The following is a 115,343-nucleotide window of genomic DNA, read 5'->3' as shown; positions in this document are numbered from 1 at the left end:
GCGCGGGAGTTTAGCAGTTCTGCAAACCCGGGTTGGGGGATTCCTGATCGTTCCCATGCTCTGCGTGGGAATGCAGCCATGGACGCTCTGCGTCCACTCAAGAGCCGAACGCTGAGCGTCCGTAGAGGCATTCCCACGCGGAGCGTGGGAGCGATCACTCGCGAGCAAGCTCGCTCCCACAGGAAGCATCAGCGATTCAGGCGCTTGTCGATCAGCCCCTCCACCACGCTCGGATCGGCCAGGGTCGAGGTGTCGCCCAGGCTGTCGAGCTCGTTGCAGGCGATCTTGCGCAGGATCCGCCGCATGATCTTGCCCGAACGGGTCTTGGGCAACGCCGGTGCCCACTGGATCAGTTCCGGCTTGGCGAAGCTGCCGATTTCCTTGCTGACGTGGGCCAGCAATTCTTTCTTCAACTCGTCGTTGGCCTCCACACCGTTCATGGGCGTGACAAAGGCATAGATGCCCTGGCCCTTGAGGTCGTGGGGGTAACCGACGACCGCTGCTTCGGCGATGTTGTCATGCAGGACCAGGGCACTTTCCACCTCGGCGGTACCGATACGGTGCCCGGAGACGTTGATCACATCGTCAATGCGCCCGGTGATCCAGTAGTCGCCATCTTCGTCGCGGCGAGCGCCGTCGCCGGTGAAGTAATAGCCGGGGTAGGGCTTGAAGTAGGTATCGATCATTCGCTGATGATCGCCGTAGACGCTGCGAATCTGCGCCGGCCAGCTGGATTTGATCGCCAGCACGCCGCTGCCGGCACCGTGGATTTCCTTGCCGACTTCATCCAGCAACACCGGTTGCACGCCGAACATCGGCCGGGTCGCGCAGCCGGGTTTGAGCCTCGGGGCACTCACCAGCGGGCTGAGCATGATGCCGCCGGTTTCGGTCTGCCACCAGGTATCGACAATCGGGCAGCGCTGTTCGCCCACCACGTTGAAATACCATTCCCACGCCTCCGGGTTGATCGGCTCACCGACACTGCCAAGCAATCGCAGGCTTTTGCGGGACGTTTCCTGCAGCGGTCCGGCGCCTTCGCGCATCAACGCGCGCAGGGCGGTGGGGGCGGTGTAGAAGATGTTGACCTGGTGCTTGTCGATCACTTGCCAGAAGCGCGAACTACTGGGGTGGCTCGGTACGCCTTCGAAGATCAGCGTGGTGGCGCCGTTGGCCAACGGGCCGTAGACGATGTAACTGTGGCCGGTGACCCAGCCAACGTCGGCCGTGCACCAGAACACTTCGTTGTCGCGGTAATCCAGTACGTACTTGAACGTCATCGCCGCTTGCAGCAGATAACCGCCCGTGGTGTGCAGCACGCCCTTGGGTTTGCCGGTGCTGCCGGAGGTGTAGAGGATGAACAGCGGGTCTTCGGCGTCCATCGGCTCAGGGGGGCAGTCGTTGCTCATGTCGTGCATGGCCTGGTGGTACCACAGGTCACGACCCTCGACCCAGTTCACTTCGCCCTGGGTACGCTCGACCACCAGCACGGTGCTGACGTTCGGGCAGCCTTCCAGCGCCTTGTCGACGTTGCGCTTGAGCGGTATGAAGCGCCCGCCACGCACGCCTTCGTCGGCCGTGATCACGGTGCGGCAATCGGCGTCGAGAATCCGGTCGCGCAGGGAGTCCGGTGAAAAACCGCCAAACACCACCGAATGCACCGCGCCAATACGGGTGCAGGCGAGCATGGCGTAGGCCGCTTCCGGAATCATCGGCATGTAGATACAGACCCGCTCGCCTTTCTTCACCCCACGGCTTTTCAGCACGTTGGCCAGGCGGCAGACATGATCGTGAAGTTTTTTGTAAGTGATTTCTGCCGATTCGGCGGGGTCATCGCCTTCCCAGATGATTGCCGTCTGGTCGCCACGTGTTTCCAGGTGCCGGTCGATGCAATTGGCGCTGACGTTCAGCTTGCCGCCCGCGAACCACTTGGCGTCGCCGGTCCTGAGGTCATAGCGCTGGACGGTTTGCCAGGGCGTCATCCAGTCGAGAAAGCGCGTGGCCTGCTCGCCCCAGAAGGCACTGGGGTGTTCGATGGATTCCTTGTAGAGCCGCTTGTACTCGTCCTGACTCAGTTGCGCCGCCCGGCGGACGGCATCGGCTTGGGGGTACTGGCTGATATCGAACATGACGGTTCCTTATTCTTGTTTTTGCGACAAGTCATAAAGATGCGCCGAGTAGCGGGAGGGTTCAAGTCATGCACAAACAACTGTGGGAGCGAGCTTGCTCGCGAGGGCGGTGTGTCAGTCAACATGAGTGTCAACTGATCCACCGCCCTCGCGAGCAAGCTCGCTCCCACAAAGGTCAGTACCTGAAGTGCGACCTGCGATCAGCCGCGATGACGCCCGCGGAAGTAGTTGATCAAACCCTGGGTCGAGGCATCTTCGGCCGGGCTTTCTTCGCTGCCCACCAGACGGTTGTAGACACCTTTGCCCAGCTCCTTGCCCAGCTCCACGCCCCATTGGTCGAAGGCGTTGATGCCCCAGACCACGCTTTGCACGAACACCTTGTGTTCATACAGCGCCACCAGTGCGCCAAGGCGACGCGGGCTGATGCGCTCGACCACCAGGGTGTTGCTCGGACGATTACCCGGGATCACCTTGTGAGACGCCAGTTTCTGCACCTCTTCTTCGCTCGCGCCCTTCTCCCGCAGCTCGGCTTCGGCTTCGACGCGGGTCTTGCCCAGCATCAGCGCCTGGCTCTGGGACAGGCAGTTGGCGTACAGCCACTGGTGGTGATCGGACACCGGGTTGAAGCTGACAATCGGCACGATGAAGTCGGCCGGGATCAACTGGGTGCCTTGGTGCAGCAACTGATGGTAAGCGTGCTGGCCGTTGCAACCGACGCCGCCCCAGATCACTGGACCCGTGTCGGTCGACACCGGGGTGCCGTCCTGGCGCACGCTCTTGCCATTGGATTCCATGTCCAGCTGCTGCAAATGCTTGGTGATGTTACGCAGGTAATGGTCGTACGGCAGGATCGCGTGGCTTTGCGCACCCCAGAAGTTGCCGTACCACACGCCCAGCAGCGCCAGCAGCACCGGCATGTTCTGTTCGAACGGTGCGCTCTGGAAGTGCTGGTCCATGGAATAGGCGCCGGAGAGCAATTCCTTGAAGTTCGACATGCCGATGGCCAGGGCAATCGGCAAGCCGATGGCCGACCACAGCGAGTAACGCCCGCCAACCCAGTCCCACATCGGGAAGATGTTTTCTTCGCGGATGCCGAAGGCCACGGCGGCGGCGTTGTTGCTCGATACCGCGATGAAATGGCGATACAGCTCTGCCTCGGAACCGCCCTGGGCCAGGTACCAAGCGCGAGCGGCCTGGGCGTTCTTCAGGGTTTCGAGGGTGTTGAAGGATTTCGACGAGACGATGAACAGCGTGGTCTCGGCGCGCAGCTTCATGGTCAGTTCGTGGAACTCACTGCCATCGATGTTCGCCAGGTAATGGCAGCGAACGCCTTTATGCGCGTAGGACAACAGCGCTTCGGACACCAGCTCCGGGCCGAGGAAGGAACCGCCGATGCCGATGTTCACCACGTCGGTGATCGGTTTCTCGGTGTAGCCGCGCCACAGGCCGTCATGAATGCGGCCCACCAGATCGGTGATCTGGTTCAGCACTTTGTGCACGTCCGGCATCACGTTGACGCCATTGACCTGCAGTTTATCGCCCACCGGTCGACGCAGGGCGGTGTGCAACGCTGGGCGGCCTTCGGAGGCGTTGACGATTTCGCCTTCGAACAGCGACTTGATGGCGCCCTTGAGGTCGACTTCATTGGCCAGGCTCACCAGCAGGTCGCGGGTCTGGGCGTTGATCAGGTTTTTTGAATAGTCGAGAAACAAGCCGCAGCTCGACAGGGTGAATTGGCTGAAACGCTGTGGATCGGCATTGAACGCTTCGCGCATGCTGAAATCCTGCATGGCTTTGCGGTGGTCATTCAGCGCTTGCCAGGCAGGCAGAGCGGTCACGTCATGAGGGGTTCGGTAATACGCCATCGCTGCGGGTTTCCTTTTTACTTGAACGACCTTTTGTACACTAAAAACTCCGGCCCGACCCACGGTGGGCGTCCGGACAACTGCGTCGACACGATCTTTGGGCGCAGGGCGACTACAGTAAACCTCGCGTTGCGATCTGTCTTGACTTTGTCAGACCGGTTCCCGGTACTTTTTTATACACACAGGCCGGGAATGGTCCGACAGACGGAAGAGTAAAGGCATCTTCCTTACACGAATTTACTCATTGTGGGAGCGAGCTTGCTCGCGATAGCGGTGTGTCCGTCGAAAACGCTATCAACTGACTTACCACCCTCGCGAGCAAGCTCGCTCCTACAATGGAAGTGTATCGATCAGGCAACCTGAACCGGGATGGCGTTGCTGGTGTGGCTCAGCTCGTTGCCCGGGGCCATGTACAGCATGCGGGGCTTGAAGTTGAGCAGTTCGGCTTCGCTGTAATGGGCGTAGGCGCAGATAATGACACGGTCACCGACCTTGGCCTTGTGCGCTGCGGCACCATTGACCGAGATCATCCGCGAACCTTCTTCGCCACGGATGGCATAGGTGGTGAAGCGCTCGCCGTTGTCGACGTTGTAGATCTGGATTTGTTCGTACTCACGGATCCCCGACAGGTCCAGCCATTCACCATCGATGGCGCAGGAACCTTCGTAATCGAGGACGGCGTGAGTGACTTCGGCGCGGTGCAGCTTGGCCTTGAGCATGATGGCGTGCATGGGGGGTTCCTTCAGCTTGATTGGCGACGTTCAGACGGGGGCGTCGAGGTCCAGGTGCAGGTTGTCGATCAACCGCGTGGTGCCCAGGAATGCTGCTATCAGAATCACCAGGTCGCGGTCCTCGCTCGACGCCGGGCGCAAGGTCTTGGCGTGACGGACTTCCAGGTAATCAGGACGCAGGCCGGCGGCCTCGAGTTGCTTGATCTGCTCGGCAACCAACGCGGGGAAATCCCGTTGCCCCTGGCGGATCGCCTCGGCAATCTGGCTCAGGCTGCGGTAGACCACGGGCGCGATAGCGCGTTGCTCTGGGCTGAGGAAGCCGTTGCGCGACGACAGCGCCAGGCCATCCTCGGCGCGCACGGTGGGTTCGCCGATGATCTGGATCGGCATGTTCAGGTCATGGACCAGCGCGCGAATCACCGCCAGTTGCTGGAAGTCTTTCTGGCCAAACACCGCCAAGTCGGGCTGGACCATGTTGAACAACTTGCTGACCACCGTTGCCACGCCCTCGAAATGCCCGGGGCGACTGGCGCCGCACAGGCCTTCGGACAACTGCGGGACGCTGACCCGCGTCTGCCCGGCCATGCCGTCGGGGTACATCTCTTCGACGCTGGGGGCGAACAGCAGGTGGCAGCCGGCCTGAAGCAGTTTCTCCTGGTCGGCCGCGAGGGTGCGAGGGTATTTGTCCAGGTCTTCGCCGGCGCCGAATTGCAGCGGATTGACGAAAATGCTGGTGACCACGAAGTCGGCCCGCTGCGCCGCCTTGGTCACCAGCGCCACATGACCGCTGTGCAGGTTGCCCATGGTCGGCACGAAGGCGATGCGTTTGCCTTCGCCGCGGGCACGGGCCACGGCGGCCCGCAGTTCACGTACGGTTTTGACGGTGTTCATGCCGAGAATCCGTGTTCAACGCCTGGGAAAGTTGCCGCCTTGACTTGCGCGACGTAGGCGCTCAGGGCCGCCTGGATGGAGGTTTGCCCAACCATGAAGTTTTTCACGAACTTGGGCACGCGACCGGTGATCGACAGTCCGAGCATGTCGTGCAGGACCAGCACCTGACCGTCGGTGGCGTGGCCGGCGCCGATCCCGATCACCGGGATCTTCACCGCCTGGGTGATTTCTTCCGCCAGCTCGCTGGGTACGCATTCGAGCAGCAACATCGCGGCGCCAGCCTGTTCCAAGGCAATGGCATCGGCGCGCATCTGCCGGGCCTGGTTCTCATTGCGGCCCTGAACCTTGTAGCCCCCGAGAATGTTCACCGCCTGGGGCGTAAGGCCCAGGTGCGCGCATACCGGGATACCGCGCTCGGCCAGCAGCCGAATCGAATCGGCCAGCCACAATGCGCCTTCGACCTTGACCATGTGGGCGCCGGCCTGCATCAGCATGGCGCTGTTGGTCATGGTTTGTTCGAGGGTGGCGTAGGCCATGAACGGCAGGTCGGCGAGGATCAGCGCATCGGTGTTTCCGCGTTTGACGGCGGCCACATGGTAGGCCATCTCGGCGGTGGTCACCGGCAGCGTGCTGTCGTGACCTTGCAGCACCATGCCGAGGGAATCGCCCACCAGCAGCACTTCGACACCGGCCTCGTTGCAGGCATGGGCGAAGGTTGCGTCATAGCAGGTCAGCATGGCGATTTTCTCACCTTTTTGCTTGAGACCTTGCAGCGTGGTCAGGGTAATAGCTGGCATGAAAAAGTCCTCATTAGGCGCTCTAGAGCTACTGCGAGTAACGCGCATGAATCGTCATCTATACAGGCGCACCCTCTATGCGTGGTGCTTGTAAGGCCTGGATTGCGCCCTTTAACGCCGCGTTGGCGGCTACGGGACGCCTATAGTCGTGAGGCGCTGCCGGGAAGTCAATTGGATGTGTTACCGGCGGGTGTTACCGCGGTTACTGATGCGTTTCAGCTTGGGGGCCGTTGCCTGGCGCTGAACCCTTGTGGGAGCGAGCTTGCTCGCGATAGCGGTTTATCAGTCAACATTTACATTGACTGATCCACCGCTATCGCGAGCAAGCTCGCTCCCACAGGGGATGGTTTTCGTCAGTGGGGAGGCAGGCGTTCCAGGCCGGCAAACGGGCACGCGGCAAGCAGGTCCTTGAGCAAGCGTCCGTCGGCCAGGCGCAGGTCGCTGGGTGCCAGTTCCGCCAGGGGATACAGCACGAAGGCCCGGGCCTGCATGTGGTAGTGGGGGACCTTGAGGCGGGGCTCGTCGATCAGGCGATCGCCGAACAGCAGGATGTCCAGGTCCAAGGTGCGCGGGCCCCAACGCTCCAGGCGTTCGCGACCTTGCCCGGTCTCGATGGCTTGCAGCGCATCGAGCAGGTCCAGCGGCGCCAGTCGGCTGTCCAATGCCGCGACCGCGTTGGTGTAGCGCGGCTGGCCGGGTAGCAGGGAATCGCTTTGATAGAACGCTGAAACGCCCGCCAGCTGGGTGTCGGGCAGTTGCGCCAGCGCCTGGACGGCACTGCGCAATTGTTCGGCGGGTTCGGCCAGGTTGCTGCCCAGGCCGATGTAGATGCGCTCCATCGATTACTCGCCCGAAGCGCTCGGTACACCCGCGCGTTTACGCTTGGCGCCGCTGCTACGGCGACGCTTGCGCGGGCCACTGGCGCCGTCGTCCTTGCCGCTGAGCTCACGAATCATGTCGCGGCGCTCGCTCTCGTTGGCGTCCTGATAATCAGTCCACCATTCACCCAGGCCATCGGTCTGCTCGCCAGCGCCTTCGCGCAACAGCAGGAAGTCGTAGCCGGCGCGAAAACGTGGGTTGTCCAGCAACAGGTCGGCCCGTTTGCCGCTGCGCCGTGGCAGGCGCTCCTGCATGTCCCAGATCTCGCGGATCGGCATCGTGAAGCGTTTTGGAATGGCGATGCGCTGGCACTGTTCGCTGATCAGCTCGTGGGCGGCTTCCTGCATCGCCGGGATCGGCGGCATGCCACGTTCTTGCAGACGCAGGACCCGGGCCGGCAGGGCAGGCCAGAGCAGGGCGGCGAACAGGAAGGCCGGGGTCACCGGCTTGTTCTGCTTGATGCGCAGGTCGGTGTTGATCAGCGCATCGCTGATCAGGGTGTGGGTGTAGGTCGGGTTGTGCTCCAGCGCCTCGGCGCTGGCCGGGAACAGCGGGTCGAACAGTTGCAGGTCCACCAGCATCTCGAAGGTGTCCGCCGCGTTGCCCGACAGGAACAGCTTGAGCACTTCTTCGAACAGGCGCGCCGAAGGAATTTCCCGCAGCATCGGCGCCAGTTCGCGAATCGGCGCGGCGCTGTGTTTTTCGATGCCGAAATCCAGCTTGGCCGCGAACCGTACGGCCCGCAGCATCCGCACCGGGTCTTCCTGATAGCGCTGCTTTGGATCGCCAATCAGGCGGATCAGGCGATTGCGGATGTCATGCACGCCGTTGGCGTAATCGAGGATGCGCTCGCTGACCGGATCGTAATACAGGGCGTTGATGGTGAAGTCGCGGCGTTGCGCGTCTTCTTCCAGCGTGCCGTAGACGTTATCGCGCAGGATGCGCCCGCTTTCGTTGCGAGAAGACTGGTTGCTGTCTTCTTCTTCATCGTTTTGCGGGTGGTTGGCGCGGAATGTCGCCACTTCGATGATTTCGCGACCGAAGTGGATGTGGACCAGCTTGAAGCGCCGACCAATGATCCGCGCATTGCGAAATTCGGCCCGTATCTGTTCCGGCGTGGCGCTGGTGGCGACGTCGAAATCCTTGGGCGTGATGTTGAGCAGCATGTCGCGCACGCAGCCACCGACCAGGTAAGCCTGGTAACCGGCGTTCTGCAGGCGTTCGACGATGTTCACCGCATAACGGCTGAACTGGGCCTTTTGCAGGGAATGCTGGCCGCTGTTGAGCACTTCAGGCGTGCTGCGAATGTGTTGCGTACGACGCAAGGGAGAACGGAATGACTGGAACAGCTTCTTCAGCATGGGATGCACTGTTTGAAGGAATATTCGGCCAAAAACGAAGAATGACCGCATGATGGGCGGGGATTCTAGCATTTAGTCGAGGGATGGTGTAGGACGCAGCACTTTTGAGCTGCAAGCCGCAAGCGACAAGCTTTGTAGGCTTCAAGGAAGGGAAACGACAGAAACCACAAGGGGAGCCGAAGCTCCCCCAGAATTAGTTACGTGCTCTATTTTTATTATTGGTTTCGGGCTTCTTGTTTTTGTTGAGTGCCCGCGCCACGAGGTTTTCCCTTCGTGACCCTCCCAATCGGGAGCCAAGAGCAAACGGATTGCTTTGGTCGCTGTGTTGCAGTGATCAATCGATCCAACCAGTTCAGGCACCTGTCTTGAGACAGTTTTTTATTGTTCTCGGCCTGGTTGTGGGGCAAGCCCCAAATACAACGCCTCTCCAAAAGAATCAGTTAGCTGCGCCTCTCGCCGTCTTGTTTTTATTGTGCGTGAGTCGATTCGTCTTATTTTTATTGTCTTGTGCATTGCTTGTTATTGTTCTTGTACCAAAGCTATAGCAGGGTGCGTGCCAACTTTTGCAAATCCCCGGAAAACCGGGGCTTCTAAGCTTATAGCGGTTTTTTCGGGGCGAAAAAAAGCCGGGGTTTCGTTACCGTAAACCCCGGCCTCTGTTACGTGAAAAAGCTGAGGTAACAGTTTTTTCACATTGGGCGGTGTTACCCGCGCACCTCTCAGCTTTCGCTGGCCACGCCGGTCTTGCGTCGCGGAATGCCCAGGCGCTGGCGGCGTTCCCACAGGCATTTGCGGCTCACACCCAGCTTGCGCGCCAGTTCGGTCTCGGTCATGTGGTCCTGGTGTTCGAGGACGAAATGCTGGAAGTAGTCTTCCAGTGACAGGTCTTCGGTGGGCTCGTGGCTGGTGTTGTTGGCCGCGCCCTGTTGCGGGGCCAGGCCGATGAATTCCTCATCGTCAAGCTCGCTGAGCTCGATGTCGATGCCCAGCAGGTCGGCGGAGATTTCCGGGCTCTCGCACAGGATCACCGCCCGCTCGACTGCGTTTTCCAGCTCGCGGACGTTCCCCGGCCAGGCGTAATGACGAATCGCCTGCTCGGCGTCCGGGGCGAATTTCAGGTCGGTGCGGTTGACCCGAGCGCTCTGGCGAGCGAGGAAGGCGTTGGCGATTTCGTTGACGTCCGCGCCACGTTCGCGCAGGGCCGGCAGCTTCAAGGCGATGACGTGCAGGCGGTAATACAAGTCTTCACGGAACTGGCCGATCTTCGCCAGGCTCTTGAGGTCACGGTGGGTGGCCGCGATCAGGCGTACGTCGACCTTCTGTGACTGCACCGAGCCGACGCGGCGGATTTCGCCTTCCTGAAGCACGCGCAGCAAGCGTGCCTGGGCTTCCAGCGGCAGTTCGCCGATTTCATCGAGGAACAGCGTGCCACCGTCCGCCGCTTCCACCAGCCCGGCGCGCCCGGCGCTGGCGCCAGTAAATGCGCCTTTCTCGTGGCCGAACAGCTCGGACTCGATCAGGCTTTCCGGGATTGCCGCACAGTTCACCGAGATCATCGGCGCCTTGGCCCGGCGAGAGAGGTTATGCAGCGCCCGGGCCACCAGTTCCTTACCGGTACCGGACTCGCCCTGGACCAGGACATTGGAGTCGGTTGGCGCCACTTTGCGGATCTTGCTGTACAGATCCTGCATGGGCGGGCAGGAGCCGATGATGCCGATTTCCCCGTTATGGTTGCTGGCGCCGGCTTTTGCCGCGGCCGAAGCCTTGCCGACGGGTTCCACGGCGTTGCCAGTCGCCGTCTGTCGGTCGCGCAGGATGCGGGCCACGGCCTGGAGCATCTCGTCGTGATCGAAGGGTTTGGCGATGTAGTCCACGGCGCCCATTTTCATGGAGTCGACCGCCGAACGCAGGCTGGCGTAACTGGTCATGATCAGCACCGGCGTGCCCTGGCCGAGCTTGATCAGCTCGGTGCCGGGGGCGCCGGGCAGACGCAGGTCGCTGACGATGAGGTCAAACGTGGGGATGCTGAAACGCTCTTGTGCTTCCTGCACTGAACCGGCTTCGCTGACCTGGTACTGGTTGCGTTCCAGCAGGCGGCGCAAGGCGGAGCGGATAATTGTTTCGTCTTCGACGATCAAAATGTGCGGCATTGATTCGATTCTCTCGACGGTCTCAGTTCACAGCGGACGTCGCTTCGACATGACGCGGCAAGGTGACCCGGATACGGGTGCCGCGTTGGCTTTGTACATCGGCCGGGCTGTCGATGGTGATTTGTCCATAATGCTCTTCAACGATGGAATAGACCAGTGCGAGGCCCAGACCGGTGCCTTCGCCAGGATCCTTGGTGGTGAAGAAGGGTTCGAACAATCGATCCATGATGTTCTGTGGGATACCGCTGCCTTCGTCTTCGACGATCAGGTCGATCGTGTGCTCGAAGGCTTCGCTCTTGACTCGCACCGCGCTGCCGGCCGGTGAGGCGTCACGCGCGTTGGACAACAAGTTGATCAACACCTGGGCGAGCCGCTGGGGATCGCCGTCGACCCAGTGATCCGGATCGCACAGGTTGAAAAATTGCACTTCGAAATTGCGCCGGTTGAGTGCCAGCAGACCAATGGCATCCTGGGCGACTTCGGCCAGACAGACGGGCTCATCGTTATGTTGATGACCGCCAGCATGGGCGAAGCTCATCAGCGACTGGACAATGCGCGACACGCGCTTGGTCTGTTCGAGGATCTGGCCGCTGATTTCGGTCAGCTCGCCGTCATCTTCGCGCTCTTCGCGCAGGTTCTGCGCCAGGCAGGCGATGCCGGTGATCGGGTTGCCGATTTCGTGGGCCACCCCGGCGGCCAGCCGGCCGATGCTCGCCAGGCGTTCGGAGTGGACCAGTTTGTCTTCGAGCATCTGGGTGTCGGTCAGGTCTTCCACCAATAACACCAGGCCACTGTTACCCGGCGCCAGTGGCTCGTCGATCGCCGCCTTGTGCAGGTTCAACCAGCGCGTCTGGCCGTCGAGGGCCAGGTGTTGCTTGTGCAAGTGCTCGTCCGGCAGGTCGATGAAGCCTTGCAGCAAGCCTTTCCACGGTTCGCCCAATGTGCTCAGGCGTGAGCCGACCACCCGTTGGGCGGCGATGCCGGTCAGCTCTTCCATGGCCTTGTTCCACATCAGGATTTCCTGATCCTTGGCCAGGGAACACACGCCCATCGGGAGTTCTTGCAGGGTCTGGCGGTGATAACGGCGCAGGGCGTCCAGTTCGGCGGCCAGGCCAGTGAGGCGCGAGTGGTAGTCCTCGAGGCGGCTTTCGATGAAGTGGATGTCTTCGGTGACATAGTTCTCGCCGCCGGCCTTGTAGGGCAGGAATGTCTCGACCATGTCCTGGGCCACGCTGGGGCCCATCAAGCCCGACAGGTTGGCTTCGATCCGGTCCCGCAGGCGGCGCAAGGCGTAGGGGCGGCGCTCATCGAAAGGTAGATAAAGGTCGCGCAGGGCCTGTTCGACTTCCTTTTGCGCGGCCTTGGCGCCCAGGGGCTTGGCCAGTTGCGTGGCGAACTCCTGGGGCGAGGCGGCGTGCAGCTCGCGGCGCTGCGGGCGGCGGACGTTGTCTACCGCACAGGCTTCGGCGGCGCTGACCTCCTCGCTGCTGGCGTTGGTGAAGAGCGAAATCAGGGTGAACATCAACACGTTCGCCGCCAGGGAGGCGATGGCTGCCATGTGCCAACTGGTGTCGTCGAGCACGTAAATCATGTTGAGCAGCGGAATGTAGAAGCCCTGCAAGTTGCCCACCAGCGGCAACAGCATGGCGACCAGCCACACCAGGATCCCTGCCAGCAGGCCAGCGATGAAACCGCGGCGGTTGGCGGTCGGCCAATACAGCACCGACAACACGCCGGGCAGGAACTGCAGGGTAGCGACGAAGGCGACGATGCCCAGGTTGGCCAGGTCCTGGCCCTCGCCCAGCATCAAGTAGAAGCCGTAGCCAGCCATGATGATGGCGACGATCAGCGCCCGCCGGGTCCATTTCAGCCAGCGATAGATATTGCCCTCGGCCGGCGGCTGGTAGAGCGGCAGCACCAAATGGTTGAGCGCCATGCCCGACAGCGCCAACGTGGTGACGATGATCAGCCCGCTGGCCGCCGACAGGCCACCGACATAAGCCAGCAACGCCAAGGCTTTGCTGTTGGCGGCGATGCCGATGCCCAGGGTGAAGTATTCCGGATTGGTGCTGGCCCCCAGTTTCAAACCCGCCCACAGGATCAGCGGCACCGCCAGGCTCATCAGCAACAGGAACAGCGGCAGGCCCCAGCTCGCGCTGACCAGCGAACGCGGGTTGAGGTTTTCGGTAAAGGTCATGTGGTACATGTGCGGCATCACGATCGCCGAGGCGAAGAACACCAGCAACAGTGTGCGCCACGGGCCTTCCTGCAAGGGCGTGTGCAGGGCGGCGAGGGCGGTCTGGTTCTGCAGCAACCACACTTCCAACTGTTGCGGACCATCGAACACCCCGTAAAGGGCATAGAGGCCGACTCCGCCGATGGCGATCAGCTTGATCACCGATTCGAAGGCGATGGCGAACACCAGGCCTTCGTGTTTTTCCCGCGTGGCGATGTGCCGGGAACCAAAAAAAATCGTGAAGAGGATGATCAGCACGCAGAAACTCAGCGCCACCCGGTGCTGCACGGGTTCTCGGGTCAGGATGCTGATGGAATCGGCCACGGCCTGGATTTGCAGGGCCAGCAACGGCAATACGCCGACCAGCATGAAGATGGTGGTCAGTGCGCCGGCCCAGGTGCTGCGGAAACGAAAGGCGAACAGGTCGGCCAGGGACGACAGTTGGTAGGTGCGGGTGATTTTCAGGATCGGGTAGAGCAATACCGGCGCCAGCAGGAACGCGCCCGAGACACCGAGGTAACTGGACAGGAAACCATAGCCGTACTGATAGGCCAGCCCGACCGTGCCATAGAACGCCCACGCGCTGGCATAGACGCCCAGCGAGAGGGTGTAGGTCAGCGGGTGGCGGATGATCGCCCGGGGGATCATGCCTCGTTCGCTGATCCAGGCCACGCCGAACAGCACCGCCAGGTAGGCGGCGCTGATCAGGATCATCTGGGTCAGGCTAAAGCTCATCGGCATCTTTTTGGCTCTGCAGGATGAAGGTCACGACGATCAGGATCAGCCAGAGCAGATACGGCCGATACCAGGCACCCGTGGCGTCGATCCACCAATCCATGATGGCCGGGGAGAACAGGTAAATCCCCACTACCAGGAGCAGGACCAAGCGATAGATGTACATCCCGGTCTCTCTTTAATTAAGCGCGTGCCCGAAAACGTGCGGCGATGGTAACGGATGGGCGCCAAGCTGCAAGGGCCGTCAACGTATTTGCGCTTCAGGCAGGGTCAGTGTGCGCGGGATCTTGGCCGCCTCCCAGTGGCGAATCCCCCAATCCAGCAATTCTCGCGGGCTGGCGTCGACCAACTCGAAGCCTGGTTGCTGGCCCAAGGCGCGCAGCGCCCGCAACAACAGCGGCGTGGCCTGCTCGGCCGCCAGCGGTGGCGAGCGATAGGATTTGCCCAGTTTGTGCCCGTCGGGCTGGGTGATCAACGGCACGTGCAGGTAACGCGGTTGTGGCAATCCGAGCAGCTCTTGCAGGTAGAGCTGGCGCGGCGTGGAGTCCAGCAGGTCGGCGCCGCGCACGATATCGGTGACCCCTTGCCAGGCGTCGTCCAGCACCACGGCCAGTTGATAAGCGTGGAGCCCGTCGCGACGGCGAATCACAAAGTCACCGACTTCACGGCCCAGGTGCTGGCGAAACTCGCCCTGGACCCGATCGGCAAAGTGGTACACCAGCTCAGGAACGCGCAGGCGAATGGCGGCGTTTTCAATGCCATGCCCGGCGTTGCGACACAATCCGGGGTAAATGCCCTGGTACGTCTCCAATTGTTTACGCGAGCAGGTGCACGCATAGGCCAGGCCCTGGCTGAGCAGCCGGTTGATGACCTGGTCGTAGGCCTCATGGCGCTCGCTCTGGCGGACCATTTCGCCGTCCCATTCAAACCCGTAGCTTTCCAGCGCCCGGAGGATCGCTGCTTGTGCGCCGGGTTCTTCCCGTGGCGGGTCGAGGTCTTCCATGCGCAGCAACCAGCGCCCGCCCACGGCCCGGGCATCCAGGTACGACGCCAGCGCGGCGACCAGCGAGCCGAAGTGCAGGTGGCCGCTGGGCGTGGGGGCGAAGCGGCCGATGTAGGGGGTGGTGGGCGTCATGGGAAGAATGTTACTGGGTCCGGTCTGGCGGGAACATATATGGGGCGATCACTATGCCCCTTGTGGGAGCGGGCTTGCTCACGAAAGCGGTGTGTCAGCTGAGATATAGGTTGAATGTTTCATCGCCTTCGCGAGCAAGCCCGCTCCCACAGGGTTTTGTCAGGCTTGGAGGAAGTTTCAGAAACAAAAAACGGAGCGTGTGAACGCTCCGTTTTTGTGACAGCCCAGGCCGTTACTTGCCGACCTGTTTTTCCTTGATTTCCGCCAGGGTCTTGCAGTCGACACACATATCGGCGGTTGGACGTGCTTCCAGTCGCTTGATGCCGATCTCGACGCCGCAGGACTCGCACCAACCGTATTCTTCGTCTTCGATCAGTTGCAAGGTCTTGTCGATTTTCTTGATGAGCTTGCGCTCACGGTCACGGGCGCGCAGTTCCAGGCTGAATTCTTCTTCCTGGCTGGCACGGTCGGCCGGGTCAGGGAAGTTGGCCGCGTCGTCTTTCATGTGATCCACGGTGCGGTCGACTTCCTGCATCAAGTCCTGTTTCCACTTATTCAGGATCTTGGTGAAGTGCGCGCGCATGGGGGCGCCCATGTACTCTTCGCCAGCTTTCGGGACGTAAGGCTCAAACCCGCTGAGCGTCTGATTTTGATTCTGCTTTGCTTGGGTGGGCATGAATGGACCGCCTCTACTCTTGTAATCCACTACGCAGGATTGCTCCATCACCGACACCTGCCGGCCCTGCGGCTGCAAGCGGGCGAACTTACCAGATCAAATCGGGCCGCGCTACTCCCGGTTGTCGAGCCTGCGGCGGCCGGGGCTTTGTAAAGCGTGGTCGGGTTCGGTTCGGTGCAGATGTAATCCTGCTCAATGCTTGATTCTAGTCAAGCCTGGGCCAATCGCTGGAGTCATTTCCAGTAATCCGAGGGCTCTGACCGCTTGAGGTTCGCGCTCGTTCCGCAGTTGTTTCTGACTTGGGCGCAGAGTTGGGTAGAATCGGTTCTTTTTCACCTGAAGGAAGGCCAATGGCTCAGCCCTACAGTGCGCGCAGCCGCGCCATCGAACCTTTCCATGTGATGGCGCTGCTGGCCCGTGCCAATGAATTGCAGGCCGCGGGGCATGACGTCATCCACCTGGAGATCGGCGAGCCGGACTTCACCACGGCCGAGCCGATCATCCAGGCCGGCCAGGCGGCGCTGGCGGCGGGCAAGACCCGCTACACCGCCGCCCGTGGCATTCCCGAATTGCGCGAAGCCATCGCCGGCTTTTATGCCCAGCGCTACGGGGTGGACCTCGATCCACGGCGTATCCTGGTCACCCCGGGTGGATCCGGCGCGTTGCTGCTGGCCAGCGCCTTGCTGGTGGACCCGGGCAAGCACTGGTTGTTGGCCGACCCTGGCTATCCGTGTAACCGTCACTTCCTGCGCTTGGTAGAGGGCGCGGCGCAATTGGTACCAGTGGGCCCTGACGTGCGCTATCAACTGACGCCGGACCTGGTGGACCGCCATTGGGACCAGGACAGCGTCGGCGCATTGGTGGCGTCGCCGGCCAACCCGACCGGGACAATCCTCACCCGGGACGAGTTGGCCGGATTGTCCAAGGCCATCAAGCGGCACAACGGCCATCTGGTGGTGGATGAGATCTACCACGGCTTGACCTACGGCACCGACGCCGCCAGCGTGCTGGAAGTCGACGACGATGCCTTTGTCCTTAACAGTTTTTCCAAGTATTTCGGCATGACCGGCTGGCGGCTTGGCTGGCTGGTGGCCCCTTCTGCGGCCGTGGGCGAGCTGGAAAAACTCGCGCAGAACCTCTACATCAGTGCGCCGAGCATGGCCCAGTACGCGGCCCTGGCCTGTTTCGAACCCGCCACCATCGAAATCTTCGAGCAACGTCGGGCCGAGTTCGCGCTGCGGCGCGACTTTCTGCTGCCTGCCCTGCGTGAGTTGGGCTTCGGTATCGCGGTAGAGCCGGAAGGGGCGTTTTACCTCTACGCCGATATCAGCGCCTTCGGCGGCGATGCCTTTGCGTTCTGCCAGCATTTCCTGGAAACCGAACACGTGGCTTTCACGCCGGGTTTGGATTTCGGGCGCTACCAGGCCGGCCACCATGTGCGGTTTGCCTATACCCAGAGCCTGCCGCGGCTTCAGCAAGCGGTGGAGCGAATCGAGCGCGGACTGCGGAGCTGGCAAGGCTGATGCTTTTCTCCCCTGCTTTGGAAGAAGGTCGGCTGATTCGACGCTACAAGCGTTTTCTCGCCGATATCGAAACCGTTCATGGCGAATTGCTGACTATTCACTGCCCGAACACCGGTTCGATGCTCAATTGCATGGCCGAAGGCGCACGCGTCTGGTTCAGTCGCTCCAGCGACCCCAAGCGCAAGCTACCCGGCACCTGGGAAATCGGCGAAACCCCGCAGGGACGGCTCGCCTGCATCAATACCGCGCGGGCCAATGCCCTGATCGAAGAGGCTCTGCGCGCCGGGGTCATCAGCGAATTGAACGGGTTTACCGGGCTCAAGCGTGAAGTGGCCTATGGTCAGGAAAACAGCCGTATCGATTTCAGGCTGGACTACGAAAACAGCTCGGCCTGGGTCGAAGTCAAAAGCGTCACGCTGGGTTTTGATGGCACGGATGTGGCGGCATTTCCCGATGCCGTGACCCTGCGCGGGGCCAAGCATCTGCGCGAACTCGCCTGCCTGGCCCGGGAAGGTGTGCGGGCGGTGCAGCTGTATTGCGTGAATCTGAGCGGCATCGAGGCGGTGCGCCCGGCGCAGGAAATCGACCCGTTGTACGCGGCGGCCTTGCGCGATGCGGTGGCGGCGGGGGTGGAGGTGCTGGCCTATGGCGTCACGCTGACGGCCGAGCAGATGTGGGTGGATCGTCCGTTGCCGGTGTTGCTCGAACCACTACAGCTGCACCCAGATCCCTTGTTCGTCCTCCCGGCTGTCTAACGCCGCCAGGAACTGACCGGCGCAGGGGCCGGCCACGCATTCGCCGCTTTCGATCAGAAACAGTGCGCCGTGGGTGGCGCACTGGATCAGGCTGGCGCTGGGGTCGAGAAATTGGTCGGGTTGCCATTCCAATGGCACGCCGCGGTGCGGGCAACGGTTGAGGTAGGCATAAACCTGGCCCGCGCGACGCACCGCCAGCACCTTGCGCCCATCGATGTCGAAACCGCGACTGCCGTTGTCGGGCAATTGGGCGGCGGTACAAAGGAACTTCATGTGTGTCTCGATATTGGTCGGAGTCAATCCACTGTGGGAGCGAGCTTGCTCGCGATGACGAGGGTACCTTCAACATCTCGGTGACTGACACGTCGCTATCGCGAGCAAGCTCGCTCCACAGGGTTTCGTGTGGCTGAAGGTTCATGCTTGACGGCTAAATGAAAACAATTATCAAATGGCGCCACCTTCGCAGGGGTTGAGGATACTTGGCCAGGCGGGTCCATGCTCGACCCTGTGGAAAACTTCTTCGAGGAAGCTGCCTGATGCGCCTGAATATCCGCGTTGTTGCGTTCTGTGTCGCACTGCTGACGAACCAAGGGGCCACTGCGGCCGATTTGCCACAACGCTGGGTCAGTGCCGGCGGCGCAATATCGGAATGGGTCAGCGCCTTGGGTGGCGAGTCGAAACTGGTGGGCGTGGACACCACCAGCCAGCATCCACAATCCTTGCGAGCCCTGCCCAGTATCGGTTATCAGCGACAGCTGTCGGCGGAGGGTGTGCTGAGCCTGCGCCCGCAGATCCTGGTGGGCACTGAAGAAATGGGGCCGCCGCCGGTGTTGTCGCAGATCCGCAGCGCCGGGGTGCAGGTTGAATTGTTCTCGGCCACACCGGATCTGCTGACCCTCCAGGGCAATTTACGGCACCTGGGGCAGTTGCTGGGAGCCGAGGCCGAGGCGGCGCAGTTGTTCGACCGCTATCAAAAACAGCTCGCCGAGCAAAATGCCCGGGTGACCGAGGCCCAGCGCAAACAAAAGGCGCCCGGCGTACTGCTGTTGGTGGGCAGCTCTGGCGGCAAGTCACTGGTCGCGGGCAAGGGCACTGCCGCCGACTGGCTGTTGCAGCAGGCCGGTGGTCACAACCTGGCGACCCACAGCGGTTACAAGCCGTTTTCAGTGGAGACCCTGGCGAGCCTGAATCCCGAAGTATTGGTCTTCGCCGACCGCGCCTTAAGCGGTGAGGAAGCGCGGGCGGCCTTGTTCAAGGAAAATCCGATCCTCTCATCGACCCGGGCCGCCACTGCTGGGCGTGTCATCGAACTCGACCCGACGCTGCTGGTAGGCGGCTTGGGCCCGCGGTTGCCGCAAAGCCTGGCGCAATTGACGGCCGGGTTCTATCCGACCCCGTCGGCCAAGGCACCATGACCCGGTTGGTCAAGCCGCGCAGCTTGTTCATCGGCCTGAGTGTGCTGTGTCTGCTGGCGATCTGGCTGTCCCTGGCCCTGGGGCCGGTGAGCTTGCCGTTGTTCGATACCCTGCGCGCCGCGTTGCGCCTGTTGGGCCTGCCGGTGGCCGCCGATGGCCTGGAGCAGGCCGAACTGATCCTTGGCCAGATTCGTCTGCCGCGCACCTTGCTGGGGCTGGCGGTGGGCGGGGTGTTGGCGTTGTCTGGCGTGGCGATGCAGGGGCTGTTCCGCAACCCCCTGGCCGATCCGGGCCTGGTGGGGGTTTCCGCTGGCGCGGCGTTGGGCGCGGCCTTCGCCATTGTGGGCGGTTCGGCGTTGGGTGGATTGCCCGAAGCCTTTGGTCCCTATGTGCTGTCGTTGTGTGCATTTCTCGGTGGGCTCGGGGTCGCGGCGCTGGTCTATCGCCTCGGTCGACGCAACGGCCAGACCCATGTCGCGACCATGCTCCTGGCCGGTATTGCCCTGACTGCGTTGTCCGGCTCGGCCGTCGGCCTGCTCACTTACCTGGCGGACGATGCAACCTTGCGCACCCTGACGTTCTGGAACCTGGGCAGTCTCAACGGCGCCAGCTATGCGCGGTTGTGGCCGCTGTTGCTGGTCAGCGCCGGGGTGGCGCTCTGGTTGCCACGACGAGGCCGGGCGCTCAATGCATTGTTGTTGGGAGAGTCCGAGGCGGCCCATCTGGGCATCGACGTCGAAGGCCTCAAGCGGGAGTTGGTGCTGTGCACGGCCTTGGGCGTTGGCGCGGCGGTGGCGGCAGCGGGCATGATTGGTTTTGTCGGGCTGGTGGTACCCCATCTGGTGCGGCTGGTGGCGGGCCCCGACCATCGTGTCCTGCTGCCAGCTTCAGTGCTGGCGGGGGCGAGCCTGCTGCTGTTCGCCGACCTGGTGGCACGCCTGGCAATGGCGCCGGCGGAGCTGCCGATCGGCATCATCACGGCCTTTATCGGGGCGCCGTTCTTTCTTTATCTGTTGCTGCGAGGGCGCGCCTGATGTTGCGAGCGCAGAACCTGCACATTCACCGTGGCCGCCAAACCGTGCTGGCGGATGTCGATCTGGTGCTCCAACCCGGCGAAGTGCTTGGGGTGCTTGGGCCCAATGGTGCCGGTAAAAGTACCTTGTTGGCGGGCCTGTGCGGCGAGTTGCGCCCGGCCCAGGGAGAGGTCTGGCTCGATGATCGGCCGCTGGCGCAATGGAATGGTGCCGAGCGCGCCCGTCGCCTGGCGGTGTTGCCGCAGTCTTCGACCCTGGATTTTGCCTTCCGTGTCGAGGAGGTGGTCGGCATGGGGCGCCTGCCTCATCAGAGCGGACGGGCGCGCGATGAACAAATCGTCGCGTCGGCGTTGCAAACCGCAGATGCGGCGCACCTGCACGGGCGCAGTTACCTGGCTTTATCGGGGGGCGAGCGTCAACGCGTGCATTTGGCGCGGGTACTCGCGCAGTTGTGGCCGGGCGAGGCCGGGCAAACCTTGTTACTGGACGAGCCGACCTCGATGCTCGATCCGCTGCATCAGCACACCATCCTGCAGGCGGTGCGTGAATTCGCTGATCGCGGCGCCGCGGTGCTGGTGATCCTGCATGACCTGAACCTGGCGGCGCGTTACTGTGACCGCCTGTTGCTGCTCGCGTCCGGTCGCCCGATGGCCCTGGACACGCCCCAACAAGTGCTGCGCCCGGAGCCGCTCAAAGCGGTGTTTGGCCTGGAGGTGCTGGTGCAACCCCATCCGGAGCGCGGCCATCCATTGATCATCGCCCGTTGAGGGTACCTTGAGGATGTAGATGTGCGCCTGATCCTGATGCTGGCATTGACTCTATTGACGGCGTGTCAGAGCCTCACGCCGCCCCCGGTCGACGGGCGGATCCGTGATTTACACACTGGCCAGGCCCTGACGTCCCAGGCGCTGGTCGAGCGCCTGGCGAAGGCACCCCGGGTGGTCGTGGGTGAGCAGCACGACAATCGAGATCACCACGCCTTGCAGCTATGGCTGCTCCAAGCCTTGGCCGGGCAGCGGGCCCAGGGCAGCCTGCTGCTGGAAATGCTCACGCCGTCCCAACAGCCACGGGTGGACGCGGTCCGCCGGCTACCCGCCTTGCCAAAGGATCTGCCTGGCGCACTGGATTGGTCGCCGGGCTGGGACTGGAACCTGTACGGGCCCGTCGTCGAGTTCGCCTTGGCACAACATTATCCTTTACTGGCGGCCAACCTGGACGCCGCCGAGATCCAACGCGCCTATCGCCAAGCGCCAGACTTGAGCGGCACTCGCGCCAATGCGGTTGCGGTAAAGAACGCGCTATTGGGCCAAATCCGCGAATCCCACTGCGGCCTGCTGCCTGAATCACAAATGCCGGCGATGCTGGCCGTCCAGCAACAGCGTGACCGGCGCATGGCGGAACGCCTATTGAGTGCACCGACACCCGCATTGCTATTCGCTGGCGCCTGGCATGGACGCAAGGATGTTGGCGTGCCGTTACATACCTTGGACCTCGGCGCCCGCGAAGCGCCAATCGTCCTGATGCTGGCCGAGGAGGGCAGCGAGGTGACATCGGCCTTGGCCGATTACGTCTGGTACACCCCCGCCACACCACCCCAGGATTACTGCGCGCAGATGCGTGAGAACCGAAGAACTGAATAGGCTTGCGCGGACCGGACACAGGGTTGACGGGTGTGCGGGGACATAGTGGACACTTTTCCGCGAGCCAATTCGCCGAAAGCCGCCGTTGCCGTTGCCGTTGCCGTTGCTTTTGCTTTTGCTGTGGACGTTGATCTCGGCGCCCCATTAACCACGCTGGCCGAACGCAGGCATTGCGCAGTGGGCAACCCGGCATGGATGCCGGGTTAGCCGCGCAGGACCATGGATGGTCCTTCGCGGCGGCCCACGGAGCAATGCCGGAGTGAGGGCATGCCGAGCCTAGGCGAGGCACCGAGTGGTGGGGCAAAAGCGCTTTGGTTACTTTCGCGCTTTTCGAAAGTGACCCGCCGTCAGGGCGGAACCATAAGCAGCCGTTACCGAAGAAATGGATATACACACAAACCCAAACCCAAACCCACCCCGAAAAAAAAAGTGGCTTTTGAGCAGACAAAAAAAAGACCCGGCAAGAGCCGGGTCAAATAACCGTGATTAGCCTGATGAGGAGATATCTGAGAGTCCGAACCAAGGGCTGTTCAAATATCGACCAGTCTCGCGACCGGATGTGCTAATCATAGCGATTCTCATTACCATGTCAAACATTGTTTTCCGAATCGCCAAAAAAACCTGATCAACGACCACGCCAATCACCCATACAAAAAGGAAATCAGGCCTTATGACGCGTCGAAAGAGCATCCAACTGCTGATTAAGGGCTTCCTTGCGCTCGGCAGGAATATCGTTCCAATGCACATCCATCAACGCGCCCTCGATGGCATACAGCAACACCTTGGAAGCCCGGAAGCCGCGAGTGCGCACGGCCCGATAGGCATCCACCGCGCCAAGCCGGCGTAGATCCGAGGCGCTATGAATGCCCACGGCATGCAGCCACTGGGCTGATGTCTTGCCCAGATTCTTCAGGTGTTGCAGTTCATCATTCATCGAGCCTCCTTGCGACGGCCGACTGGTGCATTGGGCAAGCTTCTGAGCAGTGTAGCGGTCAGTAGGAAAAGCGTGATTCTTTGGTGGGATTCAACGCAAAAGCTTCTAATGCATTACGCACGATGGAGGGGGAAGGCGCAGCAAGGTACATCGTCCAGCGCGAGCGGGGGCGCTGGAGCTCAGTCCGTTCTGTGGCAGGTCTGCCGCGTATCGGCCTACCCGGTTTCCACAGTGTCAGCGGGTGCGGTAACGCAGCCGGGTGCCGAAGTTCATCGACATCAGGATTTCATCGGCAGACAACTCAGGCGGGAAGTAGGCACCGGATATTTGCGCATGGGCCAGGCTCGCGCCTTCCAGTGACGACTTACGAAAATCGATGCCGCGCAAATCGGCGGAACGAAAGTAAGCGTCGCTGAAATCAATGTCGTCCGCGTTCAGTTCCCGCAGATCAAGGCCACGAAAATCGCCGCCACGCATGTCGATCGGACCTTGAGGGCGTTCACTGTTGAAACCTGCGATATCGTCTTTGCGCAGCAAGGCATAAAGCGGGGTATTGAGAAGCTTGGGTAGGCTCATTTCATATCACCTGTTGGTTTTATGACGCCAGTATAGTGCCACTATTTGACGGCCGTGAAGCCGGGTATCGCCTCACGACCGAAGAAATAGTGACTTACAGGCCTGGCAGGCGCTGACGGATCTGCGCGACTACAACATCGAGCGTGCCGCTTTCGTTGGTTTGGACCCGTTTGCTGCAGAGGATTTCCGCCGGGGTGAGGGCTTCACGGCTGGCTTGTTGTGCAGCGATGACGGCCAGGTTCGCGTCTGAAGGGTCTTTCTGGTCGGCTTGACGCTGCGCCAGCCGGCTTTCGATGACGGCTTGCGGCGCATTGCAATCAAGGATCAGGAATGGAGCACCCGTGGCTTCGGCGACTTTCGCTGCCGCGTCGCGCTGATCGCACTTGAGGTAAGTGGCATCGACCACCACCGGGAAACCGGCGCGCAGAATCACGTCGGCGATTTCATGCAGGCGGGCATAGGTGGCGCTGCTGGCATCGCTGCTATAGATGCCGGCTTGTGGATCGTTGGGGACTTGTTGCTCACCGAACAGGCGCTTGCGCTCCACGTCCGAACGCAAGCGAATCGCCCCCAGTGCTTCCACCAGGCGCATGGCGACGTGGCTTTTGCCAACGGCGGAAACGCCGTGGGTAATGGCGAGGAAACGTGACGGGATGGTGCTGTAGCTTTCGGCCAGGTTGGCATAGTTGCGGTATTGGCGAAGGGTGGTGGCGCGCTGCACCGGATCGGCTTCGGCGGGCATGCTGAACAGTGCGACCTTGGCGCGGACCAGGGCACGGTAGGCTTTATAGAAGTTCAGCAGTTCCAGGCCCCGGTAATCACCGGTCAACTCCAGATATTGGCTGACAAAGCGCCGTGCCAGGGACTTGAGGCCACGGTCTTCCAGGTCCATCGCCAGGAACGCCGTGTCGGCGTAGACGTCGGTGAAGCGGAACGGCTCGTTGAACTCGATGCAGTCGAAAATCACCACGTTGCCGTCGATCAATGTGATGTTGCCCAAGTGGATATCGCCATGGCATTCACGGATGAAACCGTCGGTCTTGCGCTCGGTGAGCAGCGGCTTGAGGCGTTCGAAGCTGCTTTCGGCCCAGGCTTGCAGCGCTTCGAGTTGTAGCAGGTCAGCCTTGTCGCTGAGGAACGGGCGAATCTGTTCGAAGTTCTGCCGCACGGGCGCCATCACGCTGTCCGGGGTGCCGGCAGCGTTTTCTGCGGGCACTTTGGGCGTGCTGAGGTGAAATTGAGCGATCTGCGCGGCCATCTCGTCGATGTGCGTGGTGGTCAGTTCGCCGTTGGCTTGCAAGGTGCTGAGCAGTTGGCTTTGCGGGAACTGACGCATCTTCAGGGCGTATTCGATGGCTGGACCGTCGCCGCCCAATTGCGGTGCTTCGGCGCTGCCGGTGATTGGCAGGACTTCCAGGTACAGGTCCTGGGTCAAGCGCTGGTTCAGGCGCAATTCTTCACCGCAGAAATGCTTGCGCGCTTGCAGGCTGGTGAAGTCGAGGAAGCCGAAATTGACCGGTTTTTTGAATTTGTAGGCGTAGGGCCCGGTGAGCAATACCCAGGAAATGTGGGTTTCGATGACCTGGAACGCTTCGACGGGATGTGGGTAGAGGGCCGGGTTTTGCAGGGCGGCGATCAGGGATTGGCTCACGGGCGATCCTTCAGAGTCTGGGAAAATTCAAGGCCGTCATTATGGCGGCAAGCCGCGCTAACGCAAACCTCGTCGGCCTCATGTTGAACCGCCGCAAAGTGCGTATAATCCGCCGCCATGACTCGTACCCGATCCCCCCGCACCCCCAAGAAACCACCCGCCAGCCGCCTGCGGCCCTGGCTGGGCTGGGCCCTTAAACTCAGCCTGGTTGGCCTCGTCGTGCTCGCCGGTTTTGCGGTCTACCTCGATGCCGTGGTCCAGGAGAAGTTCTCCGGCAAGCGCTGGACCATTCCGGCCAAGGTCTACGCCCGGCCGTTGGAGCTGTTCGTCGGACAAAAGCTGAGTAAGGAAGATTTCCTGACCGAACTCGATGCCTTGGGCTATCGCCGTGAAAGCGTGGCCAATGGCCCAGGCGCGGCCTCGGTCAATGGCAATACCGTCGACCTCAATACCCGCGGCTTCCAGTTCTATGAGGGCCTGGAGCAGGCGCAACCGGTGCGGGTGCGTTTCTCCGGCGACTACGTGGCGGCGCTGACCGGTGCCAACAATGCCAGCCTGTCGGTGGTGCGCCTGGAGCCGCTGCTGATTGGCGGGCTGTATCCCAAGAACCTCGAGGATCGGATCCTGATCAAGATCGATCAGGTACCGCCGTTCCTGCTCGATACGCTGATCGCCGTTGAAGACCGCGACTTCTATCATCACTTCGGTGTCTCGCCCAAGTCGATTGCCCGGGCCGTCTGGGTCAACACGTCCTCGGGCCATATGCGCCAGGGCGGCAGTACCCTGACCCAGCAGTTGGTCAAGAACTTCTACCTGACCAACGAGCGCAGCCTGACTCGCAAGCTCACCGAAGCCATGATGGCGCTGTTGCTGGAGCTGCACTACGACAAGCAGGAGATCCTGGAGGCGTACCTCAACGAGGTATTTGTCGGTCAGGACGGCCAGCGGGCGGTGCACGGTTTCGGCCTCGCCAGCCAGTTCTTCTTCAGCCAGCCGTTGTCCGAACTCAAGTTGCATCAGGTGGCGTTGCTGGTGGGCATGGTCAAGGGGCCGTCTTCCTACAACCCGCGGCGTAATCCGGAACGTGCCCTCGAGCGGCGCAACCTGGTGCTCGACCTGCTGCAACAACAAGGCGTGGCGACGGCCGAACAAGTCGAAGCGGCAAAGAAAATGCCACTGGGCGTGACCAAGCGCGGCAGCCTGGCGGACAGCTCGTTCCCCGGCTTCATGGACCTGGTCAAGCGCCAACTGCGTCAAGATTACCGTGACGAAGACTTGACCGAAGAAGGCCTGCGGATCTTCACCAGTTTCGACCCGATCCTGCAAATGAAGGCCGAAGCGTCGGTCGAGGACACCTTCAAGCGACTGGGCGGGCGCAAGGGCGCCGATGAGGTCGAAGCCGCCATGGTGGTGACCAACCCGGAAACCGGTGAAGTCCAGGCCATGATCGGCAGTCGCCAGGCCAGCTTCGCCGGCTTCAACCGGGCCCTGGACGCTGTGCGTCCGATCGGTTCCCTGATCAAGCCAGCGGTGTACCTCACCGCGTTGGAGAAACCGAGCCAGTACACGCTGACCAGTTGGCTGTCGGACGAGACGTTCTCGGTCAAGGGCGCGGACGGCCAAGTCTGGAAGCCACAGAACTATGATCGTCGCTCCCACGGCACGGTGTTCCTGTACCAGGGGCTGGCGCATTCCTACAACCTCTCGACGGCTCGCCTCGGCCTGGAAGTTGGTGTGCCGAACGTACTCAAGACTCTGGCGCGCCTCGGGGTAAGTCGCGAGTTCCCGGCATTCCCGTCGATGCTGCTGGGGGCCGGTGGCCTCACGCCAATCGAGGTGGCGGCCATGTACCAGACGCTGGCCAACGGTGGTTTCAATACGCCGATGCGTGGGATCCGCAGTGTGCTGACCGCCGATGGCGAACCGCTCAAGCGTTATCCGTTCCAGATCCAGCAGCGGTTTGATCCGGCTTCTATTTATCTGATCCAGAGCGCCATGCAGCGGGTCATGCGTGAAGGCACCGGCAGTTCGGTTTATAACGTGTTGCCTCGGACCCTGAACCTGGCGGGCAAGACCGGTACCAGTAATGACTCGCGCGACAGTTGGTTCGCCGGTTTCAGCCAGGATCTGCTGGCGGTGGTCTGGCTCGGACGGGATGACAACGGCAAGACCCCGTTCACCGGTGCCACCGGCGCGTTGCAGGTCTGGACCAGTTTCATGCGCAAGGCCGACCCGTTGCCCCTGGACATGCCGCAACCGGACAACATCGTTCAGGCCTGGGTCGATTCGCGCACCGGACAAGGTTCCGACGCCAATTGCCCGGGCGCCGTACAGATGCCGTATATTCGCGGCAGCGAGCCGCCACCCGGTGCTGCCTGTGGCGGCACGAATCCCGCCGAGTCGGTGATGGATTGGGTCAAGGACTGGATGAATTAAGCAAAGAGGGTTTCAAGTGAACAAGTGGTTGATTCCAGCGGTAACGGCCGTGGCTTTGCTCAGTGGTTGCTCTACCGTACAGCGCGGTTCGATTCCGGTGGTCGACTCCGGCACGGCGGTTTCCAACAGTGAGCGGGTCTCGGCCAACGGCGGTTTCCGGCAAACGACCGTGAAGCGGCCAGTGCAAGGCCAGCCCCAGGCGATCCCCCAGGGCGACACCGGTGTCGTGGTGATGGTGCCGGGTGGCGGTGCCGTGACCTCGGCGCCGATCAGCAGCACACCGATCACGCCGGGCCCCATCACGCCGGGCCCTATCGAGACCTCGCCGGTCGATCAGGGCAGCTACAGCATGCCTTCGACGCCGAGCAGCATTCCGTCCACCCGTTCGGGCGGTTTGTCCGCCGATGAACAATTGGACGGTCCGGTACTGGCCCTGCTCACCACTGCGCAACAGCAGCAGGCCGGGGGCGACCTCAACGGTGCGTCTTCCAGTCTGGAGCGTGCCCAGCGTGTAGCGCCGCGGGAACCGCAGGTGCTTTATCGCCTGGCCCAAGTGCGCATGGCCCAGGGTGATGCGCCGCAAGCTGAACAACTCGCCCGTCGTGGCCTGACCTTCAGCAGTGGTCGTCCGGCGCTTCAGGCCAGCCTGTGGGAATTGATTGCCCAGGCTCGTGAGAAACAGGGCGACTCGGCTGGTGCCGCGTTGGCCCGTCAGAAGGCCAAGGTATCGCTCTGATGGATGCACGTTTTCCCCAGATTGCCGATCAGTTGCTGCTGATCGAACGGGAGTTGCGGGTCCAGGGCTGGTGGAGCGACGTTTCGCCTTCGGCCGAGGCGTTGGCCAGTGTCGAACCGTTCGCGGTCGACACCCTGGACTTCGAGCAATGGCTGCAATGGATTTTCCTGCCGCGGATGAAAGCCATCCTGGAAAATGACCTGCCGCTGCCCAACGCCTCGGGCATCCTCGCCATGGCGGAAATGGTCTATGCCCAGCGCCCCGGGCAGGGCGTGGAGTTGCAGCGGCTGTTGGCGCAGTTCGATCAGATGATCAGCAACGTCGGCTGACCGACCTTACTGGCAATGCTCATCGATCTGCTTGCGGGTTTCCTCGATGCGCTGGCGCCGCTCTTCGTCAGTGAGGCGGCGCATTTCCCCTTCTACGTCTTCACGTACCCGCGGGTTGTTCTGTAACTGCGCCAGGTTGGTCCGGGCCTGTTCGCAGAAAGCCTTGAGTTGGGTCTGCTGCTCGGCAATCTGTTTCTTGACCTCTTTATCGATCGCCTTCTGGTCGCCAATGGCGCCGCCGGAAGGCGGTGCGGGCGGTTTGGCGACGGACGGCGAGGACTTGATCACGGTCGTGGCCTCCGCGTCTTGGGGCGGCTGGGATCCGAAGTGGGTGACCCCCTGGGCATCGACCCATTTGTAGACCTGACCGGCCATGCACATCGGGCTCAGGCCAACCAGCAGGCTGGCCGTCAAGAAGAACATTCGCATGCTGTTTCCTTGTCATGGGTTGCGCAATTGAAGCTAACACAGTTGCCGTTTAAAGGTTTTTTCTTGCGTTCTCATGTGCTTAGTTCGAATAAAGTACATTGACGACTTGACTTGCAGAAGGCGAAACAGAAGAATCCAAAGTCCGCTGTAGAGGGACTGCCAGAAGCAGACCCACTCGGCAGATCATGAGGCGCACATCCGCGCCGACCTGTTACACCCGCAACGCGTTACCTCGCGCTGGGTGGGAAAGGCCCGCAACACTTGGGACGATCCCAATACTTGCTCAGTCAGTGCTGACGTAGTCGGCGACCACCGTCGCTCATGCTCTGCCGAGAAGTAAACCTATTAAGACCCGTCCCCTTTTGAGGGTCGGTATTCTGGCGTTTTAGAGGTGAACAACGTGGAGCTTTTATCTGGCGGTGAGATGCTCGTCCGCTTTTTGCGTGACGAAGGCGTCAAGTATATCTACGGGTACCCTGGTGGTGCTCTTCTTCATGTCTATGATGCCCTGTTCAAAGAGCCGGAAGTGACCCACATCCTGGTTCGTCACGAGCAAGCGGCGACCCATATGGCTGACGGCTATGCCCGTGCCACCGGCAAGGCCGGCGTGGTACTGGTGACTTCCGGTCCAGGCGCCACGAACGCCATCACCGGGATCGCCACGGCGTACATGGACTCCATCCCGATGGTGATCATCTCCGGCCAGGTGCCCAGCACCCTGGTTGGCACCGATGCATTCCAGGAAACCGACATGATCGGTATCTCCCGGCCGATCGTGAAGCACAGCTTCATGATCAAGCACGCGTCGGAGATCCCGGAAGTCATGAAGAAGGCCTTCTACCTGGCCGAGTCCGGTCGTCCGGGCCCGGTCGTGGTCGATGTTCCGAAAGACATGACCAACCCGGCCGAGAAGTTCGAATACATCTTCCCGAAAAAAGCCAAGCTGCGTTCCTACAGCCCGGCCGTACGCGGGCACTCCGGGCAAATCCGCAAGGCCGCCGAAATGCTGCTGGCGGCCAAGCGCCCAGTGCTGTACTCGGGTGGTGGCGTGATCCTCGGTAATGGCTCCGCGCCGCTGACCGAGCTGGCGAAAATGCTCAACCTGCCTGTCACCAATACCTTGATGGGGCTGGGCGCCTACCCGGGCACCGACCGTCAGTTTATCGGTATGCTCGGCATGCACGGCAGCTACACCGCCAACCTGGCGATGCACCATGCCGATGTGATCCTGGCAGTCGGCGCGCGTTTCGACGACCGTGTCATCAACGGCCCGGCGAAGTTCTGCCCGAACGCCAAGATCATCCACATCGACATCGATCCGGCTTCCATCTCCAAGACCATCAAGGCAGACGTGCCAATTGTCGGTCCTGTAGAAAGCGTGCTGACCGAAATGGTCGCCATCCTCAAGGAAATTGGCGAGACACCGAACAAGGAGTCCGTGGCCAGTTGGTGGAAGCAAGTGGATGAATGGCGCGGCGACCGTGGCCTGTTCCCTTACGACAAGGGCGACGGCAGCGTGATTAAGCCGCAGACCGTGATCGAGACCCTGTGCGAAGTGACCAAGGGCGATGCCTTTGTGACCTCCGACGTGGGCCAGCACCAGATGTTCGCCGCGCAGTACTACAAGTTCAACAAGCCCAACCGCTGGATCAACTCCGGTGGCCTGGGCACCATGGGCTTCGGTTTCCCGGCGGCCATGGGTATCCAGTTGAGCTTTCCGGATGCCGACGTTGCCTGCGTCACGGGCGAGGGCAGCATCCAGATGAACATCCAGGAGCTGTCCACCTGTCTGCAATACGGTCTGCCGGTGAAGATCGTGATCCTGAACAACGGTGTGCTGGGTATGGTTCGCCAGTGGCAGGACATGAGCTACGGCAGTCGTCACTCGCACTCCTACATGGAATCGCTGCCTGATTTCGTCAAGCTCGCAGAGGCCTATGGTCACGTCGGCATGCGCATCACCGAATCGAAGGATTTGAAGTCGAAGATGGAGGAAGCGTTCGCCATGAAGGACCGTCTGGTGGTCATCGATATTTCGGTCGACACCAGTGAGCACGTCTACCCGATGCAGATCAAAGACGGCTCCATGCGCGATATGTGGCTGAGCAAGACGGAGCGTACCTAATCATGCGACATATTATTTCCCTGCTTCTGGAAAACGAACCGGGTGCGCTGTCTCGTGTTGTGGGCCTGTTCTCGCAGCGCAACTACAACATCGAAAGCCTGACCGTGGCGCCAACCGAAGACCCGACCCTGTCGCGTCTGACGCTGACCACTGTTGGCCACGATGAAGTCATCGAGCAGATCACCAAAAACCTGAACAAGCTGATCGAGGTGGTCAAGCTGGTGGACCTGTCGGAAAGCGCTCACATCGAGCGCGAGCTGATGCTGGTCAAGGTCAAGGCCACCGGCGCCCAGCGCGCCGAGATCAAACGCACTACCGATATTTATCGTGGACAGATCGTCGATGTCAGCGCCAGCGTCTATACCGTTCAGTTGACCGGTACCAGCGACAAGCTCGACAGCTTCATTCAATCGATCGGCACTGCCTCGATTCTGGAAACCGTACGCAGTGGCGTCACCGGGATTGCCCGTGGCGACAAAGTACTGAGCATCTAAACCAAATTAGCGAATGGCCTGAACGGCCGGGATATAGGGGAAATTCATGAAAGTTTTCTACGATAAAGACTGCGACCTGTCGATCATCCAGGGCAAGAAAGTCGCCATCATCGGCTACGGTTCCCAAGGTCACGCCCAGGCGTGCAACCTGAAAGACTCCGGCGTTGACGTGACCGTCGGCCTGCGTAAAGGCTCGGCCACCGTTGCCAAGGCCGAGGCCCATGGCCTGAAAGTCACCGACGTGGCTTCTGCCGTTGCCGCGGCTGACCTGGTCATGATCCTGACCCCGGACGAGTTCCAGTCTGCCCTGTACAAGAACGAAATCGAGCCGAACATCAAGAAAGGCGCCACCCTGGCCTTCTCCCACGGCTTCGCGATCCACTACAACCAGGTTGTGCCGCGCGCCGACCTCGACGTGATCATGATCGCGCCGAAGGCTCCGGGTCACACCGTACGTTCCGAATTCGTGAAGGGCGGCGGTATCCCTGACCTGATCGCGATCTACCAGGATGCGTCCGGCAATGCCAAGAACGTGGCTCTGTCCTACGCTGCCGGTGTGGGTGGCGGTCGTACCGGCATCATCGAAACCACCTTCAAGGACGAGACCGAAACCGACCTGTTCGGCGAACAAGCCGTTCTCTGCGGTGGTACCGTCGAGCTGGTGAAAGCCGGTTTCGAAACCCTGGTCGAAGCGGGCTACGCGCCAGAAATGGCTTACTTCGAGTGCTTGCACGAACTGAAGCTGATCGTTGACCTCATGTACGAAGGCGGTATCGCCAACATGAACTACTCGATCTCCAACAACGCTGAATACGGCGAGTACGTGACCGGTCCGGAAGTGATCAACGCCGAGTCTCGTCAGGCCATGCGCAACGCCCTGAAACGTATCCAGGACGGCGAATACGCCAAGATGTTCATCAGCGAGGGCGCCACCGGCTATCCTTCGATGACCGCCAAGCGTCGTAACAACGCCGCCCACGGTATCGAAATCATCGGTGAGCAACTGCGCTCGATGATGCCGTGGATCGGTGCCAACAAGATCGTCGACAAAGCCAAGAACTAAGTCGCGAGCTTGATCGGAAAACGCGGCCCTGGCCGCGTTTTTTCGTTTGGGCGGTGGCTTCTGGTATAAAGCTGCATCGTTTGCGGCCGAACCGTCGTCCCAGACACCTGTCGAATTTTTTCACACCGTTGCAAGGTACTGTCCATGAGTGAACGTCCCGACGAGCCAAATCAGGCTCCTGACGCCGAAAGCCTGCTACCCATCGATGAACACGTCGAGGAAGGCCATGACGCTGAAGGCCGTAAGGTCCGGCATCGTGGCATCTATCTGCTGCCGAACCTGTTCACCACCGCGAACCTGTTCGCCGGTTTCTATTCCATCATCAGTTCCATGAGCGCCCAGGCCGCGTTGAGCGCCGGTGATAGTGCGGGGGCGAGTCGTTACTTCGCCTTCGCCGCCATTGCGATCTTTGTCGCCATGGTGCTCGACGGCCTGGATGGGCGCGTGGCCCGCATGACCAATACCCAGAGCGCATTCGGCGCCGAATACGATTCGCTGTCCGACATGGTCGCCTTTGGCGTGGCCCCGGCCTTGCTGGCGTTCGGCTGGGCGCTGGGAGACATGGGCAAGGTCGGCTGGATGGTCGCCTTTATCTATGTGGCGGGTGCGGCGCTGCGCCTGGCGCGCTTCAACACGCAAGTCGGCAAGGCGGACAAGCGCTACTTCATCGGCCTGGCCAGTCCGGCTGCGGCAGGTGTGGTGGCGGGTGTTGTCTGGGCATTCAGCGACTATGGCATCCAGGGGTCGAAAATGTCGTTCCTGGTGGCGCTGTTGGTCGCGGCGGCCGGGATGTTGATGGTCAGCAACATCAAGTACAACAGCTTCAAGGAGCTGGATTTGAAGGGGCGCGTGCCGTTCGTTGCGATTCTGGCGGTGGTGCTGGTGTTCGCGGTGGTCTTCAGTGATCCGCCACGTATTCTGCTGTTGGTCTTCCTCGCCTATGCGGCTTCCGGACCGGTGCAATACTTATTGCGTCTTCGTCGACGCTAAACGTTGCCTTAATGTAATTTCCCCCATACTCCGCAGTCTATTGGTGCATCTGCCTCCAAATACTGCGGAGTTGTCATGCTGATCAAGATCCCCAAGGTGTCCGACTGCCGTGAATCGGACGTCACGCCTGAATCCCTTTATCTGTCCCGTCGCCAAATGCTGGGTGCAACCGTGGCAGGGCTTGCCATGTCTGGTTTGCCGGGTTGGGCCAGTGCCGCCGACGCTGCGCGTTATGCCGATGTCGAGCCTGGCAAGGCGCCGTCCTGGTTTGCCGAAAAGCTGCCGTCCACCCAATGGGGGGCGGTCACGGTCAAGGATGAGTCAATCACGCCATTCAAAGACGCCACCCATTACAACAATTTCTATGAGTTCGGGACCGACAAGGGCGATCCGGCGGCGAATGCCGGATCCTTGAAAACCGAGCCCTGGAGCGTGGTGGTGGACGGGGAGGTGGGCAAACCGGGCCGCTATGGCCTGGAAGACTTCATGAAGCCCTATCAGTTGGAAGAGCGCATCTATCGCCTGCGCTGTGTCGAAGCCTGGTCCATGGTCATCCCGTGGATTGGTTTTCCCATCTCGGCTTTGCTCAAGCAGGTCGAGCCGACTTCCAAGGCTAAGTACATTCGCTTCGAAACCCTGCAGGATCCCAAGGTCATGCCAGGACAGCGCTCCGGCTTCGCTTTGATCGACTGGCCTTACGTGGAAGGCTTGCGATTGGATGAGGCAATGAACCCGCTGGCAATCCTGGCGGTAGGGATGTACGGGCGAGAGCTGCCCAACCAGAACGGTGCACCGTTGCGGCTGGTGGTGCCGTGGAAGTACGGTTTCAAAAGTGTGAAGTCCATTGTGCGCATCAGCCTGGTGAGCGAGCAGCCGAAGACGACTTGGCAAAGCATCGCGTCTGATGAATACGGTTTTTATGCCAACGTTAATCCGACGGTCGATCACCCGCGCTGGACCCAGGCCCATGAGCGTCGTTTACCGAATGGGCTGTTCAGTCCCAACGTTCGCGATACGTTGATGTTCAACGGCTATCAGGATGAAGTCGCTTCTCTTTATGCAGGGATGGACTTGAGGAAGGACTACTGATGCGTTTCCCGATATGGCGGATTGGCGTCTTCATCGCGGCGGCGATCTGGCCGTTGTTCTGGCTGTACGAGGCCTTGATGAACTCACTGGGCCCTGACCCGGGTAAGGTGCTGGTGGATCGTCTCGGGTTGGGGACGCTGACCTTGCTGCTGATCACCTTGAGCATGACGCCGCTGCAGAAGCTGACGGGGTGGGCGGGGTGGATCGCGGTCAGGCGCCAATTGGGGTTGTGGTGCTTTGCTTATGTTGTGCTGCATTTGAGTGGGTATGCCGCGTTCATCCTGGGGTTCGATTGGTCGCAGATGGGCGTCGAGCTGAGCAAGCGGCCTTACATTATTGTCGGGGCGCTTGGGTTCCTCGGTTTGCTGGCGCTGGCGGTTACATCCAATCGCTACAGTCAGCGGAGACTGGGCGCGCGTTGGAAGAAGCTGCATCGCCTGGTTTATCTGATTCTGGGGCTTGGGCTATTGCACATGCTGTGGATCGTGCGGGCGGATCTGAAGGAATGGTCGATTTATGCCTTTATAGGTGGTGCGCTGTTGATGCTCAGGATTCCTCCAGTTGCGCGCCGGATCCCACGCTTGAGGGGCGGGAAAGCCCCTTCTGCAACAAAAGCGTGAATTAAGGGTTGACGGCAGATTCTGGACGTCTATAATTCGCCCCACTTCCGGCGCAGTCGAAACGGAAAACTCCTTGAATTCAATGAGTTATCCTTGTTTTGAGAGTGTCGGGCTTCAGTTCATCGAAGCCTGGGAAGCAGTTGATAAGGTGGTTTGTTTGGCCTTATTGACGATTCGATCTTCTCGGTCGAAAGCGGAGAAAAAGAGGTGTTGACAGCAGCGAGTAACGCTGTAGAATTCGCCTCCCGCTAACGAGAGATCGGAAGCGCAAGTGGTTGAAGTTGTTGAAAATAACCGCTTGACAGATACACCGGGCGCTGTAGAATGCGCGCCTCGGTTGAGACGAAAGGCTCAACCCACCGCTCTTTAACAACTGAATCAAGCAATTCGTGTGGGTGCTTGTGGAGTCAGACTGCTAGTCAACAGATTATCAGCATCACAAGTTACTCCGCGAGAAATCAAAGATGTAACCAACGATTGCTGAGCCAAGTTTAGGGTTTTCTCAAAACCCAAAGATGTTTGAACTGAAGAGTTTGATCATGGCTCAGATTGAACGCTGGCGGCAGGCCTAACACATGCAAGTCGAGCGGTAGAGAGAAGCTTGCTTCTCTTGAGAGCGGCGGACGGGTGAGTAATGCCTAGGAATCTGCCTGGTAGTGGGGGATAACGCTCGGAAACGGACGCTAATACCGCATACGTCCTACGGGAGAAAGCAGGGGACCTTCGGGCCTTGCGCTATCAGATGAGCCTAGGTCGGATTAGCTAGTTGGTGGGGTAATGGCTCACCAAGGCGACGATCCGTAACTGGTCTGAGAGGATGATCAGTCACACTGGAACTGAGACACGGTCCAGACTCCTACGGGAGGCAGCAGTGGGGAATATTGGACAATGGGCGAAAGCCTGATCCAGCCATGCCGCGTGTGTGAAGAAGGTCTTCGGATTGTAAAGCACTTTAAGTTGGGAGGAAGGGCAGTTGCTTAATACGTAACTGTCTTGACGTTACCGACAGAATAAGCACCGGCTAACTCTGTGCCAGCAGCCGCGGTAATACAGAGGGTGCAAGCGTTAATCGGAATTACTGGGCGTAAAGCGCGCGTAGGTGGTTTGTTAAGTTGGATGTGAAATCCCCGGGCTCAACCTGGGAACTGCATTCAAAACTGACAAGCTAGAGTATGGTAGAGGGTGGTGGAATTTCCTGTGTAGCGGTGAAATGCGTAGATATAGGAAGGAACACCAGTGGCGAAGGCGACCACCTGGACTGATACTGACACTGAGGTGCGAAAGCGTGGGGAGCAAACAGGATTAGATACCCTGGTAGTCCACGCCGTAAACGATGTCAACTAGCCGTTGGGAGCCTTGAGCTCTTAGTGGCGCAGCTAACGCATTAAGTTGACCGCCTGGGGAGTACGGCCGCAAGGTTAAAACTCAAATGAATTGACGGGGGCCCGCACAAGCGGTGGAGCATGTGGTTTAATTCGAAGCAACGCGAAGAACCTTACCAGGCCTTGACATCCAATGAACTTTCTAGAGATAGATTGGTGCCTTCGGGAACATTGAGACAGGTGCTGCATGGCTGTCGTCAGCTCGTGTCGTGAGATGTTGGGTTAAGTCCCGTAACGAGCGCAACCCTTGTCCTTAGTTACCAGCACGTTATGGTGGGCACTCTAAGGAGACTGCCGGTGACAAACCGGAGGAAGGTGGGGATGACGTCAAGTCATCATGGCCCTTACGGCCTGGGCTACACACGTGCTACAATGGTCGGTACAGAGGGTTGCCAAGCCGCGAGGTGGAGCTAATCCCACAAAACCGATCGTAGTCCGGATCGCAGTCTGCAACTCGACTGCGTGAAGTCGGAATCGCTAGTAATCGCGAATCAGAATGTCGCGGTGAATACGTTCCCGGGCCTTGTACACACCGCCCGTCACACCATGGGAGTGGGTTGCACCAGAAGTAGCTAGTCTAACCTTCGGGAGGACGGTTACCACGGTGTGATTCATGACTGGGGTGAAGTCGTAACAAGGTAGCCGTAGGGGAACCTGCGGCTGGATCACCTCCTTAATCGACGACCGCAGCTGCTCCATGAGCTCCCACACGAATTGCTTGATTCATTGAAGAAGACGATTGGGTCTGTAGCTCAGTTGGTTAGAGCGCACCCCTGATAAGGGTGAGGTCGGCAGTTCGAATCTGCCCAGACCCACCAATTTCATGGTGTCCCCTGTAGCGATACGGGGCCATAGCTCAGCTGGGAGAGCGCCTGCCTTGCACGCAGGAGGTCAGCGGTTCGATCCCGCTTGGCTCCACCATTACAGATTGGTACCAACGTTTAAAGCTTAGAAATGAGCATTCCACCGCACGGTGCCTGAATGTTGATTTCTAGTCTTTTGATTAGATCGTTCTTTAAAAATTTGGGTATGTGATAGAAAGATAGACTGGACGTTACTTTCACTGGTAACGGCTCAGGCTAAGGTAAAATTTGTGAGTTGCTCTTAAGTGAGCAAGCGTACGAATTTTCGGCGAATGTCGTCTTCACAGTATAACCAGATTGCTTGGGGTTATATGGTCAAGTGAAGAAGCGCATACGGTGGATGCCTTGGCAGTCAGAGGCGATGAAAGACGTGGTAGCCTGCGAAAAGCTTCGGGGAGTCGGCAAACAGACTTTGATCCGGAGATGTCTGAATGGGGGAACCCAGCCATCATAAGATGGTTATCTTGTACTGAATACATAGGTGCAAGAGGCGAACCAGGGGAACTGAAACATCTAAGTACCCTGAGGAAAAGAAATCAACCGAGATTCCCTTAGTAGTGGCGAGCGAACGGGGACTAGCCCTTAAGCTTCTTTGATTTTAGCGGAACGCTCTGGAAAGTGCGGCCATAGTGGGTGATAGCCCTGTACGCGAAAGGATCTTAGAAGTGAAATCGAGTAGGACGGAGCACGAGAAACTTTGTCTGAATATGGGGGGACCATCCTCCAAGGCTAAATACTACTGACTGACCGATAGTGAACTAGTACCGTGAGGGAAAGGCGAAAAGAACCCCGGAGAGGGGAGTGAAATAGATCCTGAAACCGTATGCGTACAAGCAGTGGGAGCCCACTTTGTTGGGTGACTGCGTACCTTTTGTATAATGGGTCAGCGACTTATTTTCAGTGGCGAGCTTAACCGAATAGGGGAGGCGTAGCGAAAGCGAGTCTTAATAGGGCGTCTAGTCGCTGGGAATAGACCCGAAACCGGGCGATCTATCCATGGGCAGGTTGAAGGTTGGGTAACACTAACTGGAGGACCGAACCGACTACCGTTGAAAAGTTAGCGGATGACCTGTGGATCGGAGTGAAAGGCTAATCAAGCTCGGAGATAGCTGGTTCTCCTCGAAAGCTATTTAGGTAGCGCCTCATGTATCACTGTAGGGGGTAGAGCACTGTTTCGGCTAGGGGGTCATCCCGACTTACCAAACCGATGCAAACTCCGAATACCTACAAGTGCCGAGCATGGGAGACACACGGCGGGTGCTAACGTCCGTCGTGAAAAGGGAAACAACCCAGACCGTCAGCTAAGGTCCCAAAGTTATGGTTAAGTGGGAAACGATGTGGGAAGGCTTAGACAGCTAGGAGGTTGGCTTAGAAGCAGCCACCCTTTAAAGAAAGCGTAATAGCTCACTAGTCGAGTCGGCCTGCGCGGAAGATGTAACGGGGCTCAAACCATACACCGAAGCTACGGGTATCACTTAGGTGATGCGGTAGAGGAGCGTTCTGTAAGCCTGTGAAGGTGAGTTGAGAAGCTTGCTGGAGGTATCAGAAGTGCGAATGCTGACATGAGTAACGACAATGGGTGTGAAAAACACCCACGCCGAAAGACCAAGGTTTCCTGCGCAACGTTAATCGACGCAGGGTTAGTCGGTCCCTAAGGCGAGGCTGAAAAGCGTAGTCGATGGAAAACAGGTTAATATTCCTGTACTTCTGGTTATTGCGATGGAGGGACGGAGAAGGCTAGGCCAGCTTGGCGTTGGTTGTCCAAGTTTAAGGTGGTAGGCTGGAATCTTAGGTAAATCCGGGATTCTAAGGCCGAGAGCTGATGACGAGTTACCCTCTGGGTGACGAAGTGGTTGATGCCATGCTTCCAAGAAAAGCTTCTAAGCTTCAGGTAACCAGGAACCGTACCCCAAACCGACACAGGTGGTTGGGTAGAGAATACCAAGGCGCTTGAGAGAACTCGGGTGAAGGAACTAGGCAAAATGGCACCGTAACTTCGGGAGAAGGTGCGCCGGTGAGGGTGAAGCATTTACTGCGTAAGCCCACGCCGGTCGAAGATACCAGGCCGCTGCGACTGTTTATTAAAAACACAGCACTCTGCAAACACGAAAGTGGACGTATAGGGTGTGACGCCTGCCCGGTGCCGGAAGGTTAATTGATGGGGTTAGCTAACGCGAAGCTCTTGATCGAAGCCCCGGTAAACGGCGGCCGTAACTATAACGGTCCTAAGGTAGCGAAATTCCTTGTCGGGTAAGTTCCGACCTGCACGAATGGCGTAACGATGGCGGCGCTGTCTCCACCCGAGACTCAGTGAAATTGAAATCGCTGTGAAGATGCAGTGTATCCGCGGCTAGACGGAAAGACCCCGTGAACCTTTACTATAGCTTTGCACTGGACTTTGAATTTGCTTGTGTAGGATAGGTGGGAGGCTTTGAAGCGTGGACGCCAGTTCGCGTGGAGCCAACCTTGAAATACCACCCTGGCAACTTTGAGGTTCTAACTCAGGTCCGTTATCCGGATCGAGGACAGTGTATGGTGGGTAGTTTGACTGGGGCGGTCTCCTCCTAAAGAGTAACGGAGGAGTACGAAGGTGCGCTCAGACCGGTCGGAAATCGGTCGTAGAGTATAAAGGCAAAAGCGCGCTTGACTGCGAGACAGACACGTCGAGCAGGTACGAAAGTAGGTCTTAGTGATCCGGTGGTTCTGTATGGAAGGGCCATCGCTCAACGGATAAAAGGTACTCCGGGGATAACAGGCTGATACCGCCCAAGAGTTCATATCGACGGCGGTGTTTGGCACCTCGATGTCGGCTCATCACATCCTGGGGCTGAAGCCGGTCCCAAGGGTATGGCTGTTCGCCATTTAAAGTGGTACGCGAGCTGGGTTTAGAACGTCGTGAGACAGTTCGGTCCCTATCTGCCGTGGACGTTTGAGATTTGAGAGGGGCTGCTCCTAGTACGAGAGGACCGGAGTGGACGAACCTCTGGTGTTCCGGTTGTCACGCCAGTGGCATTGCCGGGTAGCTATGTTCGGGAAAGATAACCGCTGAAAGCATCTAAGCGGGAAACTTGCCTCAAGATGAGATCTCACTGGGACCTTGAGTCCCCTGAAGGGCCGTCGAAGACTACGACGTTGATAGGCAGGGTGTGTAAGCGCTGTGAGGCGTTGAGCTAACCTGTACTAATTGCCCGTGAGGCTTGACCATATAACACCCAAGCAATTTGAGTCGAAAGGCCAGATCGCGGTGTGTGAAGACGAGATGAACCGAAAGTTCAACGCTGCTCACAAAACACCCACCTATCGCATACCCATTCGCTGGAACGTGACCGCAAGGCACGCACTGGCTACCGAATTTCTTGACGACCATAGAGCATTGGAACCACCTGATCCCATCCCGAACTCAGCAGTGAAACGATGCATCGCCGATGGTAGTGTGGGGTTTCCCCATGTGAGAGTAGGTCATCGTCAAGATTAAATTCCGAAACCCCTATCTGCTGACGCAGGTAGGGGTTTTGTTTTGCCCGCAATAAAAGCGTGTCGAAAGCCCGTGATAAATTTGCACAGTTATTTTCGAGCCGGAGCACTAGAATAGCCCCAACTTAGCTGAGCCAGAGCTCTTTATGCCTGATCCGTCAGACACTCATCGGTTGTCAGATCTACCCCTGAACGATCTGTTGGCATGCCATGAGTGCGACCTGTTGATGCGCAAGCCCCAACTTGCCCATGGTGAAAAAGCCGAATGCCCCCGTTGCGGCTATGAGCTCTATGCCCACCGGCATAACGTGGTCGAGCGCAGTCTTGCCTTGGTCATCGCCGCTCTGCTGTTATATGTGCCGGCAAACTTTTTACCCATCATGCAACTCAATCTGCTCGGACAGTCCTCCCAGGACACCGTCTGGAGTGGCGTGGTAGGGCTGTTCGACAGCGGCATGCAAGGCGTATCGGCAGTGGTGTTCCTATGCAGCATGGGCATTCCGCTGCTCAAGCTGCTTTGTCAGCTAGTGGTGTTGCTGACCATTCGCTGGAACATCGGCCGTAGTTACGGGTTATTGCTGTACCGCATTTATCACCATTTACGAGACTGGGGAATGCTCGAGGTCTACCTCATGGGTGTCCTGGTGGCCATCGTCAAGTTGGCAGACATGGCGGCCATCACCGTAGGCCTTGGCCTGGTGTGCTTCATCAGTTTGTTGCTGGTCCAAGTCTGGCTGGAGGTGGTCATGTCGCCGCACCAGATCTGGCAAGCGTTATCAGGAGAGGATGCCCATGCGGGCGATTGATGCAGGCATTCTGATCTGTACCGAATGCCATGAGTTGAATCGGCAGGACGCTGACGCCGATAAACAAACCTGTACCCGTTGCGGCGCGCTGATCCATCCCCGTCGCCCGAACAGCTTGATGCGGACCTGGGCGTTGTTGATCACTGCGGCGATTCTCTACATTCCGGCCAACACGTTGCCGATCATGACCGTCAGCTCGCTGGGCCAGGGCGCTCCGAGTACCATCATGTCCGGGGTTATCGAATTGGTACAACACGGCATGATCCCTATCGCCGCCGTGGTGTTCATCGCCAGTATTGTTGTGCCCACTTTCAAACTGGTGGGCATCGCCTTGTTACTGTTTTCCGTGCAGCGGCACCAGCCCATGTCTGCCCGGCAACGCATCCTCATGTACCGCTTCATTGAGTTCATCGGCCGCTGGTCGATGTTGGATATTTTCGTGATCGCCATTTTGGTGGCCGTGGTGAATTTCGGACGGCTGGCCAGTGTCGAAGCCGGTCTCGGCGCGATTGCATTTGCCAGCGTAGTGATTTTGACAATGATTGCCGCAGTAACCTTCGATCCCCGACTGATTTGGGATAACACGGAGTCGGATGACGACCATGACTGATTTGCCTACCGCTAAAACCCGACCGGCTTCGAACTGGTCAGCCATCTGGGTCCTGCCGCTGATTGCCTTGATCATCGGTGGTTGGCTCGGCTGGCGCGCTTATACCGCAACCGGAATCGAGATCACTGTGCGTTTTGAGAGCGGCGAAGGCATTCAGGTCAACAAGACCGAAGTCGTCTACAAAGGCATGCCGGTCGGCAAAGTGAAGACCCTCACGCTTGATGACGAAGGCAGCTCAAAAGGGGTGCTCGTAACCATCGAGATGAACAAGGAGGTCGAGCAGTACCTCAAGACCGGAACGCGCTTCTGGCTGGTCAAGCCGAGTGTGAGCCTGGCCGGGATTACTGGTCTGGAAACCCTGGTATCGGGCAACTATGTGGCGATCAACCCAGGTGAAGGGGAACCGACCCGTAAATTCAAAGCCCTGGCCGAAGAGCCGCCGCTGTCGGACGCCAAGCCGGGTTTGCACCTGACCCTAAAGGCCGACCGACTGGGCTCGCTCAACCGCGGTAGCCCGGTGTTCTATAAACAGATTCAGGTCGGCCAAGTGAAGAGTTACTTGCTGTCCGAAGACCAGAGCAAGGTCGAGGTCAAAGTCTTCATCGAGCCGACCTATGCCAGCCTGGTACGCAAGCACACGCGTTTCTGGAACGCCAGCGGCATCAGCATCGATGCCAACCTGTCGGGCGTCAAAGTGCGCAGCGAGTCCTTGTCCAGCATCGTGGCCGGTGGCATTGCGTTCGCCACGCCGGAGAGCCGCAAAGACAGTCCTCCAACGGATCCGAGCCTGCCGTTTCGTCTCTATGAAGACTTTGACGCGGCTGCCGCGGGTATCCGGGTGAAAGTCAAACTCAGTGACTTCGAAGGGTTACAGGCTGGTCGTACGCCGGTGATGTACAAAGGCATCCAGGTCGGCAGCCTGAAGAACCTCAAGGTCGACCCGGACCTGTCCAGTGCCACGGCTGAACTGACCCTGGATCCGTTGGCTGAAGATTACCTGGTGACCGGCACGCAGTTCTGGGTCGTCAAGCCGTCGATCTCCCTGGCGGGGATTACCGGCCTGGAAGCGCTGGTCAAGGGTAATTACATTGCCATACGTCCAGGCGATAAGGGCGGTGCGCCACAGCGGGAATTCGAAGCCAGGGCGAAGGCACCACCGCTGGACTTGCGTTCGCCGGGGCTTCACTTGGTCTTGCTGACCGAAAAACTCGGATCGCTGGAGGTCGGCAGTCCGATTCTCTACAAGCAGGTCAAGGTCGGCTCGGTGCAGAGCTATCAGTTCTCCCGCAAGAAAAAGCAGTTGATCATTGGTGTGCACATCGAGAAGGAATACGAAGGGTTGGTCAACGGCTCGACACGCTTCTGGAACGCCAGTGGGATTACCCTCACTGGCGGTTTGACAGGCGGGATCCAGGTCAAGAGTGAGTCGTTGCAAAGTCTTATGGCCGGAGGCATTTCCTTTGAGACACCGGAACCCAATGTGCCGTTGAAAAGGCGTGTCCCGCGGTTCCGTTTGTTTGAAGACCGCGAAGCCGCGCAACAGAAGGGCGCCGTGGTGACGATCAAAGTCGATCGCGCCGACGGTCTGCGCAGCGGTACGCCGATCCGCTTCAAAGGGCTGGATGTGGGCAAGATCGAGGATGTGGACCTCAGCGGCGATCTGCAATCGGTACTGCTCACGGCGCGGATCACCGAAGTGCCGGAGCGCATTGCCCGGGTCGGTTCACAGTTTTGGGTGGTCAAGCCCGAGCTGGGGTTGATCAAGACCTCCAACCTGGAGACGCTGGTGACCGGCCAATACATCGAAGTGCAACCTTCGGCGAAAAACCTCGGGCCGCAGAAAAGCTTCGTGGCCCTGGCCAATCCTCCGGAAAGCGCCGTGCCCGAAGCAGGTTTGAGCCTGGTGTTGAGTGCGGCGCGCCGTGGGTCGTTAAAGACTGGCGTGCCGGTGACCTACCGCGAGATCACCGTAGGCAAGGTCACCGGTTATGAGCTGGGCCAGACGGCGGACCGGGTGCTGATCCATATCTTGATCGAGCCTAAATACGCGCCATTGGTGCGCAGCGGCACGCGCTTTTGGAATACCAGCGGGTTTGGTCTGGACTTCGGTTTGTTCAAAGGAGCGACGGTGCGGACCGAGTCTTTGGAAACGCTGATCCAGGGGGGCATTGCTTTCGCGACGCCGGATGGGGAAAAAATGGGCAGCCCGGCGCGACCGGAGCAGACCTTCCCGCTGTTCGATAAATTCGAAGATGAATGGCTGACCTGGGCGCCGAAGATCAGTCTCGGCAAGTAACAACACCGGCGTTGTCTGTGCTGACGCCCATTGCGAGCAAGCTCGCTCCCACAGGGATGCAGGATCGTTCATCCAGAAGCATTCCAATGTGGGAGCGAGCTTGCTCGCGATGAGGGCTTCCGTCGCACTGAAGACTCAAAACTGGCGCAATAAAAAAGGCCGCGGTCCATTTGGATCGCGGCCTTTTTCATGCCCGGCTATTCACTTCACACCGGATCCAGCTCCGGCTCATCGGCTTGTACATTCACCGTGGCTTTCACCGCATCGTGACGACGGATGTATTTCCAGTCCGCTTCGTCGATGTAGATACCGTTCGGCCCGCTGCCGCCTTCCAGGTCGATGGCGACACTCGCGCAGACCTGCGGCTTCACACTGGCCAGGATCGGCACGAAGCCCAATTGCAGGCTGGTTTCCAGCAGCGCTGCCTGGTTTTTCTCGTCGATGTCGGCTGCTTCGTCCAGGTAGTAAGGCAGGCGCACGCGGCCGGCCTGTTCGCGGTCCATCAGGTGCAGCAACAAGTACATGTTGGTCAGCGCCTTGATGGTCATGGTGGTGCCGTTGGACGCCGCGCCGTCGATGTCGGTGTGGATCACTGGCTGGCCATTGACCTTGGTGATCTCGAACGCCAGTTCGAACAGGTCCTTGAGGCCGAGCTGGTTGTGGTTCGCCGCCACCAGCCGCGCCAGGTATTCCTTGGCTTCTTCGTTCTTGTTGTCCTGCTCGGCGCTCTGGCTGAGATCGAACACCGACAGCGTCTCGCCTTCTTCGTACTGCCCGGCGCTGTGGATGATCTGGTCGATGTGCTTGAGCGCTTCCTTGTTCGGCGCCAGGACGATGCGGAAGCTCTGCAGGTTGGACACCTGGCGCTTGTTGATCTCACGGTTGAACAGCGCCAGTTGATGCTCGAGGCTGTCATAGTCGCTGCGGATGTTGCGCAAGGTCCGGGCGATGTCGGTCACGGCTGCACGGCGCGCCTTGCCCAGGGTCAGGGCTTCGTCGGTGCGGTGGGCATAGGCGTTGATCAGCAGTTGCAGGCGGCGTTCCATGTCGTCTTCGCTGTCGAATTTGGCCACGCCCTTGAGGCGCACCTGGGCATACAGCGCTTCGATCTGGCCGTCGACCCGCAACAGGCCTTGCCAGCTGTCCTGATAGTCGTTGAGCAGTGGCAGCAGGTTGTCCATGGAATCGTCGACCGGATCCATGAACGGCGTGCCGAACGGCAGGTCCGCCGGCAGCAATTGGCGACGGCGCAAGGCATCGTCGAGGGTGCGTTGCTTGGCTTCCATGTCGGCGATCTGCCGGCCCACCAGTTGCAGCTTGGCGGACAACTGCTGGACGCGCTCGGTGAAGGCGTCGCTGGAGCGTTTGAGTTCGTCCTGGGCGGCTTCCATTTGCGCCAGCTGTTCGAGCTTCTCGCCTTCTTCGGCACTCAACGTCTGGGTACGACGGAAGTCTTCCAAGGCTTTTTGCGCATCCAGTACCTGCTGGTACAGCGCTTCAGTCTGGGTCTTGCTCGCCGCACGGTCGGCCGCCACGGCTTGCTGGGTCTTGAGCTGCTTGAGTTCTTTTTCCAGGCGCTCTTTCTGGTCCCGCAGCGCGGCTCGGTCGGCCAGGGCTTGCAGGGCTGGCGGCTCGATGTGGGACAGGTCGATGGACAGGCCCGGCACTTCGAAACGCTCACCCTTGAAGCCGTCGAGGATCAGCTCCATGGATTTGACCCACTCACCGTTCTCGTCCAGCGCGATGCCATGCTCGCCCAGCGGCAGGCTGAACAAGGCGCTGTTGAACAGGCGCATCAGGCGCTCGACGTCCTGCTGCGAGAATTCTTCGCGCAGGCGGGCGTAGCTGTTGTTGTCGGCGTGATCGAGTTGCTGCTTGACCGACTTCAGGCGTTTTTCCAGATCCCGCAGGCGCTCTTCCAGGTCTTCGGCGCTGAATTGCCGGGACTGGGCCAGGGCGCCGGCCAGTTCGTCGTGGGCGTCCTTGGCGGCGAGCAGTTGTTGCTCCAGGACCTTGACGTCATCCACCAGGGCGAAGCGGTTCTTGAGCACCGACAGTTCGCCGATCCAGCGCTGGATGCCGCTGATTTCCCGTTCCAGGCGCATCAGTTCCTGAGTGCCGCCGCGCTGGTCGTTCTGCAACGAATCCTGTTCGTTGCGGTAATGTTCGGCCTGGATGGTCAGCTCTTCCTTGCGCGCACTGGCGTAGTCCGACCAGGTGCCGAGCAACGAGTCGAGCAGTGGCGAGAGGCGATGCAGTTTGCCGCGCAGAATATCGCGCTGCTTCACGCCATTGGCCAAGGCTTCCACCAACGGGCCGGCCGCCACCAGGGCGTTGTAGTCCTGCTCCATGCGTCGTACGTCGCGGAAGGCTTCTTCGCACGCGGCGATGTAGTCCACGCTACCGGAGCGCAGGCTGTGTTCGAACGCGTCGAGGAACAGTTGCTTGAGCTTGGCCGCCGTGATTTCGCGCATATGCAGCAGGTTGATGAACAGCGCGCGGAAGGTCTTGAGGCTTTGCTCGCTGGTGGAGCGCAGCGGGATCAGCGTCAAGTCCAGCGGGATCGAGGTGTGCCCACCCACCAGCAGGCGCCGCAGTTCATCCGGTTTGAGCTCGTAGGCCTTGAGGCCTTCGCGTTCCAGGTTGGTGAACAGCTCTTTCTGACGTAGACAAGTGTCATTTTTCTGATAATGAGCCAAGTCCAGTTTGCCGGCGTAGGCAAAGAACTGGTGCCCAAAACCGCCGCCGGGGCCGCGACCGACCACGCCAATCACGTGCGGGCCGTGGGGCAGGGCGACTTCCACCAGGATGTAGCTGGTGTCCGAGGCAAAGTAGAAACGCCGGGATTGCTCCAGGCTGTACTTGCCGAAGCTCATGTCCGACATGCGCGCCAGGATCGGGAACTGCAAGGCGTTGATCGAGGCGGATTTACCGAGGTTGTTCGCGCCGTACACCGACAGCGGTTCTTCCAGCGGGAACAGGCCGAGGCTGTAGCCGGCGGTGTTCAAAAGGGCAAAGCGGCGGATGCCGTAGCGTTCCTTGCTCATGCGTCGGTCTCCTGTTCTTCGGCAATGGCGCGGGCCAGTGCGTCTTCTTCGCTTTCGCCTTCAAACTCGCTGAGGTCCAGCGGATCATCGGTCTGCAGCAGTTTCTCGTCGCTGTCGTCGTCGATCAGTACCGGCACCGGCAACGGCAGCACGCTGTGCAGGCTGGCGGCCAGGTCGCGGTCCTGCTGGACCGACAGGCAGACGTCGAGGAAGCGGTGCATCGGCGGCAGGAAGCGGTAGACGCCGTTTTCTTCGCCGGCAAAGCCCAATTGGGTCATGCGGCGCATGATTTTTTCTTCCAGCTCTTCCTGGGTCTGCACTTCGGCCTGGATGAACAGGTCGCGGTATTTTTCCAGCAACGAAGGCAATTCATCGCGGCCCAGGCTGCCACCGTCGAGCACGGCGATCGGATCGCGGCCCTGATCGGCCAAATGCTCGACGAGGATGAAGGTGAACAACGCCAGGCGCTGGGCGGTCTTGTTCACCGCAGCGGCGGCCAGGTCCGGCACGAAATAGTAGAAGCCACGGGTGTCGCAGACCAGTTCGAAGCCCAGGGCCTTGAACAGCGTGCGGTACTGGTCCTGGAAGTTCGACAGTTGCGCGTACAGCTCCGGGTCGCGGCGGCTGACGTGGTAACCCTTGAACAGCTCGCGAAAGATTGGCGCCAGCTGGGACAGTTCGGATAGATCAAGATGCATGGGGGATGCTCGCAGAATCCTCGGCGGCGGTGTCGCGGGCCGAGAGCAGGGCGAAGGAGCGCAGGCTGACCTGATGCTCGTGAGTGTGGTAATCGCGGCGTTCCAGACGCTCGCGCTTGAAGCGTTTTTCCCGCGACAGGCGCGAGAACCAGTACAGCAATTCGTCGGTGGCGCCGTCCGGCTCCTGCTCCAACAGCCAGGTCATCAGGTCCGGCATCGGCAGCGCGTCTTCGCAGCGCTCGACCATCTCGCGCACGGTGCGTGGAGCACGCGGTGCCTCGCCACCCTTGTGGGTCTTGTGGGACTTGGGGAAACGCGCCGGTTTCGGTTCGAAGCGAGCCAGGGCATAGACATAGGCTTCGACTTGGCTGGCACTGCCCAGGAAGGTGCTTTGCGGGCGGGTGAACAGCGGCATGGCAGCTTGCGGCACGGCATCGATGCCTTTGCGGCGAATGGCGGCCAGGGCCAGGGCGGCGCCACGGGTCACGGCGTTGTGGCGGCGAGCCTCCTCGCGCAGCGGCAGGAGCAGTTCCCGGGCGTGGCGCAGGGTCAACTGGGCGCTGGTCTGCATCTCAAGGATGCGCGCGTGGGTGCGCAGCAGCATGTCGTCGTCCACCAGGTGGCCGAGGCGCTGCTGTTCGGTGAGCATGCGCAACAGCACGTTCTCGACCTTGCGCACGCCTTGCTCGAAGGCGCCGTCGGCGTTCACCAGTTGGATCATCGGTTCGACGTATTCGTCCCAGGTCGCCAACACTTCGGCATAGCGCTGGCGCAGCGGGATCTGCCGATCGCTGGTCTTGGCCCGTTCGGCCACGGCCACCAGGGCCTGTTCGTCATTGGCGAGTTTCTTGAGGACGTCGCGCACACGCATGTCCAGCAGGCGCAGCTGGCGGGCCAGGTCGTTGCCGTCGCGAATGTCGAAGGCGTCCTGGATATAGCCGGCCAAACGCTCGAGGTGGCGCAGGTAGGCTTCGATCTCCAGGCACAGGCCCAGGCGGTGTTCGCGGCGCAGGTAGGCGAGGAAATCGTGGATCTGGGCGTTGAGCTCGAAGCGGTTCGGGCTTTTCGCCACCGGCACGAGAATGTCCAGGCGGATCCACACGTCCAGCAGGTGGGTGATGTCCTGGGGCGTGCTGTCCAGTTGTTGGGCGGCCAGCTGTGAACGCAATTCGTTGAGGCTCAGGGTGCCCTGGTCGAAGTGCTCGCACAAAGGTTCCAGCAATGCCCAGTGTTCAGCGAGGGCGCGCAAGACGCGCTTGGGTTCGATCATCGCAATGGCCGTCGGGTTGGCAATTAAAAGCGGCAATTGTACTGCATCGGGCCGGTTGCGATTCACCCCTTGGACGGACTGTCGCTTTGTATTGATCAACTATTGGTTCAACAGGGAAGCGATCCGCGCCGAAGGGCGGTAGAATCCCTCCCACTTTCAGTTATCCACAAGTGGCCGACCCTTGCTTATCGAGTCCCGTCGCCGCGCCTATCTGACCGCCATGCAGGTGGTCAGCTGGCTGCCGCGTACCGAATTGCCGTTCGCCGCCCCGTCGCGGCCCGAGCTGTTGGAGGCGCCCGAGCCCGAGTACATCGCGCCGGCCGTGACGGCGCCTGTGGCCAAGACAGTCGCCGAGCCGCCAGCGCCAGCCCCCGAGCGACCAAAAGTCGAAGTGCCGCGCCCGAGCCTGGCCTCGACCCGCACCAATGCCAAGCCGGTGGAAGAGGTGGTCGAAGCGCCGCCCAAGGCGCCCTACGTCGCCCCGCCGCGTTTCGCCCTGCAACTGCTGCGGGCCGGGCGTTGCCTGCTGTTGGTGGAGTTGCCCACGGGCGAGCCGTTCCAAAGCCGCGATCCGGCCTACTTGCTGCTCAAGGACATGCTGCGCGCCGCCGGTCTGCCGGACAGCCCGCAGATCATCGGCGAACCGGTGCGCTGGCCGCTGTTGTCGCGCGGGACCATGGACCAGGGGCCTGAAGCGGCACGGGATTTCGTCCAGGGTTTTGTTTCGGCGCGGCTCGAAGACGAACCCTGTGTGTGCCTGTGGCTGATCGGCCTGCCGGCGGTGAAGTTTGCTGGCGAGGCGGACGTTGATGCGTTCAATCGCGAACTGCAGGTCGAAGGCCTGGGCTCGGCCTGGGCGTTGCCCGGGCTGGAACTGTTAATGGAAACGCCACAGCACAAGGCTGATGCCTGGCAAGCCATGCGCCGGCTGATGGCGCGCTGGAAAGAATCGAATGAGTGACGCTGTATCGTTCCGCCCGATGACCGAGGCGGACCTCGACGCTGTGCTGAAAATCGAATACGCGGCCTACAGCCACCCCTGGACCCGAGGAATCTTTCTCGACGGCCTGGGCAAATACCAGATCTGGTTGATGTTCGAAGGCCAGCAGCAAGTGGGCCACGGCGTGGTGCAGATCATCCTGGACGAGGCGCACCTGCTCAACATCACGGTGAAGCCGGAAAACCAGGGCCGCGGCCTGGGCTTGCGCCTGCTGGAACACCTCATGTCCATCGCCTACAAGGCCGAAGCCCGGGAGTGCTTCCTGGAAGTGCGCGACAGCAACCGCACCGCGTTCCGGCTGTATGAGCGCTATGGCTTCAATGAAATTGGCCGGCGCCGGGACTACTACCCTGCGGTGGGTGGGCGTGAAGACGCGGTAGTCATGGCGTGTACCTTGGTGGATTGAACGGGACTACCGCTCTCGCGAGCAAGCTTGAGGCAAGCGCATAATCATGTGGGAGCGGGCTTGCTCGCGAAGGCGGCGGTACGTTCAACATTGATGCAAGCTGATCCACCGCTTTCGCGAGCAAGCCCGCTCCCACAGATGTATTCGACGGTTCTGGTCAAGGCTTTCCATCCAGCGGATCGATATCCGCCATTTCCGCCTCGTCCAACCCGTCGCCTCCGCCAATATCGTTTTCATCCACCACGCTCAGGTCCCAGTCCGCCCGCTCGTCGGCTCCGGCTTCGTGGGCGTCCCGGGCGCCATCTTCGCGAATGAGTGTTTCCGGGCTCATGTCGTCGTCGGTCGGTTGGTGATCGTCGGTCGAAGCCCCCGTCAGGCCGGCTTCACGAACGCGCTCACGGGGCATCAGTTGCTCGCGCTCATTGTCCGGCAGTTCATCGCCGATTTTCGCGCTGGGTTCTTCTTCGTCGAATTCCAGTTCATGCATCGAGCCCATACGGTCTTCGTTGTCGTCGATGGGTTCCGGTTGCACCGCATCGAAAGGACGTCGTGAATCATTCATGGCAATTCCTCATACTGTGGGCCTTACTGGGTGGACCCGCAGCCGTGCCGAGAATTCCAACGGCATCATGAAGTGACCTCGACGGGCGGTCGACTGTCAAAGTTGCGCACTATTCTCGAGGGCTAGACAGCATGAACGAATTACAAGATCTGATTGATAACAACGCGCGCTGGGCCGATGCGATCAAGCAGGAGGATCCTGACTTCTTCGCCAAGCTGGCTCGTCAGCAAACCCCGGAGTACCTGTGGATTGGCTGTTCCGATGCGCGAGTGCCGGCCAACGAGATCGTCGGCATGCTGCCGGGTGATCTGTTCGTACACCGCAACGTGGCCAACGTGGTGCTGCACACTGACCTCAACTGCCTGTCGGTGATCCAGTACGCCGTTGACGTGCTCAAAGTCAAACACATCCTGGTCACCGGCCACTACGGCTGTGGTGGCGTGCGTGCCTCGATGCAGGACCGGCAACTGGGCCTGATCGACGGCTGGCTGCGCTCGATTCGCGACCTGTACTACGAGCACCGCGAGGCGTTGGCCCAATTTCCGACCGAAGAAGAGCGCGTCGACCGCCTGTGCGAACTCAACGTGATCCAGCAGGTAGCCAACGTCGGCCATACCAGCATCGTGCAGAACGCCTGGCACCGTGGGCAGAAACTGTCGATTCATGGCTGCATCTACGGCATCAAGGACGGACGCTGGAAGAGCCTGGACACCACTATCAGCGGTTTTGAGCAATTGCCGCCGCAGTATCGGTTGCGTCCGGTCGACGCGCCCTGACGCTGGCTCGTCAGTCGCGGTGACACTGACGACGCCAGTGCCGTAGAAATGTCATTCCCTGCGCATTGGGCGGTTCGTCATAGCCGGTAATCCAGCCATGGCAGTTGTACGAACCGCACCGGCAGGCGAATTGTCGGTACAGTTTCTGTTCGGTACTGGCGTAGTCCATCGTCAGGCAGTCGCCTTCATCGATACGGGCCAGTGACCACAGCCACAGTTCGCTCATATCGAGGAACACATTCGGGTTGCAGGAGTGCAGCAGCAATCCGGCGAAGCGTGGGTCGTACATGTGCACGTCCGGCAGGATCTGCAACGTGTGCAGGCGCCGTCGGCTCACCAGCAATCCCGACACCCTGCACATCCTTGTCATGGGCGCGAAAGACTTGCGGGCGATGATGCCGTGGCCGCGCCCGTCGGTCGTCTGGTGCACTTCGAAATCGCGCACAGAGGGGTAGCCCAGGCGGGTGCTGAGTTGTTTTTCCGGGTAGATGCAGTCCCGGCGTTGGGAACAGGTGTCATCGCGGATGAACAGGCTCATGACAGTCCTTGTCGGTGATAGACACTCGACTTGCTGGCGCTGGCGATCCTGCCGGCGGTCGTTGAAAAGCTTTTGATAGCTTCACCCAAGTCGAGGGTCGTATCTACTGTCGAGTCTGACAGGAGCCAAAGGCGCTTTCCCGTGTCAGCACAAGCTTACGCGGGAAGACGCCTCAAGGTTTACACCGCCTCGGCAGGCAGCGGCATGGGCACTTTAAGTTGCGGAAGTTGCGACTTGATCGCCGGCGTTTCGCATTTTTTCGTTGCATCTGCCTCGCTCAGTTTGCGCACCGAGGTATAGAACAACTCGCAGGTCTTTTCCTTCTGCGTGACCTGCCAGGTCTGCGTGCACTGGTTCAACAGGGTGCTCGGGTTGGTGCCCGGCTTGCTGCCCATGCCGGCTTGCCAGCAGGCGGCGCTCAGGTCCTGGCCCATGACTTTCAAGCCGGCGGCATCCGCCTTGGCTTCGTCACCGTCGTAGTTTTCCTTGTCAGCGGCATACCAGATATAGCTCGGGTGGTTGGAGCCCAGGACTGGGACCTTGACCCCCGCGGTCGGCGTGATGGTCGCCAGGCCGAGCACGCCCACCGTCTGGCCGTACTGGGTCTTGATCCAGTTCCGAACGGGCGCTCCGAAGGCCACCATCGGCAATGCGGCGCCGCTGGCGGTTTGGGTGACCTGGGTGACCATGGTGGTCTGGTAATCGTTGAAGTAGCTGTAGAGCCCCTCCAATGTGCTGCCAGCATTGGACGGCGCGGCGATGGGCGCGATGTCGATGATGGTCTGGTAGGCCGGTGTCTGGTCAGCGGCAATGCCGTTGACGGTCAGCAGCGTGGCCCAGCGATCAGTGGTCGCCGACTCCAGGTAATCCTGGGCCTGGGTCAGGGAGTAGTCCGGCGGGAAGTGCAGCAACTCGACACTCTTGCGGTTTTCCAGGGCCATGCCCAGCGGCAGGAACAGGTACCAGTTGTAGGACCATTTCTTGTCGCTGTTGAGTTTCGAGGCTCCGTTGTACGCCAGGTCCCCGGCGTTGAGCAGTGCGGTCAGCGGTTGGCCATAGCTCTTTGGCACGCCGCTGATGTGGGCATAGACGATACCTTTGTTGTTTTTGACGCGGACCTTAGCCGCGCTGTAGCCGTCGCGCTGCACACTTTGGGTCAGGTAATGTTCGACGGTCTGTTCCAGGGTCCAGTCGCGAAAGCAAATGACGTTGCAGTTGTTGGGATAGGCGAAGAGACGGGTGACGCGTTCGGTGTTGCCCAGCTGTACGTCGATATCGGCGGCTTGGGCGGTGGCACTGAAGGCCAGGGCGGCTAGAGAAAGTACGGCAAGTTTGGACATGCTCAGATCCTTTTCAGCGTGTGGGCCCCTCGAAACAGGGTGTTGCCATACTGAAACAGTCCGAGCCGAAGAAGAAGTGGGCCGATGGAAATATCGGCCCTTTTTGTGGCTTTATGGCATCACTGGCGGCAAGTAACTCAATGTCGTTCCCAGCGCCCATAGCAACGCCAGCACCAGTGGTGTATGCACCAGCAACTGCACGAAGGAAAAACCGATCAAGTCCCTCGCCTTCAACCCCAACACCCCCAACAACGGCAGCATGTAGAACGGGTTGATGAGATTGGGCAGCGCTTCGGCGGCGTTGTAGATCTGCACGGCCCAGCCCAGGTGATAGTTCAGGTCATTGGCTACCTGCATGACGTAGGGCGCCTCGATGATCCACTTGCCGCCGCCGGAAGGAATGAAAAAGCCCAGCACCGCCGAATAGACACCCATCAGCAAGGCGTAGGTGTCATGGGAGGCGATCTGGACGAAAAAGGTCGAGATATGGTGGGCCAGGGTCTGGGCATCGCTGCCCTTGACCGTGGTCAACAGCGCGGCGATCGAGCCGTACAACGGAAACTGGATCAGCACCCCCGTGGTGGTCGGCACCGCGCGGGCCACGGCGTCGAGGAAGCTGCGCGGCCGCCAGTGCAGCAAGGCGCCCAGCATGATGAACAGGAAGTTGTAAGTGTTGAGGCCGGAAATGGCACTGATCGCAGGCTTGGTCGAAAACTCATGGAACAGCCAGCCGGCGGCCAGCAGTACCAGGGCAATGGTCAGCAGTGGACTGTGCTCCAGCCATTCTCCCGGCCGGGTACGGGGCTGCAACGCTGGCATGCTGAAACTCGGGTCGATCCCGCAAGCGGCGGCGTCACGGGCGCTGTTGGGGCCGGGAGCGGTGGCGTAGGCGACAATCAACGAGATCACGATCAACGCCAGCAGCATCACGCCCGACTGCCAGAGGAAAATCGTCTGGGTGAACGGAATGACGCCGGTAATCGACAGGATCGAAGGCGGCAGGCTGGCCGGATTGGCCTGCAGTTGCGCCGCCGACGAAGACAACCCCAGCGCCCACACCGCGCCCAGGCCCAAGTAGGCAGCGGCACCGGCGGCGCGGTAATCCATCTTCAGATCGGTGCGGCGGGCGAGGGCGCGCACCAGCAAGCCGCCAAACACCAACGACAGGCCCCAGTTGAGCAACGACGCGACCATGGAAATCAGTGCCACCCACGCCACCGCGGAGCGGCCGTTGGTCGGAAAACGCGCCAGGCGATCGATCAACTTGACGGCGGGCGGCGAGCTGGCGACCACGTAACCGCCAATCACCACGAAGGCCATTTGCATGGTGAACGGGATCAGGCTCCAGAAGCCATCGCCAAATGCCATGGCCGCCGCCGTGGGCGTGGCGCCGATGAATTGCGTTGCCAGCGCGACCACCAGCACGGCCAGCGCGGCAAAGACCCAGGAGTCGGGAAACCAGCGCTCGGCAAAACTGGAGCAGCGCAAGGCGAAGCGGGCGGAACGGCTGTCTTCGATGTCGGTGGTCACGGACAATTACCTCGTTTTTATGGTTATGGGTTATTGATGGCGGCAAGGCTTCAAAGGTCAGGGCAACAGTAGAACAATCCAGTGACCATGGGAGGTTTATCGGGTTCGAGGTCACCGGGGAATATTTTCAACGGGCTCGTGGCGCTCTTTAGAAAAAAAATGCCGGGCCGATGGCAAGGAAACAGCCTATTTATTCATCCGCTGTTCTTGGAGCTGCCCATGTTCTACAACCGCCTGAAGCAGGAGCTACTGGCTCTTCGCCAAGAACTGTCCAGCCTTGTGCAAGTCAAGGAAAGCCTGGACCGTGAAATGCTTGGTCTCACCCTGGATGCCGATGGACGGATTCAATCGGTCAATCAGAATTTTCTCGACGAGATGCGCTACAAGAGCCAGGACCTGATCGGCCGGCCTGTGGATGAGTTGGGTCCCGCGTATTTGAAATCCAATGAATTCCAGGTTCGCTTCAAGGCGGCGCTGACCCGCGGCGAACACTTCTCCGGTGCCGTGCGCCTGCTGCGGGGCAATGGCCAGGAAGCCTGGCTGCGTTCGATCCTTCAGCCTGTACGGAATGCCGACGGGCGAATCCGCTTTTTTTCGATGTATGCCAGTGACCTGACCCGCACCATCGAGGCTTCCCGTGAGCATGAAAACCTGATCGGTGCCTTGGTGCGTTCAACGGCGGTGATCGAGTTCGATCTGGGCGGTCACGTACTGACGGCCAACGATCGCTTCCTCGGTGCCATGGGCTATAACCTGGCGCAGATCAAGGGCAAGCATCACCGCATGTTTTGTGAACCCGAGGAGTACAACAGCGCGGAATACCAACAATTCTGGAAGCGGCTGAACAGTGGCGAGTTCGTGGCCGGGCGCTTCAAGCGCATCGACAGCAACGGCCGCGAGGTCTGGCTGGAGGCCTCCTACAATCCGGTGCTCGATGCCAACGAACGCCTGTACAAAGTCGTCAAGTTCGCCACCAACATCACGGACCAGGTCAACCAGGAAAAAGCCGTCGCCGAGGCGGCCAACATTGCCTACAGCACCTCGTTGCAGACCGACAACAGCGCCCAGCGCGGCACAACTGTGGTGACCCAGGCCGTGGACGTGATGCGCGACCTGGCCCGGCACATGCAAACCGCTGGCGAAGGCATCGAGGCGTTGAACGAGCAATCCCAAGTGATCGGTACCATCGTCAAGACCATCAGCGGCATCGCCGAACAGACCAACCTGCTGGCGCTCAACGCCGCCATCGAAGCGGCCCGGGCCGGCGAGCAAGGACGGGGTTTTGCGGTGGTGGCCGATGAGGTGCGCCAACTGGCATCGCGTACCAGCCAGGCGACCGAGGAAATCGTCGGCGTGGTCCGCCAGAACCAGGACATGGCCCGCAACGCCGTGGCGTTGATGACCGACGGCCAGCACCAGGCCGAACATGGCCTGGCCCTGGCCGCCGAGGCGGGGACGGTGATCGTCGAGATCCAGGACGGGGCGAAGAAGGTGGTCGATGCCGTGAGCCAGTTTGCCAATCAGTTGTCCACGTAGAGAAAGTATTATTGTTTTTTACATATTAATTATTGTTTTGCGATAATTTAATGGCTATGTTTTGGGCTCCCTTATTCTATTGGAGCCTCACATGCACTCGAATCGTCTTGCCCTGTACAGCCAGCGGATGGCCGCCGTCACCCTTGTTTTCATGGTCGCGATGATGGTCGTCAACGCCGTGGCCTGGCTGTATCCTGAAGCGGCCTCCCGATACGGCCTGGGGTTTGCCCTGACCGAGCGGCAGCTGTCGAGCTTGCCTGAAGAGGCGATGCACTTGACGGGGTGGCAGTGCCTGGGCGGGATACTGCTGACGAGCATTCCCTTGCTGGCCCTGGCGGTCGGGCTCACCAACTTGCGCAGGCTCTTCAAGCACTACGCCCAAGGGCAATACTTTTCCACTGCAGCAGCGGTTTACCTGGGAAATGCGGGGCGCGCGGTGGCGTTGTGGGTGCTGCTGGACTTCATCTGTGAGCCGTTTCTCAGCCTGCTGGTGACGATCAATGCGCCGGTCGGCCAGCGATTGCTGACCTTCAGTATTACCGCGCCGTCTTTCGTCGCTTTATTTCTTGCCGCCTGTATTGCGATCATTGCCCGGATATTGTCCCAGGCCAGTGAAATCGATTCAGAAAACAGAACATTCGTTTGAGATTCCCATGCCCATCGTTATTCAACTCGATGTGATGCTGGCCCTGCGCAAGGTCAAATCCAAGGACCTTGCTGCTGCAATCGGCATTACTGAAGCCAACCTTTCCTTGTTGAAACAAGGAAAGGTCAAGGGCATACGCCTGGCGACCCTTGAAGCCATCTGCAGCTATCTGCACTGTCAGCCCGCGGATTTGCTGGTCTATCAACCGCAGGGCGAGGGCGATCAGTCGCCCAGCGCTTGACCCTCGCGCCTTGGATCCGCACCGCCGGCCAACGAGGTTTTCCCTTGCGCGTCACGCACCCGGACAATCGCCTGGGTGCCGCTGGTCATATCGATCTCGCTCACCTCGTGGCCTTTGTCTTTCAGCGCCTGGATCAGCACCGGGCTGAACTGGCCGCGCTCCAGTTCGGTGGGGCCGTTGCGGCTGCCGAAGTTGGGAAGGTTGATGGCGGTTTGCGGGTCCAGATCCCAATCCAGCAGGCCAATCACTGACTTGGCGACGTATTCGATGATCTGAGAGCCGCCGGGGGAGCCAACAGCAGCCACCAGTTCACCCCGGCGATCGAAGATCAGCGTCGGTGCCATGGACGAGCGTGGGCGTTTGCCGGGTTCGACGCGGTTGGCGACTTTTTGCCCATTCTCTTCGGGGATGAACGAGAAGTCGGTCATCTGGTTGTTGAGCATGAAGCCCTGGACCATCAAGTGTGAGCCGAACGCCGACTCCACCGTCGTGGTCATGGACACGGCGCCCCCCTGATCGTCCACGGCCACCACTTGCGAGGTGGAAATACGCAGGGGTGAGCGGTCCGGGGCGTAGGCCACCTGGATGCCCGGTGGTGTGCCGGGCTTGGCGACGCCCATGCTACGAGGGCCAATCAGGCTGGCGCGGCTGGCCAGGTACCCGGCATCGACCAAACCTTTGAGCGGCACGGCGACAAAATTGGGGTCGGCAATGTATTGGGCGCGGTCAGCATAGGCCAGGCGCTCGGCTTCGGCGATCAGGTGCACCGCTTCGGGGGTGGGTTCAATGCCGGCGGGCTTGGCGGTCCTGACCGGTTTCAAAGGCGCGAGGGCCGCGTGGCTATCGCGCTGTTCCAGGGCCTGCAACGTCCCGAGGATCTGCGCCACGGCAACTCCACCCGAAGACGGTGGTGGCATGCCGCACACTTGCCAGCGCTTGTAGTCGGTGCACAACGCTGGTCGCTCTCGTGCGGTGTAGCCTTGGAGGTCATTGAGCGAAAGACTGCCGGGGTTGGCGTGGCTTTGCACCTTGGCGACGATCTCTTCGGCGATCGGGCCTTTGTACAGCGCATCGGGGCCTTCGTTGGCGATGCGCTTGAGCACACCGGCCAAGGCTGGATTCTTCAGCACCGTGCCAACTGCCTTGGGGCTGCCATCGGCATTGAGAAAGTAGGCCGCCATATCTGGCGAGCCCGGCAAGGACGGGTCGGTAGCGATCAACGTGTGCAGGCGGGGTGAAATCGCAAAGCCTTGTTCCGCCAGCGCGATGGCCGGCTCGAACAGCGTTGCCCATTTGAGACGGCCATGTTTGCGATGGGCCAGTTCCAGCCCGCGCAACACTCCCGGTGTCCCCACGGAGCGACCGCCGATCTGCGCCGCCGTAAAGGGCATGGGTTTGCCGTCAGCTTGCAGGAAAAGTCTTTCGGTGGCGCCAGCCGGTGCCGTTTCGCGTCCGTCATAGGTGCGCACAGCCTTGCCATCCCACAACACAATAAATGCACCGCCACCGATGCCGGAAGATTGCGGCTCCACCAGGGTCAGCACGGCCTGCATCGCAATGGCCGCGTCGATGGCCGAGCCTCCGCGCCGCAACATCTCCCGCCCGGCCTCGGCCGCCAAAGGATTGGCCGCAGCGGCCATGTGTTTGTCGGCGTAGCGGGTCTGCAGATCGGTACGGAAGCCGGAGACGACCTCCGGTGGGGCGGGCAATGCCGGTGTAGCTGTAGAGGAGGGTGGTGCCTTACAGGCAGCGAGCGTTAGGGCGACAGCCAGTAGCGAAACGGCTGACAGGCGATGAAGATTCGGTTTCAGATCTGCAAGCATGGGTCGCTCCATCCGTGGGTCTGGGCTGTAGAGACCGACTGTAGCGATGCGAGACGCCTGGCGCAAATCAACACGAGGCTTAGCAAAACCCGGCGGGCAGGCTGGTCGGCTGCCAAAGGGCGGAGTCCTTTCCTCGAGGCATAAAAAAACGGCTTATCTTTCGATAAGCCGTTTTTAGTACTTGGTACACAGTCATTTGAACTGGGTCTGTATAGTGCTGTTATATATAGGTTTTTCTGGTGTGTTGTGAGTTAGGCATACATGTGGGCATACATGCCCCTCCTTGCTACCTCTCAACCATGCCCTCAGCACTGGTAGCGATCACGAATGTACCGGTTGTAGTAAGAGCCCTTTGAGCTAGCTGACATCAACCCTTGGTGGATCGTCGGGGGGACGTTACAGAAGTCGTAGGAGTGCCCTTGCTGAAAGCGGATTCTCATTCTCTTGGTGGCAGCATCGTAGCCAACAGAGGTCATTGCATCAGATCGAACAGCAACCATATCCATATCACTTTCCCTAGCAGCGACGAGCTCCAGGTTGGTAGCTCGATCACTCGATACTAAGCCAATCCGCCGGGTGTTTGCTTCAGAGGTCTAAAACCCGCTGGGAGACCGTGCTTTCGCTAACCTCAGTAATTGGGTGAAGCGGTAAATCGCGACGTGTATCTCATCTAGCGTATCCCCGTCCCACTCCTCAACCGTCTCTAACTCAGCTCGTAAACTGACGATACGCTGTTCGATTTCTTCGACTTCAGCGGCACCGCATTGCCTAGCGATCGCCTGCCAATCGTCATCAGAGATTTTTTCGTGGAGAGCTAAGCCGGCTCGGGCATTTACGATCAGCTTCTGAAGGCTACTCATCTGAGATCTCGGGTGGGCGGCAGAAAAAGGTGCTGGGGACCCTGTCGATATCCTGAGTATACGGGGCATGAAACCCGCGGGATCTTGGTAGCGACAGAGATTGCAGCTTACTGAAATTTCAACGTCGAAATTGAAAGGATCCTGACGAAAAAAGGGGATCGTTACCGCAACGGTAAAGGTGAGCCATTGTGTTGTTGATAGCGAACGGTTGAACCCGGTCAACCTTGGGGATGGTGTCAACCACGTCAACCTGTCAACCGACGTAGAAAACTCAGTCGCTAACAAGATGCTGCGGGTTCTTTGCCCCTTACCCATTCGAAATGCCCAGGGTCCCCGGCAAGCTACCAAGCGATAGGGCAAATGCAGAGGTGAACCACCAGTTCACCAGGTTCACCTGTTCACTAAGCTGTGCACTTTTTCGCTAACACGATCACGCGGGTTTCCGACCCCTTGTCTCCTCGGCATTGTCAGGGGCCCTATTAGTATCTGCCTTCTTCCGTTGCGAGGATCAATCACCTAACCCAAGAGCCACAAAGATGTTTGCTCGCTGGCGGCATTCCCCTGTCTGGGGTGCAGGGGAGACCAATAAAGGAGTGTTACAGAGGTTGCAGGTGTAACGAGTGTATCTAACCATTTGGTTTTAAAGGGGATATTGTTTGTTACATCACGCTGGCAGCGAAGCTTTGTCGAGTGTTACGCAAACGTTATGTGTTACACCTGATGAATATTTTCCGCTTGGTAACTGTGGGCCAGAAGCGAACCCTTCGAGAACGCCTGCTTTCGGTAAGCCACTGCGTCATCCCAGGCTAGTACTACTGGATGTATAGTGGCTGCGAAGCTGAATTTGACGAGAAATTTTTATAATTGTGGTGAATCATGCTATAGAGCCATCACCCACTCAATTTCAACCCAAATATTCATACCTGACTTATGACAGACAAATCGGCTCAACCAATTCCAGAAATACTCGTTGTGCAGCGAGTATGCTCGTTAACACTGACAATCATTGATACGTCCTTATCGGATACCGGAGCTTTCTGTGAACGAGTACGATTTTTCAAGGCTAAACGATAAGGAATTTGAAGTATTCTGCACCGATCTGCTGAGTGCGCGGGAAGGCGTGCGTTTTGAACGGTTTAAATCGGGGAGAGATGGTGGGGTTGATGGTCGCTATTTTAAACCTAATGGCAATGAGTGGATACTCCAGTGTAAACATTGGGTATCAACACCCTTAGAGAGGCTAGTGAAATACGTCGGAGAAAGCGAGAGTCCAAAAGTCCGCAAACTTGCTCCAGAGCGTTATTTTCTCGCGGTTTCACATTCGCTGTCGCGAAATGACAAGAAGAATCTTATGGAGGTTCTTGCCCCATTTGTGCTGAGTTCAAACGACATTCTAGGTCGTGAGGACTTGAACGATCTTCTCGCTCAGCATCCAGAAGTTGAGGGAAGACATTATAAGCTTTGGCTAGCCAGTGCGAATATCCTACGCTATCTTTTTGATAAGCCGATTATGGATAGGAGCGATTTTGCATTTGAAGAAATATTAGAAAATTCCAAAATATATGTCCCTACGGTCAATCATGGAGCCGCTATAGCAAAACTTGAAGCAATGGGTGTTGTAATCATTACTGGTCCAGCTGGTATCGGAAAGACCACGCTGGCTGAGCAATTAATTTTGCACTACGTCTGTGACGGTTTTTCTCTAGCGTGTATTTCTAACGATATAAGAGAGGCAGAAAATATACTTACACTTGAGACGAAGCAGATTTTTTACTTTGATGATTTTCTCGGTCGGAATTACTTGGAGGCGCTTTCCGGTCATGAAGGCGCTCAGATAGTTCAGTTCATGAAACGCATCGTTAAGGATAAAACAAAGCGTTTTATTTTGACGTCTAGGACTACTATTTTGAATCAAGGAAAAATTCTTAATGATGTTTTTGAAAACTCTAATATAGATCGCACGGAGTTCGAAATTACACTCCAGTCGTTGACGGGTATAGATAAGGCTCGCATCCTTTATAATCATATATGGCACTCAAGTTTGGATCAGGAGCTTATAGAACAGCTCTATGAGCATAAGCGTTATCGAAAGATAATAGATCACGCCAATTTCAATCCGCGTTTGATTCGCTTCATTACCGACGAGCAGCGCTTAGATGGTGTAACTGCCGAGAAATATTGGGGTTATATCCAAGGCCTTTTAAATAATCCAACTAAGGTGTGGGAGAATCCGTTTGAGGCGCAATTAGATGATTGTGGCCGTGCACTTGTGTTTTTGGTAGCGCTCAACGGACGCTTTATCTCTCAAGAGGACCTTGCTGAGGCATTCGCGAGATATATATGTGCCCCAGGGATCGGCAGCCTGACGGGGAAGAAGGATTTTTTGCTGAATATACGTCATCTTGCGGGTTCGATGCTCACGAGATTTTTGATAGGTGGCACTGAACCCTATCTTCGCTTATTCAATCCCTCGTTAGGTGATTTTGTACTTCACCGTTACTCAGGGAATGTCCCAGCTTTGCGTGCGTGCTTTGATAGCCTTTTGACTATATCTTCCCTAAGCACTATAAAAAATATGACCGACAATAAATTTATTACTCTGGAGGTCGCCGCCGAGATAGCAGGATATATTTTCGAGAGAATACGTGGGATGAGGTTCGTCGGCGTTCAAGCGGAGTACGTGGCTCGATTGTGTACTGCGCGGGTTGATTTTGGGTTGCCTTTTAGCGTCGCAGATCCTGGACTGTTAGATGCTATAGAATTTGTTTCCAGTTCCGAATGTAATTCTTCATTTTTAGCCTCTGCAACGTTAATTTTATGGGCGATAGAGAACAATGTTTCTAATCTTGAGCAGGTTGAGAGTTTTGTTGAGGAGGCTTGTGCGTCTAATCCTTCGAACGATGAGCTAATTCAGCTAGGGCAGATCGTGGAATGCTTAAGGCGCTCCGGAAATAACGCACTAACCGAGAGCTATGATGAGGTTGTGTCAGAGTATTTGATTTCTGAAATTAATGACGAGTTTCCTGACGAGCAGGTCTTTCATGAGTGCTCAAGTACAGGCCAAGCTCATGCTAACTTTAAAGATTTTATTAATGAGCGTGCTAATGAATTGGGTGTAAGTGATGTTTCTGGATTGGTGGAGTCTATTGTTGGGTCATTTAATATTGATCGAAAGGTAGATGATTTTTTCTATGGGGGAGACCATGATCATGAGTATGAGAATTACTCTCGTAATGAGCGGACCGCCGTTTGGCCAGATCGATCAGTCGATGAAATTGACGATTTGTTTTCACGCAACTGATTCAAGTAACGTCTGTCCAATAATTAATTATTGTTCGCCGTCTATAGTTTCTGATTTGTGCGGCAAGTACCTTTGGTCGGGCTTCCGCCTGTCTCAAGAATTATCTACGATATGAGCAGCGATGGATGTGCTCTTATGAAGACGGATCTTAGCAAGATTTCAATCTCAAACGCGTACTTTTTTCACTGCGGAATCATGGCCGACTGTTTACAACAGAATCGCTCGAAAGCAGCCGATCAAATCAAGTCTGCTTTGGCTATAAACAAAAGGAGCGCTCCAGCATGTTGCTTGAACAGAAGAACGCCACTAAGTCTCTAAGAAACGTTTGAGCAGAATCAGGCTTACCAGTATCAGTACTAGCCAGCATATGCGGGTTAGCGTGTTAAGTTTGGACTCGGCGGTCTTAGATGAGCTTAAGAGTTTTTTTCGGGAGTCTTCTATTTTTTCTTGAATTTCTTCTACACCTACGACAATGTCGTCGTATTTTTTTGTAGAGCGCTCGAATTCGTTGGCAAGTAGTTTTATGTGAGTAGATACGTTGTTATTTAAGGAAATTATCATCCAGGTAGAAATGGTTAGCCCCACGAGTATTACGAGGAGATCCCATGCGGTGGTAGCAGGTTTCAAGACTGCGCCCGCCGCCACGATACCACCTGGAACAGCAAACGCTTTTGTCTGCTGGGCCATAATTGCGTCTTGGACCTTTCCCAGAAAACTAACGCAGTCACTTTCGATTTCAGTGAGGATCTTGTTCACCGAAAATTTGCTTACATAAACTTTATAGCGCTCATTGTACTTTTTGTAGAGGTTCGAAATAGATGCCATTATTAATCGGATGCTATCGTCGTTTTTGTCCTTAAAAAAATCTGTCAGCGCTTCTCGCATAACGTGACGCCGTTCTTCGCAATGAACGTCCTCATCTGCCATCACTGCTGCATGCATTGCTTGAGCGTGCTTAATCCCTTTTGCATCTACATCGATGGTCAGTAGTTCCTCATACGTTATTAGGTACGAGATTTCTATTTTTGTAAGAAACGATTCTTTCGAGCTGTAGAACACATATTTGAGAGTTTGGCTTTCGTCCCCGTTGTTATGACAGAGCGTTTGGAGCATTTCTCTAAGCAAAAAATACAGATCAGTTAGCCGGGAAATTGAAACATGCTGAACCTCCTCCATGCCGATGATGTGCATGTGTTCGGGCTTTTTGCTGCGAGTCCGTACTGTATGCCACATTGCCTCCGCATTGGCGAAGAAGGGTACATAGCCTCCGTCCCACGCGGAGGGCTCTAACAGGAAAAGATCATTTCCAATCAGATCCAGATTTTCGGGACTATGGCAGCCATAGGTTTTGAGGAACTCATAGACATCTGTCATTTCCAGCGATTGCGTATCAAATATGAGCTGGTTATCATCCAGCGAGATTCGATCAAGCATCTTGGGATCCTGACGATGGATTGTCAGCGTTTATCCCCTTCAGCCTGTTTGATACGTCGCTTGGCAGTTTCACCTTCAGGTACACGAAATTCTTATCGACGCTAAGATCAGCATTGCTGTCGCCAACGGCAACGGCGTCTAGTTTCAAACGTCCCGCGAATTCTCCGGAGGGAAGCTTAAGATCTATGTATCCCATGTTTTTAGCAGTGGCACCCGAAGGCTGAAACTCTTCACTTACTTTAAAGCGCTCTGAATTTTCTGAGATAAATTTTATTAGGCCGCCGAGATGGGGTGAATCTTCTTTCAGACATTTGTTAATTACGTGTTGAATTTCTGAAAGATGCACCCGCTCGCCTGCTTTGTTTTCAATATAGCTAACAACCCGCGTGTGAATTGTTCGCCGCTCTGACAAGGAAAGGGTAGTTGCCTCTTCTATAAAGTACGCGCTCAGCGCGTTTTTCAAGTTTTCGACACAGACCTTTCCCGGTATTGAATCGGAGCAGCCTAATGCGACATTAAAAAATTCGCTTTTAGAGTTCCCTTTAATAAAGTAAAGATAGGAGTCTCCTGTGTTATGCGGAAATCCTTTTTTGAACTCGGTCAAGTCCATACAGGCTGCCTGACGAAAATCTTGAAGGTTTAGGCTTTCCGTTCCTTTTGGGTTAAGGTTGTTATCATCGTCAAAATCATATCCACCTCTTTTGCCAAGCATAACAATCAAGAGATGGTCTATCTGCCGGTAATCTTGGTAGTGTGAAAATACAACATAGCCCTCATTGAGAGAGCGGCGGGCCGGGTCGTTTGCCTCATGGCATAACCTCTCCATAACTCCGATGACAAACGCATTAAAATCGAGATTGCTAGAGTACTTGGAAAAATTATCAGCAGCGGCAAGCATGTTAGGGTCTACATATCCATAGACTCTCCCACTCTTGGAGAATTTTTTGCCAATGAGATTTACAAAGTCAACGCATACCGGCGACTTGAGATTCCAGTCGTTGCCTTTATTGCTATCGTAGAATGTCAGGCCACCAAGCGTTTTTTTGAAAAACTTCGCGGCACAGGCATTCAATACAATGAGTGTCTTTACCTCGGATTTTTTTATCTCGGGGTCATTATCTTGATGAAGTGTAGTTTGAGTTTGATCATCCATGCCATGTTCGTCCGTAGTGACTATGAATGCCGAACGTTGTTGACGTCAGCTGCCAGTCAAGGATGGTAGCACAGTGATGGTGCGCAGCTCCGCATCACCGATATCTAGTTGGATTTTGCTGGTTGAGTCGCCCTGACTCGACAGACACCATGGAGCGGCAGCTATGACGGGAATCGCTTTCTCTGATCAGTGTTAGGGTGGTGCTGCAGAACGGCTAGCCCGTGCCGACTCAGTCAACTTTATAAGGTTGGAAATGGAAGCCGAATAGGCTTCCACTGCATCTTAGCTTCGGCGTTTCAAATGCTGATCGATGAGGCTCAGCTCTGCTTTGATCGCGTTGGCGGTCAGATTTTGTATTGCTGTGTTTTTCCCCCAGCGAGAGCCCATGAGCTTAAGCAGGGCGCTCAGATGGGTTTTTCTTGCCTTCAGCGTTTCGGTACGACTGGGGCTGTTCTGCATGACAGTGTGCATAGTGCTAATCCTTGGGCATCGTTTAAACAGCCCACACACGTGGGCTGTTTCAGGTGGGCAGGTCGTTACATGGCCAGCACGTCTTGCACGCTGTACTGCCCCGCGCGCTCCGAAAGGTCATGCGAGGTCCAACTGCCAAAGTTCTCGCCTTGCTCTGGAACGTCCAGCTTTCTCAGGACGACAGGATCTCGGTTAATCATGCGGTGGGCCGCCCAAAGCTTTCCGCCGATATCAAGCAACGCTTGAGCTGCCTCATTCCATCTCTCCTCGAGAACCAAGGTCGCGAGGTACAGCGAGTCATTCTGAATTTTTGTGTGCTCTTGTTGGGCTTCTGAGATGTGTTGGTCGACTGTGGTCAACTCTTGTTCCAGAGCCGCGATAATCAGCTGCTGACGACGGTTTTGCTCGGCTACAGTCGTAAGGTTTTTCGCGGCCTTTTGGGCGTCGACATTGGCTGTCTTCTCACCTTCGGCGTCGCCCCAAGCTACGGCTTGGGCATAGGCCGTCGCCGCTTCTGTCTCAGCTTGGCGAGCCTTTGCCATTTCATCTGTCGCTTGCTGGCGAATCTGGTTCAGCCGGGTGCTAAGGCTCTGGCGTTTTTCGTTGAGTTCCTGCTCGTCGGCTTTCCAAGTCGCCATTGCATCAACGTAGCCCGCCATCAGGGTTTCGTGATTCGCGAGCTTTTCACGACGATTGATTTTTTGATTCAACCTATAGATCTCAAAGTCCAGAGAATCAAACTTCCTTTTTCGCTCTTCATACTGATGCTGTACTTCTTGTTTCCTGCGCTGGTCAACGACCTCGGCACTTTCCATCGCAGTCTTGAGCGGAAGCATTTCGGTTTTGACATTTTCCATTTCGAGGATTAATTGTTCGCGGCGATCTGTCAGTTCTTTGAGTTGATTCATTGTCTTGTCTCTGTGCAATTCGATTGGGTTGAGCGGCTGGCGAGGCCGGGAATCAGCCGGCGCTACCTCGATCAGCAGGGATGCCGTCAGGCAGCCCGAGCCTCGCTCTCATCCGTTCCCGGAATCGTCTTCACGATGTAGCAGCGTTGCGGGCCGAGGCCGGGCAACCGGACCAAACTCGATGCCTTGCCATCGCTACCAGGTTCCAGCACACCCCGGTGCAGCAGTTCCTTGTTCACGGCATTAATGTTCATGCCCCGAAATATCTCGGATCGCCATGCCTCGGGCAGCACGTAGTAGGTGTGGGTGGTGTGCATGGTGTCGCCCATGCCGTGCTCCAGCGTTTTGCGAAAGCCCAGGCGGTCGATGGTGCGTGGCCCGTGCTCATCGATCTTCGCGGCGGCGGTTTCCCAGCGGATGAAGCGGCTTTCCCCAAAGCGCTCGATGATCTGGCGTAGGCGGGCCAAGATCGCATCACCTTCAAGGTTTCCAGCGCCGCCACGCTCATTCAGCCACGCGCTCAGGCACATACGTGCCGCCGTGGTTGCGGTGCCGTCAGGCCAGCCAGTGATACCGAGCGCGGTGGCCAGCTCTCCGGCTGCTGCGGCCAGCCCAAAGTGTGCAGCGGCTCGGTGTGCTTGCCCACTGGCCGATGCGGGGAGGGCTTTGGCGACGAAGCCTTCCAGAGTCCGGCGGAGGATGGTTGACCATCCGTGCATCTTGCCGGGCTCGCAGAGTGCCGCCAGGAACGCGGTGAGTGGCGTGCCGTAGTATTTGGCAACCCGAGCCTTGAGCGCGTCAGAGAGGGCCGCTGCGTCATCGAAGCCGCTCAATACATCAAACATGCCAAGGCCTTTACTGGCGTCCGCTGGCACGGCGAGCATGCGCACTTCCATGCCGGCTTTCAGTTCCTTGTTGGCTTCGGCCATGTGCTGCGCCAACGTCTTCTCGCCCGTCGAGAGAAACAGCAAGCGCCATTCCTGTACCTGCCGGCCCGCTTGTCCTCGATCATTGGCGCGAGCCTTACCGGTGCCATTGCCAAGCATGTACACCGTTTCGCCGATGATGCGCGGGTCGCACATGCCGATTTCATCCAGCACCAGGAGCCCGTCCGAATGCGCGGCGGCGATGGATTCCAGGGCGTTGTCTGTCGAGCGTCAGGAACGCACTACACGTGGCCCGCCATAGATCGAGGCGGCCACTTGCAGGTGGGTGGTCTTGCCACCGGAGCTGTCGCCGTAGAGGTGAAATCCTCCCGACTCGTGACCGAGCATGTTCAGCATTGGTCCAGCAAAAGCCACGCTGACGACGAACGTCAAACGATGGTTGCCGACGCACAGTGCGCTGGGCATACGGCGGGGAAGGATAGGGGGAGAGAGGTGGACAGCCAGAAACAAGAAAGCCCGCACTAGGCGGGCTTCTTGAGGTGATTCATAGACTGCTGTAGACATCTATGGATCGGTACTTGGTGGCTACACAGGGACTTGAACCCCGGACCCCAGCATTATGAATGCTATGCTCTAACCAACTGAGCTATGTAGCCAAGTGGCGCGCATTATTCGCCGGTAGCGAAGATGTGTCAAGCGTAAATCTGAAATATTTCTCTGCGCTTTCAACCGCTTATCCATCCTCGCTGCAAATGCCCTTCAACCGAGTTGAAATCTCCCGGTATTGGCACTCAAGGCCTCGCTGCCCTTGCTCAGGGTATCGGCCGCTAGGTTCACGGCCCGTGCGCCATCGAGCAAGCGCATGGCCGCTTGATCGACCTGCTGGATATTGCCGCTGACCTCATCGGCTGTACTGGCTTGTTCATCCACGGCAGTGGCGATTTGCGCCAGGGTGTCGGTGACGCTTTGCACGGCGCTGGCAATTTCTCCCAGCCGTTCGCCCAGACCGGTGACGGCTTGGGCGTCGGTCTGGGCCTGGCCGCAGGCGGCTTCCATCAGGCTGACCGCTTCATTGACCGTGGCGCGCAGGCTGTCGACGGTGCCGGCAATCTGTTGGGTGGAGGACTGGGTGCGTTGCGACAGGCTGCGTACTTCATCGGCCACTACCGCGAAACCACGCCCCTGCTCCCCGGCGCGAGCGGCTTCGATGGCGGCGTTGAGGGCCAGCAGGTTGGTCTGTTCGGCCACGCCACGGATGGTGTCGACCACCAGTTGGATCTGTTGCCCCTGTTCGCTGACCCGGCCCAACGCGGCGGCGGTCTCGTTGAGCCGCTGGTTGAGTTGCTGGATGCTCGCCGTGGTGCGCTGGCTATCGCGGCTGCTGTCGGCGGCGATGCGCCGGGTTTGCTGGGCGCTGTCGGATGCCTGCTCACAGCTTCTCGCGACGCCTTGGGACGTGGCCGCCAGTTGCGTCGCGGCGGCCGCGATCTGGCTGATCTGAATCTGCTGGGCTTCGACTTCGCCCAGGGCGCCGTTGGAATGCGTATTGAGGGTGCGCACGGCATTGCTCAGTTGCAGTGTTTCGTGGTCCACCCCCAGCAGGCTGTTGCGCAGCTGCACCACGGCGACGTTGAGGGCGGTACTGATGGCCGCCAGCTCGTCGCGCCCATGAACCGGCACTTGCAAGCTCAGGTTCCCGTCACGCAAGGCCTCGGCCAGCAGGGTGATACCGCTGGCGCTGCGGCGGATGGACGCTTGCAGGCAGATGAAGAGGTACAGCGCGGCCAATACCAGGCAGCCGAGCACCGTCGCCACCAGCGTGAACTGGCGGATCGCCGAACCATGGTAGTGGTCCAGTCGCGTATCCAAGGCCACCAGGGATTGTTGGCGCAGCGTGGCCAGGTTGCTCAGGAGGGCATCGAGGTGGGTTTCGAAATCTTGCGGCTTGAGATTGATGGAGCCGCCGAACACGCCGTCATCCAGCACTTTAAGGCCGGCATCCAGATGATCGAGGCTGCCTTGGAATTGCCCGGCCCAGGTTTGCAGTTCATTGGGCAGGCGCGTTTTCAGCAGCGCACCGGTCTTGACCAGTTGATCCCGGGCATCACCAATACGGCTGCGCAGGTCCCGCAATTGCAGGCGGCTCTGCAGGGTGAACTGGCCCGATACCACGGAGGCCTGGCCGACACTGGCCAGGCGACCGACCCGTTCGATCAGGTCCGGTGTCTGCTGGGTGGATATCTGGGTCAGCAGGTAGGTTTCCAGCCAGGAAGCGAGGGTCAGGCGATTGTCCATGACGATCTGTTCGCGCAAGGCTTGCAGCGCGCTCAGGGCGGCGGTGAAACGGTCGTAACCGTCTGGCCACCAGCCCACGGCGCCCAGGCTTTTTGAGTCCAGGCCATTGAGGCTGGTCTGCAGGGTTTGATAGCGGGCGAGGGTAGCGGCTTCGGCACCTTCGGTTTGCAAGGTCGTGCCCAGGTCATTGGCGGCCTGGTTGAGGGCTGGTTGCACGGCATCGAAAGCGGCCATCGCCGCCAGCGTCGCGGGGGTTGGCTGGCGATTGGTTTCCGTGGCGCGCCAACGGGCCGCACGGTTGCGTTGGGCGGTGAGCAGATTGTCCAGGTTATCCAGGGCCAGCAACTGGCGCACGCCGGCGCGTTCCCCGGAAATCAGGCTGAGTTTGTCGCGATAGTCCTGGCCAATGAGCCATAGGCTGCCCATGAGCGGCAGGATGAAAAGCAGGAATAACAGCTGGAATTTACGGGCGAAGCCGAAACGTCCCAGCAAGCCGATTCCCGGTGATAGAAAAGCCTGCATGCCCATACTCCCCTGAACACCCGCGCACTATTATTGTGCGTTTCGACACAGTGCCGAAACGGGTGCCCTTTTAAAAGGCCTCGAAAGTTTGTCCAAATCGGCTTGGTAGGCCAGCTCTGTAGCGAAACTTCCCATTCTCGGTCTCCTTTGTAAGGAGCCGCGTTGTAGCTCATTAACAAGGCAAGATTCAGACCATGGCGTTGAGCTATCACCTTGGAATTCGACAATTTTTCCAAGGTCGATAGCAAGCTAAGGGGATAGCCTTGTTGCACCGAAAAATGGCACTTTGACGCACCTGCCCATGTGCACCCTCTGTCGTATGGAAACTCCCATGGCTATCAGCAATACCCAAGCCGCCACCCCATCCGTTGCCGCCCCGGCGCAAAGCAGCCCGTTGGTCATGCGCATCATCGGCGCCGTGGCACTGGCGCACCTGATCAACGATTTGATCCAGGCAGTGCTGCCCTCGATCTACCCGATGCTCAAGGACAGCTATGGCCTGACCTTCACCCAGGTTGGCCTGATCACGCTGACGTTCCAGTTGACCGCATCTTTGTTGCAGCCCTGGGTCGGCTATCACACGGATCGATATCCCAAGCCCTGGTTGCTGCCGGCCGGGACGGTGTGCACGCTGATCGGCATTGTGATGATGTCCATGGTCGGCAGTTTTGCCTTGATTCTATTGGCGGCGGCATTGATCGGTATCGGTTCGTCGACCTTCCACCCGGAAGCATCGCGGGTGGCACGACTGGCTTCGGGTGGGCGTTATGGGTTGGCGCAATCGACGTTCCAGGTCGGCGGTAATGCCGGTTCGGCCTTCGGCCCGTTGCTGGCGGCGGCGATCATCATTCCCTACGGGCAGGGCAATGTGGCTTGGTTCGGGTTGTTCGCCCTGTTTGCGTTGTTCGTGCTGTACCGCATCAGCCGCTGGTACGCCAATCACCTGAACCTGTTCAAGCTCAAGCAAGGCCAGGCGGCCACCCACGGTCTATCCAAGGGCCGGGTCTTGAGCGCGCTGGTGGTACTGGGGCTGCTGGTGTTCTCCAAGTATTTCTACATGGCCAGTTTCACCAGTTACTTCACCTTCTACCTGATCGAAAAGTTCGACCTGACGGTGGCCTCCTCGCAGTTGCACCTGTTCCTGTTCCTCGGCGCGGTGGCGGCGGGGACGTTCTTTGGCGGTCCGATCGGCGACCGGATCGGCCGCAAGGCGGTGATCTGGTTCTCGATCCTCGGCGTGGCGCCGTTCACCCTGATCCTGCCTCACGTCGACCTGCTGTGGACCAGCATCCTCAGCGTGGTGATCGGCTTCATCCTCGCTTCGGCGTTCTCGGCCATCGTGGTGTACGCCCAGGAACTGGTGCCGGGCAATGTCGGGATGATCGCCGGGGTGTTCTTTGGTCTGATGTTCGGTTTCGGCGGGATTGGTGCCGCGCTGCTGGGGCATCTGGCGGACATCCGTGGCATCGAGTACGTGTATTGGTTGTGCTCGTTCCTGCCGCTGTTTGGGGTGTTGGCGATTTTCCTGCCAAGGACTAAAAAAGTCTGATTCGAATCCAAATGGCCGTTACCCATGAAATATAGGATTTATGATGAAACCCTTTTTGATCAGGATGGTGAACGCCGCCATGGGTAAGCGTAAACGCAAGACGCTGCCGAAGGATTTCGGCCAGTTGCTGGACCAGGCCTCGTTTGCCGAACTGGTCGCCGTGTTCGATGCGTGCGAGCTTGAAGCCACCGGCGGTTACAGCAAGAGCACGGCGCTGGGCTTCTACAACTGTCCCGATGAACTGGTGCGCTGGCTGGTGGAGCAGGGCGCTGACATTAATGCCCGTGACACTTACCAACGAACGCCACTGCACCATCGTAGTTCGAGTTGGATCGGGGGTATCGATCTGCTGCTGGATTTGGGCGCCGATATCGAGGCGCAGGACTACCAGGGCTACACGCCCTTGCATGCCGCGGCCAACAGCCACAAAGCCGAGGCCATCGCGGCCCTGATCCGCCGTGGCGCCAATGTCGATGCCAAGAGCCGGCAGGGGCATGGCGTGCTGCATATTGCCCTGGCCACCACCCGCAATGCCGATATCGAGGCCACCGCGAACATCGCCCAGACCCTGTTGGCAGCAGGGCTGCAACGCGATGAGGGCATGCTCGCTGAAGTGCAGCGCATCGGCCGTGAGTTCGAGTTTCACCGGGCCGCCTTCAACCCGGACTACCTCGAGGCAACGGACGCTGCCCTGACCCGTCTTTATCGCCTTTTCGATGTCGCGCCCGTTGCCTCTCGCAAGGTTCACGACGGACAGGCTGCCATCGTCGTGACGGCCAGTGGCTGGCCAGACCAGCATCAGCAATTGTGGGAGCTGCTGGTGCCTTCCTCTGGCGCCGCCGCGACGGCGCAGGGTGAGGTGATCCGCATCAGTGGCCGCATCTCCCGAGAGATTCACCACAACGGATCGGCCAACTGGGACGCCGATTTCAAAGCGATGTTGGTGGCTCTGGTTGACCATCTGGGCAGCGCCGTGCCCTTGCCTGCGGCCGACCTCGCTGAAGCCCGGGCATTGGCTGCCGTTCTGCGGGGTGGCAACGATAACGCCGAGCAGACCGATCGTCTCTGTGAGTTGGCTGTGCGTTGGGTCATCGCCAACCCGCAACCATTGCCATTAACGACGCCTTCCTACAGCCGGTAACGCGACGGTGCTGCTCACCGGCATGTCGCGCTTCTGGTGAATTACGACCAAAGTACTGTTTTGTATAACGCCTAAGTTCGATGTTGCATAAAAAACGATCGTGTTAATTTGCGGTTGTGGTTATTGGTCTGAATGGATTCTGCGAGATCGTTCAAGAGTGACCCTAGGGTTACTGGAAAAGCAGGGATCGCGCATTCTTTCCACCTATCGCTTTTATTGCCCTGGCACTAAGGCCCTCGGTTCTTGACTTGAATACCTCTCCTGCTTTTCAGGCGGATAGAGGTAGGTTTACGCCCCCACCTGCCACGTTTCAAATACTTATAAAGCGTTGTATCGCCGTGCCTTCCAAGGCGATTGTCTTGTGGCCGGCGTAAACAGCCGTGATTGATTGTTATTCGCCGCGTCGTGCAAAAGTTAGAGGCCGTCGTCTTTAACGTTGGCAATAAATAGAATCAGGCAGGGGATGATATGAAGTTCAAGTCATTGCAGGCACGCATTTGTGTCACGGCAGGCATTTGCCTGTTTGTTTCATCCATCAGCCTGGTTGTCTACGGGCTCTTTACCGCTCGGACCAACGAGCAATACGTCGCTTCCGAAGTCTCGGCGCTGGTTGAAAAATCAACGATCCGGGAAATCCAGAACCTGGCCGAGTCCCGTGCCAACGTCATCCAGGCCAAGTTGCAGAATGCGCTGGACGCCGCTCGCACCATGGCCAATGCCTTTGCCGCCAGCAAGGTTGCGCAAAGCCCTCTGGCATTGGGGCGTGAACAGATCAACACCGTGTTGCTCAGCGTCCTCAAGGACAACCCCGACTTCAACGGCACCTATTCCTGCTGGGAACCGGATGCGCTGGACGGACAGGATCTCGCGTTCCGTAATGCTCAAGATGGCAATAATCCGCTGACAGGGCGTTTCACGCCTTACTGGACGCGCAGCGCCGGTGGCCATGTCGCGGTGCAGCCGTTGGTCGAGTACGACTCTCCAGACCGGCATCCTAATGGTGTGCCCAAGGGTGGCTGGTACAGTGGTCCGCGCGACACCCTGAAGGAAAGCGTGCTGGACCCTATTCCTTATGTGGTCCAGGGTAAAAACGTCTGGCTGACCACCTTGTCGGTGCCAATCGTGGCCAACGGCAAGTTCTACGGTGTGGTCGGGGCTGACTTCGATATCGCCTTTATCCAGAAACTCAGCGAACAGATGTCTGCCGAGCTCTACGGCGGCAAAGGCACGGTTTCGATCTTGAGTAACCAGGGCTTGGTGGTCGCGGACAGCCAGCGGACCGACCTGATCGGCCAGCCGATCAAGGCCTTGCTGCCTGACGCCTGGGAAAAAGTGCTCAGCGATATCCAAGGTGGTCGTGGTAACGGCTTGCTCAATCCGCAAACTCAGAACATCGAAGTGCTGATGCCCATTGCGCTCGGTCGCACAGGCAAGCCCTGGGCGGTGCTGATTCGCTTGCCCAAGGCCGTGGTCATGGCCCAGGCCATTGCCCTGGAGCAGGAGTTGCAAGCGCGCAGTATCAACAACAGCATCTGGCAAGTGTCGGTAGGGCTGGGCATTTCCCTGTTGGCGTTGGTCGCCCTCTGGTTCGCCACGGCGAAAATCGTCGGGCCGATTCGCGAGGCCGCGGCGTTGGCCGCCAACATCAGCCTGGGCGATTTCTCGCGCCGCCTGGTGCAGCAATCCGAGGATGAAGTCGGGCAACTGTCTGCCGCACTCAATGACATGTCCGAAAGCCTGCAACGGCAGGTCAGGGTGGCCGAGCGTATTTCCGAAGGGGATCTGGACCTGGAGGTCCGCTTGTCGTCGCCCCACGATACCCTCGGCAAGTCATTGGAGAAGATGGTCAGTAACCTGAACCAGCTGATTTCCGAGGTCCAGACCAGTGCCACCCAGATCACCGGCAGCTCGGCGCAGGTCACCGATCTGAGCCAGTCATTGTCCGATGGCGCGTCCAACTCGGCGTCGTCCATCACCGAGATCAGCGCGGTGATGACACAGATGGCCGCGCAGACCCGGGACAACGCCGCCAACGCCAAGAAAGCCGATGAGCAGTCCCAGGCCTCGCGTGCCGATGCGGGAGAAAGCGACAAACTGATGAGTGAGCTGATTGCCGCCATGGCCGAAATCGACAATTCGGGCAAGGACATCACCGCGATCATCACCACCATCGACAACATTGCCGCACAAACCAATCTGCTGGCCTTGAACGCGGCTATCGAAGCGGCCCGGGCTGGTGAGCTTGGGCGCGGTTTTGCCGTGGTCGCCGATGAAGTGCGTAGCCTGGCCGCCCGCAGCGCCGAAGCCGCCCAGCAGACAGCCGCGTTGATCGCCGACTCCTCGAGCAAGACCCAGCGCGGCATGATTATCGCGGGGCGGACCGCCGAATCGCTGAAAAACATCGTTCATGGAACCAGCGCGGTTTCCAACCTGGTTTCGCTGATCTACCAGGCCTCCAGCGAGCAGGCTTCCGGTTTGCAGCAGGCCAGCATCGGCTTGGAACAGATCGATGAAGTGACGCAGAAAAACCAGTCCAACTCACAAGAATGTGCGGTAGCCGCCAAGGACCTTTCGGAGCGGGCCTCACTGATGCAGCGTGTGCTGGGTCGCTTCAAAGTCAAAAGGGGTTAGTGGATTTTCCTGCCGGCTCCAAGGGAATCTGTAATGTAATGACACAAAATCCCCGCATCAGCCAATGTTGACGGGGATTTTCTGTTTCTGCGCTTGGCCGGGGCGGTTTGACTGACTGACCGTAACTGATCGCAATTGCAATGCTTTGTCCCATAGGGCCTCGATAACGCTCCTGAGGGTGTACTATCCATACCTGCCCATCGGATATCAGTTAGCCATGTCCACGCTAAGCGAAGAGAGCCGTCAGATCGTAGCTTCTCTGACGCACCGCGTTGGCCCCAACGCTGACATTGCAAAGACCGCCCACGCGATCATTTCAATTCTGCAGGATATAGAGGCGGCCCTCACGCCCGTCATTGGTCAACAAGGAGTTGCCGCGCTCTATCGCCGCAGCTTGCATCTGTGTGGGTCCACTCATCCGCGTCTGACCGGCCCCTGCGACAGGGTGCAGGCCGGCCAGGTCCTGACGGCCCTTAAATCCGTACTCGTCGAGCAAAGTGAAGCCGATGCGCTGTTTTTCGGTGAAATGCTGCTGACCATCTTCTACGAGTTGCTGACCACGTTGATCGGGCCTTCGCTCACCGCACGTTTGCTTCGTGGCGTGTGGGAACCTTCCTTGAGCGACACCCCTTCGCAGGAAAATTCGCCATGAGCACCAAAGTGACTATCAACCGCTTGGCCACCGGCGTGCCAGGACTGGACGAGGTCTTGGGCGGAGGGTTGCCAGAGTTTTCGTTCAACCTGATCGCCGGTCCGCCCGGTTGTGGCAAGACCACCCTCGCGCACCAGATGATGTTTGCCCTGGCCACCCCTGAGCGTCCCGCGCTATTTTTTACTGTACTGGGCGAGCCGCCGCTGAAGATGCTGCGCTACCAGCAGCAGTTCGATTTCTTCGACAGCGAGGCGATCAATCAGTCGATCCGCTACGTCAACCTGGCTGACGACACCCTGGCCGGGGACCTGGACGAAGTGCTGCGACGCATTGTCAGCGAGGTGGAGGCTCACTCCCCGGCGCTGGTGTTCGTTGATTCGTTCCGTTCGGTGGTGCTGGCCAGCCAGACCCAGGACAACCCGAATAACAACCTGCCGCAGTTCGTCCAGCAACTGGGCATGCTGATGACCACCTGGCAGGCCACGACGTTCCTGATCGGCGAATATTTCACCGAAACCGATACCAACCCGATTTTCACCGTGGCCGATGGGCTGATCTGGCTGCGCCAGAGCGTTCAGCGCAATTCCATGGTGCGCAAGATGGAAATCATGAAGATGCGCGGCCAGCCGACGTTGCCAGGTCTGCACACTTTCCGTATCGCCTCGTCGGGGATCAAGGTCTTTGCCCCCGCGCCCTTCAATCCGGTCGAAGCCCCGCTGGAATTCCCCATCAAGCGCCTGGCCATGGGCGTGCCGCAGCTCGATGAGATGCTCGGCGGTGGGTTGCCGTGCGGTTATTCCTTGTTAGTGGCGGGCCCGTCCGGTTCGGGCAAGAGCATCCTGGCGGCGTCCTTCCTCGCCGAAGGCGCGCGAAACGGCGAAACCGGCGTGATCGCGGTGTTTGAACAACGTCCTAATCACTCCCAGAACGCCACCCTGGCCAACTTGATTCAATGTGGAAAAGTCGGGCTGGTGGATAGCCGGGCACCGGACCTGTCCATCGACGAAATCGTGCACCTGCTGCTGGGCGAAATCGCCCGCCTGAAAGCGACTCGGGTAGTCATTGATTCGCTGTCGGGCTTCGAACTGGCGCTGGCGCCGACCTTTCGCGAGGACTTCCGCGAGTCGCTGTCGCGCATGGTCACCGCGTTGACCAGCGCTGGCGTCAGTGTCTTGCTGACCTCGGAGCTGGAAGACCGCTACACTGACCTGCGCTTCAGTCCTTACGGCACGGCTTTTCTCACCGACGCCATCATCGTTCAGCGCTACATTGAAGTGCAGAGTCGTCTATTGCGCATCATGGCCGTGGTCAAGGTACGGGCCAGCGCCCATTCCGATGAGCTACGCCTGTATCGTATCGACGATGACGGCTTACAGATCGGTGAAATGTTGCCCGATCAAGAAGGATTGCTCGGCGGCCGGCCAACCCGGCAGCTTGCTGTCAAAGGCAGTGGATGAGTCAAAATCATGGATGAGGCCAATGACAAGAACGAGCAAGCGATGGCCACGGTCGCTCGCGAACTGTTCCTGCTTGGCCAGAAAACCGTCGAGGCGCGGGCGGTGCTGGCGGCGTTGCACAAGGAACTGAGCGATGCCAACACCCAAATCGCCGATAAGCGACAGATCGAGCAATTGATCGAGGCCAACCAACAGTTGGTCCTGGCGATTCTGTCGGCCCAGTCCGAGGCGGAAAAGCCAAAAAACACGCCGGTAGAACAACAGCTGTACCTGGATATGCGCGAAGCCAATGAGCTCTTGGTCATCGCCGCCCTCAGTGCGCAACACCTGAGAACCTCGGCCGAACGCGCGTTGGAGCGCCAGCGGAACGTCCTTGCCTTGGTGGCCCATGAGCTGCGCAACCCGCTGAACCCCATCAGGATGATTGCCGGTCGACTGGTGCGGGTGCCCAGTGAGGAGCTACCCCGCATGCAGAAGTTAATTGAAGGCCAAGTGCGGCACATGTCCCGATTAATCGAAGACTTGCTTGACGTCTCTCGCGTCAAGACCGGCAAGCTTCGCCTCGATTGTCACAGGGTCGATATGCTTCAGGTCATTCATGAGGCCATGGAGATTTTTGGGCCGGTCATGATCTCTGGGGATTTGCACTTCAGCGCCAAACTGCCGGAGTGCGTCTTGTCGATGAACGGCGATCCGGTACGGCTCGCGCAGGTTCTCGGCAATCTGTTGGGCAACGCGGCCAAGTACACCCCCGCAGGCGGGACCGTCACACTTTCGGTCACCGTCGAAGTCGACGCAGTGGAAATAAGCATCCGCGATACCGGCATAGGCATCTCGGCCAAGGCGCTGCCGTTCATCTTCGAGCCGTTTGTGCAGGACGTTCACGCCATCGGTTTCAACGGTGCGGGCCTGGGCATTGGCCTGACGGTGGTGCGCGAATTGGTCGAAAGCCACGGTGGCACGGTGATTGGCAAGAGCGCGGGCGATGGTCAGGGGAGCGAGTTCGTGGTGAGGTTGCCGTTGGTGAGTCAAACCACCTGAGCCCATAGCGGCTAAACGAGTTTTCATGTGGCGAGTATCGACTTTATGATCATGAAGGAAACTTGTGATCATCAGGATTAAATTGAGTTTGTCTCACTAGGTGGTAACTGTCGACAATGGCGCCAATCAAGCACATTGGAGATATTTGTCATGGCATTGGCCCATTCCCTTGGATTTCCGCGCATTGGCCGCGACCGCGAACTGAAGAAAGCACAAGAGGCTTTCTGGAAGGGCGAGCTAAACGAAGAGGGTTTGCGTGCCGTTGGTCGTGAGCTGCGCAAAACCCACTGGGACTTGCAGAAGAACGCTGGCATTGAGCTGTTGCCGGTCGGCGACTTTGCCTGGTATGACCAGGTCCTCACCCATTCCCTGATGTTCGGTGTGATCCCTGAGCGCTTCCGTCCAGCGGATGGCCAGGCTTCGTTGCACACCCTGTTCGGCATGGCGCGCGGCGTCAGCGACAGCTGCTGTGGCGGTGCGCATGCCCAGGAAATGACCAAGTGGTTCGACACGAACTACCATTACCTCGTCCCTGAATTCAGCGCGGACCAGCAGTTCCAGCTCGGCTGGGATCAACTGTTCGAAGAAGTCGAAGAAGCCCTGGCACTGGGTCACACCGTCAAGCCAGTGATCATTGGTCCGCTGACTTACCTGTGGCTGGGCAAGGCCAAGGGGGCCGACTTCGACAAGCTTGAACTGCTGGATCGTCTGCTACCGCTGTACGGCCAGATCTTCCAGCGCCTGGCCGCACAGGGCGTCGAGTGGGTGCAAATCGACGAGCCGATCCTGGTCCTCGATCTGCCGCAAGAATGGAAAAACGCTTTTGAGCGTGCCTACAACTTGATTCAGCGTGATCCGTTGAAAAAGCTGGTCGCCACCTACTTCGGTGGTCTGGAGGAGAACCTGGGCCTGGCCGCCAACCTGCCGGTCGATGGTTTGCACATCGACCTGGTGCGTGCCCCGGAACAGTACCCGACGATTCTGGATCGCCTGCCCGCCTACAAAGTGCTGTCGCTGGGCTTGGTCAACGGCCGTAACGTATGGCGTTGCGACCTGGAAGCCGCATTGGCCACGCTGCAACATGCCAATGAGCGTCTGGGTGATCGCTTGTGGGTCGCACCGTCCTGCTCGTTGTTGCACAGCCCGGTCGACCTGGACCGTGAAGATAAGCTCGATACCGAACTGAAAAGCTGGCTGGCCTTTGCCGTGCAGAAGTGCGAAGAAGTCGCGGTGCTGGCCCAGGCCGTGAATGAGCCGGAAGCTGCGAAGGTGCTTCAGGCACTGGCACAAAGTCGCGCCGTCCAGGCTGACCGTGCGGCCTCGCCACGTATTCATAAGCCGGCTGTGCAGGCGCGTGTTGCCGCGATCACCGCCAGGGACAGCCAGCGCCATTCCCTGTTTGCCCAACGAATCGAGAAGCAACGCGCGGGTTTGAACCTGCCGTTATTCCCGACCACCACCATCGGATCGTTCCCGCAAACCGCCTCTATTCGCCTCGCTCGCCAGTCGTTTAAACAAGGCAAGTTGAGCGAAGCGCAATACACCGACGCGATGCACAGTGAGATCCGTCACGCGGTCCTGGTCCAGGAACGCTTGGGGCTGGATGTGCTGGTACACGGCGAAGCCGAGCGTAACGACATGGTCGAATACTTCGCCGAGCAACTGGACGGCTATGCGTTCACCCGTTTCGGTTGGGTGCAAAGCTACGGTTCGCGTTGTGTCAAGCCCGCGGTGATTGTCGGTGACCTGAGTCGTCCGAAAGCCATGACGGTGGAGTGGATTCGCTATGCGCAAGGCCTGACTGACAAGGTCATGAAAGGCATGCTGACCGGGCCGGTGACCATGCTGATGTGGTCGTTCCCGCGCGAAGATGTATCGCGCAAAGTCCAGGCCCGACAACTGGCCTTGGCCCTGCGAGATGAAGTGCTCGACCTGGAAACGGCCGGCATCAAGATCGTGCAGATCGACGAAGCAGCGTTCCGCGAAGGTCTGCCTCTGCGCCGGGCGCAATGGCAGGCTTACCTGGACTGGGCAGTGGAGGCGTTCCGCCTGAGCGCATCTGGCGTGCGTGACGAAACGCAGATCCATACACACATGTGCTACAGCGAGTTCAACGACGTCATCAAGTCCATCGCGGACATGGATGCCGACGTCATCACCATCGAGACTTCGCGTTCGGACATGGAATTGCTGGATGCGTTCGAGGCCTTCGACTACCCGAATGACATAGGCCCCGGAGTCTACGACATCCATTCGCCACGGGTTCCGGATGCCTCGGAAATGGCCAACTTGTTGCGTAAAGCCGCCAAGCGTATTCCCGCCGAGCGTCTATGGGTCAATCCCGACTGCGGCCTGAAAACCCGTGGCTGGCAGGAAACCGAAGCGGCGCTGGTGCACATGGTCAGCGCGGCACGGCGTCTGCGTAAAGAATTGGCTTGATGCTTTAGCGGCATGACACCCAACCGAAGCCCTTCACTGTGCTTCGGTTTTTTTTCATTGAGCACCAGGCATGGCGCGTGAGGGCAACCCGCTTGGCGATGGCGGGCTAAAGCACAAGACTTCCGATTGAAAAGGCGGATAATGGCCGCCTATTTTTTGCTCGCTATTCTGGTAATCCCGTATGGAAATCAAGGTCAACTTTCTCGACAACCTTCGACTTGAAGCCAAGTTTGATGACTTTACGGTGGTGGCCGATCAACCTATCCGCTACAAAGGCGATGGCTCGGCCCCCGGGCCGTTCGATTACTTTTTGGCTTCATCGGCGTTGTGCGCGGCTTACTTTGTGAAGTTGTATTGCCAGACGCGCAATATTCCCACCGATAACATTCGCCTGTCGCAGAACAATATTGTCGATCCGGAAAATCGCTACAACCAGATCTTCAAGATCCAGGTCGAGCTCCCGGCAGATATCAGCGACAAAGACCGCCAAGGCATTTTGCGTTCCATCGACCGTTGCACGGTGAAGAAGGTCGTGCAAGCCGGGCCTGAGTTTGTCATTGAAGAGGTGGAAAACCTCGACGCCGATGCCCAGGCATTGCTGATGCCCAATTCGGTTTCCCAAACCGGCACCTATATCGCCGGCAAGGACCTGCCGCTGGAGCAAACCATCGCCAATATGTCGGGCATTCTGGCGGACCTGGGCATGAAGATCGAGATCGCTTCGTGGCGCAATATCGTGCCCAATGTGTGGTCTCTGCATATTCGCGACGCCCACTCGCCGATGTGTTTTACCAATGGCAAGGGTGCGACCAAAGAGAGCGCACTGGCGTCGGCGTTGGGCGAGTTTATCGAGCGGCTCAACTGCAACTTTTTCTACAACGATCAGTTCTGGGGCGAAGACATCGCCAATGCGGCGTTTGTGCATTACCCGGACGAACGCTGGTTCAAGCCTGGCCGTAAAGATGCGCTGCCGGCGGAAATCCTCGACGAGTACTGCCTGAAAATCTACAACCGCGACGGCGAACTGCGCGGCTCCCACCTGATCGACACCAATTCGGGTAATGAAGAGCGCGGCATCTGCTCGCTGCCGTACGTGCGCCAGTCGGACGGCGAGGTGGTGTATTTTCCGTCCAACCTGATTGAAAACCTGTTCCTGAGCAATGGCATGAGTGCGGGTAACACCCTGGCCGAAGCTCAGGTGCAGTGTCTGTCGGAGATTTTCGAGCGTGCGGTCAAACGCGAGATCATCGAAGGTGAATTTGCACTGCCCGATGTACCGGCCAACGTGCTGGCGAAGTACCCGGGGATAATGGCCGGTATTCAGGCGCTGGAAGAGCAGGGGTTCCCCGTCCTGGTGAAGGATGCCTCCCTGGGGGGCGAATTCCCGGTGATGTGCGTCACGTTGATGAACCCGCGGACCGGCGGTGTGTTTGCCTCGTTCGGCGCACACCCGAGCCTGGAAGTGGCGCTGGAACGCAGCCTGACCGAATTGTTGCAGGGCCGCAGTTTCGAAGGCCTCAACGACTTGCCCCAGCCGACGTTCGAAGGTCATGCGGTGACCGAGCCGAATAACTTCGTCGAGCACTTCATCGACTCCAGCGGCGTGGTGTCGTGGCGTTTTTTCAGCGCCAAGTCAGATTACGAGTTCGTGGAGTGGGACTTCTCCGGCCAGGGTGAAAACTCGAATGCCGAGGAAGCCGCGACCTTGTTCGGCATTCTCGAAGGCATGGGCAAGCAAGTGTACATGGCGGTCTACGAGCACATCGGCGCGAAAGCGTGCCGTATCCTGGTGCCGGGCTATTCGGAAATCTATCCCGTGGACGATCTGGTCTGGGATAACACCAACAAAGCGCTGTTTTTCCGCGCCGACATCCTGAATCTGCATCGCCTGGACGAAGACGAACTGCAAGCGCTGGTCGAGCGTCTGGTGGAAAGCGAGCTGGACGACTACACCGACATCACCACCTTGATCGGCATCGAGTTCGATGACAACACGGCTTGGGGCCAGCTAACGATCCTGGAGTTGAAGCTGCTGATCTATCTGGCCTTGCAGCAGTTCGAAGAGGCGAAGGAAGCGGTGGAAACCTTCTTGCAGTACAACGACAACACGGTGGAGCGCGGGTTGTTCTACCAGGCCGTGAATGTGGTGCTGGAGATGAAGCTGGACGAAGACCTGGAACTGGAAGACTACGAGGCCAATTTCCGCCGGATGTTTGGCAACGAACGGATGGATGCCGCGATCGGCTCGGTGGACGGCAGCGTACGCTTCCATGGCTTGACGCCGACCAGCATGAAACTGGAGGGCCTCGATAGACACCTGCGCCTGATCGACAGCTACAAAAAACTGCACGCGGCGCGGGCCAATGTGTCGGCTTTATCTTCCGGGCTCGCCCCGTCGCTTGGCTGAATCCCTGCACTTGCCTGGGGTTCGGTTTTTTCCGAACCCTGAGATTCACTCAAACGGAACGAAATCGCAGGATCTGCGCACCGTCGAAAGGGTCGATCAGGTAATGGGCGTGCACGCCGAACGTATCCTGCAAGCGTTGCGGGGTCAGTACCTCGAGAGGTTTGCCGAGGGCCACCAGCCGACCCCGTTCCAGTACCGCCAGGCGGTCACAGGTCAACGCCTGGTTCAGGTCATGCAGGGCGATGACCGTCGTGACAGGTAGCGCTTGCACCACTTTTAGAATGGCGAGCTGATGCTGGATATCCAAGTGATTGGTCGGTTCGTCCAGCAATAGAATCTGCGGACGTTGGGCCAGGGCCCGAGCGATGTGAACACGTTGGCGTTCACCGCCGGACAGACTGTGCCAGGTGCGGTTTTTCAAGTGCGCCGCATCGACGTCCCACAGCGCCTGCTGGACGATGGCCGCGTCTTCGTGTGACCACGGACTCAAGGCCGATAACCATGGCGTTCGGCCCAACGCAACGGCGTCGAACACGCTGATCGCATCCAGTGTGTCGGCCTGTTGCTCAACCACGGCCAGGGTCTGCGCGACGGTTCGCCGTGCCAGCGTCTTGAGGGGCTGGTTGTTGAGCTGAATGTCGCCCCGGCTGGGCGTACGCACGCCCGCCAGCAGTTTGAGCAGTGTGGATTTTCCCGAACCGTTGGGCCCGACGAGGCCCAGGGTTTCGCCCCGACGGATGTCCAGGTGGATATCGTGCAACAGCTCGGCGTCGCGCACATGGAACCCGAGGCCGGAACAACTCAGCACGGATTCGCCAATGACAGAGGTGACGGCATTCATCGGGCATTTCTCCGACCGATCAGGATCAACGCGAACACTGGAGCGCCCACCAATGCCGTGATGACGCCGACCGGGATCACTTGGCCTTTGATCAGCGTTCGCGAGAAGACGTCGGCGGCGATCAGAAACACCGCGCCACCCAGCGCACTCGCCGGCAACAAGCGCGCATGCCGGGTACCCAGCAACAAACGCACGGCATGGGGAATGACCAACCCGACGAAACCGATGGAGCCAACGATCGATACCATCACCGCTGTCACCAGTGCCGCGCAACTGATCAGCAGAAATTGCACCCGGCGTACCGGAATGCCAAGGGAGGCGGCCGAGTCGGCGCCAAAGGTAAAGGCGTCCAGCGCCCGCCGATGCCACAGGCACACCGCAAGACCGATCAATGCCACGGGCACCGACAGCCACACCGACGGCCAACGGACCCCACTGAGATTTCCCAGCAACCAGAACATGATGCCGCGAGCTTGTTCGGAGCTGGCGGACTTGGTAATCAGAAACGCGGTGAGCGCATTGAACAACTGCGAGCCGGCAATCCCGGCCAGGATGATCTGCCCGGTGCCAGCGGGTGAGCGGCTGGCACGGGCCAGCAAAACGACCAAGGCGAACGCGGCAACGGCCCCGATAAAGGCCCCGACCGACAACGAAATCAGCCCCGCGCCAATGCCCAGCAGCGCCACCAGTACCGCGCCTGTCGAGGCGCCGGCGGAGATGCCGAGCAGGTAAGGATCGGCCAACGGGTTACGCAATAGCGATTGCAAGATCACCCCGCAGGTCGCCAGGCCCGCACCGCAAGCCGCCGCTACCAGCGCACGGGTCAGGCGGTAGTTCCAGACGATGCCTTCATCTATCGGGTCGAGGGCATAACCGGCGGCCCACAGTTTATTGGCCAACACCTGGAACACCACACTAGGCTCAATGCTCGTTTCACCGATGGTCACACCGGCAATCACCGCCAGGAGCAGCGTGACCAATGCCAGCAACGTTCGAATCAGCGTCGAAGTCATTTCGGCAGGTCGTAGCCGCTGATGGCCGTTGCGAGGGTTTCCAGGCCGTCGAACATCGTGATGCTGGCTTGCATGGCCATCGCATCGAGAATGATGATGCGGTTGTTTTTCACCGCGTCCATATTGCGGGTCACCGGGTCACTGCGCAGGAATTGCAGCTTCTTTTCATGGTCGTCAGCCGGAAAGCGTCGGCGGTCCATGCGGGCAATGACCAGGAAGGTCGGGTTGGCCTTGGCGATGGTTTCCCAGCCGACAGTCGGCCATTCCTCGTCGGACTCGATCACGTTGCGCACGCCCAGGGTACTGAGCATGAAGTCAGGAACGCCCTTGTGCCCAGCCACATAGGGATCGATATCCAGACTGGCGCTGGAGAACCAGAACAGCGCGCTCGTCTGCTTCAGATCCTTGGCCTGCACCGTAGCGATAGACTTCGCCAGGCTGTCCTTGAGTTGAGCGTTCAACTGCTGGCCGCGCTCTTGTACGTCGAAGATTTCAGCCAGCTGGCTGATGCTCTTGTAGATGCTGTCGATGCGAAACGCCTCCAGCCGCGTGCCATCCGCACCGACCAGATTATCCTTGGCCTCGCAATCGGAGGGCATCAAGTAGGTCGGGATCTTCAGTTCGTGAAACTGCTGGCGGGTACCGACCACGCCTTGCGGTCCGACCGTCCATTCCAGTTCCGCCACCACCAGCTGCGGACGTTTGCCGATCACCCCCTCGAAGCTCGGCTCGTTATCGGCCAGGCGTTCGATCTTGTCGTTCTGCGCCTGGTATTTCATCTGCACATCGTTGAACCAGAGCGAAGTGCCGACCACCTTGTCGCTCAACCCCATGGCATAGAGCATTTCAGTGCCGGCCTGGCCGATGGTCACGGCACGGCTGGGTGATTGCTCAAAGGTCAGCGTGCTGCCGCAATTCTCGAGGGTCAGGGGATAGTGAGTCGGGGCCGCATGGGCGAGGCTCGGCACACCCAGGGCAATGACGAGGGGAGCAAGGCGGGGCAGCAGCATGATGCAATCTCCAGTTGACCGTACACGGGGCAGGGGACGGACTGGAAACACATCGTTGAACGCTGCCGCTAAAGCACTGAAGTGCCGATCGGCCCAGTGACGAGCAGCGCAAGGATGTCCTTCCCGGACACCCCGCCGGTTAGTGATAGACTTGGCCGGCAGGTCTCCTGACTGATGCGTCAGCGCCTGGCTCCAGCCTTCCCGGGGTGATCCCAGTGGCCATTGAGGAGCAGGCTCAGCACCTACAGTTGCGGGGGCAGTTCCGTTTGATGCCGTGCGAGGCATCTCGGATTCCCTATTAGTCCCGTGGGGGAACCGACGGTCGGCATGGTAGTCGATCAGGGTGTTTATCACCACTCACCGCTAAGAGGCCTTCTCCTGGCGTCGTACGATTGCGGGAATGATTTTCTGAAGATGCGGCATCGTGCCGCTTCTTGCTATCCTGACGGCCCTCTTCACGGACGAACACTGAGACAAGCCATGGCCAACGACACCCCATCACACATCGGGAAGATATTGCTGGGCCTGCTGTTCGCCCTGATTGGTATCGGCTTGTTGAGCATTGCCATCAATCTCACGCTTGAGCGACGCGAGTTTCTCGACAGCGCACAGACCGCCGATGGCATCGTCAGCCACTTGAATGCCGGCGGTTCGCATCCTGAAATCGCCTTCACCACGAGCAGTGGTGAAAAAATCTCCTACCCCCAGGGCGGCTTCATCTTCGGCTATCAGCAGGGTCAGCCGGTGCGGGTGCATTACCTGCCCGAGCAGCCGGCCAACAGCGCCATCGTCGATGACTCGGCCGCGCTGTGGGGCACTTCCGGAGTCCTGGGGCTTATCGGTCTGGTGTTCACGCTTGTCGGTCTGGCAAAGGCTATCCGGCAGCGCGGTCGCGGTGCGGTTCATTCACATAAAGGACTTTAAGGTATGAGCAACAACATCCCGATCCCGGTCAACGAAAGTCGCTGGCAGTATCAGACCGCCAGCGGCGGTGGCCTGACTGTGGTCATGGTGGCGGGCAGTGGCGGTTCGATCATCCTGCGTTCGCCCGAGGGCGAGGACATCAGCTACCGCTACGGCGGCGTCGGGGTGGGTGTCGGATTTGGCGCGCGGCTGCCGCGTTTCGGCAAGATCAATATCCAGATCAAGGGGAAGAGCGTCGGTGGAGCGGGGGCCGCGGAGGCTTTTCCCAGCACCGGCAAGGTGTTTGTCAGCGATGCGTTGGTCAGTCGCGACCTGACCAGTGATGACATCACCGGGCCTTGCATGTACACCGAAGTAGGGGTGGGCCTGGGAATCGGTGGTTCGGCCACGGCGCTGTTGTTCGGGCTTGATCCCAAGTTGCTGGCGTTGTCGATGGCACTGAGTGCCAACCCGGCGACCTCGCTCATCGCTTCTACCTTGGTCAACCAGCGGTTGGCGAAGTCGGCCAAGGGGGCGGTGGTCATGGCCGGGATGAACGCTGGCTTGCAGGCCGGTGGTGGCGCTGCGATTTACATAGGCTATCTGTTCTAGTCGGATTGTCGGGCGAGGCCATGGTGCCGATTAGAAAAAACTGTGCTTCTTCCTGAGGGGAAGCGCTGTTTTTTTGGGGCTTGTTTTGGATTTTTTGGTTTGTGTGTATATCCGTTTCTGCGGTAACGGCTACTTATGGTTCCGCCCTTACGGCGGCTCACTTTTGAGAAGCGCAAAAGTAAGCAAAACGCTTTAGCCCCACCACTCGGTGCCTCGCCTAGGCTCGGCATGCCCTCTCTCCGGCATTGCTCCGTGGGCCCGCCGCGAAGGGCCATCCATGGCCCAGCGCGGCTATCCCGGCATCCATGCCGGGATGCCCACTCCACAATGCCTGCGTTCGGCCAGCGTGGTTAACGGGGCGCCGAGATCAACGTCCACCGCGAGGCGGCCTTATAGCCGACCTGGTTCTTGATGGGGACCGCGCTTCTCCTGTGGGAGCGGGCTTGCTCGCGAAGGCGATGTCACTGTCGATGAAGATGTTGAACGGGCTGGCCTCATCGCGAGCAAGCTCGCTCCCACAGGTTTTTTGTGTTGTGTGCAGATGCTGTGAACACCTGCGAATCCATGTGGGAGCGAGCTTGCTCGCGATAGCGGTAGTTCAGTTACAAAGATGCCGGATGTGCCCCCGTTCTTGCTTTGCTTTGCTTTGCTTTGGATCTTGATCTCGATCTCGGCGCCCCATTAACCACGCTGGCCGAACGTAGGTATTGCGCAGTGGGCACCTCGGCATGGATGCCGAGGTAGCCGCGCTGGGCCATGGATGGCCCTTCGCGGCGGCCCACGGAGCAATGCCTACGTTCGGGCATGCCGAGCCTAGGCGAGGCACCGAGTGGTGGGGCTGTACGGAACAACCACATGGGTTACAAAAAAGTGCATTCACATAGGTGACACTTTGATTGAAACGTAGCCGTTCTTGGCATTTCTCGCATTAACATGACCCAGGATCACCGGCCCGAAGATCACATTCCATATCCCATCACCAATCATCTCCATGCCGATGGTCTGATAACAGAGCAAATTACCTACATAAACCCTCATACCGCCTCGATTGATGATCCCATTACTATCGGCCAGGTAACTTTCGATATGGCTCGCATAAGTCATTTCAGGCAGCGTTTCGGGATACATTCGAGTTGAAGGCGTATAACAGGCAGCAGGCGTTTTCTGTCCCAGCGACTCGTGCCCACGCTCGTAATTGTAGTGCTGTCTGAAACGATCAAAATGACGTTGCTGGGCCTCCCAAGCAATAGCCGCAGGTTGAGGCAACGTACTTTTCAGCGTCCGATGCATGCGCTCGTGACGCCCATTTTGATCCGGGCGGCCCGGCTCGATCCGCTCAGGGATGATCCCGAGTCTCATCCACCAGATCGACAGCTGTGACAGCCCCGCACGACTCGTACTGGCAAACGGTACGCCATTGTCGGTACGAATCCGTTCCGGCAGCCCATACCCACGAAAAACCCGCTCGAAGGTTTCCTGGGTTTCCTTGAAGTTGGTGCTGCCCATGCTCTGGCAAGCCAGTAGAAAGCGACTGGCATGATCCATGATTGTCAGTGGATAGCACCAAACACCTGCCCCGGTCAGATACTGACCTTTGTAATCAGCGCTGAAGAGCTGGTTGGGATTCTCTGCCTTGTGCAAAGGCTTGGGATAAACAGCCACACGCCTGCGCAAAGGCCGAGGCGTGATCAAATCAGCTGCCTTGAGTACATTATAAATGGTCGTTTTCGACGGCGGATCCTGATCAGGAAAACGCTGCACGAGGCAGTTTTGAATTTTCTTCGGGCCGGGAATCGTCTCGCCAATGGAGCGAAGCTCAATGATCGCCTGTTTCACGACCAGGGGCACAACATAGGTTTGGTTGTGCCGGCGGCGGCTACGCTCATCAAGCCCACCGGGGCCCTCTGTTTCGTATCGTTTAACCCATTTGTACGCAGTCTTTCGGCTGATCTCATAGTCCCGGCACAGCTGACTTAAGCTGTGCTCTTTGGACAGATAATCCGCGATGAACATCACTTTCAGGTCCATAGGTTTCAGCTCTCTCCAGGGCATGGTCAGATCCTCGCGAAATCGACCCTGCCAGTTAAAAACTGTTACCTATGTGCGTGAACTGATTTGTAACCCATGTGGGTGAGTCATACCGGCTAAAGCGCTTTGGTTACTTTCGCGCTTTTCGAAAGTGACCCGCCGTCAGGGCGGAACCCTAAGTCGCCGTTACCAAAAAAACGGATATACACATAAACCTAAACCCCTGACAAACCACCGGTCGGACTCTGCTCGTGCCAACGATGGGGCGGCGTGCGAATCCTTATCGCTCTACTAGAGTGACGGATCCAGCACCCGTTAAAGGACTAACCCATGGCAACCACCGACAGCACGATGGCAAATACCCATACCGTGAGAACCGGCCCAGGCACTGTCCAGGTCGACCTCACCGGCCAGTTCGATGATAACCAGAGCATCGTTATCCAGCCCGACGGCAAGATACTGGTCGGCGGCTATACCGAGTACCTGGCATGGGGATACCCCGGGGCACCGGGCGAGGAAAGCTATGGCTACGAACAGAACCATTCCGTTATCCGCCTGAACGCGGACGGTAGCCTGGACACCAGCTTCCATGAGGGTGGCGTGGACAGCATACCTGCCGCCATAGCCCCGGCGTCGCGCTACGAGCTGACGGCGGTGCAGCCCGATGGCAAGGTGCTTATCGCCATAGCGCTGGAAACCGGCCTACAGGTGGAGCGCTTCAACAGCGACGGGACACGCGATGCCACCTTCGGCCAAAACGGCGCTATCTCGGTCGACATCAACCATGCCTTCAAGGACATCGACCTGACGGCCAATACCGATGGCACGTTCCAGGTCAGTGCCCGCGGGTTTGACCAGGCCACAGTGACCAGGATCGGCAATGACGGCACGTACGTCGATGGCTTTGGCAACCATGGCGTGCTGACCGTCAACATTCCCGAAGACGCCTACTACAACGGCGGGATTTCCACTGCGGTGCAGGCAGATGGAGGTGTTGTGATCGGGGCTGCTTACAATGCCGCTGGTGTGGGCGATCCAACGTACGCCCTGCAGCGCTTCAACCCCGACGGCCAGCCAGATACCCATTTCGGTGATGACGGTGTCCTCTACTTGAGCAGCGCCATGGGGTTTGGCGAGGATTCAGTGGTCACCGTGCAGGCGGATGGCAAGATCATCGTGATGGGGCATGGCCAAGGCAGCACCTTGGCGACTCTAGCGCGGCTTAACGCTGACGGCTCCTTTGATACCGGCTTTGGCTCCAATGGTACGGTGACCTTCGAGGCCGATACGCCTGTGGCTCTGACGGTACAGGGCGATGGCAAGATCCTGGCTGCCGGCACGAGCAATGGGGACTTCAGCGTCATCCGCTTGAACGCGGATGGCAGTATGGATACCCGTTTCGGCAGCCAGGACGGCAAGCTCCATGTGGACGGGTATGCGGGTGAAGAAATCTTGCAGGGGACCGATGCCGCCGAAATCATCCACGGCTTGGCGGGTGATGATGTGCTTCAAGGCAACGGCGGACGCGACTTTTTGCAAGGTGGCGCTGGTGCTGACATCTTCCGTTTTTCCGAATTGAACGACAGTTTCCGCACTGCCACGCAAAACAACAGCGACCGGGTCCAGGACTTCGACGCCTCTGAGGACCGCATCGACCTGATTGCCCTGGGCTTCACCGGCATTGGCAACGGCCATGACGGCACCTTGGCCATCACGGCCAGCGCAGACGGCACCCGCACCTACCTCAAGAGCTACGACGCGGATGCCTCCGGGCAACGGTTCGAACTGGCCTTGGACGGCAACCTGGTGGGGCAACTGGACAGCACCAACCTGGTGTTCACCGCGCCCACGGTTGAAGGTACGTCGGCCAACGATACGATTACCGGTTCCGCCTTGTCGGAAATCATCTATGGCCTGGGCGGCAATGACCGTATCAACGGTGGTGCTGGAGCTGATGTCATCATTGGCGGGGCGGGCGCCGACCGCCTCAACGGCGGGGATAGGAGCGACATCTCGTTGTGGACAGATAACCACCAAAACGACGACGTGTTCCGCTATACCTCTACCGAGGACAGCTATCGCACTGGCAGCCAGAGCTTTGCCGACCTTATCGAAGGCTTCACGGTCGACGACAAGATCGATGTATCGACCCTGGGCTATACCGCCTTCGGAGATGGAACGGGCACTACCCTGGAGATGGTTTACAACAAGGAGCTGGACCGCACTTATCTGAAGGATGCGGAAGCGGACGCACAAGGCCACTGGTTCCAGATCGCGCTTGTCGGGGACTGGCGGGAAAGCCTTGACGAAGATGACATGATCTTTGCGCCCGACGCGGAGGTAGGACTGATTGGGGTAGCCCCGCAGATCGATCCAGGGCATCTATTGACTTGATTGGCCACCTGAGAAGTCGCGTGGCAGTGATTGCTGCCACGCCCCGCCAGCTGGCGCCTCCACGCTGAATGGATTCTGGAAATCGAGGCAGGCATCAAGTCCAGTCATGCACATCACTGGAGGGTGATTTCGTGACCAGTTGCAGACGAAGTGCGCAGTGTACGCAGCCCTAGAAGCACTATCAGCACCATGGCCAGGCCCGCGACAATCGCGACGCCGAACCCTGCCTGCGCGCCGCAGACGTCGATGACCAAGCCCGCCAATACGCCGCCGAGCGCTACGCCGATGCTGACGCCGGTCGACATCCACGTAAACCCTTCGGTGATCCTGGAAGGCGGAACAATCATCGTACCGAGATTCATGATGATGACCATCGTTGGCGCAAAGGAGATGCCTGCCAAAAATAGCATTCCGGAAAGGACATAGACGTTCGGTGAAAGAATGGGCAACACGGCAGTGACTGCCGTTATCAGCGACCCGATAAAAAACTGCTGATCAATCGGCATGGAAATCCTTAAGGCGCCGAACGTCAGGCCTGCGATCAATGAGCCGAGGGCATAGGTTGCCAGGATGAAGCTGGCAGACGCCGGCCAGCCCTGTGCGTTGGCGAAGGCGACAACCGCCACGTCAACGGAACCTCCAATTACGCCCATCGCCAACAGTGCGAGCACGATGGTAGGAACGCCGGGGATAAGCAAGGTCGACCCTGTGCTCCTTGCCGTGCCCACGACCACCTTCGGTTCCGTCTGCCGCTGCATAAGAAACGCCGTCACGCCGACCACCAACAACAAGACCGCAGCAAGGGGCCCGGCTTGGGCGAAAAAGCTGATGCTCAAACCAATGGCAAGTGGTGGGCCGATGACAAAGGCTAGTTCAGTGATAACTGTATCCAGGGAAAAGGCTGTGTGTAGCTGTGGCTTGCCACGGAAAAGCTGTATCCAGCGTGCCCTGATCATGGCGGGCATGCTTGGCATCGTGCCCGCCAACGCCGCGAGAATAAACAGTAGTGTGACCGGAGCGCTCATATACACGGCAATGATCAGCGCCAGCAGCATACTGGTGCTGAAGGCCGCCAAAGGGGGCAGAACCCGGCGTTGCCCCCGCCGGTCGACAAGTTTCGATACTTGCGGACCGATAAGCGCAGTCGCCAGGGTATAAGTACCGGCGACCGCGCCTGCCAGCCAATAAAGTCGTGTCTGCTGCACCAACATGGTGATGATGCCAATGCCGATCATTGCCTGTGGCAGACGGGCAATGGCGCTCGTAATCACTAGCCCGATGGCGCCCGGGGCGGAGAAAAGTTCGCGGTAGGGGTTGGCCATGATGCTTCCTTTATCATGTGACACTGATGAATAACCCGCTGCCTGTGACACAAACTGATGGGACGGCAAACCGGCGGCTGGTCATTTGAGCACGCCTCGAATGGGCTGTTACAGGTTATTTGGGCAGGACAACACGGTACACGTCGCTGATTTCCAGCAAACGACGGCTAGGGGGATCGGGCGACGGATTGATATCGGACGATTCTGAATTGCAATGAGGTGCCGCAACGCGAAAGCCCCGCATCGCGGGGCGATAACGGGGCTTTTTGATGCTACGTGGAAGCGGCGTGGCGGGTTAGACGTTAAAGCGGAAGTGCATCACGTCGCCATCCTTGACGATGTATTCCTTGCCTTCCAGACGCCATTTACCCGCTTCCTTGGCGCCGGCTTCGCCCTTGTACTGGATGAAGTCGTCGTAGGCGATGACTTCGGCGCGAATGAAGCCTTTTTCGAAGTCGGTGTGGATCACGGCCGCCGCTTGTGGCGCGGTGGCGCCGACGCGTACGGTCCAGGCGCGCACTTCTTTTACGCCGGCGGTGAAGTAGGTCTGCAGGTTGAGCATTTCATAGCCGGCGCGGATCACGCGGTTCAGACCAGGTTCTTCCAGGCCCAGGGCCTCCAGGAACATGTCCTTTTCTTCGCCGTCTTCAAGCTCGGCGATTTCCGCTTCGATCTTGTTGCAGACCGGTACGACCATCGCGCCTTCTTCTTCGGCGATGGCTTTCACCACGTCCAGCAGCGGGTTGTTCTCAAAACCATCTTCGGCAACGTTGGCGATGTACATGACCGGTTTGGTCGTCAGCAGGTGGAAGCCTCGAATGATCTGTTTCTCATCGGCGCCCATGTTCTTGATCAGGCTGCGTGCCGGTTTGCCCAGGGTGAAGTGGGCGATCAGTTGCTCGAGCAAGGCTTTCTGGGCGACGGCGTCTTTGTCGCCGCCCTTGGCGTTGCGAGCGACTTTTTGCAGTTGCTTCTCGCAGCTGTCGAGGTCGGCGAAGATCAGTTCCAGGTCGATGATCTCGATATCGCGTTTCGGGTCGACGCTGTTGGAAACGTGAATCACGTTCTCGTCTTCGAAGCAGCGGACCACGTGGGCGATGGCATCGGTTTCGCGGATGTTGGCCAGGAACTTGTTGCCCAGGCCTTCACCTTTCGAGGCGCCGGCCACCAGGCCGGCGATGTCGACGAACTCCATGGTGGTCGGCAGTACGCGCTCCGGGATCACGATGGCCGCCAGGGCGTCCAGGCGCGGATCGGGCATCGGCACGATGCCGGTGTTCGGCTCGATGGTGCAGAAGGGGAAGTTCTCGGCCGCGATACCGGATTTGGTCAGGGCGTTGAACAGGGTGGACTTGCCGACGTTAGGCAGGCCGACGATGCCGCAATTGAATCCCATGGTGTTTCCCCTCGGATAAGTGTCAGGCCTTCTGGCTGTGCAGGTTTTTCATCGCGCGGTTCCATTCACCGGCGAGGATATCCGGCAGCACGCCGAGGGCAAAGTCGATGCTGGCATCGAGTTTTTCCTGTTCGGCGCGAGGCGCACGACCCAGGACAAAGTTTGAAACCATACTGGCAACGCCCGGGTGGCCGATGCCAAGCCGCAAGCGGTGAAAGGTATTCTGATTACCCAGTTGCGCAATGATGTCGCGCAATCCGTTGTGACCGCCATGGCCGCCGCCTTGCTTGAGCTTGGCAACACCCGGAGGCAGGTCGAGTTCGTCGTGGGCCACCAGGATTTCTTCAGGCTTGATACGGAAGAAACCGGCCAATGCCGCCACGGCCTGGCCGCTGCGGTTCATGTAGGTGGTGGGAATCAATAGGCGAACATCCTGACCCTGATGCGAAAAACGCCCGGTCAGGCCGAAATATTTGCGATCGACCGCCAGGCTGACGCCTTGTGCGTGCGCGATGCGCTCAACAAAAAGGGCCCCTGCGTTATGCCGGGTCTGTTCGTATTCGGCACCTGGATTTCCCAGGCCAACGATCAGTTTAATGGCAGTCACGATAGGGGCCCTTCCTGGAGTGTGGATAACAACGTCGCGCTCAAACGGTGTGGCGACAATGGACGAAAAGTGCGGATCTACCGTTAAGTAAACTTCGCGTTCTCGCCCGTTGTCTCGCTACGTTCCAGTCCGCGATGTTTCCGGTCACTCCGGCGACAGAGTGAAATTACTCTGCAGCGCCTTCTTCAGTTGCTTCCGGAGCAACACGTGGAGCGTGGACGTTGGCAACAGCCTTGTCATCGCCGTGTGCCAGGGCAACAAACTCAACGCCCTTAGGAGCCTTGAGGTCGGACAGGTGAATGATCGTGCCGACTTCGGCGTCAGCCAGGTCGACTTCGATGAATTCAGGCAGGTCTTTCGGCAGGCAGGTCACTTCGATTTCCGAAACAACGTGGGAAATTTCGCCGCCTTTCTTGATCGGTGCAGCTTCGCCAACGAAGTGTACAGGCACGATAGCGGTCAGTTTCTGGCCAGCGACTACGCGTACGAAGTCAGCGTGCATCACGTGGCCTTTGGCCGGGTGACGCTGCAGGGCTTTGATCACGACGTTCTGCTTGGTACCGCCAACGTTCAGCTCGATGATGTGGCTGTAGGCCGCTTCGTTTTCGAGCAGTTTGGCAACTTCTTTGGCCAGCATGCTGATGGACTCAGGGGCTTTCTCGCCACCGTAGACTACAGCTGGAACCAGGCTTGCGAGACGACGCAGGCGGCGGCTCGCACCTTTCCCCAGGTCGGAACGCAGTTCAGCATTCAGGGTAAATTCGTTCATGTTGTATCTCCAAAGTAACCACATTCACCCCAGCGCTTGCGACCAGCGCTAAAGGCGATATGGGCAAAAAAGCCCCGCCCCGACAGTGAATGCCGGGGCGGGGCGCTTTTCGTCAACGAGATGTTACGACAAGGGCAGAGCCCTTAGCGGAACATCGCGCTGATCGATTCTTCATTGCTGATGCGGCGAACCGCTTCGGCAACCACCGGTGCGATATCCAGTTGACGGATACGCGCACAGGCCTGTGCAGCAGCGGACAACGGGATGGTGTTGGTCACCACCAGTTCGTCCAGCACGGAATTTTCAATGTTTTCGATCGCTCGACCCGACAGCACAGGGTGTGTGCAGTAGGCAAAGACCTTGGCAGCGCCATGCTCTTTCAAGGCCTTGGCCGCGTGGCACAGGGTGCCGGCGGTATCGACCATGTCATCGACCAGAATACAGGTACGCCCTTCGACATCGCCGATGATGTGCATCACTTCAGAGTGATTGGCCTTCTCACGACGTTTGTCGATGATACCCAGATCCACGCCCAGGGATTTGGCAACGGCCCGTGCACGCACGACACCACCAATGTCCGGGGACACGATCATCAGGTTTTCGAAGCGCTGATCTTCAATGTCATCCACCAGAACGGGGGAGCCGTAGATGTTATCCACGGGAATATCGAAGAAGCCCTGGATCTGGTCAGCATGCAGATCAACCGTGAGGACACGGTCGATACCGACTACGGTGAGCATATCAGCCACGACTTTCGCGCTGATCGCCACACGTGCGGAACGCGGACGGCGATCCTGACGGGCATAACCAAAGTAAGGAATAACAGCAGTGATACGAGTAGCCGAGGAACGGCGGAAGGCATCAGCCATCACGACGAGTTCCATCAGGTTATCGTTGGTCGGAGCGCAAGTCGGCTGAATAATGAAGACGTCTTTACCGCGAACGTTTTCATTGATCTCGGCAGTGATTTCGCCGTCGGAAAACTTACCGACAGAAATGTCACCGAGAGGGATATGCAGCTGACGTACGACACGCCGAGCCAGATCGGGGTTGGCGTTCCCCGTAAAGACCATCATCTTGGACACGCGCAGTACCTGAAGGCTGAGGGTATACCTGGATGAGTATAGGAAAATGGCAGGGGCGGCTGGATTCGAACCAACGCATGGCAGGATCAAAACCTGCTGCCTTACCGCTTGGCGACGCCCCTGTATCTGTTGCTGCGAGTGCCCAGCACTCGATTCCTTTTAGAGCAGGTCTTGCAGCTTGCGATGCAACATCGAAACGTTGCTTCCTTTTGCTACAAACCCCGTAAGGGTCTCTGTCAGAAGGGCCGAGACTTTATCAGCTTCAGCTTTGCTTGGGAAGCCCCCAAACACACAACTTCCAGTTCCGGTGAGTTTTGCTTCGGTAAATTTACCTAACAAATTCAAAGCGTTACGAACATCTGGATAACGCCTTGCTACCACCGGTAAGCAGTCATTTCGACTGTTTCCCTTGGGAACGGGGCGCACTTTAATGGGAGGAGAGTTACGTGTCAACAGCGGATCTGAAAAAATTTCTGCTGTACTTACAGATACTTGCGGCACCAGTACCAAGTACCAGGGTTCCTCAGGCTCAACCGGCGTGAGTTTTTCCCCGACGCCCTCGGCAAAAGCAGCGTGGCCACGCACGAAAACCGGCACGTCGGCGCCCAGCGTCAGGCCCAGTGCGGCCAGTCGATCCAGGTCCCAGCCCAGCTGCCACAAGTGGTTGAGGCCGAGCAAGGTCGTTGCCGCATTCGAGCTGCCGCCACCGATGCCGCCGCCCATGGGCAGGATTTTGTCGATCCAGATATCGATGCCCAGCGTACAACCGGATTGCGCCTGGAGTTGTTTCGCGGCCTTGACGATCAGGTTGCTGTCGTGGGGCACGCCTTCGAATTCGGTGTGCAGGCGTATCACGCCATCGTCGCGCACGGCAAAGGTGATTTCATCGCCGTAGTCCAGGAACTGAAAAATCGTCTGCAACTCGTGATAGCCGTCCGGTCGACGACCCAGGATGTGCAACATCAGGTTGAGCTTGGCCGGGGAGGGCAGGGTCAGGCGTGCAGCGGTCATGTCATTGCCCCAGCTTGCGCGGCTGCCATTGCTTGATCACCAGCGTGACATCGAGGTTGCTGCCGTGCAGTTTGATGCGTTCGGGCAGCCAGTAGCCGTTCTGCTGGGCATAGCTGAGGTATTCGATCTGCCAGTCATCCTGTTCCAGGTTGGACAGGCGGCTGTCGGCATCGAGGGTCAGGCGGCTTTTGCTGTCCGGTGCCGGCAGCCCGCGGACCCACCAGGTCAGGTGGGAGACCGGCAGTTTCCAGCCCAGCTGTTCTTCCAGCAGCGCTTCGGGGGTCGGGGCCTCGTAGCGTCCCTGATTGGCGACTTCCAGGGAAACCTGGCCCGGCCGGCCAGTCAGGCGGGCCGCGCCGCGACCCAGTGGGCCCGACAGGCGAATGTCGTAGTAGTCCTGGCGTTGCAGCCAGAACAGCGTGCCGCTGCCCGAGTCTTTCGGGGCGCGGATGCCGATCTTGCCGTCGATCTGCCAGCCGTCGAGGCTACTCAGTTGTTGCTTGTGCTCGCGCCACTGGGCCTGGTTGCCCTGGCCCTGGACGGATTCACGGGCGCCGAAGCCCGCGCAACCGGCGAGCAAGGCAATGAAGCTGAACACGATGAAATGGCGCAAAAACATAATCTTAAAGGGTCTCTGATCCGGTCAGGCGTTTGATGGTGCTGCGCAAAATGGGGCTGTCGGGCTGGTCCTTGAGGAACCGGCTCCAGATCTGCCGGGCTTCGCGCTGTTTGCCGTTGGCCCACAGGACTTCGCCCAGGTGAGCGGCGACTTCCTGGTCGGGAAAGCGCTCCAGGGCCTGACGCAGCAAGCGCTCGGCTTCATCGAGGTTGCCCAGGCGGAAATTCACCCAGCCGAGGCTGTCGAGTACCGCCGGGTCTTCGGGATTGATCTGATGGGCCTGTTCGATCAGCACCTTGGCCTCGTCGTAGCGGGTGGTGCGATCCGACAAGGTGTAGCCGAGGGCATTGAGAGCCATGGCATTGTCCGGATCACGCTGGATGATCAGGCGCAGGTCTTTCTCCATCTGGGCCAGGTCATTGCGTTTTTCCGCCAGCATGGCGCGGGTGTACAGCAGGTTCAGATCGTCCGGGTACTGCTTCAACGCTTTTTGCAGCACATTCCAGGCTTTGTCGCCCTGATTGTTGGCCGACAGGGTTTCGGCTTCGATCAGGTACAGCTGGATGCCGTAGTCCGGTTGGGAGTCGCGCTGGACGGCGAGGCGGCTCTGGGCCTCGGCCGTCTTGCCGTTGCCCATCAGGATGTCGGCCTGGCGCAACTGTGCTGGCAGATAATCGTTGCCCGGGCCGACCTGGGCGTATTCGATCAGTGCGCTTTCCGGGTCGTTGCGTTCTTCGGCGATGCGTCCCAGGTTCAGGTGGGCCGAATCGACATGGCTCTCCCGTGCGATCAGGTCCTCCAGATAACCCTTGGCCTCATCCCAGGCCTTGGCTTCCAGGCAAACCAGCGCCAGGGAGTAACGCAGCTCGTCGTCTTCCGGGTATTGCTGGACCAGGCTGGAGAACTCCACCTTGGCCTCGTCCATGCGGTTGTTTTCCACCAGCATGCGGGCATAGGTGAGGCGCAGGCGTTTGTCGTCCGGATACTTCTTGATGCTTTTTTCCAGCAGCGGCAGCGCTTCGTCACCACGGTCCAAGCCTTGCAGCAGGCGTGCGCGCAGCAGGATCGGCGCCACTTCGCCGGCTTCGGGCGGGTTGTCTTCCAGCAGGGTGAGGGCGCCCTGGGTGTCGCCGTCCTGTTGCAGCAGCAGGGCTTTGCCGAAAATCAGCTGGCCGTTGTTCGGATGACGCTGCAATAGGCGATCGAAGCTTTTCATCAGGCCGTTGCGGGTTTCCTGGTCGGTATCGGCTGCCGACAGCGCCAGAAAATCGAAGTGGGTGTCGCCCTTGCCCTGCAGGACTTTCTCCATATAGACCATGGAGTCGTCGTAGCGCCCGGCCCGGGCCAGTTGCACGGCGGCGGCGCGCTGCGCTTCCAGGTCATCGGGGGCATTCCTGGCCCAGATCAGCGCGGTATCCAGCGCGGCCTGGTCGGCCCCCAGGTACTCGGCGATGCGAAACGCACGCTCGGAGATGCCTGGGTCCTGAGTGTTGATGGCCTGGGTCACGTAGTTGTCCAGCGCAATGTCGAAACGATTGCGCTGGCCTGCCAGTTCGGCGCTCAACAGGCTGAAGATGGTTTCTTCGCTGAACGAGCCGTAGACCTTGGGTTTTTCAGGCGCCGGAGTGCTGTCTTCGACCGGCGGCGTACCGTCCGTCGAAACGGGGGCCATGGACTGGCAGCCGCTGAGCAAGGCAAGAGCGAGGAGCAACGCGGAAGATCTATTCATATAGGAAGAGGACGACTAACCTGCGGTCGGATCATCATGACACAAGCCTTGGGTCAAACATAACCGCCCCGTCGATTTACGGCGCGGCTCGGGGCGATAGAGATCGAGTGGTTGTTCTGAATCTGGCGAAGTAGGACAATTGCCGGCTTCACGTCACCATCAGCGACCTTGAATGGCCTTCCTTGCACTTGGTATTAACCACAAGACTGCTTCAGTAGACGTTCGCGAGCGCGTGGCCTTTACGCCTGAGCAGCTGGTTGAGGCCCTGCAGCAGCTCTGCCGACTGACCGACAGTCGCGAAGCTGCGATCCTCTCCACCTGCAATCGCAGCGAGCTTTATATAGAGCAGGATCACGTTTCGCCGGATTCGGTGCTGCGCTGGCTGGCCGAATATCACGATCTGAGCCTTGAAGAGCTGCGTGCCAGTGCTTATGTGCACGAGGATGATGCGGCCGTTCGTCACATGATGCGCGTCGCTTCGGGCCTCGATTCGCTGGTGTTGGGTGAGCCGCAGATCCTCGGCCAGATGAAGTCGGCCTACGCCGTGGCGCGGGAGGCCGGCACCGTCGGTCCGCTGCTGGGTCGTCTGTTCCAGGCCACCTTCAACGCCGCCAAGCAGGTGCGTACCGACACCGCCATCGGCGAGAACCCGGTGTCCGTGGCGTTTGCCGCCGTCAGCCTGGCGAAACAGATTTTCAGTGATTTGCAACGCAGCCAGGCGCTGTTGATCGGCGCCGGCGAGACCATCACCCTGGTCGCTCGCCATCTCCACGACCTGGGTGTGAAGCGCATTGTCGTCGCCAACCGGACCCTGGAGCGGGCCAGCACCCTGGCCGAACAGTTCGGTGCCCATGCGGTGCTGCTGTCGGACATTCCTGCCGAACTGGTGCACAGCGATATCGTCATCAGTTCCACCGCCAGCCAGTTGCCGATCCTGGGCAAGGGTGCGGTGGAAAGTGCCCTGAAGCTGCGCAAGCACAAGCCGATTTTCATGGTGGACATTGCCGTCCCCCGGGACATCGAGCCGGAAGTCGGCGAACTGGACGACGTTTACCTCTATAGCGTCGACGACCTGCACGAGGTGGTGGCCGAGAACCTCAAGAGCCGGCAGGGCGCAGCCCAGGCGGCGGAAGAGATGATCAGCGTCGGTGCCGAGGACTTCATGGTGCGCCTGCGCGAGCTGGCGGCGGTGGATGTGCTCAAGGCCTATCGTCAACAGAGCGAACGCCTGCGCGACGAGGAGCTGCAAAAGGCCCAGCGCCTGCTGGCCAACGGCGGCAGTGCCGAAGAGGTGCTGGTGCAGCTGGCCCGCGGCCTGACCAACAAATTGCTCCACGCTCCCAGTGTCCAGCTCAAGAAGCTGACCGCCGAAGGCCGCCTTGATGCGCTGGCCATGGCCCAGGAGCTCTTTGCCCTCGGTGAGGGTTCACCGGATAGCTTTTCGGATAAAAAACCGCAATGAAAGCGTCACTGCTTAATAAGCTGGACATCCTCCAGGACCGTTTCGAAGAACTGACCGCCTTGCTGGGCGACGGCGAAGTCATTTCCGACCAGAACAAATTCCGCACTTACTCCAAGGAATACGCGGAAGTCGAGCCGATTGTCGCCACATATAAACAGCTGCTCAAAGTGCAGGGCGACCTCGAAGGCGCCCAGGCGCTGCTCAAGGACAGCGACCCGGACATGCGCGAAATGGCGGTGGAGGAAGTCCGCGAAGCCAAGGAGCGGTTGCTCGAACTGGAAGACAATCTGCAACGAATGCTGCTGCCCAAGGACCCGAACGACGGGCGTAACGTGTTTCTTGAGATCCGGGCCGGCACCGGTGGCGATGAGGCGGCGATTTTTTCCGGCGACCTGTTTCGCATGTATTCGCGCTACGCCGAACGTCGTGGTTGGCGCGTGGAGATCCTGTCGGAGAACGAAGGCGAACACGGTGGCTATAAAGAAGTCATCGCCCGCGTCGAGGGTGACAACGTCTATGGCAAGCTGAAATTCGAATCCGGCGCCCACCGTGTGCAGCGTGTACCGGCCACCGAATCCCAGGGGCGCATCCACACCTCGGCCTGCACCGTGGCGGTATTGCCCGAGCCGGACGAACAGGAAGCCATCGAGATCAACCCGGCGGACCTGCGGGTTGACACCTACCGCTCCTCCGGCGCGGGCGGCCAGCACGTCAACAAGACCGACTCGGCGATTCGCATCACTCACTTGCCCTCGGGCATTGTGGTCGAGTGCCAGGAAGAACGCTCCCAGCACAAGAACCGCGCGCGAGCCATGGCCTGGTTGTCGGCCAAGCTCAACGACCAGCAGACCAGTGCTGCGGCCAACGCTATCGCCAGTGAGCGCAAACTGCTGGTGGGTTCGGGCGATCGTTCCGAGCGGATCCGTACCTACAACTTCGCCCAAGGCCGGGTCACCGACCATCGCGTCAACCTGACCCTTTATTCCCTCGACGAAATTCTTGCCGGTGGTGTCGACGCGGTCATCGAGCCGTTGCTGGCCGAATACCAGGCTGACCAATTGGCTGCGATTGGCGAGTAAGCACAGGTGAATCAATGACCATCATCGCCAGTCTGTTACGTGCCGCCGAGCTGCCGGATTCGCCCTCGCCCCGGCTGGATGCCGAGTTGTTGCTGGCCGCTGCGCTGGGCAAGTCCCGCAGCTTCCTGCACACCTGGCCCGAGCGGATCGTACCGAGCGAGGCGGCGTTGCTGTTTTCCGAGTACCTGCGGCGCCGTCGTTCCGGCGAGCCGGTGGCCTACATCCTCGGGCAGCAAGGTTTCTGGAAACTCGACCTGGAAGTCGCGCCCCATACGCTGATCCCGCGTCCTGACACCGAGCTGCTGGTGGAAACCGCGCTGGCCTTGTTGCCGGCCACGCCGGCCCGGGTCCTGGACCTGGGCACGGGCAGTGGCGCGATTGCCCTGGCATTGGCCAGCGAGCGCCCAGCCTGGAAGGTCACTGCGGTCGACCGTGTGCTGGAAGCCGTGGCCCTGGCCGAGCGCAATCGTCAACGCCTGGACCTGCGCAACGTCACGGTGTTGAGCAGTCACTGGTTCAGCGCTCTGGACGGCGAGCGTTTTGAGTTGATCATCAGCAACCCGCCTTATATCGCCGCCGCCGATCCGCATCTGGCCGAGGGCGACGTGCGTTTCGAGCCGGCCAGTGCGCTGGTTGCGGGACAAGATGGGCTCGATGACCTGCGCCAGATCATTGAGCAGGCACCCGGTCACCTTGAACCGGGCGGCTGGCTGATGCTCGAACACGGTTACGACCAGGCCGGGGCGGTGCGTGATTTGCTGGGCTGCCAAGGCTTCGCGCAGGTCCACAGCCGCAAGGACCTGGGCGGTCACGAGCGTATCAGCCTGGGGTGCCTGCCGTGCTGAACGATCAGGAGTTGTTGCGCTACAGTCGGCAGATTCTGTTGCAGCACGTCGACATCGACGGCCAATTGCGCCTCAAGCAAAGCCGCGTGTTGATCGTCGGTCTCGGTGGTCTCGGCGCTCCGGTGGCGTTGTACCTGGCTGCCGCTGGCGTCGGCGAGTTGCACCTGGCGGATTTCGACACTGTCGATCTGACCAACCTGCAACGCCAGATCATTCACGACACCGACAGCGTCGGCCTGAGCAAGGTCGATTCGGCGATGCGTCGCCTGGCGGCGATCAATCCCGGGATTCGCCTGGTGCCTCATCCGAAGGCCATGGACGAAGACAGCCTGGCCGCCGTGGTTGCGACGGTGGATGTGGTGCTGGACTGCTCCGACAATTTCTCGACCCGCGAAGCGGTGAATGCGGCGTGTGTCATTGGGGGTAAACCGCTGGTCAGCGGTGCGGCGATTCGCCTGGAAGGGCAGCTATCGGTGTTCGATCCGCGCCGCCCCGAAAGCCCTTGCTACCACTGCCTCTACGGCCATGGCAGCGAAGCCGAGTTGACCTGCAGCGAAGCCGGTGTGCTTGGGCCGCTGGTGGGATTGGTCGGTAGCCTGCAAGCCCTTGAAGCCTTGAAGTTGTTGGCCGGTTTCGGTGAGCCGCTGGTGGGGCGCCTGCTGTTGATCGATGCCTTGGGCACACGTTTTCGCGAATTGCGAGTCAAGCGCGACCCGGGTTGCAGCGTCTGCGGTGGCCAGCATGAGTGAAGCGCCGATCGGTGTGCTTGACTCGGGTGTCGGCGGGCTGTCGGTGCTGGAAGAGATCCGTCAGTTGCTGCCCAATGAGTCGCTGCTGTACGTGGCTGACTGTGGGCATATTCCCTACGGTGAGAAAACCCCGGAATACATCCGACAGCGCAGCGCGATCATCGCCGACTTTCTCATGGGGCAGGGCGCCAAGGCGCTGGTGGTGGCCTGCAATACCGCAACGGTCGCCGCAGTGGCCGATCTGCGGCGCGACTTCCCCCACTGGCCCATTGTCGGCATGGAGCCGGCGGTCAAGCCAGCGGCCGCCGCGACCCGCAGTGGTATCGTCGGTGTACTGGCGACCACCGGCACCTTGCAAAGCGCCAAGTTCGCCGCCTTGCTCGACCGTTTCGCCACCGATGTGCGGGTTATCACTCAACCGTGTCCGGGGCTGGTGGAGCTGATTGAGGCGGGTGACTTGCACAGCCCGGCCTTGCATCAATTGCTGCAGCATTACGTCGACCCGTTGCTCGCCGCCGGCTGCGACACGTTGATCCTCGGCTGCACGCACTATCCGTTCCTCAAGCCATTGCTCAAGCAAATGATTCCGGCCGACATCAGCCTGATCGACACGGGGGCCGCCGTGGCACGCCAACTTCAACGGCTATTGGCCGAGCGAGCCCTATTGGCCAAAGGGCCGGCCCGCGAGACCGAGTTCTGGACAAGTGCAGATCCGATGCATTTAAGAAAAATCCTACCGTTGCTATGGCATTCGTCTGGCGTTGTGCGAAGCTTCGATCTGTAAGAAAAACGTGAAAATTATGTGAAACGGGCTGAACTTCTGTTTTACCGCGGATTTCTATAGCTTTGTCTGTTTGTAACTAAACTAACTAAGTCTGTTCGCAAAGGATGTTTTTAATGAAGCGCTTATTCTGCTTTGCCGCGTTTGCGGCTGCATTGCTGGGGCACACTTACACCGCTCAGGCGGCAGGTGTGGAGTTTGGGGTTGGCCAGACTAGCGATTCGACCATGACCTATCGCCTAGGCATGCAGTTCGACTGGGACAAGAGTTGGTGGCAGAGCGATGTCGGTCGCCTGACCGGCTACTGGAGCGGTGCCTATACCTACTGGGAAGGGGATGAGACCTCCAGCAACCACAGCCTGTCGTTCTCGCCGGTCTTTGTGTATGAGTTTTCCGGCCAGAACGTGAAGCCTTACATCGAGGCGGGTGTAGGTGTTGCGCTGTTTGCCAATACCGAAGTGGAAAGCAACAAGTTGGGTACGGCGTTCCAGTTCGAAGATCGCATCGGTTTCGGCCTGCGCTTCAACGGCGGACATGAAGTGGGCATTCGCGCCACTCACTATTCCAATGCCGGCATCAAGTCGACCAACGACGGTGTAGAAAGCTACGCGCTGCATTACACGATGCCGCTGTAACGTTCAGACACTGTGGGAGCGAGCTTGCTCGCGATAGCGGTGGGTCAGACAACTTCATGTTGAAAGGTCTATCGCTATCGCGAGCAAGCTCGCTCCCACAGAAATTCAGATTCCCCATCGAATCCATGCCTACCGATACGCCGTCGCAATCCCCAGGCGTTCTTCAATGCATTCCGGCGCGCCCATTTCGAATTCGCGGCAGATCAGCGGGCGTTTCTCGTAGATCGTGCACATCATGCTGTCGCGATCCAGGGCCGCGCACCAGCCGTCGTCGAGCCGCAGCATCACTTCCCCACCCCAATCATCTGTGTCGATAAAACGTTCCGGGACGCCAGTGTCGGTGATCAGCATCACTTCCAACTGGCAGCAGCATGCCGCGCACGTCGAGCAAGTGACGGCCGGTGCAGCGATTTCATGGAGGGGGATGATTTTCATGGCGCGCAGTGTAAGGCAACCGGGCCGCTCAGGGTCGACCCTTGATCGGTGACCAGACACTCGCCTGACAGGGGGGCACGTCTGTTTGCTCTGTCTCGGCCGATGACGGCAATGGCCAGAGCACCGTCATGGATGCGGCAGGGAGAGCCATTTCCTGGGGGCGCTCGATCAATTGCGACAATATGTGATTCGCCGCCGTTTCAGCCGACCACTGGACCGGGTTTGGAAAACAGTCGTCGTGGCTCAGCGACGGGCTGTCGAAGCCAGGGTGGACCAGTGTCACGTCGATGTTGTCGCAGGCGGAGTCAAGCCGGGCCGACTCAAACAGATAACGCATCCCTCTGCCACCGTCTTTCGTTTGCGAGGGCGGCAGGTAAGTCGCCGGGCTGGCGATACCCACCAGATGAGGCTCGGTCCCCGCGCGTAATAGCGGCAAGGCTGTTTCGATGCAGAGACTGGCGGCCAGTAGATTGCTGCGTACGATGTGTTCGATGATCGTGTGGTCGTCGGGCTGGCCGCTGGTGTATTCAGCGGTTCCGGCATTGAGAATCACAGTATCCAGGTAGCCCCACTGTTGGGCGATCTGCTCGCCGATCTCACGCACGCTCTGGCTGTCAGTCAAATCGCCGGGCAGCGTCAGTACTTGTCCTGGATAACGTGCCGAAAGGGCCTCACAGGATTGAGCCGAGCGTGAACTCACGGCCAGGTGCGCACCGGTGTTAAGTATCGCTTGGGCCAACGCCGCACCAACGCCGTGACCCGCACCGGTCAGCCAATATCGCCGTGGAGGCTTTAGACCCATTCCATACTCCTTTCGATGCAGTGTTTGGTCAGTGGCTTTGAGGAAGACCCTTTGATTAGTAAGACTATATGCCAGGGAAGGGGTAATGCATCCCCTGGGTTAACAATTTCATGTTCGCTCACCGCCCATCTTTTCAACGGCAACGTCCTGTCGCGCTGGCAGGTTTCGGAATGCCTCCAACGCACGTACCCGGGATTCGCTCAAATTGACGATTGCAGGCGGGTAATCCACTGCGTCAAACAATCCGCCCTGGGTATTTGGGTTATGGACCTGTTGTTTGTCGAGATCGTTCAGCTCGGGTAACCAGCGTTTGATGAACAAACCCTCGCGATCAAATTTCTCCGACTGGCTCAACGGGTTGAATATCCGGAACCAGGGCGCCGCGTCCGTGCCGGTGGAGGCACTCCACTGCCAACCGCCGTTGTTGGCGGCCAGATCGCCGTCGATCAGGTGCCGCATGAAAAAACGCTCGCCCTCGCGCCAGTCGATCAGCAGGTTCTTGGTGAGAAACATCGCCACCACCATCCGCAAACGGTTGTGCATCCAGCCGGTCTCCAGCAATTGACGCATGGCCGCATCGATAATAGGCAGGCCAGTGCGGGCTTGCTTCCAGGCCTCCAGTTCTTCTGGGGCCTGGCGCCAGGCCAATGCCTCGGTTTCCGGGCGGAACGCGCGATGGCGCGACACGCGTGGATAGCCCACCAGAATATGTTTATAAAACTCACGCCATAGCAATTCATTGATCCAGGTCACGGTACCGACACTTCCGCTTTCGAATTCACCCTGGTTGGCGTGCAGCGCAGCGTGCAGGCACTGGCGCGGCGAGACCACGCCGGCCACCAGATAAGCCGAAAGCTGGCTGGTGCCCGGTTTGGCCGGAAAATCCCGTTCGCTCTGGTAATCGCCGAGGTGTTGATCGACAAAGGTGTCCAGGCGCCGTCGGGCTTCGTTTTCACCGGCAGGCCAGAGCGCCCTTAACGCTTCGCCGGGAAGCGCGAACCCTTCGACTTGCGTCGGTAGCGGATCACTGACGATCCCCGTGGGCGCTTGGCGGATGGGTGTGGCGACCAGGCTTGGCAGCGAGACATGCAGGCGGTTGTAGCAAACCTTGCGGAACTGGCTGAACACCTGGAAGTAGGTGCCGGTCTTGGTCAGCACGCTGCCGGGCTTGAACAGCAACTGGTCGAGGTGACTGTGAAACTCGATGCCCTGGCCTCCCAAGACCTGGGCGACTTCGGCGTCGCGGCGGGTTTCGTTCAGGCCGTATTCTTCGTTGACGTGAACGGCGCTGATCTTCAGTTCGTGGCACACCGTGAGGAGTACCTGTGGGGCCTGATCCCAGCGCGACGCATGGCGGATCAGCAGCGGGATGTTCAGTTCGTCCAGGGCTGCGCCCAGGGATGCGAGGTTGCGCAGCCAGAAATCGATCTTGCACGGCGCATCGTCATGGGCACGCCATTGCTCCGGGCTGGGCAGGTACACCGCCACACATGGCCCCCGGGCTGCGGCGGCCGCGAGGGCGGTGTTGTCGTGCAGGCGCAAGTCGCTGCGCAGCCAGATCAGTTGCATGGTGTTTTCCATTTAAAGGAGTTTTCTGCGACTCAGTTCGCGGTGAGCCGATAACGGATCTTCAGCCCAGGTGAGGTTCTTCATCGAGACACTTGTGGATAACTTGGCCTGATGAATGGACGCGGCCGGGCCGGCAATGATGATCGGGCAATCGATTCCACCCAGCAGTTTGGGCAGTTGGGACAGGTTCAGGGCGTTGCTGGAATACAGCAGCACGCCGCGCGCCTTGAGGCGCTCGACCGCCAGGGCCAGTTCACCCGCGGGTAGGGGGGCGTCGAACACTTCGACCGGGCAATCGGCGCTGCTGCTCAGCCAGGCGGTGAGCCACAGGTGCGGTTCCATGGGAAGGTCCGAATGGTTGACCAATAGCAACGGTGCGCCGCGCAGCTGACGGTTATTGTGGTAGATCCGGCTACCGAATTTGCTGCGCAGCCAGGAGTACAGGAACACCCGTTCCAACTGCGCACCGAACTGGCCCTGCCAACGCAATTGCAGCTCGGCCAGTAACGGCAGCAGCAATTGCTCGCACACGGTCCGGGGCGGGTACAGCGCTATCGCCTGGTTGATCCGCTCATCGACCTGGCGCTCGGCCAGTTCCCTCACTGCCAGCACAAGGGCGTGACGCTGACGCTGCCAGTCGTCTTCCAGCGGTTCGGCCAATGGCTGTGGGGTGTCGAGCAAGGGCTTGATCTTGCTCACCGCCATTCCGCGATTGATCCAGGTGAGGATGCTCTGGATTCGTTGCACATGCTCGGCATTGAACAGCCGGTGGCCCTTGGGCGTGCGGTGCGGCACGATCAATCCGTAACGGCGCTCCCAGGCCCGCAGGGTGACGGCGTTGACGCCGGTTTGCCGGGCGACTTCGCGTATGGGGAGCCAGCCCTCTGCCACGGCTTTGGCGAAGTCGGCCCCCAGGTCTTCGCTGGCACTGGAATCGGGATCGCGGTTCATCAGATGGCGTTGCGCAAGCTGAGGTTTTCCGGGTGCGGTTGCAGGTAGACCTGCTGCGTCAGATAAGGATCGGGGTGCTGGCGCAAGTGATGCTTGAGCAAGGTCAGCGGCACCACCAATGGCACGATGCCGAGGCGGTATTGCCCGATGAGGTGCTGCACTTCCATTTTGTCTTCAGCGTTGATGGCGCGCTTGAGGTAACCGCTCAGGTGCTGCAGCACGTTGGTGTGCGTGCGGCGGGTGGCGCATTTTTTCAGGGCCGCCATCAGCGCGCTGAAATAACGCGAGCCCAGTTCACCGGCATCGACCTTGCCCATGCTGCCCAGCAAGTGTCCCAGTGTCTTGTATTGCACCGGGTTATGGGCCATCAGCAGATATTTGTAGCGCGAGTGGAATTCGATCAGGCCGCGTCGGGTCAGGCCCTGGCGGCGCAAAGACTGCCAGGCGGCATAGGCGAACACCCGGGTCAGGAAGTTCTCCCGCAACACCGGATCATTGAGGCGGCCATCTTCCTCCACCGGCAGATCGGGATGGCGCTCGCAAAACGCCTGGGCATAAATGCCGCGTCCACCGCCGTCCTGGGGCATGCCGTTGTGGTCGTAGACTTTCACCCGCTCCAATCCGCAGGATGGCGATTTTTGCATGAAGATGTAGCCGCAGAGGTCATCCAGTTCCTGCGCCATCTGCTGCCCGTAATCGGTCAGTGGCCGGGTCACGTCGAGGTCACGGTCCACCGTGCCGAGCGCCTGGGGATGTGCGGGGTCGCCCACCAGCCGGATCGGCTCCCGAGGGATGCCCAGTCCAATCGCGACTTCAGGGCACACCGGCACAAAATCGAAATAATCGATCAGGGTACGGCTGCACAGCTGCGATTGCTTGTGCCCGCCGTTAAAGCGAACTTCAGCCCCCATCAGGCAGGCGCTGATGGCGATTTTCGGTTTGGTGGCGGTTTCGCTGGGCATGGGGACCTCTGATTGTTCAATATTGTACATAAAACTATTCTTGTACAATATTTTCATCATAGATCCGAACCTGCCTAAGTCAATCGGTTTTGTGCAGGGAAAGCGCTATGAGTCTTTTCGCAGATGGGCTGCTGTCTCTTTCGACAGCAGCGGATGGCGCAGGGTGATGCGATTTACTGCAGGCTGGCGTGCAAACGACGCGCGGCCTCCTGGCCGCTGAGCCATGCCCCTTCGACCCGTCCGGACAGGCACCAGTCGCCGCAGACATACAGACCCAGGTCGGCATCGGCCAGGGCACCCCATTCATGGCTGCCGGCAGGGCGGGCGTAGAGCCAGCGATGGGCCACGCTGAAGCTCGGGGCGGGCATCGCGCTATGCAGCAGTTCGGCAAAGGCGCCGTGAAGTTGTTCGATCACCGCTTCCTTGGACAGGTCGATGTGTTGCCGACTCCATTCGCTCGTGGCGTGCAGCACCCAGGTGTCGAGCTGACTGTCGCGCCCCGGTTTGCTGCGGTTGCGGGCCAGCCAGTCGAGCGGGCTGTCCTGGACGAAGCAGCCTTCCATGGGCGTATCCAGCGCTGTTTCGAAGGCCAGCGCCACCGCCCAGGTCGGGTCCATTTTCACCCCGGCTGCCACGCCGGCCAGCTTCGGTACGGCGGCCAGCAAGGCGGTGGCCTGGGGTGCGGGCGTGGCGATCACCACCTGGCCAAAGGGGCCATGGGTGAAACCTTCTGCGTCTTGCAGATGCCAGTGTTCCTGGCCACGGTACACCTCGGTGATCCGGCAAGAGAACTGCACCTGCAACTTGCCGAGCAGGGCGCGAGTGATGGCGCTCATGCGCGGAGTACCGACCCAGCGGGTCTGCTCATCCGGTGAAGGGCTCAGTTGCCCACCCTGGAAATTATAAAGTTGTGGGTTCCATTCCGCCGCCCAGCCGTTGGCTTGCCAACGCTGGACCTCCATGACAAAACGACGATCCCGGGCGGTGAAGTATTGCGCGCCCATGTCCAGCGCGCCGGCATCGCTGCGTTTGCTTGACATGCGTCCGCCGCTGCCATGGCTTTTATCGAAGAGTTGAACGACATGCCCGGCCTCCGTCAGGGCCTGGGCGGCTGAGAGTCCGGCGATGCCGGTGCCGATGATTGCGATAGGTACAGTCATGAGGGCCTCGTTTACCTTTCTGTACAGGCTACGCCGTCGTTTAAACCTGTACAATTCTGGTTTTTGGTATAAGTTTTACCGTTCGCGTTTGGACAGGTTGTCCTATTGTTAAACACAGACCCTGTCCGATACGAAAAATCCCTGCTTATAAAAATAGACTAGTGGGCCGATTAAAACGCGATGCGAGGAACATCTCATGCACATATTGCTGACCGGCGGTACTGGTTTGATCGGACGTCAGCTTTGCCGCCTCTGGTTGGAGCAGGGGCATCGCTTGACGGTATGGAGTCGTCGGCCTGAAGAGGTGATGAGAATCTGCGGCGCGCAGGTACGCGGCGTTGCCAAGCTCGACGAGATTAGCGAGCCGGTGGACGCGGTGGTCAACCTCGCTGGCGCGCCGATTGGCGACCGGCCCTGGACCCACAAGCGCAAATTGTTGCTGTGGAGCAGCCGCATCACCCTGACTGAGGTCTTGCTGGCGTGGATGGAGCGTTGTGAGCCGAAACCGCAGGTGCTGATTTCAGGTTCCGCAGTGGGTTGGTACGGCGATGGTGGCGAGCGTGAGTTGACTGAGGAGTCGGGGCCGGTCAGTGAGGATTTCGCCAGCCAGTTGTGCATTGCCTGGGAAGAAACCGCGCAACGGGCCGAGGCCATGGGCATCCGCGTGGTGTTGGTGCGCACCGGCCTGGTCCTGTCCGCCGAGGGCGGCTTTTTGTCGCGCCTGTTGCTGCCGTTCAAACTGGCGCTGGGCGGGCGTATCGGCAATGGTCGGCAATGGATGCCGTGGATTCACATTGACGATCAAATCGCCTTGATTGATTTTCTTCTGCACCGCTTTGATGCCAGCGGTCCTTATAATGCCTGCGCGCCGAACCCTGTGCGTAACCGCGATTTTGCCAAGGCGCTGGGGAGCGTTTTGCATCGGCCGGCGGTGGTGCCGATGCCGGAGCTGGCGCTGAAGGTTGCCCTGGGGGAGCTGTCATTACTGTTGCTGGGCGGCCAGCGGGCTACGCCAGCCCGATTGCAGGCCGCGGGTTTTACTTTCCGCTTCACTGAATTGCCCGCGGCCCTGGACGACTTGTCGGGCCGCCTTTGAAATAGGATGTTGCATGACCGATCACGCGTTGCTTCTGGTGAATCTGGGTTCGCCTGCTTCCACCT

The 115,343-nt window shown here is 59.1% G+C and carries 93 protein-coding genes, 4 tRNA genes, 3 rRNA genes, 4 pseudogenes and 1 riboswitch (1 of these 105 running past the window's edge); of the genes and pseudogenes, 51 read left to right on the top strand and 53 right to left on the bottom strand.

Features of this window, described 5'->3' with window-relative positions; all coding sequences use genetic code 11:
* Positions 1–188: 188 nt before the first annotated feature.
* From acs to dksA, 12 genes are all read right to left on the bottom strand, one after another.
* Entirely contained in the window at positions 189–2,126 is a 1,938-nt protein-coding gene (acs, locus tag LOY70_RS25280) for an acetate--CoA ligase (protein WP_265030331.1), read from the bottom strand.
* 200 nt (positions 2,127–2,326) lie between these two features.
* Positions 2,327–3,991, bottom strand: coding sequence for a glucose-6-phosphate isomerase (pgi, locus tag LOY70_RS25275; protein WP_265030330.1), 1,665 nt, complete (start codon positions 3,989–3,991; stop codon positions 2,327–2,329).
* Between the two features lie 350 nt (positions 3,992–4,341).
* A complete protein-coding gene (panD, locus tag LOY70_RS25270) occupies positions 4,342–4,722 on the bottom strand; it encodes an aspartate 1-decarboxylase (protein WP_003228271.1) in 381 nt (126 codons plus the stop codon).
* 30 nt (positions 4,723–4,752) lie between these two features.
* Positions 4,753–5,613 (bottom strand): pantoate--beta-alanine ligase, encoded by an 861-nt coding sequence (panC, locus tag LOY70_RS25265; protein ID WP_265030329.1) that lies wholly within the window; start codon positions 5,611–5,613, stop codon positions 4,753–4,755.
* Entirely contained in the window at positions 5,610–6,410 is an 801-nt protein-coding gene (panB, locus tag LOY70_RS25260; RefSeq protein WP_025215515.1) for a 3-methyl-2-oxobutanoate hydroxymethyltransferase, read from the bottom strand. Before panB ends, panC begins: the two co-directional genes overlap by 4 nt.
* 353 nt (positions 6,411–6,763) lie before the next feature.
* Complete coding sequence (gene folK / locus LOY70_RS25255; RefSeq protein ID WP_265030328.1) at positions 6,764–7,249, bottom strand: 2-amino-4-hydroxy-6-hydroxymethyldihydropteridine diphosphokinase; 486 nt, start codon at positions 7,247–7,249, stop codon at positions 6,764–6,766.
* Between the two features lie 3 nt (positions 7,250–7,252).
* Positions 7,253–8,650, bottom strand: a complete 1,398-nt coding sequence (locus tag LOY70_RS25250; protein ID WP_185045976.1) for a polynucleotide adenylyltransferase PcnB — start codon at positions 8,648–8,650, stop codon at positions 7,253–7,255.
* 719 nt (positions 8,651–9,369) lie between these two features.
* Positions 9,370–10,800, bottom strand: a complete 1,431-nt coding sequence (locus tag LOY70_RS25245; RefSeq protein WP_265030327.1) for a sigma-54-dependent transcriptional regulator — start codon at positions 10,798–10,800, stop codon at positions 9,370–9,372.
* 22 nt (positions 10,801–10,822) lie between these two features.
* Complete coding sequence (locus tag LOY70_RS25240; protein WP_265030326.1) at positions 10,823–13,777, bottom strand: sensor histidine kinase; 2,955 nt, start codon at positions 13,775–13,777, stop codon at positions 10,823–10,825.
* Positions 13,761–13,937: a hypothetical protein gene (locus LOY70_RS25235; protein WP_003176118.1), complete on the bottom strand. Its 177-nt coding sequence runs from the start codon at positions 13,935–13,937 to the stop codon at positions 13,761–13,763. Before LOY70_RS25235 ends, LOY70_RS25240 begins: the two co-directional genes overlap by 17 nt.
* Positions 13,938–14,015: 78 nt before the next feature.
* The gene (gene gluQRS / locus LOY70_RS25230; protein WP_265030325.1) at positions 14,016–14,906 is read right to left on the bottom strand and encodes a tRNA glutamyl-Q(34) synthetase GluQRS; all 891 of its coding nucleotides are present in this window, start codon (positions 14,904–14,906) and stop codon (positions 14,016–14,018) included.
* A 232-nt stretch (positions 14,907–15,138) separates the two neighbouring features.
* The gene (gene dksA, locus LOY70_RS25225; RefSeq protein ID WP_123344891.1) at positions 15,139–15,582 is read right to left on the bottom strand and encodes an RNA polymerase-binding protein DksA; all 444 of its coding nucleotides are present in this window, start codon (positions 15,580–15,582) and stop codon (positions 15,139–15,141) included.
* Positions 15,583–15,932: 350 nt separating this feature from the next.
* Here dksA and LOY70_RS25220 point away from each other — a divergent pair, with 350 nt between their 5' ends.
* Both LOY70_RS25220 and sfsA read left to right on the top strand, forming a co-directional pair.
* Positions 15,933–17,105, top strand: a complete 1,173-nt coding sequence (locus tag LOY70_RS25220; protein ID WP_123415360.1) for a pyridoxal phosphate-dependent aminotransferase — start codon at positions 15,933–15,935, stop codon at positions 17,103–17,105.
* On the top strand, positions 17,105–17,860 hold the full coding sequence (gene sfsA, locus LOY70_RS25215) for a DNA/RNA nuclease SfsA (protein ID WP_123344893.1): 756 nt from the start codon (positions 17,105–17,107) through the stop codon (positions 17,858–17,860). The genes LOY70_RS25220 and sfsA overlap by 1 nt, the downstream gene beginning before the upstream one ends.
* Here the strand turns inward: sfsA and LOY70_RS25210 are convergent.
* Positions 17,816–18,133 (bottom strand): Rieske (2Fe-2S) protein, encoded by a 318-nt coding sequence (locus tag LOY70_RS25210; protein WP_025215506.1) that lies wholly within the window; start codon positions 18,131–18,133, stop codon positions 17,816–17,818. The two genes, sfsA and LOY70_RS25210, sit on opposite strands and share 45 nt — an antisense overlap.
* Before the next feature lie 263 nt (positions 18,134–18,396).
* On the opposite strand from LOY70_RS25210, the gene LOY70_RS25205 reads away from it, so the two are divergent.
* From LOY70_RS25205 to LOY70_RS25190, 4 genes are read left to right on the top strand one after another with little or no spacing between them, the layout of a single operon-like run.
* The gene (locus LOY70_RS25205; RefSeq protein WP_265030324.1) at positions 18,397–19,275 is read left to right on the top strand and encodes a heme/hemin ABC transporter substrate-binding protein; all 879 of its coding nucleotides are present in this window, start codon (positions 18,397–18,399) and stop codon (positions 19,273–19,275) included.
* A 50-nt stretch (positions 19,276–19,325) separates the two neighbouring features.
* Positions 19,326–20,309 (top strand): FecCD family ABC transporter permease, encoded by a 984-nt coding sequence (locus tag LOY70_RS25200; RefSeq protein ID WP_265038190.1) that lies wholly within the window; start codon positions 19,326–19,328, stop codon positions 20,307–20,309.
* A complete protein-coding gene (locus LOY70_RS25195) occupies positions 20,309–21,076 on the top strand; it encodes a heme ABC transporter ATP-binding protein (protein WP_265030323.1) in 768 nt (255 codons plus the stop codon). The genes LOY70_RS25200 and LOY70_RS25195 overlap by 1 nt, the downstream gene beginning before the upstream one ends.
* A 36-nt stretch (positions 21,077–21,112) precedes the next feature.
* Complete coding sequence (locus LOY70_RS25190) at positions 21,113–21,949, top strand: ChaN family lipoprotein (RefSeq protein WP_413776658.1); 837 nt, start codon at positions 21,113–21,115, stop codon at positions 21,947–21,949.
* Positions 21,950–22,610: 661 nt separating this feature from the next.
* On the opposite strand, the gene LOY70_RS25185 is transcribed toward LOY70_RS25190, so the two are convergent.
* The 3 genes from LOY70_RS25185 to LOY70_RS25175 form a co-directional block, all read right to left on the bottom strand.
* Positions 22,611–22,883: a TfoX/Sxy family protein gene (locus LOY70_RS25185; protein WP_123344899.1), complete on the bottom strand. Its 273-nt coding sequence runs from the start codon at positions 22,881–22,883 to the stop codon at positions 22,611–22,613.
* Positions 22,884–23,117: 234 nt separating this feature from the next.
* On the bottom strand, positions 23,118–23,459 hold the full coding sequence (locus tag LOY70_RS25180) for a pentapeptide repeat-containing protein (protein ID WP_265030321.1): 342 nt from the start codon (positions 23,457–23,459) through the stop codon (positions 23,118–23,120).
* Positions 23,460–23,553: 94 nt separating this feature from the next.
* Positions 23,554–25,110, bottom strand: coding sequence for a bifunctional aminoglycoside phosphotransferase/ATP-binding protein (locus LOY70_RS25175; RefSeq protein WP_265030320.1), 1,557 nt, complete (start codon positions 25,108–25,110; stop codon positions 23,554–23,556).
* 117 nt (positions 25,111–25,227) lie between these two features.
* Here LOY70_RS25175 and mrcB point away from each other — a divergent pair, with 117 nt between their 5' ends.
* From mrcB to LOY70_RS25160, 3 genes are read left to right on the top strand one after another with little or no spacing between them, the layout of a single operon-like run.
* Positions 25,228–27,546 (top strand): penicillin-binding protein 1B, encoded by a 2,319-nt coding sequence (gene mrcB, locus LOY70_RS25170; RefSeq protein ID WP_123415368.1) that lies wholly within the window; start codon positions 25,228–25,230, stop codon positions 27,544–27,546.
* A gap of 16 nt (positions 27,547–27,562) precedes the next feature.
* Complete coding sequence (locus LOY70_RS25165) at positions 27,563–28,282, top strand: tetratricopeptide repeat protein (protein WP_265030319.1); 720 nt, start codon at positions 27,563–27,565, stop codon at positions 28,280–28,282.
* Positions 28,282–28,611 (top strand): YqcC family protein, encoded by a 330-nt coding sequence (locus tag LOY70_RS25160; protein ID WP_025215497.1) that lies wholly within the window; start codon positions 28,282–28,284, stop codon positions 28,609–28,611. Before LOY70_RS25165 ends, LOY70_RS25160 begins: the two co-directional genes overlap by 1 nt.
* Positions 28,612–28,617: 6 nt before the next feature.
* Here LOY70_RS25160 and LOY70_RS25155 read toward each other — a convergent pair whose 3' ends face one another.
* Positions 28,618–29,040, bottom strand: coding sequence for a DUF4124 domain-containing protein (locus LOY70_RS25155; RefSeq protein ID WP_413776617.1), 423 nt, complete (start codon positions 29,038–29,040; stop codon positions 28,618–28,620).
* 400 nt (positions 29,041–29,440) lie between these two features.
* Here LOY70_RS25155 and LOY70_RS25150 point away from each other — a divergent pair, with 400 nt between their 5' ends.
* The 14 genes from LOY70_RS25150 (at position 29,441) to LOY70_RS25085 (ending at position 44,852) form a co-directional block, all read left to right on the top strand.
* Positions 29,441–31,165: an acetolactate synthase 3 large subunit gene (locus LOY70_RS25150; RefSeq protein ID WP_025215495.1), complete on the top strand. Its 1,725-nt coding sequence runs from the start codon at positions 29,441–29,443 to the stop codon at positions 31,163–31,165.
* 2 nt (positions 31,166–31,167) lie between these two features.
* Complete coding sequence (gene ilvN, locus LOY70_RS25145; protein ID WP_003176102.1) at positions 31,168–31,659, top strand: acetolactate synthase small subunit; 492 nt, start codon at positions 31,168–31,170, stop codon at positions 31,657–31,659.
* 46 nt (positions 31,660–31,705) lie between these two features.
* On the top strand, positions 31,706–32,722 hold the full coding sequence (ilvC, locus tag LOY70_RS25140) for a ketol-acid reductoisomerase (protein ID WP_003185459.1): 1,017 nt from the start codon (positions 31,706–31,708) through the stop codon (positions 32,720–32,722).
* Between the two features lie 144 nt (positions 32,723–32,866).
* Positions 32,867–33,712 carry a CDP-diacylglycerol--serine O-phosphatidyltransferase gene (pssA, locus tag LOY70_RS25135; RefSeq protein WP_123344904.1) on the top strand — a complete coding sequence of 282 codons (846 nt, stop codon included), beginning with the start codon at positions 32,867–32,869 and terminating at the stop codon, positions 33,710–33,712.
* Positions 33,713–33,787: 75 nt separating this feature from the next.
* On the top strand, positions 33,788–34,801 hold the full coding sequence (gene msrP / locus LOY70_RS25130; protein ID WP_265030067.1) for a protein-methionine-sulfoxide reductase catalytic subunit MsrP: 1,014 nt from the start codon (positions 33,788–33,790) through the stop codon (positions 34,799–34,801).
* Positions 34,801–35,421, top strand: a complete 621-nt coding sequence (gene msrQ / locus LOY70_RS25125) for a protein-methionine-sulfoxide reductase heme-binding subunit MsrQ (protein WP_265030065.1) — start codon at positions 34,801–34,803, stop codon at positions 35,419–35,421. Before msrP ends, msrQ begins: the two co-directional genes overlap by 1 nt.
* A gap of 521 nt (positions 35,422–35,942) precedes the next feature.
* A 16S ribosomal RNA gene (locus tag LOY70_RS25120) occupies positions 35,943–37,479 on the top strand.
* A 65-nt stretch (positions 37,480–37,544) separates the two neighbouring features.
* Positions 37,545–37,621, top strand: a tRNA-Ile gene (locus tag LOY70_RS25115).
* 27 nt (positions 37,622–37,648) lie between these two features.
* Positions 37,649–37,724, top strand: a tRNA-Ala gene (locus LOY70_RS25110).
* 255 nt (positions 37,725–37,979) lie between these two features.
* A 23S ribosomal RNA gene (locus tag LOY70_RS25105) occupies positions 37,980–40,871 on the top strand.
* Between the two features lie 150 nt (positions 40,872–41,021).
* A 5S ribosomal RNA gene (gene rrf, locus LOY70_RS25100) occupies positions 41,022–41,137 on the top strand.
* Together the 16S, 23S and 5S rRNA genes with 2 tRNA genes alongside form the textbook arrangement of a ribosomal RNA operon.
* A 149-nt stretch (positions 41,138–41,286) precedes the next feature.
* Positions 41,287–41,946, top strand: a complete 660-nt coding sequence (locus LOY70_RS25095; RefSeq protein ID WP_265030063.1) for a paraquat-inducible protein A — start codon at positions 41,287–41,289, stop codon at positions 41,944–41,946.
* The gene (locus LOY70_RS25090; protein WP_123413899.1) at positions 41,933–42,556 is read left to right on the top strand and encodes a paraquat-inducible protein A; all 624 of its coding nucleotides are present in this window, start codon (positions 41,933–41,935) and stop codon (positions 42,554–42,556) included. Before LOY70_RS25095 ends, LOY70_RS25090 begins: the two co-directional genes overlap by 14 nt.
* Complete coding sequence (locus LOY70_RS25085) at positions 42,549–44,852, top strand: PqiB family protein (protein WP_265030060.1); 2,304 nt, start codon at positions 42,549–42,551, stop codon at positions 44,850–44,852. Before LOY70_RS25090 ends, LOY70_RS25085 begins: the two co-directional genes overlap by 8 nt.
* A 206-nt stretch (positions 44,853–45,058) precedes the next feature.
* Here LOY70_RS25085 and mksF read toward each other — a convergent pair whose 3' ends face one another.
* The 3 genes from mksF to mksB are packed head-to-tail and all read right to left on the bottom strand — an operon-like array spanning position 45,059 to position 49,867.
* Positions 45,059–47,899 (bottom strand): Mks condensin complex protein MksF, encoded by a 2,841-nt coding sequence (gene mksF / locus LOY70_RS25080; RefSeq protein ID WP_265030059.1) that lies wholly within the window; start codon positions 47,897–47,899, stop codon positions 45,059–45,061.
* Entirely contained in the window at positions 47,896–48,597 is a 702-nt protein-coding gene (gene mksE / locus LOY70_RS25075) for an Mks condensin complex protein MksE (protein ID WP_123344828.1), read from the bottom strand. The genes mksF and mksE overlap by 4 nt, the downstream gene beginning before the upstream one ends.
* On the bottom strand, positions 48,587–49,867 hold the full coding sequence (mksB, locus tag LOY70_RS25070; protein WP_123344827.1) for an Mks condensin complex protein MksB: 1,281 nt from the start codon (positions 49,865–49,867) through the stop codon (positions 48,587–48,589). Before mksB ends, mksE begins: the two co-directional genes overlap by 11 nt.
* A 181-nt stretch (positions 49,868–50,048) precedes the next feature.
* On the opposite strand from mksB, the gene LOY70_RS25065 reads away from it, so the two are divergent.
* On the top strand, positions 50,049–50,828 hold the full coding sequence (locus LOY70_RS25065; protein ID WP_265030058.1) for an energy transducer TonB: 780 nt from the start codon (positions 50,049–50,051) through the stop codon (positions 50,826–50,828).
* A complete protein-coding gene (rimI, locus tag LOY70_RS25060; protein WP_003205585.1) occupies positions 50,821–51,273 on the top strand; it encodes a ribosomal protein S18-alanine N-acetyltransferase in 453 nt (150 codons plus the stop codon). The genes LOY70_RS25065 and rimI overlap by 8 nt, the downstream gene beginning before the upstream one ends.
* 157 nt (positions 51,274–51,430) lie before the next feature.
* On the opposite strand, the gene LOY70_RS25055 is transcribed toward rimI, so the two are convergent.
* The gene (locus LOY70_RS25055) at positions 51,431–51,835 is read right to left on the bottom strand and encodes a serine kinase/phosphatase (RefSeq protein ID WP_123344825.1); all 405 of its coding nucleotides are present in this window, start codon (positions 51,833–51,835) and stop codon (positions 51,431–51,433) included.
* 131 nt (positions 51,836–51,966) lie between these two features.
* Here LOY70_RS25055 and can point away from each other — a divergent pair, with 131 nt between their 5' ends.
* On the top strand, positions 51,967–52,611 hold the full coding sequence (can, locus tag LOY70_RS25050; RefSeq protein WP_265030049.1) for a carbonate dehydratase: 645 nt from the start codon (positions 51,967–51,969) through the stop codon (positions 52,609–52,611).
* Positions 52,612–52,621: 10 nt separating this feature from the next.
* On the opposite strand, the gene LOY70_RS25045 is transcribed toward can, so the two are convergent.
* From LOY70_RS25045 to LOY70_RS25035, 3 genes are all read right to left on the bottom strand, one after another.
* On the bottom strand, positions 52,622–53,149 hold the full coding sequence (locus LOY70_RS25045; protein ID WP_123413895.1) for a lysine methyltransferase: 528 nt from the start codon (positions 53,147–53,149) through the stop codon (positions 52,622–52,624).
* A 179-nt stretch (positions 53,150–53,328) separates the two neighbouring features.
* Positions 53,329–54,489: a hypothetical protein gene (locus LOY70_RS25040; RefSeq protein ID WP_265030048.1), complete on the bottom strand. Its 1,161-nt coding sequence runs from the start codon at positions 54,487–54,489 to the stop codon at positions 53,329–53,331.
* Between the two features lie 111 nt (positions 54,490–54,600).
* Positions 54,601–56,019, bottom strand: coding sequence for a short-chain fatty acid transporter (locus LOY70_RS25035; protein ID WP_123344821.1), 1,419 nt, complete (start codon positions 56,017–56,019; stop codon positions 54,601–54,603).
* 87 nt (positions 56,020–56,106) lie between these two features.
* Here LOY70_RS25035 and LOY70_RS30290 point away from each other — a divergent pair.
* The 4 genes and pseudogenes from LOY70_RS30290 to LOY70_RS25015 all read left to right on the top strand — a co-directional run.
* Positions 56,107–57,015 (top strand): annotated as a pseudogene (locus LOY70_RS30290) (PAS domain-containing protein); the annotation flags it as partial.
* A gap of 108 nt (positions 57,016–57,123) precedes the next feature.
* Entirely contained in the window at positions 57,124–57,555 is a 432-nt protein-coding gene (locus LOY70_RS30285) for a methyl-accepting chemotaxis protein (protein ID WP_371856606.1), read from the top strand.
* Between the two features lie 91 nt (positions 57,556–57,646).
* Entirely contained in the window at positions 57,647–58,201 is a 555-nt protein-coding gene (locus LOY70_RS25020) for a DUF2975 domain-containing protein (protein ID WP_265030046.1), read from the top strand.
* Between the two features lie 7 nt (positions 58,202–58,208).
* Positions 58,209–58,442, top strand: coding sequence for a helix-turn-helix domain-containing protein (locus tag LOY70_RS25015; RefSeq protein WP_060740620.1), 234 nt, complete (start codon positions 58,209–58,211; stop codon positions 58,440–58,442).
* Here the strand turns inward: LOY70_RS25015 and ggt are convergent.
* Both ggt and LOY70_RS25005 read right to left on the bottom strand, forming a co-directional pair.
* Positions 58,424–60,265: a gamma-glutamyltransferase gene (gene ggt, locus LOY70_RS25010; RefSeq protein WP_265030044.1), complete on the bottom strand. Its 1,842-nt coding sequence runs from the start codon at positions 60,263–60,265 to the stop codon at positions 58,424–58,426. The two genes, LOY70_RS25015 and ggt, sit on opposite strands and share 19 nt — an antisense overlap.
* 305 nt (positions 60,266–60,570) lie before the next feature.
* Positions 60,571–60,741 (bottom strand): KTSC domain-containing protein, encoded by a 171-nt coding sequence (locus LOY70_RS25005; protein WP_256097810.1) that lies wholly within the window; start codon positions 60,739–60,741, stop codon positions 60,571–60,573.
* Positions 60,742–62,164: 1,423 nt separating this feature from the next.
* Here LOY70_RS25005 and LOY70_RS25000 point away from each other — a divergent pair.
* Positions 62,165–64,426: a restriction endonuclease gene (locus LOY70_RS25000; protein ID WP_265030043.1), complete on the top strand. Its 2,262-nt coding sequence runs from the start codon at positions 62,165–62,167 to the stop codon at positions 64,424–64,426.
* 306 nt (positions 64,427–64,732) lie between these two features.
* On the opposite strand, the gene LOY70_RS24995 is transcribed toward LOY70_RS25000, so the two are convergent.
* The 7 genes and pseudogenes from LOY70_RS24995 to LOY70_RS24965 form a co-directional block, all read right to left on the bottom strand.
* Positions 64,733–65,860, bottom strand: coding sequence for a hypothetical protein (locus LOY70_RS24995; protein ID WP_265030041.1), 1,128 nt, complete (start codon positions 65,858–65,860; stop codon positions 64,733–64,735).
* Entirely contained in the window at positions 65,853–67,013 is a 1,161-nt protein-coding gene (locus LOY70_RS24990) for a nucleoid-associated protein (RefSeq protein ID WP_265030040.1), read from the bottom strand. The genes LOY70_RS24995 and LOY70_RS24990 overlap by 8 nt, the downstream gene beginning before the upstream one ends.
* Positions 67,014–67,295: 282 nt before the next feature.
* Positions 67,296–67,484, bottom strand: a complete 189-nt coding sequence (locus LOY70_RS24985) for a hypothetical protein (RefSeq protein WP_265030039.1) — start codon at positions 67,482–67,484, stop codon at positions 67,296–67,298.
* A 65-nt stretch (positions 67,485–67,549) separates the two neighbouring features.
* The gene (locus tag LOY70_RS24980; RefSeq protein WP_265030038.1) at positions 67,550–68,392 is read right to left on the bottom strand and encodes a chromosome segregation protein SMC; all 843 of its coding nucleotides are present in this window, start codon (positions 68,390–68,392) and stop codon (positions 67,550–67,552) included.
* 86 nt (positions 68,393–68,478) lie between these two features.
* Positions 68,479–69,735: pseudogene (locus LOY70_RS24975) on the bottom strand (DUF927 domain-containing protein); the annotation flags it as partial.
* A 123-nt stretch (positions 69,736–69,858) separates the two neighbouring features.
* A tRNA-Met gene (locus LOY70_RS24970) sits at positions 69,859–69,935 on the bottom strand.
* A 103-nt stretch (positions 69,936–70,038) separates the two neighbouring features.
* Positions 70,039–72,096: a methyl-accepting chemotaxis protein gene (locus LOY70_RS24965; RefSeq protein ID WP_265030036.1), complete on the bottom strand. Its 2,058-nt coding sequence runs from the start codon at positions 72,094–72,096 to the stop codon at positions 70,039–70,041.
* Between the two features lie 331 nt (positions 72,097–72,427).
* On the opposite strand from LOY70_RS24965, the gene LOY70_RS24960 reads away from it, so the two are divergent.
* The 9 genes and pseudogenes from LOY70_RS24960 to LOY70_RS24925 all read left to right on the top strand — a co-directional run bounded on the left by LOY70_RS24960 (position 72,428) and on the right by LOY70_RS24925 (position 85,413).
* Positions 72,428–73,645 (top strand): MFS transporter, encoded by a 1,218-nt coding sequence (locus LOY70_RS24960; protein WP_265030034.1) that lies wholly within the window; start codon positions 72,428–72,430, stop codon positions 73,643–73,645.
* Positions 73,646–73,724: 79 nt separating this feature from the next.
* Positions 73,725–74,786: an ankyrin repeat domain-containing protein gene (locus LOY70_RS24955; RefSeq protein ID WP_265030033.1), complete on the top strand. Its 1,062-nt coding sequence runs from the start codon at positions 73,725–73,727 to the stop codon at positions 74,784–74,786.
* A gap of 468 nt (positions 74,787–75,254) precedes the next feature.
* Positions 75,255–76,517: pseudogene (locus LOY70_RS30280) on the top strand (HAMP domain-containing protein); the annotation flags it as partial.
* Positions 76,512–77,417: a methyl-accepting chemotaxis protein gene (locus LOY70_RS30275; protein ID WP_371857833.1), complete on the top strand. Its 906-nt coding sequence runs from the start codon at positions 76,512–76,514 to the stop codon at positions 77,415–77,417. The pseudogene LOY70_RS30280 and the gene LOY70_RS30275, both read left to right, overlap by 6 nt.
* Before the next feature lie 217 nt (positions 77,418–77,634).
* Positions 77,635–78,069 carry a hypothetical protein gene (locus tag LOY70_RS24945; protein WP_025215473.1) on the top strand — a complete coding sequence of 145 codons (435 nt, stop codon included), beginning with the start codon at positions 77,635–77,637 and terminating at the stop codon, positions 78,067–78,069.
* Positions 78,066–79,526: an ATPase domain-containing protein gene (locus tag LOY70_RS24940; protein WP_265030029.1), complete on the top strand. Its 1,461-nt coding sequence runs from the start codon at positions 78,066–78,068 to the stop codon at positions 79,524–79,526. The genes LOY70_RS24945 and LOY70_RS24940 overlap by 4 nt, the downstream gene beginning before the upstream one ends.
* Positions 79,527–79,535: 9 nt before the next feature.
* The gene (locus LOY70_RS24935; protein WP_265030028.1) at positions 79,536–80,567 is read left to right on the top strand and encodes a sensor histidine kinase; all 1,032 of its coding nucleotides are present in this window, start codon (positions 79,536–79,538) and stop codon (positions 80,565–80,567) included.
* 150 nt (positions 80,568–80,717) lie between these two features.
* The gene (gene metE, locus LOY70_RS24930) at positions 80,718–83,006 is read left to right on the top strand and encodes a 5-methyltetrahydropteroyltriglutamate--homocysteine S-methyltransferase (protein WP_265030026.1); all 2,289 of its coding nucleotides are present in this window, start codon (positions 80,718–80,720) and stop codon (positions 83,004–83,006) included.
* Positions 83,007–83,187: 181 nt separating this feature from the next.
* Positions 83,188–85,413 (top strand): OsmC domain/YcaO domain-containing protein, encoded by a 2,226-nt coding sequence (locus tag LOY70_RS24925; RefSeq protein WP_265030025.1) that lies wholly within the window; start codon positions 83,188–83,190, stop codon positions 85,411–85,413.
* A 49-nt stretch (positions 85,414–85,462) separates the two neighbouring features.
* On the opposite strand, the gene LOY70_RS24920 is transcribed toward LOY70_RS24925, so the two are convergent.
* Genes LOY70_RS24920 through LOY70_RS24910 form a run of 3 tightly spaced genes read right to left on the bottom strand, consistent with a single transcriptional unit; the run spans position 85,463 to position 88,277 of the window.
* The gene (locus tag LOY70_RS24920; RefSeq protein WP_265030023.1) at positions 85,463–86,254 is read right to left on the bottom strand and encodes an ABC transporter ATP-binding protein; all 792 of its coding nucleotides are present in this window, start codon (positions 86,252–86,254) and stop codon (positions 85,463–85,465) included.
* A complete protein-coding gene (locus LOY70_RS24915; RefSeq protein WP_405045707.1) occupies positions 86,251–87,255 on the bottom strand; it encodes a FecCD family ABC transporter permease in 1,005 nt (334 codons plus the stop codon). The genes LOY70_RS24920 and LOY70_RS24915 overlap by 4 nt, the downstream gene beginning before the upstream one ends.
* 8 nt (positions 87,256–87,263) lie before the next feature.
* Complete coding sequence (locus tag LOY70_RS24910) at positions 87,264–88,277, bottom strand: ABC transporter substrate-binding protein (RefSeq protein WP_265030019.1); 1,014 nt, start codon at positions 88,275–88,277, stop codon at positions 87,264–87,266.
* A gap of 139 nt (positions 88,278–88,416) precedes the next feature.
* Positions 88,417–88,612, bottom strand: a riboswitch (cobalamin riboswitch).
* Between the two features lie 145 nt (positions 88,613–88,757).
* Between LOY70_RS24910 and LOY70_RS24905 the strand changes: the two genes are divergently transcribed.
* Entirely contained in the window at positions 88,758–89,201 is a 444-nt protein-coding gene (locus tag LOY70_RS24905; protein WP_265030018.1) for a DUF3592 domain-containing protein, read from the top strand.
* A gap of 3 nt (positions 89,202–89,204) precedes the next feature.
* Positions 89,205–89,792 (top strand): hypothetical protein, encoded by a 588-nt coding sequence (locus LOY70_RS24900; RefSeq protein ID WP_265030016.1) that lies wholly within the window; start codon positions 89,205–89,207, stop codon positions 89,790–89,792.
* Positions 89,793–90,463: 671 nt separating this feature from the next.
* Here LOY70_RS24900 and LOY70_RS24895 read toward each other — a convergent pair.
* Positions 90,464–90,550, bottom strand: a pseudogene (locus LOY70_RS24895) (nucleoid-structuring protein H-NS); the annotation flags it as partial.
* Positions 90,551–90,668: 118 nt separating this feature from the next.
* Positions 90,669–91,844 (bottom strand): integrase core domain-containing protein, encoded by a 1,176-nt coding sequence (locus LOY70_RS24890; RefSeq protein ID WP_265030014.1) that lies wholly within the window; start codon positions 91,842–91,844, stop codon positions 90,669–90,671.
* Between the two features lie 306 nt (positions 91,845–92,150).
* Here LOY70_RS24890 and LOY70_RS24885 point away from each other — a divergent pair, with 306 nt between their 5' ends.
* The gene (locus tag LOY70_RS24885; protein ID WP_265030013.1) at positions 92,151–94,214 is read left to right on the top strand and encodes a calcium-binding protein; all 2,064 of its coding nucleotides are present in this window, start codon (positions 92,151–92,153) and stop codon (positions 94,212–94,214) included.
* A gap of 113 nt (positions 94,215–94,327) precedes the next feature.
* Here LOY70_RS24885 and LOY70_RS24880 read toward each other — a convergent pair whose 3' ends face one another.
* The 9 genes from LOY70_RS24880 to LOY70_RS24840 all read right to left on the bottom strand — a co-directional run bounded on the left by LOY70_RS24880 (position 94,328) and on the right by LOY70_RS24840 (position 102,752).
* Positions 94,328–95,536, bottom strand: a complete 1,209-nt coding sequence (locus tag LOY70_RS24880; RefSeq protein WP_265030011.1) for an MFS transporter — start codon at positions 95,534–95,536, stop codon at positions 94,328–94,330.
* Between the two features lie 295 nt (positions 95,537–95,831).
* Positions 95,832–96,932: a redox-regulated ATPase YchF gene (gene ychF / locus LOY70_RS24875; RefSeq protein WP_025215461.1), complete on the bottom strand. Its 1,101-nt coding sequence runs from the start codon at positions 96,930–96,932 to the stop codon at positions 95,832–95,834.
* 22 nt (positions 96,933–96,954) lie between these two features.
* The gene (gene pth / locus LOY70_RS24870) at positions 96,955–97,539 is read right to left on the bottom strand and encodes an aminoacyl-tRNA hydrolase (protein WP_045155087.1); all 585 of its coding nucleotides are present in this window, start codon (positions 97,537–97,539) and stop codon (positions 96,955–96,957) included.
* A gap of 166 nt (positions 97,540–97,705) precedes the next feature.
* Positions 97,706–98,308 (bottom strand): 50S ribosomal protein L25/general stress protein Ctc, encoded by a 603-nt coding sequence (locus tag LOY70_RS24865; protein ID WP_265030006.1) that lies wholly within the window; start codon positions 98,306–98,308, stop codon positions 97,706–97,708.
* 143 nt (positions 98,309–98,451) lie between these two features.
* Positions 98,452–99,393, bottom strand: a complete 942-nt coding sequence (locus LOY70_RS24860; protein ID WP_003171603.1) for a ribose-phosphate pyrophosphokinase — start codon at positions 99,391–99,393, stop codon at positions 98,452–98,454.
* Positions 99,394–99,440: 47 nt separating this feature from the next.
* A tRNA-Gln gene (locus LOY70_RS24855) sits at positions 99,441–99,515 on the bottom strand.
* A 37-nt stretch (positions 99,516–99,552) separates the two neighbouring features.
* Positions 99,553–100,404, bottom strand: coding sequence for a 4-(cytidine 5'-diphospho)-2-C-methyl-D-erythritol kinase (ispE, locus tag LOY70_RS24850; protein WP_265029828.1), 852 nt, complete (start codon positions 100,402–100,404; stop codon positions 99,553–99,555).
* A 1-nt stretch (position 100,405) separates the two neighbouring features.
* Positions 100,406–101,023, bottom strand: a complete 618-nt coding sequence (gene lolB, locus LOY70_RS24845) for a lipoprotein insertase outer membrane protein LolB (protein WP_265029826.1) — start codon at positions 101,021–101,023, stop codon at positions 100,406–100,408.
* A 4-nt stretch (positions 101,024–101,027) separates the two neighbouring features.
* Positions 101,028–102,752 (bottom strand): tetratricopeptide repeat protein, encoded by a 1,725-nt coding sequence (locus LOY70_RS24840; protein WP_265029824.1) that lies wholly within the window; start codon positions 102,750–102,752, stop codon positions 101,028–101,030.
* Positions 102,753–102,924: 172 nt separating this feature from the next.
* Between LOY70_RS24840 and hemA the strand changes: the two genes are divergently transcribed.
* The 6 genes from hemA (at position 102,925) to LOY70_RS24810 (ending at position 108,303) form a co-directional block, all read left to right on the top strand.
* Positions 102,925–104,214 (top strand): glutamyl-tRNA reductase, encoded by a 1,290-nt coding sequence (gene hemA, locus LOY70_RS24835; RefSeq protein WP_265029822.1) that lies wholly within the window; start codon positions 102,925–102,927, stop codon positions 104,212–104,214.
* Positions 104,211–105,293 carry a peptide chain release factor 1 gene (prfA, locus tag LOY70_RS24830; protein WP_123344792.1) on the top strand — a complete coding sequence of 361 codons (1,083 nt, stop codon included), beginning with the start codon at positions 104,211–104,213 and terminating at the stop codon, positions 105,291–105,293. Before hemA ends, prfA begins: the two co-directional genes overlap by 4 nt.
* Before the next feature lie 14 nt (positions 105,294–105,307).
* A complete protein-coding gene (prmC, locus tag LOY70_RS24825) occupies positions 105,308–106,138 on the top strand; it encodes a peptide chain release factor N(5)-glutamine methyltransferase (protein ID WP_265029819.1) in 831 nt (276 codons plus the stop codon).
* Complete coding sequence (locus LOY70_RS24820) at positions 106,132–106,887, top strand: molybdopterin-synthase adenylyltransferase MoeB (RefSeq protein WP_265029817.1); 756 nt, start codon at positions 106,132–106,134, stop codon at positions 106,885–106,887. Before prmC ends, LOY70_RS24820 begins: the two co-directional genes overlap by 7 nt.
* Positions 106,880–107,671 (top strand): glutamate racemase, encoded by a 792-nt coding sequence (gene murI, locus LOY70_RS24815; protein WP_265029816.1) that lies wholly within the window; start codon positions 106,880–106,882, stop codon positions 107,669–107,671. The genes LOY70_RS24820 and murI overlap by 8 nt, the downstream gene beginning before the upstream one ends.
* Before the next feature lie 113 nt (positions 107,672–107,784).
* The gene (locus LOY70_RS24810) at positions 107,785–108,303 is read left to right on the top strand and encodes an acyloxyacyl hydrolase (RefSeq protein ID WP_265029815.1); all 519 of its coding nucleotides are present in this window, start codon (positions 107,785–107,787) and stop codon (positions 108,301–108,303) included.
* A gap of 129 nt (positions 108,304–108,432) precedes the next feature.
* Here the strand turns inward: LOY70_RS24810 and LOY70_RS24805 are convergent, their stop codons facing one another.
* From LOY70_RS24805 to LOY70_RS24780, 6 genes are all read right to left on the bottom strand, one after another.
* Positions 108,433–108,738 carry a YkgJ family cysteine cluster protein gene (locus LOY70_RS24805; RefSeq protein WP_123344789.1) on the bottom strand — a complete coding sequence of 102 codons (306 nt, stop codon included), beginning with the start codon at positions 108,736–108,738 and terminating at the stop codon, positions 108,433–108,435.
* A 28-nt stretch (positions 108,739–108,766) separates the two neighbouring features.
* Complete coding sequence (locus tag LOY70_RS24800; RefSeq protein WP_265029813.1) at positions 108,767–109,540, bottom strand: SDR family NAD(P)-dependent oxidoreductase; 774 nt, start codon at positions 109,538–109,540, stop codon at positions 108,767–108,769.
* 108 nt (positions 109,541–109,648) lie between these two features.
* A complete protein-coding gene (gene phrB / locus LOY70_RS24795; RefSeq protein WP_265029811.1) occupies positions 109,649–111,109 on the bottom strand; it encodes a deoxyribodipyrimidine photo-lyase in 1,461 nt (486 codons plus the stop codon).
* Between the two features lie 12 nt (positions 111,110–111,121).
* The gene (locus tag LOY70_RS24790; RefSeq protein WP_265029809.1) at positions 111,122–112,060 is read right to left on the bottom strand and encodes a MerR family transcriptional regulator; all 939 of its coding nucleotides are present in this window, start codon (positions 112,058–112,060) and stop codon (positions 111,122–111,124) included.
* Positions 112,060–113,022, bottom strand: coding sequence for a YbgA family protein (locus LOY70_RS24785; protein WP_265029808.1), 963 nt, complete (start codon positions 113,020–113,022; stop codon positions 112,060–112,062). Before LOY70_RS24785 ends, LOY70_RS24790 begins: the two co-directional genes overlap by 1 nt.
* A 173-nt stretch (positions 113,023–113,195) precedes the next feature.
* Entirely contained in the window at positions 113,196–114,182 is a 987-nt protein-coding gene (locus LOY70_RS24780) for an NAD(P)/FAD-dependent oxidoreductase (protein WP_265029807.1), read from the bottom strand.
* Between the two features lie 196 nt (positions 114,183–114,378).
* Here LOY70_RS24780 and LOY70_RS24775 point away from each other — a divergent pair, with 196 nt between their 5' ends.
* Together LOY70_RS24775 and hemH are read left to right on the top strand one after the other, a co-directional pair.
* Positions 114,379–115,278: a TIGR01777 family oxidoreductase gene (locus LOY70_RS24775; RefSeq protein WP_265029805.1), complete on the top strand. Its 900-nt coding sequence runs from the start codon at positions 114,379–114,381 to the stop codon at positions 115,276–115,278.
* Between the two features lie 13 nt (positions 115,279–115,291).
* Positions 115,292–115,343, top strand: the start of a protein-coding gene (gene hemH, locus LOY70_RS24770) for a ferrochelatase (protein WP_265029804.1). It continues 974 nt past the right edge of the window; only the first 52 of its 1,026 coding nucleotides appear in the window; it begins with the start codon at positions 115,292–115,294; its stop codon lies off the right edge, out of view.

Origin of the sequence: Pseudomonas sp. B21-054 (assembly GCF_026016345.1) — a bacterium.
Lineage (GTDB): Bacteria > Pseudomonadota > Gammaproteobacteria > Pseudomonadales > Pseudomonadaceae > Aquipseudomonas.
Note: the sequence above shows the minus strand (reverse complement) of the source record. Positions and strands in the feature narration are given on the sequence as shown.

Coding starts and splice junctions, on each gene's coding strand:
- acs (WP_265030331.1), bottom strand. CDS start 2,126: ATGTTCGATATCAGCCAGTACCCCCAAGCCGATGCCGTCCGCCGGGCG.
- pgi (WP_265030330.1), bottom strand. CDS start 3,991: ATGGCGTATTACCGAACCCCTCATGACGTGACCGCTCTGCCTGCCTGG.
- panD (WP_003228271.1), bottom strand. CDS start 4,722: ATGCACGCCATCATGCTCAAGGCCAAGCTGCACCGCGCCGAAGTCACT.
- panC (WP_265030329.1), bottom strand. CDS start 5,613: ATGAACACCGTCAAAACCGTACGTGAACTGCGGGCCGCCGTGGCCCGT.
- panB (WP_025215515.1), bottom strand. CDS start 6,410: ATGCCAGCTATTACCCTGACCACGCTGCAAGGTCTCAAGCAAAAAGGT.
- folK (WP_265030328.1), bottom strand. CDS start 7,249: ATGGAGCGCATCTACATCGGCCTGGGCAGCAACCTGGCCGAACCCGCC.
- LOY70_RS25250 (WP_185045976.1), bottom strand. CDS start 8,650: ATGCTGAAGAAGCTGTTCCAGTCATTCCGTTCTCCCTTGCGTCGTACG.
- LOY70_RS25245 (WP_265030327.1), bottom strand. CDS start 10,800: ATGCCGCACATTTTGATCGTCGAAGACGAAACAATTATCCGCTCCGCC.
- LOY70_RS25240 (WP_265030326.1), bottom strand. CDS start 13,777: ATGCCGATGAGCTTTAGCCTGACCCAGATGATCCTGATCAGCGCCGCC.
- LOY70_RS25235 (WP_003176118.1), bottom strand. CDS start 13,937: ATGTACATCTATCGCTTGGTCCTGCTCCTGGTAGTGGGGATTTACCTG.
- gluQRS (WP_265030325.1), bottom strand. CDS start 14,906: ATGACGCCCACCACCCCCTACATCGGCCGCTTCGCCCCCACGCCCAGC.
- dksA (WP_123344891.1), bottom strand. CDS start 15,582: ATGCCCACCCAAGCAAAGCAGAATCAAAATCAGACGCTCAGCGGGTTT.
- LOY70_RS25220 (WP_123415360.1), top strand. CDS start 15,933: ATGGCTCAGCCCTACAGTGCGCGCAGCCGCGCCATCGAACCTTTCCAT.
- sfsA (WP_123344893.1), top strand. CDS start 17,105: ATGCTTTTCTCCCCTGCTTTGGAAGAAGGTCGGCTGATTCGACGCTAC.
- LOY70_RS25210 (WP_025215506.1), bottom strand. CDS start 18,133: ATGAAGTTCCTTTGTACCGCCGCCCAATTGCCCGACAACGGCAGTCGC.
- LOY70_RS25205 (WP_265030324.1), top strand. CDS start 18,397: ATGCGCCTGAATATCCGCGTTGTTGCGTTCTGTGTCGCACTGCTGACG.
- LOY70_RS25195 (WP_265030323.1), top strand. CDS start 20,309: ATGTTGCGAGCGCAGAACCTGCACATTCACCGTGGCCGCCAAACCGTG.
- LOY70_RS25190 (WP_413776658.1), top strand. CDS start 21,113: ATGCTGGCATTGACTCTATTGACGGCGTGTCAGAGCCTCACGCCGCCC.
- LOY70_RS25185 (WP_123344899.1), bottom strand. CDS start 22,883: ATGAATGATGAACTGCAACACCTGAAGAATCTGGGCAAGACATCAGCC.
- LOY70_RS25180 (WP_265030321.1), bottom strand. CDS start 23,459: ATGAGCCTACCCAAGCTTCTCAATACCCCGCTTTATGCCTTGCTGCGC.
- mrcB (WP_123415368.1), top strand. CDS start 25,228: ATGACTCGTACCCGATCCCCCCGCACCCCCAAGAAACCACCCGCCAGC.
- LOY70_RS25160 (WP_025215497.1), top strand. CDS start 28,282: ATGGATGCACGTTTTCCCCAGATTGCCGATCAGTTGCTGCTGATCGAA.
- LOY70_RS25155 (WP_413776617.1), bottom strand. CDS start 29,040: ATGCGAATGTTCTTCTTGACGGCCAGCCTGCTGGTTGGCCTGAGCCCG.
- ilvN (WP_003176102.1), top strand. CDS start 31,168: ATGCGACATATTATTTCCCTGCTTCTGGAAAACGAACCGGGTGCGCTG.
- ilvC (WP_003185459.1), top strand. CDS start 31,706: ATGAAAGTTTTCTACGATAAAGACTGCGACCTGTCGATCATCCAGGGC.
- pssA (WP_123344904.1), top strand. CDS start 32,867: ATGAGTGAACGTCCCGACGAGCCAAATCAGGCTCCTGACGCCGAAAGC.
- msrP (WP_265030067.1), top strand. CDS start 33,788: ATGCTGATCAAGATCCCCAAGGTGTCCGACTGCCGTGAATCGGACGTC.
- msrQ (WP_265030065.1), top strand. CDS start 34,801: ATGCGTTTCCCGATATGGCGGATTGGCGTCTTCATCGCGGCGGCGATC.
- LOY70_RS25095 (WP_265030063.1), top strand. CDS start 41,287: ATGCCTGATCCGTCAGACACTCATCGGTTGTCAGATCTACCCCTGAAC.
- LOY70_RS25090 (WP_123413899.1), top strand. CDS start 41,933: ATGCGGGCGATTGATGCAGGCATTCTGATCTGTACCGAATGCCATGAG.
- LOY70_RS25085 (WP_265030060.1), top strand. CDS start 42,549: ATGACTGATTTGCCTACCGCTAAAACCCGACCGGCTTCGAACTGGTCA.
- mksF (WP_265030059.1), bottom strand. CDS start 47,899: ATGAGCAAGGAACGCTACGGCATCCGCCGCTTTGCCCTTTTGAACACC.
- mksE (WP_123344828.1), bottom strand. CDS start 48,597: ATGCATCTTGATCTATCCGAACTGTCCCAGCTGGCGCCAATCTTTCGC.
- mksB (WP_123344827.1), bottom strand. CDS start 49,867: ATGATCGAACCCAAGCGCGTCTTGCGCGCCCTCGCTGAACACTGGGCA.
- rimI (WP_003205585.1), top strand. CDS start 50,821: ATGAGTGACGCTGTATCGTTCCGCCCGATGACCGAGGCGGACCTCGAC.
- LOY70_RS25055 (WP_123344825.1), bottom strand. CDS start 51,835: ATGAATGATTCACGACGTCCTTTCGATGCGGTGCAACCGGAACCCATC.
- can (WP_265030049.1), top strand. CDS start 51,967: ATGAACGAATTACAAGATCTGATTGATAACAACGCGCGCTGGGCCGAT.
- LOY70_RS25045 (WP_123413895.1), bottom strand. CDS start 53,149: ATGAGCCTGTTCATCCGCGATGACACCTGTTCCCAACGCCGGGACTGC.
- LOY70_RS25040 (WP_265030048.1), bottom strand. CDS start 54,489: ATGTCCAAACTTGCCGTACTTTCTCTAGCCGCCCTGGCCTTCAGTGCC.
- LOY70_RS30285 (WP_371856606.1), top strand. CDS start 57,124: ATGCGCGACCTGGCCCGGCACATGCAAACCGCTGGCGAAGGCATCGAG.
- LOY70_RS25020 (WP_265030046.1), top strand. CDS start 57,647: ATGCACTCGAATCGTCTTGCCCTGTACAGCCAGCGGATGGCCGCCGTC.
- LOY70_RS25015 (WP_060740620.1), top strand. CDS start 58,209: ATGCCCATCGTTATTCAACTCGATGTGATGCTGGCCCTGCGCAAGGTC.
- ggt (WP_265030044.1), bottom strand. CDS start 60,265: ATGCTTGCAGATCTGAAACCGAATCTTCATCGCCTGTCAGCCGTTTCG.
- LOY70_RS25005 (WP_256097810.1), bottom strand. CDS start 60,741: ATGACCTCTGTTGGCTACGATGCTGCCACCAAGAGAATGAGAATCCGC.
- LOY70_RS24995 (WP_265030041.1), bottom strand. CDS start 65,860: ATGCTTGATCGAATCTCGCTGGATGATAACCAGCTCATATTTGATACG.
- LOY70_RS24990 (WP_265030040.1), bottom strand. CDS start 67,013: ATGGATGATCAAACTCAAACTACACTTCATCAAGATAATGACCCCGAG.
- LOY70_RS24985 (WP_265030039.1), bottom strand. CDS start 67,484: ATGCACACTGTCATGCAGAACAGCCCCAGTCGTACCGAAACGCTGAAG.
- LOY70_RS24980 (WP_265030038.1), bottom strand. CDS start 68,392: ATGAATCAACTCAAAGAACTGACAGATCGCCGCGAACAATTAATCCTC.
- LOY70_RS24965 (WP_265030036.1), bottom strand. CDS start 72,096: ATGCAGGCTTTTCTATCACCGGGAATCGGCTTGCTGGGACGTTTCGGC.
- LOY70_RS24960 (WP_265030034.1), top strand. CDS start 72,428: ATGGCTATCAGCAATACCCAAGCCGCCACCCCATCCGTTGCCGCCCCG.
- LOY70_RS24955 (WP_265030033.1), top strand. CDS start 73,725: ATGGGTAAGCGTAAACGCAAGACGCTGCCGAAGGATTTCGGCCAGTTG.
- LOY70_RS30275 (WP_371857833.1), top strand. CDS start 76,512: ATGTCCGAAAGCCTGCAACGGCAGGTCAGGGTGGCCGAGCGTATTTCC.
- LOY70_RS24945 (WP_025215473.1), top strand. CDS start 77,635: ATGTCCACGCTAAGCGAAGAGAGCCGTCAGATCGTAGCTTCTCTGACG.
- LOY70_RS24940 (WP_265030029.1), top strand. CDS start 78,066: ATGAGCACCAAAGTGACTATCAACCGCTTGGCCACCGGCGTGCCAGGA.
- LOY70_RS24935 (WP_265030028.1), top strand. CDS start 79,536: ATGGATGAGGCCAATGACAAGAACGAGCAAGCGATGGCCACGGTCGCT.
- metE (WP_265030026.1), top strand. CDS start 80,718: ATGGCATTGGCCCATTCCCTTGGATTTCCGCGCATTGGCCGCGACCGC.
- LOY70_RS24925 (WP_265030025.1), top strand. CDS start 83,188: ATGGAAATCAAGGTCAACTTTCTCGACAACCTTCGACTTGAAGCCAAG.
- LOY70_RS24920 (WP_265030023.1), bottom strand. CDS start 86,254: ATGAATGCCGTCACCTCTGTCATTGGCGAATCCGTGCTGAGTTGTTCC.
- LOY70_RS24910 (WP_265030019.1), bottom strand. CDS start 88,277: ATGCTGCTGCCCCGCCTTGCTCCCCTCGTCATTGCCCTGGGTGTGCCG.
- LOY70_RS24905 (WP_265030018.1), top strand. CDS start 88,758: ATGGCCAACGACACCCCATCACACATCGGGAAGATATTGCTGGGCCTG.
- LOY70_RS24900 (WP_265030016.1), top strand. CDS start 89,205: ATGAGCAACAACATCCCGATCCCGGTCAACGAAAGTCGCTGGCAGTAT.
- LOY70_RS24890 (WP_265030014.1), bottom strand. CDS start 91,844: ATGCCCTGGAGAGAGCTGAAACCTATGGACCTGAAAGTGATGTTCATC.
- LOY70_RS24885 (WP_265030013.1), top strand. CDS start 92,151: ATGGCAACCACCGACAGCACGATGGCAAATACCCATACCGTGAGAACC.
- LOY70_RS24880 (WP_265030011.1), bottom strand. CDS start 95,536: ATGGCCAACCCCTACCGCGAACTTTTCTCCGCCCCGGGCGCCATCGGG.
- ychF (WP_025215461.1), bottom strand. CDS start 96,932: ATGGGATTCAATTGCGGCATCGTCGGCCTGCCTAACGTCGGCAAGTCC.
- LOY70_RS24865 (WP_265030006.1), bottom strand. CDS start 98,308: ATGAACGAATTTACCCTGAATGCTGAACTGCGTTCCGACCTGGGGAAA.
- ispE (WP_265029828.1), bottom strand. CDS start 100,404: ATGACCGCTGCACGCCTGACCCTGCCCTCCCCGGCCAAGCTCAACCTG.
- lolB (WP_265029826.1), bottom strand. CDS start 101,023: ATGTTTTTGCGCCATTTCATCGTGTTCAGCTTCATTGCCTTGCTCGCC.
- LOY70_RS24840 (WP_265029824.1), bottom strand. CDS start 102,752: ATGAATAGATCTTCCGCGTTGCTCCTCGCTCTTGCCTTGCTCAGCGGC.
- hemA (WP_265029822.1), top strand. CDS start 102,925: ATGGCCTTCCTTGCACTTGGTATTAACCACAAGACTGCTTCAGTAGAC.
- prfA (WP_123344792.1), top strand. CDS start 104,211: ATGAAAGCGTCACTGCTTAATAAGCTGGACATCCTCCAGGACCGTTTC.
- prmC (WP_265029819.1), top strand. CDS start 105,308: ATGACCATCATCGCCAGTCTGTTACGTGCCGCCGAGCTGCCGGATTCG.
- murI (WP_265029816.1), top strand. CDS start 106,880: ATGAGTGAAGCGCCGATCGGTGTGCTTGACTCGGGTGTCGGCGGGCTG.
- LOY70_RS24810 (WP_265029815.1), top strand. CDS start 107,785: ATGAAGCGCTTATTCTGCTTTGCCGCGTTTGCGGCTGCATTGCTGGGG.
- LOY70_RS24805 (WP_123344789.1), bottom strand. CDS start 108,738: ATGAAAATCATCCCCCTCCATGAAATCGCTGCACCGGCCGTCACTTGC.
- LOY70_RS24800 (WP_265029813.1), bottom strand. CDS start 109,540: ATGGGTCTAAAGCCTCCACGGCGATATTGGCTGACCGGTGCGGGTCAC.
- phrB (WP_265029811.1), bottom strand. CDS start 111,109: ATGCAACTGATCTGGCTGCGCAGCGACTTGCGCCTGCACGACAACACC.
- LOY70_RS24790 (WP_265029809.1), bottom strand. CDS start 112,060: ATGAACCGCGATCCCGATTCCAGTGCCAGCGAAGACCTGGGGGCCGAC.
- LOY70_RS24785 (WP_265029808.1), bottom strand. CDS start 113,022: ATGCCCAGCGAAACCGCCACCAAACCGAAAATCGCCATCAGCGCCTGC.
- LOY70_RS24780 (WP_265029807.1), bottom strand. CDS start 114,182: ATGACTGTACCTATCGCAATCATCGGCACCGGCATCGCCGGACTCTCA.
- LOY70_RS24775 (WP_265029805.1), top strand. CDS start 114,379: ATGCACATATTGCTGACCGGCGGTACTGGTTTGATCGGACGTCAGCTT.